At 70.8% G+C, this 93,591-nt stretch carries 86 protein-coding genes, 4 tRNA genes and 1 riboswitch (1 of these 91 cut by a window edge); of the genes, 51 read left to right on the top strand and 39 right to left on the bottom strand.

What is annotated here, in order from left to right; translation table 11 throughout:
• Nucleotides 1-110: 110 nt before the first annotated feature.
• On the bottom strand, nucleotides 111-710 hold the full coding sequence (locus ACZ63H_RS01350; RefSeq protein WP_469860957.1) for a Uma2 family endonuclease: 600 nt from the start codon (nucleotides 708-710) through the stop codon (nucleotides 111-113).
• Nucleotides 711-920: 210 nt separating this feature from the next.
• Here ACZ63H_RS01350 and recQ point away from each other — a divergent pair, with 210 nt between their 5' ends.
• Nucleotides 921-2,918, top strand: coding sequence for a DNA helicase RecQ (gene recQ, locus ACZ63H_RS01345; RefSeq protein ID WP_469860955.1), 1,998 nt, complete (start codon nucleotides 921-923; stop codon nucleotides 2,916-2,918).
• A 28-nt stretch (nucleotides 2,919-2,946) separates the two neighbouring features.
• On the opposite strand, the gene ACZ63H_RS01340 is transcribed toward recQ, so the two are convergent.
• Complete coding sequence (locus tag ACZ63H_RS01340; RefSeq protein WP_469860953.1) at nucleotides 2,947-3,885, bottom strand: M56 family metallopeptidase; 939 nt, start codon at nucleotides 3,883-3,885, stop codon at nucleotides 2,947-2,949.
• A 192-nt stretch (nucleotides 3,886-4,077) separates the two neighbouring features.
• Nucleotides 4,078-5,295, bottom strand: a complete 1,218-nt coding sequence (fahA, locus tag ACZ63H_RS01335; protein ID WP_469860951.1) for a fumarylacetoacetase — start codon at nucleotides 5,293-5,295, stop codon at nucleotides 4,078-4,080.
• Between the two features lie 304 nt (nucleotides 5,296-5,599).
• On the opposite strand from fahA, the gene ACZ63H_RS01330 reads away from it, so the two are divergent.
• On the top strand, nucleotides 5,600-6,412 hold the full coding sequence (locus ACZ63H_RS01330; protein ID WP_469860949.1) for an HAD family hydrolase: 813 nt from the start codon (nucleotides 5,600-5,602) through the stop codon (nucleotides 6,410-6,412).
• 28 nt (nucleotides 6,413-6,440) lie between these two features.
• Here ACZ63H_RS01330 and ACZ63H_RS01325 read toward each other — a convergent pair whose 3' ends face one another.
• The gene (locus ACZ63H_RS01325) at nucleotides 6,441-6,929 is read right to left on the bottom strand and encodes a transglycosylase SLT domain-containing protein (protein WP_469860947.1); all 489 of its coding nucleotides are present in this window, start codon (nucleotides 6,927-6,929) and stop codon (nucleotides 6,441-6,443) included.
• 2 nt (nucleotides 6,930-6,931) lie between these two features.
• A riboswitch (cyclic di-AMP (ydaO/yuaA leader) is annotated at nucleotides 6,932-7,112 on the bottom strand.
• Between the two features lie 588 nt (nucleotides 7,113-7,700).
• Here ACZ63H_RS01325 and ACZ63H_RS01320 point away from each other — a divergent pair.
• The 4 genes from ACZ63H_RS01320 to ACZ63H_RS01305 all read left to right on the top strand — a co-directional run bounded on the left by ACZ63H_RS01320 (nucleotide 7,701) and on the right by ACZ63H_RS01305 (nucleotide 12,293).
• Nucleotides 7,701-8,711 (top strand): polyprenyl synthetase family protein, encoded by a 1,011-nt coding sequence (locus ACZ63H_RS01320; protein ID WP_467932627.1) that lies wholly within the window; start codon nucleotides 7,701-7,703, stop codon nucleotides 8,709-8,711.
• A 389-nt stretch (nucleotides 8,712-9,100) separates the two neighbouring features.
• On the top strand, nucleotides 9,101-10,300 hold the full coding sequence (locus ACZ63H_RS01315) for a LolA family protein (protein WP_469860945.1): 1,200 nt from the start codon (nucleotides 9,101-9,103) through the stop codon (nucleotides 10,298-10,300).
• A 33-nt stretch (nucleotides 10,301-10,333) separates the two neighbouring features.
• A complete protein-coding gene (locus ACZ63H_RS01310) occupies nucleotides 10,334-11,422 on the top strand; it encodes an ABC transporter ATP-binding protein (protein WP_469860943.1) in 1,089 nt (362 codons plus the stop codon).
• Nucleotides 11,409-12,293: an ABC transporter permease gene (locus ACZ63H_RS01305; RefSeq protein ID WP_469860941.1), complete on the top strand. Its 885-nt coding sequence runs from the start codon at nucleotides 11,409-11,411 to the stop codon at nucleotides 12,291-12,293. Before ACZ63H_RS01310 ends, ACZ63H_RS01305 begins: the two co-directional genes overlap by 14 nt.
• Here the strand turns inward: ACZ63H_RS01305 and ACZ63H_RS01300 are convergent.
• Nucleotides 12,290-12,907, bottom strand: coding sequence for a flavodoxin family protein (locus ACZ63H_RS01300; protein WP_469860939.1), 618 nt, complete (start codon nucleotides 12,905-12,907; stop codon nucleotides 12,290-12,292). The genes ACZ63H_RS01305 and ACZ63H_RS01300 overlap by 4 nt on opposite strands.
• 209 nt (nucleotides 12,908-13,116) lie before the next feature.
• Here ACZ63H_RS01300 and ACZ63H_RS01295 point away from each other — a divergent pair, with 209 nt between their 5' ends.
• A complete protein-coding gene (locus ACZ63H_RS01295) occupies nucleotides 13,117-14,226 on the top strand; it encodes a hypothetical protein (RefSeq protein WP_469860937.1) in 1,110 nt (369 codons plus the stop codon).
• A gap of 43 nt (nucleotides 14,227-14,269) precedes the next feature.
• Here the strand turns inward: ACZ63H_RS01295 and ACZ63H_RS01290 are convergent, their stop codons facing one another.
• The 3 genes from ACZ63H_RS01290 to ACZ63H_RS01280 form a co-directional block, all read right to left on the bottom strand.
• Nucleotides 14,270-14,737 carry a VOC family protein gene (locus ACZ63H_RS01290; protein WP_467932619.1) on the bottom strand — a complete coding sequence of 156 codons (468 nt, stop codon included), beginning with the start codon at nucleotides 14,735-14,737 and terminating at the stop codon, nucleotides 14,270-14,272.
• Between the two features lie 51 nt (nucleotides 14,738-14,788).
• On the bottom strand, nucleotides 14,789-15,745 hold the full coding sequence (gene rarD / locus ACZ63H_RS01285; protein ID WP_469860935.1) for an EamA family transporter RarD: 957 nt from the start codon (nucleotides 15,743-15,745) through the stop codon (nucleotides 14,789-14,791).
• Between the two features lie 147 nt (nucleotides 15,746-15,892).
• Nucleotides 15,893-16,747: an SDR family oxidoreductase gene (locus ACZ63H_RS01280; protein WP_469860933.1), complete on the bottom strand. Its 855-nt coding sequence runs from the start codon at nucleotides 16,745-16,747 to the stop codon at nucleotides 15,893-15,895.
• A 95-nt stretch (nucleotides 16,748-16,842) separates the two neighbouring features.
• Between ACZ63H_RS01280 and ACZ63H_RS01275 the strand changes: the two genes are divergently transcribed.
• Entirely contained in the window at nucleotides 16,843-17,265 is a 423-nt protein-coding gene (locus tag ACZ63H_RS01275) for a winged helix-turn-helix transcriptional regulator (protein WP_469860931.1), read from the top strand.
• Between the two features lie 13 nt (nucleotides 17,266-17,278).
• On the opposite strand, the gene ACZ63H_RS01270 is transcribed toward ACZ63H_RS01275, so the two are convergent.
• The 5 genes from ACZ63H_RS01270 to ACZ63H_RS01250 form a co-directional block, all read right to left on the bottom strand.
• The gene (locus ACZ63H_RS01270; protein WP_469860929.1) at nucleotides 17,279-18,340 is read right to left on the bottom strand and encodes a 2-oxoacid:ferredoxin oxidoreductase subunit beta; all 1,062 of its coding nucleotides are present in this window, start codon (nucleotides 18,338-18,340) and stop codon (nucleotides 17,279-17,281) included.
• On the bottom strand, nucleotides 18,333-20,261 hold the full coding sequence (locus ACZ63H_RS01265; RefSeq protein WP_469860927.1) for a 2-oxoacid:acceptor oxidoreductase subunit alpha: 1,929 nt from the start codon (nucleotides 20,259-20,261) through the stop codon (nucleotides 18,333-18,335). The genes ACZ63H_RS01270 and ACZ63H_RS01265 overlap by 8 nt, the downstream gene beginning before the upstream one ends.
• Nucleotides 20,262-20,522: 261 nt before the next feature.
• On the bottom strand, nucleotides 20,523-21,182 hold the full coding sequence (locus tag ACZ63H_RS01260) for a LuxR C-terminal-related transcriptional regulator (RefSeq protein WP_469860976.1): 660 nt from the start codon (nucleotides 21,180-21,182) through the stop codon (nucleotides 20,523-20,525).
• Between the two features lie 432 nt (nucleotides 21,183-21,614).
• Nucleotides 21,615-22,940, bottom strand: a complete 1,326-nt coding sequence (locus ACZ63H_RS01255; RefSeq protein WP_469860974.1) for a sensor histidine kinase — start codon at nucleotides 22,938-22,940, stop codon at nucleotides 21,615-21,617.
• 354 nt (nucleotides 22,941-23,294) lie between these two features.
• Nucleotides 23,295-24,503, bottom strand: a complete 1,209-nt coding sequence (locus ACZ63H_RS01250) for a sensor histidine kinase (RefSeq protein ID WP_469860925.1) — start codon at nucleotides 24,501-24,503, stop codon at nucleotides 23,295-23,297.
• 233 nt (nucleotides 24,504-24,736) lie between these two features.
• Here ACZ63H_RS01250 and ACZ63H_RS01245 point away from each other — a divergent pair, with 233 nt between their 5' ends.
• The 12 genes from ACZ63H_RS01245 (at nucleotide 24,737) to ACZ63H_RS01190 (ending at nucleotide 36,690) form a co-directional block, all read left to right on the top strand.
• On the top strand, nucleotides 24,737-25,156 hold the full coding sequence (locus ACZ63H_RS01245; RefSeq protein ID WP_030778387.1) for an NADH-quinone oxidoreductase subunit A: 420 nt from the start codon (nucleotides 24,737-24,739) through the stop codon (nucleotides 25,154-25,156).
• Complete coding sequence (locus tag ACZ63H_RS01240; protein WP_469860923.1) at nucleotides 25,147-25,749, top strand: NADH-quinone oxidoreductase subunit B; 603 nt, start codon at nucleotides 25,147-25,149, stop codon at nucleotides 25,747-25,749. Before ACZ63H_RS01245 ends, ACZ63H_RS01240 begins: the two co-directional genes overlap by 10 nt.
• Nucleotides 25,746-27,422 carry an NADH-quinone oxidoreductase subunit C gene (locus tag ACZ63H_RS01235; RefSeq protein ID WP_469860921.1) on the top strand — a complete coding sequence of 559 codons (1,677 nt, stop codon included), beginning with the start codon at nucleotides 25,746-25,748 and terminating at the stop codon, nucleotides 27,420-27,422. The genes ACZ63H_RS01240 and ACZ63H_RS01235 overlap by 4 nt, the downstream gene beginning before the upstream one ends.
• Nucleotides 27,419-28,387, top strand: a complete 969-nt coding sequence (locus ACZ63H_RS01230; protein WP_469860919.1) for a complex I subunit 1/NuoH family protein — start codon at nucleotides 27,419-27,421, stop codon at nucleotides 28,385-28,387. The genes ACZ63H_RS01235 and ACZ63H_RS01230 overlap by 4 nt, the downstream gene beginning before the upstream one ends.
• A gap of 2 nt (nucleotides 28,388-28,389) precedes the next feature.
• Nucleotides 28,390-28,941 (top strand): NuoI/complex I 23 kDa subunit family protein, encoded by a 552-nt coding sequence (locus tag ACZ63H_RS01225; RefSeq protein ID WP_467932606.1) that lies wholly within the window; start codon nucleotides 28,390-28,392, stop codon nucleotides 28,939-28,941.
• The gene (locus tag ACZ63H_RS01220; RefSeq protein ID WP_469860916.1) at nucleotides 28,938-29,516 is read left to right on the top strand and encodes an NADH-quinone oxidoreductase subunit J family protein; all 579 of its coding nucleotides are present in this window, start codon (nucleotides 28,938-28,940) and stop codon (nucleotides 29,514-29,516) included. Before ACZ63H_RS01225 ends, ACZ63H_RS01220 begins: the two co-directional genes overlap by 4 nt.
• Complete coding sequence (nuoK, locus tag ACZ63H_RS01215; protein ID WP_469860914.1) at nucleotides 29,516-29,896, top strand: NADH-quinone oxidoreductase subunit NuoK; 381 nt, start codon at nucleotides 29,516-29,518, stop codon at nucleotides 29,894-29,896. Before ACZ63H_RS01220 ends, nuoK begins: the two co-directional genes overlap by 1 nt.
• Nucleotides 29,893-31,887, top strand: coding sequence for an NADH-quinone oxidoreductase subunit 5 family protein (locus tag ACZ63H_RS01210; protein WP_469860912.1), 1,995 nt, complete (start codon nucleotides 29,893-29,895; stop codon nucleotides 31,885-31,887). The genes nuoK and ACZ63H_RS01210 overlap by 4 nt, the downstream gene beginning before the upstream one ends.
• A gap of 6 nt (nucleotides 31,888-31,893) precedes the next feature.
• Nucleotides 31,894-33,468 (top strand): NADH-quinone oxidoreductase subunit M, encoded by a 1,575-nt coding sequence (locus tag ACZ63H_RS01205; protein ID WP_469860910.1) that lies wholly within the window; start codon nucleotides 31,894-31,896, stop codon nucleotides 33,466-33,468.
• Nucleotides 33,465-34,982: an NADH-quinone oxidoreductase subunit N gene (locus tag ACZ63H_RS01200; protein ID WP_469860908.1), complete on the top strand. Its 1,518-nt coding sequence runs from the start codon at nucleotides 33,465-33,467 to the stop codon at nucleotides 34,980-34,982. The genes ACZ63H_RS01205 and ACZ63H_RS01200 overlap by 4 nt, the downstream gene beginning before the upstream one ends.
• A 192-nt stretch (nucleotides 34,983-35,174) precedes the next feature.
• Nucleotides 35,175-36,038, top strand: a complete 864-nt coding sequence (htpX, locus tag ACZ63H_RS01195; protein WP_469860906.1) for a zinc metalloprotease HtpX — start codon at nucleotides 35,175-35,177, stop codon at nucleotides 36,036-36,038.
• A 199-nt stretch (nucleotides 36,039-36,237) separates the two neighbouring features.
• On the top strand, nucleotides 36,238-36,690 hold the full coding sequence (locus ACZ63H_RS01190; RefSeq protein ID WP_469860905.1) for a hypothetical protein: 453 nt from the start codon (nucleotides 36,238-36,240) through the stop codon (nucleotides 36,688-36,690).
• Between the two features lie 23 nt (nucleotides 36,691-36,713).
• Here the strand turns inward: ACZ63H_RS01190 and ACZ63H_RS01185 are convergent, their stop codons facing one another.
• The gene (locus tag ACZ63H_RS01185; RefSeq protein WP_469860904.1) at nucleotides 36,714-39,308 is read right to left on the bottom strand and encodes an ATP-binding protein; all 2,595 of its coding nucleotides are present in this window, start codon (nucleotides 39,306-39,308) and stop codon (nucleotides 36,714-36,716) included.
• 284 nt (nucleotides 39,309-39,592) lie between these two features.
• On the opposite strand from ACZ63H_RS01185, the gene ACZ63H_RS01180 reads away from it, so the two are divergent.
• Nucleotides 39,593-40,129 carry a hypothetical protein gene (locus tag ACZ63H_RS01180; protein WP_469860902.1) on the top strand — a complete coding sequence of 179 codons (537 nt, stop codon included), beginning with the start codon at nucleotides 39,593-39,595 and terminating at the stop codon, nucleotides 40,127-40,129.
• 729 nt (nucleotides 40,130-40,858) lie between these two features.
• Here ACZ63H_RS01180 and ACZ63H_RS01175 read toward each other — a convergent pair.
• Complete coding sequence (locus ACZ63H_RS01175) at nucleotides 40,859-41,260, bottom strand: YccF domain-containing protein (protein WP_469860900.1); 402 nt, start codon at nucleotides 41,258-41,260, stop codon at nucleotides 40,859-40,861.
• A gap of 53 nt (nucleotides 41,261-41,313) precedes the next feature.
• On the bottom strand, nucleotides 41,314-42,567 hold the full coding sequence (locus ACZ63H_RS01170) for an APC family permease (protein ID WP_469860898.1): 1,254 nt from the start codon (nucleotides 42,565-42,567) through the stop codon (nucleotides 41,314-41,316).
• A 157-nt stretch (nucleotides 42,568-42,724) separates the two neighbouring features.
• On the opposite strand from ACZ63H_RS01170, the gene ACZ63H_RS01165 reads away from it, so the two are divergent.
• Entirely contained in the window at nucleotides 42,725-42,991 is a 267-nt protein-coding gene (locus tag ACZ63H_RS01165) for a GlsB/YeaQ/YmgE family stress response membrane protein (RefSeq protein WP_467932593.1), read from the top strand.
• Nucleotides 42,992-43,074: 83 nt separating this feature from the next.
• On the opposite strand, the gene ACZ63H_RS01160 is transcribed toward ACZ63H_RS01165, so the two are convergent.
• Entirely contained in the window at nucleotides 43,075-43,566 is a 492-nt protein-coding gene (locus tag ACZ63H_RS01160) for a YajQ family cyclic di-GMP-binding protein (protein ID WP_469860896.1), read from the bottom strand.
• Nucleotides 43,567-43,793: 227 nt separating this feature from the next.
• Between ACZ63H_RS01160 and ACZ63H_RS01155 the strand changes: the two genes are divergently transcribed.
• Nucleotides 43,794-43,875 (top strand) — tRNA-Tyr (locus ACZ63H_RS01155).
• A 153-nt stretch (nucleotides 43,876-44,028) separates the two neighbouring features.
• On the opposite strand, the gene ACZ63H_RS01150 is transcribed toward ACZ63H_RS01155, so the two are convergent.
• The 13 genes from ACZ63H_RS01150 to ACZ63H_RS01090 all read right to left on the bottom strand — a co-directional run bounded on the left by ACZ63H_RS01150 (nucleotide 44,029) and on the right by ACZ63H_RS01090 (nucleotide 54,563).
• A complete protein-coding gene (locus tag ACZ63H_RS01150) occupies nucleotides 44,029-45,393 on the bottom strand; it encodes a tyrosine-type recombinase/integrase (protein WP_469860895.1) in 1,365 nt (454 codons plus the stop codon).
• Nucleotides 45,390-45,602, bottom strand: coding sequence for a helix-turn-helix transcriptional regulator (locus ACZ63H_RS01145; RefSeq protein WP_469860893.1), 213 nt, complete (start codon nucleotides 45,600-45,602; stop codon nucleotides 45,390-45,392). Before ACZ63H_RS01145 ends, ACZ63H_RS01150 begins: the two co-directional genes overlap by 4 nt.
• Before the next feature lie 153 nt (nucleotides 45,603-45,755).
• Nucleotides 45,756-46,994, bottom strand: coding sequence for a DUF3631 domain-containing protein (locus tag ACZ63H_RS01140; RefSeq protein ID WP_469860891.1), 1,239 nt, complete (start codon nucleotides 46,992-46,994; stop codon nucleotides 45,756-45,758).
• Nucleotides 46,991-47,137: a hypothetical protein gene (locus ACZ63H_RS01135; RefSeq protein WP_469860890.1), complete on the bottom strand. Its 147-nt coding sequence runs from the start codon at nucleotides 47,135-47,137 to the stop codon at nucleotides 46,991-46,993. Before ACZ63H_RS01135 ends, ACZ63H_RS01140 begins: the two co-directional genes overlap by 4 nt.
• A gap of 209 nt (nucleotides 47,138-47,346) precedes the next feature.
• A complete protein-coding gene (locus ACZ63H_RS01130) occupies nucleotides 47,347-48,273 on the bottom strand; it encodes a bifunctional DNA primase/polymerase (RefSeq protein WP_469860888.1) in 927 nt (308 codons plus the stop codon).
• A gap of 146 nt (nucleotides 48,274-48,419) precedes the next feature.
• Nucleotides 48,420-48,866 (bottom strand): hypothetical protein, encoded by a 447-nt coding sequence (locus tag ACZ63H_RS01125; protein WP_469860972.1) that lies wholly within the window; start codon nucleotides 48,864-48,866, stop codon nucleotides 48,420-48,422.
• A gap of 195 nt (nucleotides 48,867-49,061) precedes the next feature.
• Nucleotides 49,062-51,104, bottom strand: a complete 2,043-nt coding sequence (traB, locus tag ACZ63H_RS01120) for a plasmid transfer protein TraB (protein WP_469860970.1) — start codon at nucleotides 51,102-51,104, stop codon at nucleotides 49,062-49,064.
• 64 nt (nucleotides 51,105-51,168) lie between these two features.
• Nucleotides 51,169-51,702: a plasmid transfer protein TraA gene (traA, locus tag ACZ63H_RS01115; RefSeq protein WP_469860886.1), complete on the bottom strand. Its 534-nt coding sequence runs from the start codon at nucleotides 51,700-51,702 to the stop codon at nucleotides 51,169-51,171.
• Between the two features lie 19 nt (nucleotides 51,703-51,721).
• Nucleotides 51,722-52,219 carry a hypothetical protein gene (locus tag ACZ63H_RS01110; protein WP_469860884.1) on the bottom strand — a complete coding sequence of 166 codons (498 nt, stop codon included), beginning with the start codon at nucleotides 52,217-52,219 and terminating at the stop codon, nucleotides 51,722-51,724.
• A gap of 49 nt (nucleotides 52,220-52,268) precedes the next feature.
• On the bottom strand, nucleotides 52,269-52,613 hold the full coding sequence (locus tag ACZ63H_RS01105; RefSeq protein WP_469860882.1) for an RRQRL motif-containing zinc-binding protein: 345 nt from the start codon (nucleotides 52,611-52,613) through the stop codon (nucleotides 52,269-52,271).
• On the bottom strand, nucleotides 52,613-53,620 hold the full coding sequence (locus ACZ63H_RS01100; RefSeq protein WP_469860880.1) for a DUF2637 domain-containing protein: 1,008 nt from the start codon (nucleotides 53,618-53,620) through the stop codon (nucleotides 52,613-52,615). Before ACZ63H_RS01100 ends, ACZ63H_RS01105 begins: the two co-directional genes overlap by 1 nt.
• On the bottom strand, nucleotides 53,617-54,297 hold the full coding sequence (locus tag ACZ63H_RS01095) for a GGDEF domain-containing protein (RefSeq protein WP_469860878.1): 681 nt from the start codon (nucleotides 54,295-54,297) through the stop codon (nucleotides 53,617-53,619). Before ACZ63H_RS01095 ends, ACZ63H_RS01100 begins: the two co-directional genes overlap by 4 nt.
• Complete coding sequence (locus ACZ63H_RS01090) at nucleotides 54,294-54,563, bottom strand: DUF6284 family protein (protein WP_469860876.1); 270 nt, start codon at nucleotides 54,561-54,563, stop codon at nucleotides 54,294-54,296. The genes ACZ63H_RS01095 and ACZ63H_RS01090 overlap by 4 nt, the downstream gene beginning before the upstream one ends.
• A 733-nt stretch (nucleotides 54,564-55,296) precedes the next feature.
• On the opposite strand from ACZ63H_RS01090, the gene ACZ63H_RS01085 reads away from it, so the two are divergent.
• Nucleotides 55,297-56,022: an XRE family transcriptional regulator gene (locus tag ACZ63H_RS01085; RefSeq protein WP_469860874.1), complete on the top strand. Its 726-nt coding sequence runs from the start codon at nucleotides 55,297-55,299 to the stop codon at nucleotides 56,020-56,022.
• Nucleotides 56,023-56,025: 3 nt separating this feature from the next.
• Nucleotides 56,026-56,499, top strand: a complete 474-nt coding sequence (locus ACZ63H_RS01080; RefSeq protein ID WP_469860872.1) for an NUDIX domain-containing protein — start codon at nucleotides 56,026-56,028, stop codon at nucleotides 56,497-56,499.
• Here ACZ63H_RS01080 and ACZ63H_RS01075 read toward each other — a convergent pair.
• From ACZ63H_RS01075 to ACZ63H_RS01060, 4 genes are all read right to left on the bottom strand, one after another.
• Nucleotides 56,487-57,056: an HD domain-containing protein gene (locus ACZ63H_RS01075; protein ID WP_469860870.1), complete on the bottom strand. Its 570-nt coding sequence runs from the start codon at nucleotides 57,054-57,056 to the stop codon at nucleotides 56,487-56,489. The two genes, ACZ63H_RS01080 and ACZ63H_RS01075, sit on opposite strands and share 13 nt — an antisense overlap.
• 1 nt (nucleotide 57,057) lies before the next feature.
• Nucleotides 57,058-57,519 carry a GntR family transcriptional regulator gene (locus tag ACZ63H_RS01070; RefSeq protein ID WP_469860868.1) on the bottom strand — a complete coding sequence of 154 codons (462 nt, stop codon included), beginning with the start codon at nucleotides 57,517-57,519 and terminating at the stop codon, nucleotides 57,058-57,060.
• Between the two features lie 172 nt (nucleotides 57,520-57,691).
• Nucleotides 57,692-60,898, bottom strand: coding sequence for an NACHT domain-containing protein (locus tag ACZ63H_RS01065; RefSeq protein ID WP_469860866.1), 3,207 nt, complete (start codon nucleotides 60,896-60,898; stop codon nucleotides 57,692-57,694).
• Nucleotides 60,899-61,261: 363 nt separating this feature from the next.
• Nucleotides 61,262-63,871, bottom strand: coding sequence for a SpoIIE family protein phosphatase (locus ACZ63H_RS01060; protein WP_469860864.1), 2,610 nt, complete (start codon nucleotides 63,869-63,871; stop codon nucleotides 61,262-61,264).
• A gap of 145 nt (nucleotides 63,872-64,016) precedes the next feature.
• Between ACZ63H_RS01060 and ACZ63H_RS01055 the strand changes: the two genes are divergently transcribed.
• On the top strand, nucleotides 64,017-64,241 hold the full coding sequence (locus ACZ63H_RS01055) for a hypothetical protein (protein ID WP_467932590.1): 225 nt from the start codon (nucleotides 64,017-64,019) through the stop codon (nucleotides 64,239-64,241).
• 130 nt (nucleotides 64,242-64,371) lie between these two features.
• Nucleotides 64,372-64,584: a hypothetical protein gene (locus ACZ63H_RS01050; protein ID WP_469860862.1), complete on the top strand. Its 213-nt coding sequence runs from the start codon at nucleotides 64,372-64,374 to the stop codon at nucleotides 64,582-64,584.
• 32 nt (nucleotides 64,585-64,616) lie between these two features.
• Here ACZ63H_RS01050 and ACZ63H_RS01045 read toward each other — a convergent pair whose 3' ends face one another.
• Both ACZ63H_RS01045 and ACZ63H_RS01040 read right to left on the bottom strand, forming a co-directional pair.
• Nucleotides 64,617-65,273, bottom strand: coding sequence for an SDR family oxidoreductase (locus ACZ63H_RS01045; protein ID WP_469860860.1), 657 nt, complete (start codon nucleotides 65,271-65,273; stop codon nucleotides 64,617-64,619).
• Nucleotides 65,274-65,411: 138 nt separating this feature from the next.
• Nucleotides 65,412-66,677: an amidohydrolase family protein gene (locus tag ACZ63H_RS01040; RefSeq protein ID WP_469860858.1), complete on the bottom strand. Its 1,266-nt coding sequence runs from the start codon at nucleotides 66,675-66,677 to the stop codon at nucleotides 65,412-65,414.
• 252 nt (nucleotides 66,678-66,929) lie between these two features.
• Here ACZ63H_RS01040 and ACZ63H_RS01035 point away from each other — a divergent pair.
• The 6 genes from ACZ63H_RS01035 to ACZ63H_RS01010 all read left to right on the top strand — a co-directional run bounded on the left by ACZ63H_RS01035 (nucleotide 66,930) and on the right by ACZ63H_RS01010 (nucleotide 69,599).
• Nucleotides 66,930-67,002: transfer RNA gene (locus ACZ63H_RS01035), tRNA-Thr, on the top strand.
• Between the two features lie 46 nt (nucleotides 67,003-67,048).
• Nucleotides 67,049-67,121 (top strand) — tRNA-Met (locus ACZ63H_RS01030).
• A 90-nt stretch (nucleotides 67,122-67,211) separates the two neighbouring features.
• Nucleotides 67,212-67,376, top strand: a complete 165-nt coding sequence (gene rpmG / locus ACZ63H_RS01025) for a 50S ribosomal protein L33 (protein ID WP_003948671.1) — start codon at nucleotides 67,212-67,214, stop codon at nucleotides 67,374-67,376.
• Between the two features lie 159 nt (nucleotides 67,377-67,535).
• Nucleotides 67,536-67,988, top strand: coding sequence for an FAS1-like dehydratase domain-containing protein (locus tag ACZ63H_RS01020; protein WP_469860856.1), 453 nt, complete (start codon nucleotides 67,536-67,538; stop codon nucleotides 67,986-67,988).
• Nucleotides 67,989-67,995: 7 nt separating this feature from the next.
• The gene (locus ACZ63H_RS01015) at nucleotides 67,996-68,424 is read left to right on the top strand and encodes a MaoC family dehydratase (protein WP_469860854.1); all 429 of its coding nucleotides are present in this window, start codon (nucleotides 67,996-67,998) and stop codon (nucleotides 68,422-68,424) included.
• A gap of 119 nt (nucleotides 68,425-68,543) precedes the next feature.
• Complete coding sequence (locus ACZ63H_RS01010) at nucleotides 68,544-69,599, top strand: UDP-N-acetylmuramate dehydrogenase (RefSeq protein WP_469860852.1); 1,056 nt, start codon at nucleotides 68,544-68,546, stop codon at nucleotides 69,597-69,599.
• 27 nt (nucleotides 69,600-69,626) lie between these two features.
• Here the strand turns inward: ACZ63H_RS01010 and ACZ63H_RS01005 are convergent, their stop codons facing one another.
• Nucleotides 69,627-70,259 carry an NAD(P)-dependent oxidoreductase gene (locus tag ACZ63H_RS01005; RefSeq protein ID WP_469860850.1) on the bottom strand — a complete coding sequence of 211 codons (633 nt, stop codon included), beginning with the start codon at nucleotides 70,257-70,259 and terminating at the stop codon, nucleotides 69,627-69,629.
• A gap of 115 nt (nucleotides 70,260-70,374) precedes the next feature.
• On the opposite strand from ACZ63H_RS01005, the gene ACZ63H_RS01000 reads away from it, so the two are divergent.
• Entirely contained in the window at nucleotides 70,375-70,983 is a 609-nt protein-coding gene (locus ACZ63H_RS01000; protein ID WP_469860848.1) for a TetR/AcrR family transcriptional regulator, read from the top strand.
• A 14-nt stretch (nucleotides 70,984-70,997) separates the two neighbouring features.
• Here the strand turns inward: ACZ63H_RS01000 and ACZ63H_RS00995 are convergent, their stop codons facing one another.
• Together ACZ63H_RS00995 and ACZ63H_RS00990 are read right to left on the bottom strand one after the other, a co-directional pair.
• Nucleotides 70,998-72,038 carry an adenosine deaminase gene (locus ACZ63H_RS00995; RefSeq protein ID WP_469860846.1) on the bottom strand — a complete coding sequence of 347 codons (1,041 nt, stop codon included), beginning with the start codon at nucleotides 72,036-72,038 and terminating at the stop codon, nucleotides 70,998-71,000.
• Between the two features lie 127 nt (nucleotides 72,039-72,165).
• Entirely contained in the window at nucleotides 72,166-73,392 is a 1,227-nt protein-coding gene (locus ACZ63H_RS00990; RefSeq protein WP_469860844.1) for a pyridoxal phosphate-dependent aminotransferase, read from the bottom strand.
• 261 nt (nucleotides 73,393-73,653) lie between these two features.
• Here ACZ63H_RS00990 and ACZ63H_RS00985 point away from each other — a divergent pair.
• The 17 genes from ACZ63H_RS00985 to ACZ63H_RS00905 all read left to right on the top strand — a co-directional run.
• Nucleotides 73,654-73,726, top strand: a tRNA-Trp gene (locus ACZ63H_RS00985).
• A gap of 106 nt (nucleotides 73,727-73,832) precedes the next feature.
• Entirely contained in the window at nucleotides 73,833-74,117 is a 285-nt protein-coding gene (gene secE / locus ACZ63H_RS00980; RefSeq protein ID WP_359051349.1) for a preprotein translocase subunit SecE, read from the top strand.
• An 80-nt stretch (nucleotides 74,118-74,197) separates the two neighbouring features.
• The gene (gene nusG / locus ACZ63H_RS00975; protein ID WP_469860842.1) at nucleotides 74,198-75,058 is read left to right on the top strand and encodes a transcription termination/antitermination protein NusG; all 861 of its coding nucleotides are present in this window, start codon (nucleotides 74,198-74,200) and stop codon (nucleotides 75,056-75,058) included.
• Between the two features lie 26 nt (nucleotides 75,059-75,084).
• On the top strand, nucleotides 75,085-75,534 hold the full coding sequence (locus tag ACZ63H_RS00970; protein ID WP_469860840.1) for a hypothetical protein: 450 nt from the start codon (nucleotides 75,085-75,087) through the stop codon (nucleotides 75,532-75,534).
• A gap of 130 nt (nucleotides 75,535-75,664) precedes the next feature.
• The gene (rplK, locus tag ACZ63H_RS00965) at nucleotides 75,665-76,099 is read left to right on the top strand and encodes a 50S ribosomal protein L11 (protein WP_469860838.1); all 435 of its coding nucleotides are present in this window, start codon (nucleotides 75,665-75,667) and stop codon (nucleotides 76,097-76,099) included.
• Nucleotides 76,100-76,208: 109 nt separating this feature from the next.
• The gene (rplA, locus tag ACZ63H_RS00960; RefSeq protein WP_391625866.1) at nucleotides 76,209-76,934 is read left to right on the top strand and encodes a 50S ribosomal protein L1; all 726 of its coding nucleotides are present in this window, start codon (nucleotides 76,209-76,211) and stop codon (nucleotides 76,932-76,934) included.
• A 166-nt stretch (nucleotides 76,935-77,100) separates the two neighbouring features.
• Nucleotides 77,101-78,018: an SCO4651 family lipoprotein gene (locus ACZ63H_RS00955; protein ID WP_469860835.1), complete on the top strand. Its 918-nt coding sequence runs from the start codon at nucleotides 77,101-77,103 to the stop codon at nucleotides 78,016-78,018.
• Between the two features lie 455 nt (nucleotides 78,019-78,473).
• A complete protein-coding gene (rplJ, locus tag ACZ63H_RS00950; RefSeq protein ID WP_467932568.1) occupies nucleotides 78,474-79,004 on the top strand; it encodes a 50S ribosomal protein L10 in 531 nt (176 codons plus the stop codon).
• A 110-nt stretch (nucleotides 79,005-79,114) separates the two neighbouring features.
• Complete coding sequence (rplL, locus tag ACZ63H_RS00945) at nucleotides 79,115-79,501, top strand: 50S ribosomal protein L7/L12 (protein WP_469860833.1); 387 nt, start codon at nucleotides 79,115-79,117, stop codon at nucleotides 79,499-79,501.
• 551 nt (nucleotides 79,502-80,052) lie between these two features.
• Entirely contained in the window at nucleotides 80,053-83,538 is a 3,486-nt protein-coding gene (gene rpoB, locus ACZ63H_RS00940) for a DNA-directed RNA polymerase subunit beta (protein ID WP_469860831.1), read from the top strand.
• 99 nt (nucleotides 83,539-83,637) lie between these two features.
• On the top strand, nucleotides 83,638-87,537 hold the full coding sequence (locus ACZ63H_RS00935) for a DNA-directed RNA polymerase subunit beta' (RefSeq protein ID WP_467932566.1): 3,900 nt from the start codon (nucleotides 83,638-83,640) through the stop codon (nucleotides 87,535-87,537).
• A gap of 573 nt (nucleotides 87,538-88,110) precedes the next feature.
• Nucleotides 88,111-88,533, top strand: a complete 423-nt coding sequence (locus ACZ63H_RS00930; RefSeq protein ID WP_469860829.1) for a hypothetical protein — start codon at nucleotides 88,111-88,113, stop codon at nucleotides 88,531-88,533.
• A gap of 272 nt (nucleotides 88,534-88,805) precedes the next feature.
• Nucleotides 88,806-89,177: a 30S ribosomal protein S12 gene (gene rpsL, locus ACZ63H_RS00925; protein WP_003948652.1), complete on the top strand. Its 372-nt coding sequence runs from the start codon at nucleotides 88,806-88,808 to the stop codon at nucleotides 89,175-89,177.
• 2 nt (nucleotides 89,178-89,179) lie between these two features.
• Nucleotides 89,180-89,650 (top strand): 30S ribosomal protein S7, encoded by a 471-nt coding sequence (gene rpsG, locus ACZ63H_RS00920; protein WP_003998848.1) that lies wholly within the window; start codon nucleotides 89,180-89,182, stop codon nucleotides 89,648-89,650.
• 39 nt (nucleotides 89,651-89,689) lie between these two features.
• Entirely contained in the window at nucleotides 89,690-91,816 is a 2,127-nt protein-coding gene (fusA, locus tag ACZ63H_RS00915) for an elongation factor G (RefSeq protein WP_467932559.1), read from the top strand.
• A 156-nt stretch (nucleotides 91,817-91,972) separates the two neighbouring features.
• Entirely contained in the window at nucleotides 91,973-93,166 is a 1,194-nt protein-coding gene (gene tuf / locus ACZ63H_RS00910) for an elongation factor Tu (RefSeq protein ID WP_467932558.1), read from the top strand.
• Between the two features lie 382 nt (nucleotides 93,167-93,548).
• Nucleotides 93,549-93,591, top strand: partial view of a glycosyl hydrolase 115 family protein gene (locus ACZ63H_RS00905; protein WP_469860826.1) — the beginning only. 3,026 nt of this gene lie beyond the right edge of the window; only the first 43 of its 3,069 coding nucleotides appear in the window; it begins with the start codon at nucleotides 93,549-93,551; the stop codon falls past the right edge of the window.

Raw genomic sequence — 93,591 nt, 5'->3', positions numbered from 1 at the left:
GTCGCGCCTTCCCCGCGGGGGGGGTTTTTTTTCCCCATGGCCCCCACCAAAAAACGTCCCCCTCCCCCCCCCCTTGGGGGGGGGCCCCGGCCAGCGGCCTGTCGACGGTGTCACCGAGCCCTGTCGCGACGCGTCTTGATCCCGGTGAGGTCCAGGTCCATCGAGAACGGCACGTCCAGCTTCATCCGCTCGCGGAAGATGCCGGTGCTCGTATAGGTGCCGGTCGTCGGCTCCAGCTCGAAGACGTGCACGGCGGCCCGGCCGTTCTCGTTCTCGACCCGCCAGTAGTGGGGGATCTTGGCGCGGGCGTATTTGAGGGGCTTGGTCTCGCGGTCGCGGGAGACGGATTCCTCGGAGACGACTTCGATGGCCAGGACGACGACGTCCGCCGGGAAGCGTGTCTCGTTCGGAGTCACCTCCTCCGCGCGCACCACCACCACGTCCGGCTCCGGCCTGTTCTGCCGGTCGATGTCGATCGTGAACTCGCGGACGACCTCGAGATCGGCGGGTGCGAGAGACTGAAGCTGCCATTCGAAGAAGCTCACAGTGCGCGAATGAAAGAAGGTCTGCGGACTCACGAAGACCAGGCTCCCGTCGATCAATTCCGTATGCGGAGGAAGATTCGGGAGGCGGTCCAGGTCGTCGGCGGTCCAGCCGCCCTTCGGCGGGGTCGGCCAGCTGGACGCGGACGCCTTCGGTGCGACGCTCATCAGTGCTCCCATGGGACGGAGTCTCGCCGGTGCGTTCAGACTATCGGCGGAAAACGGGCAGGTCTTCCGCGAACGTGTGAACGGCACTCGTGTGCTTGACGTGAGATTCATCGGCCGGCCTGTGGACAACTCCGGGGCTGTCGGTGCGGGCCCCTATCGTTGAGGGAGCGGTCGAGGGACGGCACACGGGGGACCGGCGGGGACAGGACGATGGGCGTGATGGGCGGAGTCAGCGAGATGCCACAGGTGACCGAGGGGCCGGGCGCGGCCGACAGCGAGGCGCTGGCCACGCTGCACCGGGTCTTCGGATACGACGCCTTCCGGGGCGAGCAGCAGGCGATCATCGAGCACGTGGTGACGGGCGGCGACGCCGTCGTGCTCATGCCGACCGGCGGCGGAAAGTCGCTGTGCTACCAAATCCCCGCCCTGGTCAGACCCGGTACGGGCGTGGTGGTCTCCCCGCTGATCGCGCTGATGCAGGACCAGGTGGACGCCCTGCGCGCCCTCGGCGTGCGGGCCGGGTTCATGAACTCCACGCAGGACTTCGACGAGCGGCGCACGGTCGAGGCCGAGTTCCTGGCGGGCGAACTGGACCTGCTGTACCTCGCGCCGGAGCGGCTGCGCCTGGACGCCACGCTGGACCTCCTCTCCCGCGGCAAGATCTCCGTCTTCGCGATCGACGAGGCGCACTGCGTGGCCCAGTGGGGCCACGACTTCCGCCCCGACTACCTCGCCCTGTCCCTGCTCGGCGAGCGCTGGCCGGACGTCCCCCGGATCGCCCTCACCGCCACGGCGACCCGCGCCACGCACGAGGAGATCACCCAGCGGCTGAACCTGCCGGCGGCCCGGCACTTCGTCGCCAGCTTCGACCGGCCCAACATCCAGTACCGGATCGTGCCCAAGGCCGACCCGAAGAAGCAGCTCCTCGCCTTCCTGCGGGAGGAGCACCCGGGGGACGCCGGCATCGTCTACTGCCTCTCGCGCAACTCGGTGGAGCGCACGGCGGAGTTCCTGAGCGCCAATGGCATCGAGGCGGTGCCGTACCACGCGGGCCTGGACGCGGCCACGCGCGCGGCGCACCAGTCCCGGTTCCTGCGCGAGGACGGCCTGGTCGTGGTCGCGACCATCGCCTTCGGCATGGGCATCGACAAGCCGGACGTACGCTTCGTCGCCCACCTGGACCTGCCCAAGTCGATCGAGGGGTACTACCAGGAGACCGGCCGCGCGGGCCGCGACGGACTGCCGTCCACGGCCTGGATGGCGTACGGCCTGAACGACGTCATACAGCAGCGCAAGCTGATCCAGTCCGGCGAGGGCGACGAGGCGTTCCGCCGCCGGGCCGCCGCGCACCTCGACGCCATGCTCGCGCTGTGCGAGACCGCCCGCTGCCGGCGCGGCCAGCTGCTCGCCTACTTCGGCCAGGACGCCGACGCCGGGGCCTGCGGCAACTGCGACACCTGCCTCACCCCGCCGGAGACCTGGGACGGCACGGTCGCCGCGCAGAAGGTGCTGTCCACGGTGGTGCGGTTGCAGCGGGAGCGCGGGCAGAAGTTCGGCGCGGTGCAGATCGTGGACATCCTGCTCGGCAAGCGCACCGGCAAGGTGATCCAGTTCGACCACGACCAGCTCTCCGTCTTCGGCATCGGCCAGGACCTCGGCGAGGGCGAGTGGCGGGGCGTCATCCGGCAGCTGCTGGCGCAGGGGCTCCTCGCGGTCGAGGGGGAGTACGGCACGCTGGTGCTCACCGAGGCGAGCGGCGAGGTGCTGCGCCGCGAGCGGGAGGTGCCGCTGCGCAAGGAGCCGAAGAAGCCGGCCGCCTCCCGGTCCCGCGCCGCCGGTGGCTCCGGTGCCTCCGGCGGCAAGGCCAAGGCCGTCGCGGCCGAGCTGCCCGACGCGCTGCTGCCCGCCTTCGAGGCACTGCGGGCCTGGCGCGCCGAGCAGGCCCGGGAGCAGGGCGTCCCGGCCTACGTGATCTTCCACGACGCCACCCTCCGGGAGATCGTGCTCCGCCGGCCCGGCTCGGTGCGGGAGCTGGGCACCGTGAACGGCGTCGGGGAGAAGAAGCTGGCGACCTACGGCGAAGGCGTCCTCAAGGTGCTGGCCTCCCTGGACGGAGCCGTGCCGTCCGCCGAGCCCGACGCCGACGTACCGGACCCGGACTGGCCCGAGCTGTCCGGCGAGCCGGAGCCGGAGCCCGACTGGGTCTAGCCGGCCCCGGCCCGCCGGGGCGGTGCCGTCAGGACAGCGCCGACAGCCCGGGGGCGAAGGTGATCAGCAGCGGCAGCAACGGCACCAGCGCGGCCACCGTCGTGGTCAGCGCCCGGTGCCGGCGCAGCAGCCGGGGCGGCGGCTCCAGCAGCCGGTCGACCCGCTCGCCCAGCAGATGGCGGCTGGAGTCGCAGGACAGCACGCCCCGGTGCTGGTTCAGCTCGATCAGGGCGAGGGCCGTGGTGAGGTGCCCGCAGCGCCGGGAGGCCGCGTCGTCCGCGGCCAGCTCGACCAGGCGGTGCGTCTGGTCGCAGAAGTGGGCGAACAGCGGCACCCGCGGAAAGCCCGTGGCCAGCGCCGTGGACAGGTGCAGCAGCCAGTCGTGGTGGGCGCGGGCGTGACCGCGCTCATGGGTGAGCACGGCGTCGAGCTGGAGGTCGGTGAGGCGGTGCAGCGCCCCCGTGGTGACGACCAGCTGCGCCGGGTGTCCCGGCATCCACCAGGCGTCCGGGTACTCGTCCTCCAGCACCAGCATCGGCCCGCGCGGCGCCCGCAGCCCCGGCGGCAGCTCGGGGGCGCGTTCGCGCAGGTGCGCGCGGGCCTGGCCCCGGCTGCGGCGGGCCTCGAAGAGTTCCCGGGCCAGCATCGCCGTCGTCCAGGCGGCCCCGCAGGCCAGCAGCAGGGTGAGCGCGGCGGCCCACACCGGGGCGGTGGACAGGTCGTAGGCGGCGGTGACGGCGGGCGGCGCGGGGGCGAACACCCGGTCGCGGACGGTGTGGAAGACGGCCGCCGCGCCCAGCACCAGCGCGGTCAGGCAGCACAGCAGGACGGTGGCGACCAGGCACTGCCACACCCACAGCGCGACCACGGGTTCCCGCTCGGGCCAGGCCGCCCGGGTCAGCGCGCGCGGCGCCGGCACGGCGGCGGTCAGGGCGACGACGCTCAGCAGGAGCAGGCAGACGGTCATGCCGGGGCTCCGGTTCCTGGTCGGAAGAGGGGTGCGGGTGCGGGGTGGTGCGGGGCACGCGACGCACGGCCGCACCGGGTGCGTGCGCGTGTCCCCGTCAGTATGGCGAAGAAGGGCGTGCGAGTCAGGTGCCGGCGACGATCCGGCCGGACTCGGTCCGGACCGTCCGGGTACCGCCCGCCGCGCCGTGGCTCAGTCCGCGACGACCCGGCCCGTGACCTCGCCCAGCCCCACCCGGCCGCCGTTCGGTCCGGGCGCCCAGGCCGACAGGGTCACCACGTCCCCGTCCACCAGGAACGTCCGCTCGCCGTCCGGGAGTTCGAGCGGGTCGCGGCCGTTCCAGGTCAGCTCCAGCAGCGAGCCGCGCTGGTCCGCGGCCGGGCCGCTCACGGTGCCCGAGCCGTACAGGTCGCCGGTGCGCAGCGAGGCGCCGTTCACCGTCATGTGGGCGAGCTGCTGGGCGGCGGTCCAGTACATGGTGGCGAACGGCGGCTCGGAGACCACGTGGCCGTTGACCGCGACGGAGATCCGCAGGTCGTAGCCGCCGGGTTCCACGCCGGGCGCCGTGTCGTCCAGGTAGGGCAGCAGCGGGTGCGTGCGCTGGGGAGGTGCCACGCGGGCGTCGTCCAGCGCCTCCAGCGGGGTGATCCACGCCGACACCGAGGTCGCGAAGGACTTGCCGAGGAACGGACCGAGGGGGACGTACTCCCAGGCCTGGACGTCCCGCGCGGACCAGTCGTTGAGCAGGCACAGCCCGAAGACGTGCTCGCGGAAGTCGCCGAGCGCGACCGGGCGGCCCTGCCGCGAGGGCACGCCCACGACGAAGCCGACCTCGGCCTCGATGTCCAGCCGGATCGACGGGCCGAAGACGGGCGCCGGGTCGGCGGGGCTCTTGCGCTGTCCCGAGGGCCGTACGACGTCCGTGCCCGAGACGACGACCGTGCCGGCGCGGCCGTGGTAACCGATGGGCAGGTGCTTCCAGTTGGGGGTGAGGCTGTCCTCGGCGTCCGGGCGGAAGATCCGGCCGACGTTGCGGGCGTGGTGCTCCGAGGCGTAGAAGTCGACGTAGTCCGCCACCTCGAAGGGCAGGTGCAGGGTCACCTCGGGCAGGGGGTGGAAGAGGGGCTCGACCGTCGGGCGGTGGGCCGGGTCGGTGATCCAGGACGTGACGGCGTGCCGTACCTCGGACCAGGTGGCGCGGCCGGCGGCCAGCAGCGGGTTGAGGGTGGGGGCGGCGAGCAGCGCCTGGTGGGGCGAGTCGACCGCCGCCGCCGCGGCGCCCGCGTCGAGGACGTGGTTCCCGAGCCGGACGCCGATCCTCCGCTCGGTGCTGCCGAGGGGCGAGAACACGCCGTAGGGGAGGTTGTGCGGGCCGAAGGGGTCGCCCTCGGGGACGTCGAAGGGGGGCATGGGTGCTGCCTCACTCTCATCCGTGCCATGCATGGCGAAGCGTTCCATGTGGTCGGGCCACACGTTACGGCCGACACGCGTGTCATGGGCAGTGCCTCGGGGGGCGTACGGGGTGGCCGGGAGGGCCGCTCCCACCGTCGGGGCCGACCGGGGGACATGACGGCCGTGCGGCCGCTCGCCGGCCCCGGGTGGCGCCGCGCCACCGTCATCGGGCTTTGCGCGGGGGCGACTTGGGGCCACGCGGTGTGCGATCGCGGGGAACGAGGGGTGAGTCGGCGGGCCCCGGTGTCCGTATTCTCTGGGCATGGCACCCTCCCCGGCATATGCCCTCATCGCCACTGACCTGGACGGGACGCTGCTGCGCGGCGACGACACCGTCTCCGACCGGTCGCTCGCCGCGCTCGCCCGGGTGGCGCGGGCCGGGGCCCGGCACCTGGTGGTCACCGGCCGCCCGGCGCCCCGGGTACGGCCCCTGCTCGCGCGCCTCGGCTGCACCGGACTGGCCGTGTGCGGTCAGGGCGCGCAGGTCTACGACGCCCGGACCGGCCGTCTGCTGTGGTCGGTCCGGCTGGACCGGGAGCTGGCGGAGACCGCGCTCGGCAAGATCGAGGCGGAGGTGGGGCAGGTGTACGCGGCGGTCGACCAGGACGGCGTGGACGGGCTCACGCTCATCGAGCCGGGCTACCGGATGCCGCACCCGACGCTGCCCGCGGTCCGGATCGGCCGGCGTGCCGAGCTGTGGGCCGAGCCCATCAGCAAGGTGCTGCTGCGCCACGCCGAGCTGTCGGACGACGAGTTGGCGGCCGTGGCGCGCTCGGCGGTGGGCTCGCTGGCGAGCGTCACCATGTCGGGGCCGGGCACCGTGGAGCTCCAGCCGAGCGGGGTGACGAAGGCGACCGGTCTGGCGCTGGCCGCCGAGCGGCTGGGGGTCGGCGCCGAAGGGGCCCTCGCCTTCGGCGACATGCCCAACGACATCCCGATGTTCCGCTGGGCGGCGCGCGGTGTCGCCATGGCCGACGCGCATCCGGAGCTGAAGGCGGTGGCCGACGAGGTCACGCTGTCGAACGAGGACGACGGGGTCGCCGTCGTCCTAGAGAGACTGTTCCCGGCCGCCTGACCACGGGGAGGGGCGGCGGCCGGGCCGGTCAGTAGGCGCCGAAGACGTTGTCGATGGAGCCGTAGCGGTCCGCCGCGTAGTTGCAGGCGGCGGTGATGTTCGCGACCGGGTCGTAGATGTCGAAGGACGTCCCGGCGACGTGGTACGCGTTGAAGGTCGGGTCGATGACCTGGAGCAGCCCCTTGGACGGGATGCCCTTGGCCGCGTTGGAGTCCCAGAGGTTGATGGCCGCAGGGTTGCCGGAGGACTCCCGGATGATGTTGCGGTGGATGCCGTTGTAGGTGCCCGGGATGTTCTTCTCGGCCATGATCGCGAGCGATTCGCGGATCCAGCCGTCGAGGGTGTTCGGGTATCCGGCCGGGGTGGTGGACACCGCCGGGGCCGCGGCGGGGGCGGCGAGGGCGCTGCCCGCGCCGATGAGCGGCAGGGCGAGGACGGCGGCGCCGGTGCAGGCGGCGGCGAGGGCGCGGACGAGGCGGGCGTTCCGGGTACGGCGGTGCTGAGCGGCAGCAGGCATCGAAAGTTCCTCTCCGGCGCCTGCGAGGTGAGCTGTCGGGTTCGGGCGGGGAGGCGCCCGGCCGTGCCCGGGAGGAGGCACGGCTTCACCCCGAGCCGTGCCGGCGCGGCGCATGCCGTCCGGCGCGGCGACTTACCTGGGTCCCCCGCTCCTGCCGTACGAATGAGTTCGTGAATGGGTTTCGCGGACGGCGGCAGGATTAGGCGTCCGCCCGACGGCCCGGAACGTATGCGAGAGCACATGTCGGGAACAAGTACCGGATTCCCGCAATGCGCCATTTGAACTTGATCGACTCCGTATGAGGTACTTGATCCTTTGCGATCGCCAATCCCCAACTGGCCGACGGGGCAAGGGTCTGAGGGGGGTGGGGCGCGAGGGGTGGGCCGATCGGGCGCGTGACCCAATTCACGAAATAGCAAAAGACTTCAAATCAGACATGGGGGATTAGTGGGATTCGGGTCCGAAGTCCGAGTCGTGGTGGAACCCGGGACGTGATGCCCGTCGTTGCCGTGGAGGCGGCGAGGGGAGGGCGGGGGTGAGGAAGGTGCGGAGAGGTCGCGACACGGCATCCGGATTACTGTTAAGTCGATATATGTCCCTTATTACCGTGTGATCAAAACCATGCCGGTCATGGTCCGGTACCACCCGAGCTGGACCGGTGGGCGCTATCGGTGATCGAAACAGGACCGGATACGCTGACTTGAGTGATGGCAGCGACCTATCGACAAACCGTGTAATCGCCAGCAGACACCAGCAGACAGGAGACCCCTCGTGACCGTCGTCGGGCCGTTCGGGCTGAGCGTGCGGGACCAGGCTCTCGAAGCCGATGTCCAGGCCGGATTGGCGGCTGTCGAGGAAGGCTTGCTCGATGCCACCAAGAGCGAGGTCCCGTTCATCACCGAGGCCGCGCAGCACCTCGTACGGGCCGGCGGGAAACGATTCCGGCCACTGCTCGTGATGCTCGCCGCCCAGTTCGGCGACCCGTACGCGCCGGGGGTCGTGCCCTCGGCCGTGGTCGTGGAGCTGACCCACCTGGCCACGCTGTACCACGACGACGTCATGGACGAGGCGGCCGTGCGCCGCGGGGTGGACAGCGCCAACACCCGCTGGGGCAACTCCGTCGCGGTCCTCACCGGCGACTTCCTCTTCGCGCGCGCCTCCCAGATCCTCGCCGACCTCGGCCCGGAGGCGGTCCGGGTGCAGGCCCTCGCGTTCGAACGGCTGGTCACCGGGCAGATCCTGGAGACCGCCGGCCCCTCGGACGGCCGTGACCCGGTCGAGCACTACCTGGACGTGCTGGCCGGCAAGACCGGCTCCCTGGTGGCGGTGTCGTGCCGGTTCGGCGCGATGATGTCCGGCGCGGGCGAGCGGGTCGTGGACGTGCTCACCCAGTACGGCGAGCGGCTCGGCGTCGCCTTCCAGCTGGCGGACGACGTCCTGGACATCGCCTCCGACTCCCACGAGTCCGGCAAGACCCCGGGCACCGACCTGCGCGAGGGCATCCCGACCCTGCCGGTGCTCCGGCTGCGCGAGCGGGCCGCCCGGCTCGGGCTGGCCGAGGACATCGCGCTGTGCGAGCTGCTGGACTCCGACCTCGGCGACGACGCCCGGCACGCCCGGGCGCTGGCCGCGCTGCGCGCCCACCCCGCGCTGGAGCAGGCCCGCCGGGACACCGTCCGGTACGCGGAGGAGGCGCGGGCCGCGCTCGCCCCGCTGCCGGAGTGCGACGCCAAGGCCGCCCTGGTGGAGCTGTGCGACGCGGTGGTCCACCGCGCCGGCTGACCGCACCGGGGCCCCACCGGCCGGCCCCGGAGCGCCTCCGGGCGACCTCCGTATCACCCGCTCGGCTGACGTTCGTACGGTCACACCCCGCCCGGCCGTCGTACCGCCGTACGACTGCGGGCGTACCGTCACGGGCTGGTCTCCGCCCGGCCCCGTCCCTCGTACGGCCGCAGCCCCCACGACCCTTACGGGTCGGGGAGGATCCGGCCGTCGGGTGTCATACCGCAGGCGTAGACGCGGTTGCCTCCGAGGGCTGACGCTTCCGCGCCGCCGATTTGGTCATATGGAAGCCACGGACATCACCACTCCTCACCGATTCGGGTGAGAATGGCGGCTCAGGGTTGACCAGCGTGAGAACGGCCGCCGCCGACGACGGAGGTAAGGCACACATGGCACCGTACGAATCCGACGACACAGTGGGCGCCGCGCGGGACGAGGACCCGCGCTCCGGCCGGCGCACAGCCGCCCGGTACGCCGTCCCGGTCGCGGTGGTGGGGGTGGCGGCGGCCACGATCGGGCTCGTCCCGGCGCTCGCCGACTCCGGCGACCCCGACCTGCCGAAGATCACCGCACAGCAGCTGATCGAGAAGATGGCCCGGTCGGACGTGCAGCAGCTGTCCGGCACCGTGAAGATCACCACGGACCTCGGTCTGCCCGACCTCGGCGGCCTGGAGGACGGCCTGCTCTCCGGCAGGGGCCAGGACGGCCCCGGGGACGGCTCCTCCGCCGACCCCAAGTCCCGGTTCACCGAGCTGGCGTCCGGCATGCACACCCTGCGGATCGCGGCCGACGGCCCGGACCGGCAGAAGGTGTCGCTGCTGGAACGCGGGGCCGAGTACAGCCTCATCCACCGCGGCGAGGACGTCTGGGGCTACGACAGCAAGAGCAACGAGGTCTACCACTCCACCGCGGCCGGATCCGGCGGGGAGCGCCGGGCCGAGCCGCCGGCCACGCCCAAGGACTTCGCCGACGAGGCCCTGAAGGCGGTGGACGGCACCACGTCCGTCACCGTCGACGGCACCGCGCAGGTCGCCGGCCGCGACGCCTACAAGCTGCTGATCCGGCCCCGGCAGTCCGGCACCACGGTCGGCGCGATCAGCATCGCCGTGGACGCGAAGACGTGGACGCCGCTGAAGTTCACGCTCACCCCGAGGAGCGGCGGGGCCGCCGTCGTCGACGCCGGCTTCACCCAGGTCTCCTTCGCCCGGCCGGCCGCCTCCGTCTTCGACTTCACCCCGCCGAAGGGCGCGAGGGTCACCGAGGAGAAGGACACGGCGGCCAAGGCGCCGGCCCCGAAGCACGGCGAGGACCTCGCCGGGGGCCTTGAGGGGCTGAACGTTCTCGGCAAGGGCTGGACGTCCGTCGCGAGCCTCGACACCGGCGCCGAGGGCGGCCTGCCGACCGGCTCCCAGGAGGGCGCCCTCGGCGGCTTCCTCGGCTCGCTCGGCGACCCGGTCTCGGGGAAGTTCGGAAAGGGCACGGTCTTCTCCACCCGCCTGGTCAACGCCCTGATCACCGACGACGGCAAGGTGTACGCCGGCCTGGTGACGAAGGAGACCCTGGTGAAGGCGGCCGACGCGGGGAAGTGACCCCACCGGGACCGACGAAACGAGGGGAAGCCGATGGACGAGCCGTCCACCGCGGACCGCGCTGCGGAGCGCACGCCTGCGCGCGCTCCGGAAGACCCGCCCGCGCGCCCGCCTGAGGGCCCGTCCCCGGCGCGTGCGCCGGAACGGGACGCCCCGGGGGACGAGCGCGGGGGCGTGCCGGAGGGCGGCCCGGCGAGTGTCATCGACACGCGCGGGCTCACCAAGCGCTACCGCGGCGGGCAGCTCGCCGTGGACGGTCTCGACCTGGCCGTCCCGGCGGGCAGCGTCTTCGGCTTCCTCGGCCCGAACGGCTCCGGGAAGACCACCACCATCCGCATGCTGATGGGCCTCATCGAGCCGACCGCGGGCACGGTCCGGGTGCTGGGCCGCCCCATGCCCCGCTCGGCCCGTACGGTCCTGCCGCAGGTCGGCGCGCTCATCGAGGGCCCCGCCCTGTACGGCTTCCTCTCCGGCCGGGACAACCTGCTGCGCTTCGACTCCGCCGACCCCACCGCCGACCCGCGCACCCGGCGCGCGCGCGTGGCCGCCGCGCTGGACCGGGTCGGCCTCGCGGCGGCCGCCGGCAAGAAGGCGAAGGCGTACTCGCTCGGCATGAAGCAGCGCCTGGGCCTGGCCGCCGCGCTGCTCCAGCCGCGCCGGCTGCTCGTCCTGGACGAGCCCACCAACGGCCTCGACCCCCAGGGCATGCGCGAGATCCGCACCCTGGTCAGGGAACTGGCCGCCGACGGCACGACCGTCTTCCTCTCCTCCCACCTGCTGGACGAGATCGAGCAGGTGTGCACCCACGCGGCGGTCATGGCGCGAGGCCGGCTCGTCACCCAGGGCGCGGTGGCCGACCTGGCGGCCGGGGCCCGCGGCCGGCTGGTGGTGACCACCCCGGACCCCGCCGAGGCGGCCCGGGTGCTGAAGGAGCTGGGCGTCGGCGACGTGACCGCGGACGGCGACCGGGTCACCGGCGAACCGCCCGGCCGGGACCTCGCGGAGGTGACCGCGGCCCTGGTCACGGCCGGGGTCCGGGTCCGGGGCCTGACCGTCGAACGGGCCTCGCTGGAGGACGCGTTCGTGGCGCTGACCGGGGAGGGTTTCGATGTCGCGGGCTGAGCCGTCCGAGGCCGTCGCCGTGCGCCGGCCGAACCCGCTGTGGGCCCTCGGGCTGCTGCGCGGCGAATTCGTCACCACCGTCCGGCGGTGGCGCACGCTCGCCCTGCTCGGGGTGCTGGCCGCGGTGCCGGTGCTGGTCGGGATCGCGGTGCGGATCGAGACCCGGGGCGGCGGCCGGGTGAGCGGCGGAAGCGGCGAGGGCCCGGCCTTCATCGCGCAGATCACCAACAACGGGCTGTTCCTGGTGTTCACCGCGCTGGCCGCGACCCTGCCGTTCTTCCTGCCGATGGCGGTCGGCGTCGTCGCCGGCGACGCGATCGCCGGGGAGGCGGGCGCGGGCACCCTGCGCTATCTGCTGGTGGCCCCGGCCGGCCGCACCCGGCTGCTGCTGACCAAGTACGCCACCGTGCTGGCCTTCTGCCTGCTGGCCACCCTGGTGGTCACCGTCTCGGCGCTGGCCGTCGGCGCGCTGCTGTTCCCGCTCGGCGAGCTGACGACGATCTCCGGCACCCGGATCGGCCTCGGCGAGGGGCTGGCCCGCGCGCTGCTGATCGCCCTGGTCGTCGCGGCCTCCCTGGTGGGGATCGCGGCCGTCGGCCTGTTCGTGTCGACCCTCACCAACAGCGGCATCGCGGCGATGGCGACCACGGTCGGCCTGCTCATCACCGTGCAGATCGTCGACCAGATACCCCAGCTGCACGCGGTGCAGCCGTACCTCTTCTCGCACTACTGGCTGTCGTTCGCCGACCTGATGCGCGACCCCGTCTACTGGGACGACCTGCTGCGCGACCTCGGGCTCCAGGCGCTGTACGCGGCCGTGTTCGGCTCGGCGGCCTGGGCCCGGTTCACGGCGAAGGACATCACCGCCTAGAGGCCGCCGCCCGGGGCGGCGACGGCACCGGCGGTCTCGTGCGGGAAGCGGGCGAGGGGCGCGTCCTGCGCGAAGAACGTCTTGGCGCGCGCCAGCGCACCGGTGTCGCTCAGCACGTCCCCGGGCTTGCTGCCGCTGCCCAGCAGCACCCCGCCGAACCGCATCCCCATGTAGGCGGCCGAGTTGCGCAGGGTGCCGGAGTACGGGTCGGCCACGGACAGCTCCTCGTCCGCCAGCGCGGCGACGCCCCAGAGGGTGCGCCCGGCCATCCGCGCCTTGAAGTCCAGGCCCGGGGTGCGCAGCCAGCCGGACCAGTGGTCCAGGTAGCGCTTGGTCTGGGCGGAGACCGAGTACCAGTACACCGGTGAGGCGATCACGATGTCCGTGGCCGCGAGCGTGGCGTCCAGCAGCAGACCGGCCGGGGTGCCGGACGGCGGCCGTACGTGGTCGCTGTCGTGCCGCAGGTCCTCGAAGTCGGGCAGCGGCTGTTCCGTGAGGTCGATCCAGCGCTGTTCGACTCCGTCGGGGAGCTGCTCGGCGGCCCGGCGGGCCAGCAGCCCGGTGTTGCCCCCGGTGCGGGCGCTGCCCAGGACGAAGAGAAAACGGCGGTCCATGTGGTCCCCCAGGTGCGTCAGGTCGTACCAACGAACAAGGCGTGTGCATTTTATGCATGCGCAACTAACTGGCGCCAGGGTTTATGCCGCCGAGGCGGCTGGTGCGAGGCTGTGACGCCGCGGTGACGCGGCGGGCGTGGGTAGCCGACACACTGGTGGACAGGATGCGTACGACCGGATCGCGACGCCGGGGGACTGGAGGGACACCGATGGCTGGACTCAGCTTCGAGAAGAAGCGGGCGCCGCGGACCGCGGAGTATCCGGCGGCGGTGCCCGTCCGGGTGCACGGCACGGGGAGCGCCTCGGTGGACGGGGTGCCGGTCGTCGCGGCGCCGGGCGAGGAGATCCGGCAGGCCGTGCTGAACCGCCTGCAGAGCCTGGCCATCAGCGTCGGCGCCCCCATACGGGCCACCGTCCACGACGACCTCGCGGGCTGTGTGGTCCCGCTGGAGGTCTCGGCGGACGGCTCCAGCCGGATGACCGGCGAACCGGTCCCGCTGGCCGCGCGCCGGGCACCGGGCGCGGCGCCCGTGGAGGCGACGGCGCCGGGCACCGCCGAGCGGACGCCGGCCGGCGGCTTCGGGCCCCCGCCCGTGATGGACCCCCGGCCGGCCCCCGCCACCGCGCCGGCCACGCCGGGCCCGGGCGCGGGCACGGCCCCGGGTGCGGGTGCGGCGGCCTCGGGCACGGGGGCCGGATCGGGCGGGCGTACGGCTTCGTACGCGGGCGCGGACCTGGCCTCGGTCTTCGGCTCGCCCGTCGACGAGCCGGCGCCCGTCCACACCCCGGCCCGCGGCTTCGACGCGGTCGCCGAGGAGGTGCTCGGCGACGGGCCGCTGACCGAGACCGCCGAGGGCGCGGAGCTGCTCGCCGAGCCGCTGGGCCGGATCAACGAGGCCGTGCGGGCGGGCCGCATCGACGCGGCGGCCCAGCTGGCCGAGCGGACGCTCGCCGAGGCGTCGGCCGTGTTCGGCCCGCACCACGCCGAGGTGCTGCACGTGCGCGAGCTGTCCGCCTACATCGCCTATCTGGCGGACGACCCGGTGCGCGCCTGCCGGCTGTCCCTGGACCTCGCCCGGCTGCGCCGCGAGGCCCGGGACGGGGAGGCCGCCTACGGCAACGTGCGGAGCGCGGCGACCGCCTGGCGTGCCGTGCGCGACCCCGAGGAGGGCCTGCGGCTGGGCCGCGACCTGGTCGACCTGTGGGCGGACCTCGCCGCCGAGCCGGGTCCCGCGGCGGACGATCCGCGCCCGCTGGAGGCCGCCCGCGCCCGCATGGTCCGGCTGGCCGACCGCGCGGCCGGGGCGGCACAGGCGTAGCGGCCCAAGCCCCGGACCCCGCTCCCGGGCGCGGTCCGCGGGGCTACTGCACGCAGAATTCGTTGCCCTCCGGGTCCCGCATCAGGACCCACTCGCCTCCGGGCTCGCGCACCTCCCGTACCACCCGGGCGCCCAGCGCCTCCAGGCGTGCCACCTCCTCCGCGCGCCGCCCGGGGCCGGCGTGCAGGTCGAGGTGGAGACGGTTCTTGCCGGTCTTCGCCTCCGGCACCCGCTGGAACAGCAGCCGCCTGCCGAGCCCGGTGCCGGTCTCGGGGTCGTACGGGTCGTCGGGGTGCCGTACGGCGATCAGGTCGCGGAAGGCGGGCCGCCCGTGGTACTCGACGGTGGCCTGTCCGGGCAGCGCGCCGGCGGACAGCAGCCGTTCGACGAGGGCGCTGTTGTCCTCGGCGGTGTAGTGCAGCGCGGCGGCCCAGAAGTCGGCCTGGCCGTGCGGGTCGGCCGCGTCGATGACGAGTTTCCAGTGCAGTGGGGCGGGCGCCTGTGTGGTCATGGCTCCCACTTATAGCCGCCGGCCCGGACGGAAGGGCCCCTTCCGTCCAGGTCAGACGTCGGCCGGGGCCGACGCGGGGGTCTCGGCGGGGCGGGGCGCCGGCAGGGGGAGCCGGCGCGGGCGCCGGGAGGAGCGCAGCGCGTCGCCCGTGAGCAGCACCAGCGCCAGCCAGACCAGCGCGAACCCGGCCCACCGCTCGGGCGGCATGGCCTCGTGGAAGTAGAGGATGCCGAGCAGGAACTGGAAGACCGGGGCCAGGTACTGCAACAGGCCCAGGGTGGACAGGGGCACGCGGATCGCCGCCGCGCCGAAGCAGACCAGCGGCACCGCGGTGACGAGGCCGGTGGAGGCGAGCAGCGCGGCGTGTCCGGCGCCCTCCGCCGCGAACGTGGCGTTCCCCCGCGCGGCCAGCCAGATCAGGTAGCCGAGCGCCGGCAGGAACTGGATCGCGGTCTCGGCGGCCAGTGACTCCACCCCGCCGAGGTCGACCTTCTTCTTCACCAGCCCGTAGGTGGCGAAGGAGAAGGCGAGGCAGAGCGAGATCCACGGCGGGCGGCCGTAGCCGACGGTCAGGACGACGACGGCGGCGAGGCCGACCACGACCGCCGCCCACTGCACGGGCCGCAGCCGCTCCTTGAGGAGGAGCACGCCCATCGCGATGGTGACCAGCGGGTTGATGAAGTAGCCGAGCGAGGCCTCCACGACGTGGCCCGCGTTGACCGCCCAGATGTACACGCCCCAGTTGACGGTGATCACGGCCGCCGCCACGGCGACCAGGCCGAGCCGCCGGGGCCGGCGCAGCAGCTCCCCGGCCCAGGCCCAGCGGCGCACGAAGAGCAGCAGGACGGCGACCACCACCAGGGACCACACCATCCGGTGGGCGAGGATCTCCGCGGCCCCGGCCGGTTTCAGCAGCGGCCAGAACAGGGGCACCAGGCCCCACATCCCGTAGGCGGCGAAACCGTTCAGCAGACCTGTACGGTGCTCACCCTCGGACTTCCCGGCCACCGGCCCCTCCTTCGTGCTCGCGTGAACCGTGCGGTCGCGCGAGCACGAAGGTAGCGCCGGGCACCCTCCGATGTCATGTTCGTATCGTCATACGGTCATGACAGGGGAGGGTGGTGCGGGTGTGGCGCGGTCCCCGGCCGGACCGGGTCAGCCCTTCAGCGCGGCCGCGACCGCCTGCGCCAGCGGGGTGGTGGGACGGCCGGCCAGCCGGGACAGGTCGCCGGAGGGGACGACCAGTTCGCCCTCGGCGATCGAGGCGTCCACGGCCGCGAGGAGCCCGGCCACCGGAGCGGGCAGCCCGGCGCCGGTCAGGATGCCGGTGAGGTCCTCCACCGAGACCGGCCGGTAGGCGATCTCCCGGCCGGTCTGCCGGCTCAGCTCGGCCGCGTACTCGGCGAAGCTCCACGCCTCGTCGCCGCCCAGCTCGTACGTCGCGTTCTCGTGGCCCTCGCCGGTCAGCACCGCGACCGCGGCGGCGGCGTAGTCGGCACGGGCGGCCGAGGAGACCCGGCCGTCGCCGGCGGCCTGCACCACCGCGCCGTGCTCCAGCACCGGCGCCAGGTGCTCGGTGTAGTTCTCGTGGTACCAGCCGTTGCGCAGCAGGGTGTAGGGCACGCCGGAGGCGAGCAGCACCTTCTCGGTGGCCCGGTGGTCGTCCGCCAGCGCGGCCGTCAGGGTGCCGGGGGCGCTGGTGTAGGCGAGCAGCGCCACGCCGGCCGCCTTCGCCGCGTCGATGACGGCCGTGTGCTGGCGCACCCGGTCCTTGTGGACCTCACTGCCCGAGATCAGCAGCACCTTGTCGCCGGCCGCGAACAGGCCGTCGAGGGTCTCGGGAGTGTTGTAGTCGGCGACGGCCAGCCGCACGCCTCGCGCGGCGAGGTCGGCGCCCTTGGCCGGGTCCCGCACGACGGCGGTGATCCGCTCCGCCGGGACCTTCTCCAGCAACTGCTCGACGACGTGGCGGCCGAGGTGGCCGGTGGCTCCGGTGACGACGATGCTCATGATTCCGCGACTCCTTGGTGGGATGCCTTGATGACACTCACTGTAAAGGTGGCGCTGTAGATTAGAAAGTACCCACTTTGAAGTAAGGTACTGGCATGTCGGTAAGCGAGAGTGGGCCGGTGGGCGAGGGCGGGGCGGACGCCGAGGCGCGGTGCCCGTACCGCCTCGTCCTGGAGCACGTCACCAGCCGCTGGGGCGTCCTCGTGCTGATCGAGCTGCTGGAGCGGCCCCACCGGTTCAGCGAGCTGCGCCGGGCGGTCGGTGTGTCGGCCGGCCGGGCCGTCAGCGAGAAGATGCTCACCCAGACCCTCCAGACCCTGGAGCGCGACGGACTGGTGCACCGGGACGCCAGGCCGGTCATCCCGCCCCGCGTGGACTACTCGCTCACCGGACTCGGCCGCGAGGCGGCACAGCAGGTGCGGGCCCTCGCCCGGTGGACGCGCGACCGCATGGACCGGGTCGAGGAGGCCCGCCGGGCGTACGACGAGGCCCGGGACGCGCGGTCCCGGGCCTCGTGAGTCGGCGGGTGGGTCAGCCGACGACCGTCCAGGTGTCCCCGCCCGCCAGCAGCGCGGCGAGGTCGCCCTTGCCGCGCTGTTCCACGGCGGTGTCGAGCTGCTCGGCCATCAGGGTGTCGTAGACCGGCCGTTCGACCGAGCGGAACACACCGATGGGGGTGTGGTGCAGCGTGTCCGGATCGGCGAGCCGGGACAGGGCGAAGGCGGTGGTCGGCGACGCGGCGTGGGCGTCGTGGACCAGGACGTCCGCCTCGTTCTCCGGGGTGACGGTGACCACCTCCAGGTCGCCGGTGGCCCGGTCGCGCACGACGCCCCTCGCCCCGTCGGCGCCGAACCGGATCGGCTGCCCGTGCTCCAGCCGGATCAGCGCTTCGTCGGCCCGCTGCTTGTCCTTCAGCGCGTCGAAGGCGCCGTCGTTGAAGATGTTGCAGTTCTGGTAGATCTCGATCAGCGCGGTGCCCGGGTGGGCGGCCGCGGCGCGCAGCACCTCGGTCAGGTGCTTGCGGTCGGAGTCGATGGTGCGGGCCACGAAGGACGCCTCGGCACCGATCGCCAGCGACACCGGGTTGAAGGGCGCGTCCAGCGAGCCCATCGGCGTGGACTTGGTGATCTTGCCGACCTCGGAGGTGGGCGAGTACTGGCCCTTGGTCAGGCCGTAGATCCGGTTGTTGAACAGCAGGATCTTCAGGTTGACGTTGCGGCGCAGGGCGTGGATGAGGTGGTTGCCGCCGATGGACAGGGCGTCGCCGTCGCCGGTGACGACCCAGACGCTCAGGTCGCGGCGGGAGGTGGCCAGGCCCGTGGCGATGGCGGGGGCGCGGCCGTGGATGGAGTGCATCCCGTAGGTGTTCATGTAGTACGGGAAGCGGGAGGAGCAGCCGATGCCGGAGACGAAGACGACGTTCTCCCGGGCCAGGCCCAGTTCGGGCATGAAGCCCTGCACGGCCGCGAGGATCGCGTAGTCACCGCAGCCGGGGCACCAGCGCACCTCCTGGTCCGACTTGAAGTCCTTCATCGACTGCTTGGCCTCGGCCTTGGGGACCAGCTGGAGCAGCCCGTTGGTGGCGTCAGTCATCGATGGCCTCCTTCAGCGCCGCGGCGAGCTGTTCCGCCTTGAACGGCATGCCGTTGACCTGGTTGTAGGAGTGGGCGTCCACCAGGTACTCCGCCCGGATCAGGGTGGCGAGCTGCCCGAGGTTCATCTCGGGGATCACGACCTTGTCGTAGCCCTTCAGGACCGTGCCGAGGTTGCGCGGGAAGGGGTTGAGGTGGCGCAGATGGGCCTGGGCGATCGATTCGCCGGCCGTCCGCAGCCGTCGTACGGCGGCGGTGATGGGGCCGTAGGTGGAGCCCCAGCCGAGGACGAGCGTCGTCGCGCCGTGCGGGTCGTCGACCTCCACGTCCGGTACGTCGATGCCGTCGATCTTGGCCTGCCGGGTGCGGACCATGAAGTCGTGGTTGGCCGGGTCGTAGGAGATGTTGCCCGTGCCGTCCTGCTTCTCGATGCCGCCGATGCGGTGTTCCAGGCCCGGGGTGCCCGGGATCGCCCACGGTCTGGCCAGGGTCTGCGGATCCCGCTTGTACGGCCAGAACACCTCGCTGCCGTCGGCCAGCGTGTGGTTCGGCGCCTGCGCGAACCGCACGCGCAGGTCCGGCAGTTCCTCCGGCTCCGGGATGCGCCACGGCTCGGAGCCGTTGGCCAGGTAGCCGTCCGACAGCAGCATCACCGGCGTGCGGTAGGTCAGCGCGATCCGGGCGGCCTCCAGGGCGGCGTCGAAGCAGTCCGCCGGGGTGCGCGGCGCCACGACGGGCACCGGGGCCTCGCCGTTGCGCCCGTACATCGCCTGGAGCAGGTCGGCCTGCTCGGTCTTGGTCGGCAGGCCCGTGGAGGGGCCGCCGCGCTGGATGTCCACCACCAGCAGCGGCAGCTCCAGCGAGACCGCCAGCCCGATCGTCTCCGACTTCAGGGCGACGCCGGGCCCGGAGGTGGTGGTCACGGCCAGGGAGCCGCCGAAGGCCGCGCCGAGCGCGGCGCCGATGCCCGCGATCTCGTCCTCGGCCTGGAAGGTGCGCACCCCGAAGTTCTTGTGCCGGGACAGCTCGTGCAGGATGTCCGAGGCCGGGGTGATCGGGTACGAGCCCAGGAACAGCGGCAGGTCCGCCTGGCGGGAGGCCGCGATCAGGCCGTAGGCCAGGGCGAGGTTGCCGGAGATGTTGCGGTAGGTGCCCACGGGGAACGCCTTGGCGGCCGGGGCGACCTCGTAGGAGACCGCGAAGTCCTCCGTGGTCTCGCCGAAGTTCCAGCCCGCCCGGAACGCGGCGATGTTCGCCGCCATGATCTCCGGCTTCTTGGCGAACTTGGACTTCAGGAACCTCTCGGTGCCCTCGGTGGGCCGGTGGTACATCCACGACAGCAGACCGAGGGCGAACATGTTCTTGCTGCGCTCGGCCTCCTTGCGGGAGAGGTCGAACTCCTTGAGCGCCTCCACCGTCAGGGTGGTCAGCGGCACGGGGTGGAGGTGGTAGCCGTCGAGGGAGCCGTCGTGCAGCGGGTCGCTCGCGTAACCGACCTTCTGCAGGGCCCGCTTGGTGAACTCGTCGGTGTTGACGATGATCTCGGCGCCGCGCGGGAGGTCGCCGACGTTGGCCTTCAGGGCGGCCGGGTTCATCGCCACCAGGACGTTCGGCGCGTCCCCGGGGGTGAGGATGTCGTGGTCGGCGAAGTGGAGCTGGAAGGACGAGACCCCGGGCAGCGTGCCGGCGGGGGCACGGATCTCCGCGGGGAAGTTCGGGAGCGTGGAGAGGTCGTTGCCGAAGGAAGCGGTCTCCGAGGTGAACCGGTCACCGGTGAGCTGCATGCCGTCACCCGAGTCCCCCGCGAACCGGATGATCACCCGGTCCAGGCGCCGCACGTCCTTCGCTTCGCCCGGTTTGCGCTGCTCTCCCACGACGGTTCCGTCGGTCTGCTCCGCTGGGCTGCTGACCTGGCTGGTCACTGAACTGGACCTCCTTCGAGGCGGCTGTCCGGGGCCTGGTCGTCCCACGGACCATCCCAGGATCAACCCTACGTCGGTCAGGGTCGCCCTCCCGAGGCCATCCGCGGATCGGATGCCGTTTTCGAGAGGGCCTGTCGCGCTGGCTTCACATCATGTCCCGCATCACGGAAGCGCCGCTCACGGCGCTTCCGCGCGTCTTCAGGTTTGCTCCCGCGGCCGCCCCGTACGGGCCCTGTTCCAGGGCCTGCCCGAGGGGCCCGCTCAGGAGTTCAGATAGGTGAGCACGGCCAGTACCCGCCGGTGGTCACCGTCGCTCGGGGCCAGGCCGAGCTTCAGGAAGATGTTGCTGACGTGCTTCTCCACGGCGCCGTCGCTGACCACCAGCTGCCGGGCGATCGCCGAGTTCGTCCGTCCCTCCGCCATCAGCCCGAGCACCTCGCGCTCCCGGGGGGTCAGCCCGGCCAGCACGTCCTGCTTGCGGCTGCGGCCGAGCAGCTGCGCGACCACCTCCGGGTCCAGCGCCGTGCCGCCCTCGGCCACCCGCACCACCGCGTCGACGAACTCCCGTACGTCCGCGACCCGGTCCTTGAGCAGATAGCCCACGCCCCGGCTGGAACCGGCCAGCAGCTCGGTGGCGTAACGCTCCTCCACGTACTGCGACAGCACGAGCACCCCGAGCCCCGGGTGCAGCCGGCGCAGCGCCACGGCCGCGCGGACGCCCTCGTCGGTGTGCGTCGGCGGCATCCGCACGTCCGCCACGACCACGTCGGGCAGCTCGCCGCGGCCGTCCAGGTCGGCGATGGTCTTCACCAACGCGTCCGCGTCGCCGACGCCGGCCACGACGTCGTGCCCGCGGTCGGTCAGCAGCCGGGTCAGGCCCTCTCTGAGCAGCACCGAGTCCTCGGCGATGACCACTCGCACCCTGTCCTCCACGATCTTCCGGTCCCCCACAGCGCGATCCGTCACGGCGGCGTCCGCCCCCGGCCGCCCGCCGCCTTACGGACCACCAGCATTCCAGGCTTCGGCCGGAAGCGCCGCCGTACCAGGGGAAAGATCAGGGAGCGGACGCGTTGACCCCCGACCGCGCCAGGGGAAAGATCCGGGGCTGGGCGGGTTGTCCCCGGCGGTGACGGGGAAGGGCCCGCCGTCCAGGGGCAACGCCCAGGCGCCGACACGCCGGTTTCCGGCCGGGCCCGTCGGTCCGCGACCGACTTCGCAGGGGGCGGGGGCGGGGGTGGGTCCGGAGGCGGGCACGGGGGTGCCGGTCCCGGACCGGTCGGTCCGGGACCGGTGGTGCGCCCCCGCCGTGGCAGGGCCGGGGCCGCGTCCGGGGCCGTACGCACGGCCTGGTGCTCAGGTGCGCCAGGGGAGTTCCGCGATGACCCGGGTGGGGCCGCCGGCCGGGGAGTCGATCACGAGGAGGCCGTCCACCGCGTCCAGCCGGGCCGCGAGCCCGGCCAGCCCCGAGCCCCGGGCGAGGTCCGCGCCGCCCACGCCGTCGTCGCTCACCTGGAGCATCAGCCGGTCGTCCGCCCGCCACACGTCGACCGAGGCGGTGCGGGCCCCGCTGTGCTCGCTGACGTTGCGCAGCAGCTCGGAGACGGTGAAGTAGGCGATGCCCTCGATGGCCGCCGCCGGCCGCGCCGGCAGGTCGACCTCCACCCGCACCGGCACCGTGCAGCGGGAGGCGACCGACGACAGCGCCGCGTCCAGGCCGCGGTCGGTGAGCACGGCCGGGTGGATCCCCCGCGCGAGGTCGCGCAGCTCCTGGAGGGCCGTCTTCACCTCGCCGTGCGCCTCCTCCACCATCCGCGCCGCCGCCCGCGGATCCTCCCGCAGCTTCTCCTTGGCCAGCCCCAGGTCCATGGCCAGGCCGGCCAGCCGGGCCTGGGCGCCGTCGTGCAGCGCCCGCTCGATGCGGCGCAGATCGGCGGCGGCGGTGTCGACCACGGCGCCCCGGTCCGACTCCAGCTCCACCACCCGCGCCGACAGCGGCGACGGCCCGAGCAGCCCCCGCACCAGCAGCCCGTCCACGGTCGTCAGCGCTCGCACCAGCCACGGGTTGACCAGCGTGAACACCAGCCCGACCAGTGCGGCCAGCGCGATCTCGAACGGGTTGTCCACGTAGACGCTGTGGTGGCTGTCGCCGTACAGCTGGATACCGCTCTGGCCGGCGTAGACCGGGAGCACCCAGAACCACAGCGGGTACGTCAGCAGCGACCAGCCGAGGGACCAGAAGGTCACCACCACCGAGAACGAGAACACCGCCCACGGGAACTGCACCAGCGTGTACAGCGCCTGCCGCCAGGAGGAACCGCTCTTCAGGACCGCGCCCATCCAGGCCACCGGGCCCGGCTTGCCCGGACGCAGCGGCTCCGGGTCGGCCACCCGCACGTCCAGCAGACCGCGCGCCCGCGCCCGCTCCAGCACCCCGAAGCCCCGGCAGCCGGCCAGCGCCGCCGCCAGCACCGGGATGCCGAGGAAGGTCACCAGCAGGCCCGCGCCGAGGGAGACCATCGTCACCGTCCAGCAGAACAGCACGACGGCGACCGGCAGGCTCAGCAGCACATACCCGAACTCCCGCCAGCTGCGCGCCTCGAACGGCGCCCGCAGCCCGGCCGGCAGCCGGTGCGGCCGCTCGCTCCGGTAGGCGTACTCCTGTCCGTACTCCGTGGCCATCGGTGTCGTCCCGTTCTCCTCGTCCATGCGGTGGTCCCGCCGTACTTCCAGGGTGGTCCGCCGCGTGCTCCGGGGACATGGAGGCCGTCGGCGTCTCCTACGGGGGGTTTTCCCCACCCCGTACCGACCCCCCGGTCTCCCCGCCCGGCCCGGCCGGGCCTGCGGGCGGCCCGACCGGAGCCCGCGAGCGGCCCGGTCGGGGGTCCCCGTGCGCGGCCGGTTCGGTGCCGCGTACGGCCGGTGCCGCGTACGGCCGGCCGGCCGGTCGGCCGGTTCCGGTCCCGCGTACGGCCCGTCCGGGGGCCGTGCGAGGCCGCCCGGCCGCCGTACCCGGCCCCGGCCCCGACGCGGCGGTTACTCCTGCCGGTCCCGCCAGGGCAGTTCCGCCGTCACCACCGTGGGCCCGCCGGCCGGGGAGTCGACCACGAACAGGCCGTCCACCGCGCCCAGCCGCTCCGCGAGGCCCCGCATGCCGCTGCCCGCGTCGAGCCGGGCGCCGCCCCGGCCGTCGTCCCGGACCTGGAGGATCAGCCGGTCGTCCGCCCGCCAGACGTCGACCGAGGCGGTGCGGGCCCCGCTGTGCTTGCTGACGTTCTGCAGCAGCTCGGAGACGGTGAAGTAGGCGATGCCCTCGATGGCCGCCGCCGGCCGGGCCGGCAGGTCCACGCTCACCTTCACCGGCACCGTGCAGCGGGAGGCGACCGACGAGAGCGCCGCGTCCAGGCCGCGGTCGGTGAGCACGGCCGGGTGGATGCCCCGGGCCAGATCGCGCAGCTCCTGGAGGGCCAGCTTCACCTCGCCGTGCGCCTCCTCCACCATCGCCGCCGCCGTGTCGGGGTCCTCCATCAGCTTCTCCTTGGCCAGACCCAGCCCCATCGCCAGGTTGACCAGCCGGGCCTGGGCCCCGTCGTGCAGGTCCCGCTCGATCCGGCGCAGGTCCGCCGCCGCCGTGTCCACCACGACCCCGCGGTCGGACTCCAGTTCGGCGATCCGGCGCTCCAGCTCGTCCGAGGGCGACAGCAGCCCGCGCACCATCGCCCGGTCCAGGTTCGCCATCAGCCGCGCCAGGTACGGCAGCACCGGCCACAGCACGAACAGCGAGGTCAGCACGGTGACGAAGGTGAGGATGCCCCACGGCAGCCGGATCACGTCGTACAGCAGGGTGCGCCAGCCCACCGGATCCTTCAGCGCCATCCACACCCGCTGCACCGGCCCCCCGCTCCGGGCGAACGGCAGCGGCGACGGCTCCTCCACCCGCACCCCGAGCAGCGCCCGGGCCCGGGCCCGCTCCACCTTGCCCAGCCGCCGGGAGACGAGCAGGCAGAACGCGAGCAGCGGAAGCCCGATCACGGTGACGGTGAGGGCGCCGCCGACGGCCAGCACGGTGAACGCGTACGTGAAGCCGAACACCGCCACCGGCAGGTTCAGCAGCAGGTGCGCGATCTCCTTCCAGGTGTGCGCGTCGTAGGCCGGGCGGGGCGGGGGCAGCCGGTGCGAGCCGTCGGGTCCGTCGTCTGCGTCGGTGCCGGCGCTCGGGGCGGCGGCGGGGCTGGGAGCGGTCATGCTGGTCAGCCTGCCGTGCCCGGCACCGTTCCCGCCATGCGGTACACCGCCCTGCCCCGCCGGGGGAAAACCCCACCCCCGGCCCGTCCGGTTTGTCCCGCGGCGTGACGGGCCGCTTACCCGCTCTTTATCAGGGCCTAGACTCGCGTGCGTACAGATCCTCGAATCACGAGGCATCACCCGGTGCACTGAGATCACCACGGTCACGAGGTCAGGGAGCGAGGGACGCCACGGTGCGGGAGACGTTGGGAGACTCGGCGGTCGCCGCGGGGCACGTCGTCGCGGCCGGCTACTTCCGGTCCTACTCGGTGGTAGGGCTGCTCGCCGTCGTCGGCGTGCTGTTCGTCGCGGTCGCCTTCGGCGCCGGCCGCCTGCTCCGCCCGGTCGTGCCGACCCCGGAGAAGCTGCTCACCTACGAGTGCGGTGTCGACCCCGTCGGCGAGGGCTGGGCCCACACCCAGGTCCGCTACTACGTCTACGCCTTCCTCTACGTGATCTTCGCGGTCGACTCGATCTTCCTGTTCCCCTGGGCGACGGTCTTCGCCGCCCCCGGCTACGGCGCGGCGACCCTGGTGGAGATGTTCGTCTTCCTCGGCTTCCTCGCCGTGGGCCTGCTCTACGCATACAAGAAGGGCGTCCTGGCATGGACGTGAACCCGGACCCCGTTCTCCTGCCCGAGCCCAAGCGGCTGGGGGCGCTGGCACGGCTCGCCCCCGAACCGATGAAGGTGGTCCTGAACTGGGGCCGCCGCTACTCGCTGTGGGTGTTCAACTTCGGCCTCGCCTGCTGCGCGATCGAGTTCATCGCCGCGTCGATGGCGCGCCACGACTTCATCCGCCTCGGCGTCATCCCCTTCGCGCCGGGCCCCCGCCAGGCCGACCTGATGGTCGTGTCCGGCACGGTCACGGACAAGATGGCCCCGGCCGTCAAGCGGCTGTACGAGCAGATGCCCGAGCCGAAGTACGTCATCTCCTTCGGGGCCTGCTCCAACTGCGGCGGCCCCTACTGGGACTCCTACTCCGTCACCAAGGGCGTCGACCAGATCATCCCGGTGGACGTCTACGTCCCCGGCTGCCCGCCGCGCCCCGAGGCCCTGCTCCAGGGCATTCTCAAGCTCCAGGAGAAGATCGCCCGCGAGTCGCTGGGGGAGCGGTACGGCGACCGGCCCGCCCGGCCGTCCGCCGCGGCCCTGCGGAGCGGGCTGGTGCGGCCCCCGGCGCCGCCCGCCGAGGAGGGCCCGCGATGAGCACGTCCGCCGGCTGGCTGCCCGCCCCCGCCGAGGAGCTGTTCGGCACGGACGCCACGGCGGAGGAGGCGTACGACCTCCTGACCGTGGACGTACCGCCGTCCGCCTGGCTCACCGCCCTGGAGACGGCCCGTACGACCCTGTCCTGCACCTACTTCGACTGGCTGAGCGCGGTCGACGAACCGGGCACCGGCTTGCGGGTCGCCGCGCACGTCGTCGCCCTGCACCCGGTCCGCCGCCTCCTCGTCCGTACGACGGTCCCGCACGAGGCGCCCGTCCTGCCGTCCGCCGTCGGCGTCTACGCGGGCGCCGGGTGGCACGAGCGCGAGACCCACGAGATGTTCGGCGTCGTCTTCGAGGGCCACCCGGGGCTGGAGCACCTCCTCCTCCCGGAGACCTTCGAGGGCCACCCCCTCCGCAAGGACTTCGTCCTCGCCGCGCGCGTCGCCAAGGCGTGGCCGGGCGCGAAGGAGCCGGGCGAGTCCGAGCACGGCGGCCCCAAGCGCCGCCAGATGCTGCCCCCCGGCGTCCCCGACCCCAACGAATGGGGCCCCCTGAAGGGCCAGCTCCCCCCGGCCCCGGCCCGCCCGGCCAGAACGGCGACGGCCCGCCCGGCAGCCGACCGCCCGGTACGCCGCACCCGCTCGGCGTCGGAGGGCTCGGCGAGCCAGGCGGCCCAGGCCGCACCCGCGACCCCGGAGGCGGGTGCGGGCGCTCCCGCACGGCCGCGTCGGACGCGCAGCGCGAGCGAGGGTTCGGCGAGCCAGACGGCCCAGCCCGGTGCCGCTGTTGCGGGTGCGGACGGTCCCGCGTGGCCGCGCCGGGCGCGGAGCGCGAGCGAGGGTTCGGCGAGCCAGGCGGCGGCCCGGGCCCAGGACGCGGCGACGCACCAGCAGGCCGCGGCCGAGGGCGATGCCACGGGTGCGGCGGCGCAGGGGCCGACGGAGGGCCCGGCCGCCGAGGCCTCGGTGGCCTACGAGCCCGGTACCGCGCCCACCCCGCCGCGCCGCGCCCGCAGCGCCTCGGAGGGCTCGGCCTCCCAGCGCGCCGGGGCCCCGCGCAGCGCGGACGCCCCCTGGCACCACGCCCGCCCGGCCTTCGGCGAACCGGAACCCACCCCGGAACCGGAGCCGCGAAGGACGACGGAGCCGGCCCCCGCCGACGAGCCGCAGCGTGAGCGCGCCCCGGAACCGGCGCCGAAGCGCGAGCCGGAGTCGGAGCCGCAGTCGCGGTCGGAGCCGCGGCAGGCACCGGCCCGGGAGACGGAAGCCAAGCCCGCACCCCAGCCGGACCCGGCTCCCCAGCCGGCATCTCGCAAGGCCCGGGAACCTGAGTCCGGTGAGGCTTCCGAGCCCGGCCAGGTACCCGCGTCCGGCCAGGCCCCCGCGTCCGGTCAGGTACCCGGGTCCGATCAGGCATCCGAGTCCGGTCGGGTATCCGAGTCCGGCCAGGCCCCCGAGTCCGGCCAGGCCCCCGAGTCCGGTGAGGCCCCCGAGTCCGGTGAGGCATCCGAGCCGGGTCAGGCACCCCGACCCGAACCGGCCCCCGAGTCCGGTGAGGCATCCGAGCCGGGTCAGGCACCCCGACCCGAACCGGCCCCCGAGTCCCGGCCCGCCACCCCCCGGCCCCCGATCACCCCCGACAACCCCGACCCCTCAGGAGGCCCGCAGTGAACGACGTGCTGGACGTCGCGCTGCGGCTCCTCGTCGTGTTCGTCGTCTTCCTCACCTTCCCGCTGATTGTCGGCCAGACCGAGCACAAGGTGATGGCGCACATGCAGGGCCGCCTGGGCCCGATGTACGCCGGCGGCTTCCACGGCTGGGCCCAGCTGGTCGCCGACGGGGTGAAGTTCGCGCAGAAGGAGGACGTGGTCCCGGCCGGCGCCGACCGCCGCGTCTTCCAGCTCGCCCCCGCCGTGGCCCTGCTGCCGTACCTCCTCGTGCTGCTCGCCATCCCGATCGGCCCGGGCGAGGGCGCCGTCGGCCAGGTCCTGGACGCCGGCGTGTTCTTCGTCCTCGCGGTGATGGGCGTCGGCGTGCTCGGCTCGCTGATGGCCGGCTGGGCCAGCGCCAACAAGTTCTCCCTGCTCGGCGGCCTGCGCACGGCCGCCCAGCTGCTCGCCTACGAACTGCCGATGCTGCTGGCCGCGGCCTCGGTCGCGATGGCGGCCGGCACCGTCTCCCTGCCCGGCATCCTGCACGCCTTCCACTGGTGGTGGCTGCCCTGGCAGATCGTCGGCGCGATCGTCTTCTTCGTCGCCGGACTCGCCGAACTGCAACGCCCGCCGTTCGACATGCCGGTCGCCGACTCCGAGATCATCTTCGGCGCCTACACCGAGTACACCGGCCTGCGCTTCGCCCTGTTCCTGCTCGCCGAGTACGCCGGCATCGTCGTCCTGTGCGGCCTGACCACCGTCCTCTTCCTCGGCGGCTGGCACGGCCCGTGGGGCGCCGACGGCCTCGGCTGGGTGTGGACCCTGCTGAAGACCGCGATCCTCGCCTTCCTGGTGATCTGGCTCCGCGTGACCTATCCGCGGCTGCGCGAGGACCAGCTGCAGAAACTGTCCTGGACCCTCCTCGTCCCCCTCTCCCTCGCCCAGATCGCCCTCACCGGCATCGTCAAGGTGGTGATCCAGTAACCATGGCCCCCCTTCCCGGCAGTGGCCTCGCCAAGGGCCTGGCCGTCACCCTGCGCACGATGACGAGGAAGACCGTCACCGAGCAGTACCCGGACGCCCTGCCCGAGCTGCCGCCCCGCACCCGCGGGGTGATCGGGCTGTTCGAGGAGAACTGCACGGTCTGCATGCTGTGCGCCCGCGAGTGCCCGGACTGGTGCATCTACATCGACTCCCACAAGGAGACCGTCCCGCCCGCCGCCCCCGGCGGCCGGGAACGCAGCCGCAACGTCCTCGACCGGTTCGCGATCGACTTCTCCCTGTGCATGTACTGCGGCATCTGCATCGAGGTCTGCCCGTTCGACGCGCTGTTCTGGTCCCCGGAGTTCGAGTACGCCGAGACCGACATCCGCGACCTCACCCACGAGCGGGACAAGCTCCGCGAGTGGATGTGGACCGTGCCGGCCCCGCCCGCCCTGGACCCCGGTGCCGAGGAACCCAAGGAGATCGCCGCGGCCCGCAAGACCGCCGAGAAGCTGGCCGCCGCTCAGGCGGAGCCGGGGGAGGGCACGTCGTGACGCTCGCCCAGGCCCCCCAGGGCTTCCTGTCCCCGACCGGCGTCGAGATCGCGTTCCTGCTCGTCGGCCTGGTCACCCTCGGCGCCGCGCTGATCACCGTCACCACCCGGCAGCTGGTCCACGCCGCCCTGTGGCTGGTGGTCGCGCTCGGCGGCCTCGCCGTGGAGTACCTGCTGCTCACGGCCGAGTTCATCGCCTGGGTGCAGGTCCTGATCTACGTCGGCTCCGTCGTCGTCCTCCTGCTGTTCGGGCTGATGCTCACCAAGGCCCCGATCGGCCGCTCCCCGGACGCCGACTCCGGCAACCGCCCGGCCGCGCTGACCGTCGCGGCCGTCGCCGCCGTCGCCCTGGTGTGGGTGGTCGCGGACGCCTTCCGCACCACCTGGATCGATCTCGACGGCCCGGCCGCCGGCACCACCGAGGTCACCGGCGCGAGCCTGTTCCGGCACTGGGTGCTGCCGTTCGAGGCCCTGTCCGTGCTGCTCCTCGCGGCACTGGTCGGCGCGATCGTGCTGTCCCGCAAGGCCAAGGCCGACGCCGTGCCCGCGGCCCCCGGGAAGGCAGGCGCCCGCTGATGCACCTCGCCTACCCCGCCGTCCTGTCCGCCCTCCTGTTCTGCACCGGTCTGTACGGCGTCCTCGCCCGCCGCAACGCGATCCTGGTCCTCATGTCGGTCGAGCTGATGCTCAACGCCGTCAACCTCAACCTGGTCGCCTTCGACGTGTGGCTCAGCCGGACCGCGAAGGAGACCCTGCACTCCGGGCAGGCGCTGACCCTGTTCACCATCGCCATCGCCGCCGCCGAGATCGGCATCGGCCTCGCGATCGTGCTCGCGGTGTACCGCAACCGCGGCACCTCCGACATCGACAGGCTCCGCGACACCGCCGAGGGCCCCGACGCGAAAGGCCCCGACGGCGACGACCCCGCGGCCGAGAAGGCTGAGGCCACCGCGTGACCACGACCACCCTCGCCGTCCTCGTCCCCCTCCTGCCGTTCCTGGGCGGTGCGGCCGGCCTGCTGCTCGGCCGCACCGCCCCCGGCTTCGTCCGCCCGCTCGCCGTGCTGCCGCCGCTGGCCTCGCTGGTCCTGGCCGCGCTGGTCGCCGTGCGCCAGGGCGGCGGCGCGGCCGTCGACGCCGGCACCGAGCTGACGCCCACCGGGTCCGTGCCCATCGAGCTGGCCCTGCACATCGACGGCTTCGCCGCGCTCGTCGCCGTCCTGGTCGCCTGCGTCGCGGCCTGCGTGCAGATCTACTCCACCGGCTACCTGCGCGACGACCCGCGCTACCCGTCGTACGCCGCGCTCGTCTCCCTGTTCACCTCCGCGATGCTCCTGGTCGTCTACTCCGGCGACCTGATCGTGCTGCTGGTCGGCTGGGAAGTGATGGGCATCTGCTCCTACTTCCTGGTCGGCCACTACTGGGAGACCCCCGAGGCCCGCGCCGCCTCCCTGAAGGCATTCCTGGTCACCAAGCTCGGCGACGTCCCCTTCCTCATCGGCCTGTTCGCCCTGGCCGGCGACGCCGGGTCGTTCCGCATCACCCGCGTCCTCGGCGCCGTCACCAGCGGCGGCATCGACCACCCGACGCCGATCGCGCTGCTGCTGCTCGCGGGCGTCGCGGGCAAGTCGGCGCAGTTCCCGCTGCACACCTGGCTCCCGGACGCGATGGCGGGCCCGACGCCCGTCTCGGCGCTGATCCACGCCGCCACGATGGTCGCCGCCGGTGTCTACTTCGTCGCCCGGCTCCTTCCGCTGTTCGAGGCGTCCCGGGCCGCGATGGTGGTCCTCGCCGTCATGGCCGCCGTCACGATGGCCGGATCCGCCCTCGCCGCGCTCGCCCAGGACGACATCAAGCGGGTCCTCGCCTACTCGACCGTCGGCCAGCTCGGCTACATGACCGGTGCCCTCGCCGTCGGCGACCGCGGTGCCGCCGTCTTCCACCTCCTCACCCACGGTGCCTTCAAGGCGCTGCTGTTCCTCGCCGCCGGTGTGGTCATCCACGCCGCCGGCACCAACTCGCTGGCCGCCATGTCCCGCATGCGGGGCCTCGGCGACCGCGTGCCGGACGCCTACTGGACGATGACCGTGGCGCTGCTCGCGCTCGCCGCGGTCCCCCCGTTCAGCGGCTTCTTCTCCAAGGAGTCCGTCCTCGGCGCCGCCGAACACGTCGCTCAGGGCCACACCGGGCACGCCCCCGGCGCCGCCGGCTGGATCGTGCTCGCCGCCGGTCTGCTCACCGCCCTGCTGACCGCCGCGTACGCCGCCCGGCTGTGGCTGCTCGCCTTCCGCGGCCGGGGCACCGAGGCCCCCGATCACGGACGCCAGCCGCCGACGATGACCGTGGTGCTGTGGGTCCTGGCGATCCCCTCCCTCGCCCTCGGCGGGCTCGCCTACCGCGTCCTGCCCGACTGGTTCGACGGCCGCGGCCTGACCCCGACCCCGCTCACCTCCATCCTCGGCACGGGCCTCGCCCTGGTCGGCGGACTGCTCACCTACGGCGCCTGGCAGCGCACCACCGCGCTCGCCGCTCGCTCCCCGCTGGGCGCGGTCGCCGCCCACCCCGAGGGCGACGCGGGCCTGGTCGAGGCCGAGGCCATCGCGACCCACGAGCCGGCCTACGGCGACATCGCCCTCGCGCCCGACCCGGCGGACCCCGGACGGCTGCTGCTCGGCCCGCTGCACCGGCCCGCCGCGGCCGGCTTCCACCTGGACGCCGTGTACACGGCGCTGTTCGTCCGCCCGGTCCAGGCGGGGGCGAGCCTCGTCCGGTTCCTGGACCGCGAGGTCGTCGACACCTACGTGCGCGGCGCCGCCGCCCTGCCCCGGCTGCTCGGGGCCGCCGTACGGCGCGCGCAGACCGGCAATGTGCAGACCTATGTGAGCGCGCTGCTCGCCGGCACCGTCGTCCTGGCGGTCGCCGTCCTCCTCGTCGCCACGGGAGCGTGAGCAGGCGTGATCGATATCAACGAGTCCGTGATGCAGTTCCTTCTGGCATTCGTCGTCGCCGGCCCGCTCCTCGGCGCCGTCGCCGCGCTCCTCCCGGCCCCGCCCGGACTGAAGGGGAAGTCACCCGGGCAGGCCGTGCTGCGGCACGGCGTGACCGTCACCGGCGTCGTCCTGATCGCCGCGATCGTCCTCGCGCTCGGCTTCGACCACGACCACCCGTCGAGGATGCAGGCCACGACCGACATCAGCTGGATCCCCGCGCTGGACGTGCGGATCCACCTCGGCACCGACGGCATCTCCCTCCCCCTCCTGGTCCTGACCGCGCTGCTGTCCTTCCTGTGCGCGCTCTACTCCTACTTCAAGCCGCCCGCGGGCCCGGCCCCGAAGGCGTTCGTCGCGCTCCTGCTCCTGCTGGAGTCCGGCACCCTCGCCACCTTCGCCGTGCTGGACCTGCTGCTGTTCTTCCTCGCGTTCGAGACGGTGCTCATCCCGATGTACTTCCTCATCGCCCGCTGGGGCGGCGCGGGCCGGACCCGGGCCGCGTGGAAGTTCATCCTGTTCACGCTGCTCGGCTCCGTCGTCATGCTGCTCGGCCTGCTCCTGATCGGGATCAAGGCGGGCACGTTCGACATGGTGGCACTCGCCACTGACAACGGCCGGTCACTGACCACATCCGTGCAGGTCATCGCCGTTCTGGCGATCGGGGTCGGGCTCGCGGTGAAGACGCCGATGTGGCCGCTGCACAGCTGGCTGCCCGACGCCCACACCGCCGCGCCGACCGTCGGCTCGGTACTGCTGGCCGGTGTCCTGCTGAAGATGGGCACGTACGGTTTCGTCCGCATCGTGCTGCCGGTGGCACCGGACGGGTTCCGCACCTTCGCGCCGTACCTCGCCGCGTTCGCCGTCGTCGGGATCGTCTACGGATCCCTGGCCTGCCTCGCCCTCGCCCGGCAGGGCGCCAAGGGCGACCTCAAGCGGCTGATCGCCTACTCCTCCGTCGGCCACATGGGCTTCGTCCTGCTCGGCATCGCCAGCACCACCCCGACCGGCGTGAACGGCGCCCTGTTCGCCAACATCGCCCACGGCCTCATCACCGGCCTGCTGTTCTTCCTGGTCGGAGCCCTCAAGGACCGCACCGGCAGCACCGACCTGGACGCCCTGGCCGAGGAGACCGGCGCCGCCCTCTACGGCCGGGCCCCGCGCCTCGGCGGCCTCCTCGCCTTCGGCGCGGTCGCCTCCCTCGGCCTGCCCGGACTCGCCGGGTTCTGGGGCGAGATGCTGGCCCTGTTCGGCTCCTTCCGGCCCGCCGCCGGCCTCAGCCGGCCGGCCTTCCTCACCTTCATGGCGATCGGCGCGTTCGGCACCCTGCTGACGGCCGCCTACATGCTGATCGTGGTCCGCCGCGTCTGCATGGGCGGCACCGAGCGGGAGGCGGCGAAGCTCGCCGACGTCCACGGGTACGAGTTCGCCGCCTGGACCCCGCTGGTCGCCCTCACCGTCCTCGCCGGACTGTGGCCGGGGGCCCTGCTGGGTCTGACCGACCCGGCCGTGCAGCAGCTCCTCGCAGGAGGCACCCGATGAGCGCCCAGCCGCTTGCCGAGTCGCTGGTCCAGTCCGTCGACTGGCTCGCGATCGCCCCGCCCACCCTCACGGCCCTCGTGGCGCTCGCCGTCCTCGTCGCCGACCTGTTCGTCCCCGAGCCCCGCAAGGCCGTGCTCGGCTGGGTCTCGGTCGCCGGACTCGCGGCGGCCACCGCGCTGCTGCCGCCCCTCCTGGACGGCGACCGCAGCACCTTCTGCACCGGTGGCCCCGCGCGCGCGTGCAGCTACACCGCCGACCACTTCACCCTTGTCATCCAGTTCCTCGTGCTCGGCGGCGCCCTGCTCGCCGCCCTGCTGTCCGTCACCCACCTGGACGACGAACGGCGGCGCGTCCCGGCGGGCGAGTTCTGGTTCCTGCTGCTGTCCTCCGCGGCCGGCGCCGCCCTGCTGCCCGCATCCCGCGACCTGGCCACGCTGATCGTCGCCCTGGAGGTCGCCTCCCTGCCGGCGTTCGCCCTCGTCGGCATCCGGCACGGCGACGAGCGGTCCTCCGAGGCCGCCCTGAAGTTCTTCCTGTCCTCGGTCACCGCGACCGCGGTCAGCCTGATGGGCATCAGCTTCGTCTACGCCTCCACCGGCACCCTCTACCTCACCCAGGTCGCCGAGCGCCTGCCGCACGTCGACGGACAGCTGCACACCCTCACCCAGACCGGCGTCGTCCTCACCCTCGTCGGCTTCGCCTTCAAGACGGCCGCCGTGCCCTTCCACTTCTGGGTGCCCGACACCTACGTGGGCGCGCCCCTGCCCGTCGCCGCCTATCTGTCGGTCGTCGGCAAGGCGGTCGGCTTCTCCGGGCTGATCCTCGTCACCGTCGTCGCGTTCCCGTCGTACGCCGACGTCTGGGGGCCCGCGCTCGCCGCCCTGGCCGCCCTCACCATGACCGTCGGCAACGTCGCCGCCCTGCGCCAGCGGGCCACGCGCGCGTACAGCGCCGTACGGCTGCTCGCCTGGTCCTCCGTCGGCCAGGCCGGTTATCTGCTGGTGCCGATCGCCGCCGCCGGATACACCGGGGACGCCGAGCGGGCGATCGGCTCCACCGTCGCGTACGCCTTGATGTACGCCGCCGTGAACCTCGGTGCCTTCGCGGTGGCCGCCGTGGTGGGCCGCGGCCGGGCGCTGAACCGGATCGCCGACTACCGGGGCCTGTACGCCACCAACCCCCTCAGCGCGCTGCTGCTGGCCTTCTTCCTGCTGTGCCTGGCCGGGCTGCCGCCGGGCGTCATCGGGCTGTTCGCCAAGGTCACCGTGTTCTCGGCGGCCGTCGACGCGGGCCTCGGCTGGCTCGCCGTCGTCATGGCCGTCAACGTCGTGATCGCCCTCTTCTACTACCTCCAGTGGACGGCCCTGCTGTTCCGCGCCCCGGAGGGCGAGCCCGCCCGGCACCGGGTCCCGGCGCCGGTCACGGCCGCCCTCGCCCTCACCGGGGTCCTGGGCGTCGCCCTGTCCGGAGCGCCCCAGCTGGTCCTGCGGTTCGCGGCCACCGGACTGTTCTGAGGAGTCGTCACGCGCGCGCGGGGCACCCGTACCCCTCCGCGCGCGTACGGCCGAACGAGCACGTCACCCGCCCGGCAGGGGAGGGCGGCCGGGGGCGCGCGGGAACTCGTGGGCTCCGCCCGCCGTTGTCAGGGGCGGGAGGGTCCACTGGATCAGAGTGTTCCCAGCAGCACGACTTGGAGGGCGCGCACCGTGCACCGCCGGCACAACGGGCTCAGGACGGCCGTACTCCTCGGGGGGCTGTCCGCACTCATCATCGTCATCGGCAGCTTCTTCGGCCGCGCGGGACTGGTCGTCGCGGTCCTGGTCGCGCTGGGCACGAACGCGTACGCGTACTGGAACAGCGACAAGCTGGCCCTGCGCGCGATGCGTGCCCGCCCGGTCAGCGAGTTCGAGGCCCCGGCGCTGTACCGAATGGTGCGCGAGCTGTCCACCGAGGCCCGCCAGCCCATGCCCCGGCTGTACATCTCGCCGACGGAGGCCCCGAACGCCTTCGCCACCGGCCGCAACCCGCGCAACGCGGCCGTGTGCTGCACCGAGGGCATCCTGCGCCTGCTGGACGAGCGCGAGCTGCGCGGCGTCATCGGCCACGAACTGAGCCATGTCTACAACCGGGACATCCTCATCTCCTCGGTCGCCGGCGCGCTCGCCTCCGTGATCATGTTCCTGGTGAACTTCGCCTGGCTGATCCCCGTCGGCCGCTCGGACGACGACGAGGGCCCCGGCCTGTTCGGCATGCTGCTGATCATGATCCTCGGCCCGCTCGCCGCCTCCCTGATCCAGCTGGCCATCAGCCGTTCCCGGGAGTACGAGGCGGACGCCTCCGGTGCCCAGCTCACCGGCGACCCGCTCGCCCTCGCCAGCGCGCTGCGCAAGCTGGAGACGGGCACCAAGCAGCTTCCGCTGCCGCCCGAGCCCCGGATCGAGACGGCGAGCCACATGATGATCGCCAACCCCTTCCGCCCGGGCCAGGGAATGTCCAGGATGTTCTCCACGCACCCGCCCATGGCGGAGCGCATCGCCCGGCTCGAAAAGATGGCCGGCGGTCATGGATGAGGACCGTCCCGGCCGACCGGGCACGGAGGCATTCCCCCGTGCGGCGGCCGTTGTTTTCCGGTCCGGCGAGCCGCGCGGAACCCTGAGGCTGTACGGGGGAAAACGCGGGCACTGCCGCGCGCCTGGTGATCGCTCCGCCCGGCCGTAGCCATCCTGTCCACTGGTAATGCGGCACCAGGGACGACGAAAGGTTGGCCGAGTGAAGCTCACCAAGCGGTTCGCCACGATCAGCACCGCCGCGATCACGGTGGTGCTCTTCAGTGCCGGCGGCGCACAGGCGCAGGGCGACGCGGGACTCCTGTCCCGCCTGGGTGTGACGTCACTGCTCCAGGGTCCCTACCGGATGGGGCAGGCGGGCACGGGAGGCACCGAAACCGAGAGCACCACGAACACCAACAACAACACCAACAATAACAACAACAACGGCGGGGTGAACAACAACAACAATAACAACAACAATGGCGGCGTGAACACGAACAACAACACCAATAACAACAACATCCTCGCCGGTACCGCGGCGCAGGGCGGCGGTGGACTCCTCTCCCTCCTCGGCATCCCGCCGCTCCTTCAGATTTGTTACCCGACGGGGCAGGTCGCGCAGGGGAACAACACTTTCACCGGCAGTCAGAACATCAACTGCAAATTCGGCTGACGTGAGGAATCCGTCGCGGAGCCCTATGCGCGTTCCGGGCCGCGGTGCTTCCGGGCGGCTTCGTGGCGGCTGTGGACTCCCAGCTTGGTCAGTACGGCGCCCACGTGATGGCCGACGGTCTTGGGACTGATGTAGAGGCGAGTGGCGATCTCGGCGTCCGAGAGACCCTCGTCCAGCAGTTTCAGGACGTCCATCTCCCGGTTGGTGAGCCGGTAGGGATTGGCCCGGGTGGCCGACCGCGGGCCCTGCCGGACCGGGCGGATCCCGCGGACGCGCATCAGGGAGCGGGTGCGGGCCACGGCCGGCCGGGTGCCCAGGGCCTCGAAGGCGGACATGGCCTGGCGCAGCGCGGACGCGTCACCGGACAGACGGGCCAGCGCGGCGTCGTAGGGGCAGCCGAGGTCGTCCCAGCGTGCCGCGGCGCCGGCCCAGTCGCCGGCCAGTTCCAGCGCGTAGGGTCCGGCGGCCGGGACCTGCGGGGGCTCGCCTCCGGCGCGGCGGATCCAACAGGCGAGGGGTCCGGACAGCCAGGGATGGGTACGGTCCGCCAGCGCGGCCAGACCGCTGCGGGCCTCCGCCCGAACCCGCTCGTGGTCACCGGTCAGCCAGGCGGCCTCGACCCGTGCCTCCCACCCCAGCCCCGTGTCCCGCAGGCAGCCCTGGTCGACCGAGCGCGCCGCCTCGTCCAGTGGCGGCCACGCCTCGGGCCTGCCCAGTCGCGCCCGAACCAGGCCCAGCACGGTCAGTGCCAGGGCCCGCGCGACCGGCGGCGGGCCCGGATGGGCCAGGATCTGCCGCGCGGCATCGGCGGCCCGCGTCCACGATCCCCGGTTCAGCAGTCCCCAGCCGCCCCAGGCCCGTGCGCACAGTAGGTAGGCCGGCAGGTCGTGATCGAGGCAGTAGTCCTCCGCCCGGCTCACGGCCGCGGCCGTCCGGACGGTGTCCCGTCGCAATGCGGCCAGCCAGCACATGAGGAGGGTCAGCGGGCCCGCCTCCAGCGGCAGGTCCGCGGCCATCACGTCCGATGCCGCCCGCTCGCACTCCTCCCAGCCGCGCCCTTCGCGCAGTACGCGTGCCGCCGCGGTGTGGAAGCGCGCCTGGACGGGCACGGCCGTGTCACCGGAGCGCTCGGCCAGAGCGGTCGCCTTCCCGGCGTGCAGGGCGACCGCCGCCTCGCCTTCGTGCCGGTAACAGGCCAGCTGACAGAGGTTCAGGTAGGCCAGCGCCAGCTCCCGGCCGGGCGGCGTCACCCCTTCGAGCACCCGCACCGCGTCGAGGCCGGTCCGCCTGGCCTCCGCGGTCCGCCCGGCCGGCCACAGCCAGCAGGACAGCCGGCGCAGGTTCTCCCCCTCGCGCAACCGGTCGCCCTCCGCGCGGCGCAGCCCCACCGCCGCGCGGAGGGACACGATCCCCTCGTCCAGCCGGCTCGACAGGAGACAGGCCTGCGAATGGCCCTCCAGCAGGGAGACCCGCTGCCCGGGCGGCAGGCGGTCGGCGTACCGCAGGGCATGGGCGTACTGGTCGGCGGCTTCCCGGTGTGCGCCCAGCGCGGCGGCACGGGCGGCGGCCACGGGCGCGTACCGCAGCACGGCGGCCGGGTCCCCGGCGCCGGCGGCGTGATCGGCCAGCAGCGGCAGATCCTCCTCGGCGACCGGGCCGGACCGCATCGCCGCCAGCACCTGCCGGTGTATCCGCAGGCGGGAGGCGGCGGGCACGGCCTCCAGCACCGCCAGCCGGGTCAGCTCGTGGCGGAACTCGGTCACCTGTCCGTGGGTGCGCACTATTCCGCAGGCCACGGCCTCGTCCAGGGCTTCCTCCGGGGCCGGCAGGATGTCGGCCAACAGGGGCAGCGGGACCCGGGCCCCCAGGACGGCCAGTACGTCGACCACCCTGCGCGCCGTGGCCGACAGGCACGCCAGGCGGCCCGCCACGGCCTCGCGCACCGTGGCCGGGACGGCTTCGGCGGGGGCGGCCAGGATCTCGGTGACGAGGAACGGGTTGCCGGCCGAGACGCGGTACAGATGCTCGGTGTCCACGGCGTGCCCGGTGGCCAGCCGCGCGACGGCCCGGCGGCTCAGGGGGGTCAGATCGTGCCGGTACACCCACGGATAGCCGGCCAGGGTGCCGAGGAGAGCGGTCACGTCGTGGGTGCGGCCGATCTCGTCGTCGCGGTAGGTGGCCAGCACCAGTGCCGGGACGTTCGGCAGTCGGCGGGCCAGGTAACGCAGCAGGTCCAGCGTGGCCTCGTCGGCCCAGTGGATGTCCTCGACGACCAGCAGGCTGGGGTAGGCGCTCAGGTCGGCGAGCAGACAGTCGTAGACCTCGTCGGAACGGCAGGCGCCGGTCAGCGCACCCGTCAGGGCGGTGCGCACCTCGCGGCCCAGGTGCGGGGCCAAGTCCAGCAGCGGGCCCAGCGGGCGGGGGGTGGCGAGCGGGTCGCAGGCACCGATCACGACGCGGATGTGCGGATCGGTCACCTGGGCGAGACGGCGGACGACGGCGGACTTGCCGATTCCGGCCTCCCCGCGGACAAGGGCCAGGCGCCCGGGACCACTCACGGCGGCCTTCAGGTGACCGGCGAGGTCCCGGAGCACGGTCTCCCGCTCCAGAAGGTCCATCACCGGCCAGTTTCCTCCTGCGGCCGGAGCGGTGCAAAAGATCCGGACCGATCAAGACCGGGCCGGTCGGCCGGGCTGGAACGTGGGCTGCCGGGGCGGGGTGTGGGGTGTGCCGGGGACGGACGTGGGGTGCGGGGAGCGGAACTTGGGGTGCTCACCCGATGCGCCCGCCGTTCATGGCCGCGCATGCTGGGCGAAGAGTTTCAGACCCGGGCATCGGAGAGCTTCCTGTGCCTAATGGACTGCCGATCTGCGACGTCCATATCCCTCGGAAAGGAAACATCATGGCGAACAAGTATGCCAAGCGTGCGGCTCTGATAGCCGCATCGGCAGCCCTGGCCGCAGGAGGCGCCCTGGCGCCGTCGAGCGCCTTCGCTACCCCGGCACCCACAGGAACCCACGCGACGGCGCCGAGCGACCACGGCGGGAACAACAACAACAATAACAACAACAACGGAGGCCGGGGCGGGAACAACAACAATAACAACAACAACAACGGAGGCCGAGGCGGAAACAACAACAACAACAATAACAACAACGGCGGAGGCGGGAACAACAACAACAATAACAACAACAACGGCGGGCGGGGCGGAAACAACAACAATAACAACAACAATAACGGAGGTCGGGGCGGAAACAATAACAACAATAATAACAACAACGGTGGAGGCGGGAACAACAACAATAACAATAACAACAACGGCGGAGGTGGGAACAACAACAACAATAACAACAACAACGGCGGGGGTGGGAACAACAACAATAACAACAATAATAACGGTGGAGGGGGGAACAACAACAACAATAACAACAACGGCTGAACTTGACGGTCCGGCGGCCGGGAGCGCACAGTCCCCCGGCCGCCGGACCGCCGCGTTCGTGCGGGGTGATCAAAACGAGGAAAGAAACCGTGCGCAGAGGCGGCCTCGTAGCTGCGGCCACCTGCTGTCTGGTGTGGGGCGGATGGGGGGCCACGGCGAGTAGCGCCACCGCCTTGGCGCAGAACCCGCAGGCCACACCGCTGAAGTCGACGACTCGGTGCTACGCGACGCGGAACGACCCGGACGAAGTCGTGTGCTACCGGCAGTCCTGGAAGGCCGAGTTCAGGCACGGAGACGTGGTGTACGTGCCTCTTCTCATCCAGGTGCCCAAGCCCTCACATCCGCTGTCCGTGATTCTCGTCGACAGCCTGGACGACATTCGTCCGAGCGCTACGACGGGCGCCTGAGAACTCCGCTCGGCCGGTCGCCGGAGGTGTCACAGCCGCCGTCACCCCAGACCTCGTCGCAACCGCGTTCCGACTGGCCCGAGTGCGACGCGACACGAGCCGGGGCGGCCGCCGAAGCGGTTTCGGCGGCGCCGGACGCGGCACCGCAGGCCAGGAAAACACCGAGTGCGGACACCGCGAGAACACAATGGGCGTGCCGTGTGCTCGTCCTCATGGGCCCTGCCTTTCGATCCACCGCCTCGCGCGGGCGCAATCCGCGCAATCCCATTGTCGGACGCCGCCGGGACGGAATCCAGCGGAGCCGGCGACAAGGGAGGCGGGATCAGCGGCCGCCGAACGCCTCGTCCGTGGGCACGACCTCCTGTCCCAGCGGCATGAGCGAGAGGGGGATGAGCTTCAGGTTCGCCCAGCCGAAGGGAATGCCGACGACCGACAGGAAAAGAGGAATGCTCGTGACCAGGTGGGCCAGCGCGAGCCACCAGCCCGCGAAGACCAGCCAGATGACATTGCCGACGCACGACGGCGCCCCGGCACCCGGCCTCTGCACAGTGGTACGGCCGAACGGCCAGAGGACGAACCCGGCGATGCGCAGCGACGCGATGCCGAACGGAATGGTGACGATCAGGACGAAACAGATCAGGGCGGCGACCAGGTAACCGATCGCCATCCAGAGCCCGCAGAGAAGAAGCCACAGGATATTGAGCAGCAGGTTGAAAACCTTCATGTCCGGTATACCTCTCCAGACGGGCCCGCCGGCATACCTGCCGCCGTCGCGCGTCACCTTTCGCCCCGGCCCGCCCGCCACCGCCGCCCGCCATAGGCGGCGGCACCCAGGGCGAGCACGCCCGCGCCGGCGGCCACCGAGGCCGGGGGCAGCGCGAAGGCCAGCGCCGCGCAGCCCAGCAGGCCCACCGCGGGCACCACGCGGGCGCGCGGTGCCGTGCTCAGCGTCCAGGCCGAGGCGTTGGCGACGGCGTAGTAGGCGAGCACGCCGAAGGACGAGAAGCCGATCGCGCCGCGCACGTCCACCGTGGCGGCCAGCACGGCGACCACCGCGCCCACCGCCGCCTCCGCCCGGTGCGGCACCCGGAAGCGGGGGTGGACGGCCGCCAGCGTGCCCGGCAGATGTCCGTCGCGGGCCATGGCGAGCGTCGTACGGGAGACCCCGAGGATCAGCGCCAGCAGCGAACCCAGCGCCGCCACCGCCGCCCCGGCCCGCACCACCGGCACCAGCCCCGGCGCCCCGGCCGCCCGCACCGCGTCGGCCAGCGGCGCCGCCGCGTGCCCGAGCCGGCCCGCGCCGAGCACCCCGAGCACCGCCACGGCCACACCGGCGTACACCACCAGGGCGATCCCCAGGGCCAGCGGGATCGCCCGGGGGATCGTGCGCGCCGGATCGCGCACCTCCTCCCCGAGGGTGGCGATCCGTGCGTACCCGGCGAACGCGAAGAACAGCAGCCCGGCCGCCCGGAGCACCCCGCCCGGGTCCGCCGGCGGTGCGGCCGTCAGCCGTGCGGCGTCCGCCTCCCCGGAGGCCAGGCACACCACGACCACGGCCGCGAGGACGGCCAGGACGACGGCCACGATGCCCCGCGTCAGCCACGCCGACTTCTGGATTCCGCCGTAGTTCACGGCGGTCAGCGCCACCACGGCGGCGACCGCCACCGCGTGCGCCTGCCCCGGCCACACGTACGCGCCCACGGTGAGCGCCATGGCCGCGCAGGACGCCGTCTTGCCGACCACGAAGGCCCAGCCGGCGAGGTACCCCCAGAAGGCGCCCAGCCGCTCCCTGCCGTACACGTACGTGCCGCCGGAGGCCGGGTGGCGGGCGGCCAGCCGGGCGGAGGAACGCGCGTTGCAGTAGGCCACCACGGCGGCGACGGCGAGCCCGGCGAGCAGCCCGGACCCGGCCACGCGCGCGGCGGGCCCCGGCGCGGAGAAGACCCCGGCGCCGATCATCGAGCCCAGGCCCATGACCACGGCGTCCCGCACGCCCAGGCCGCGGCGCAGACCGCCGTCCGTACGTGTCATGCGCCGCACCCTACTGAGCGCGGGCAACCGGGGGACGGGCCGCCGGCGTCTTCCTCCCCGACACGGCACGGACACGCGCGCGTGCCGCTCGCCGGGCCCGGGCGAAAGCCCGGGGCGAGGACGGTGCGGACACGGCGCGGAAGGGCAGGTTCACGGCATGGGCATCATCGGTTGGATCATCCTGGGACTGCTGGCCGGAGCCATCGCCAAGGTCCTGCTGCCGGGCCGCGACCCCGGTGGCTTCATCGGCACGACCGTCATCGGCATCGCGGGCGCGTTCCTCGGCGGCTGGATCTCGGCGCGCTGGCTGGACCACCCGATCAGCAAGCACTTCTACGACGGCGCGACCTGGGCGGCGGCCATCGGCGGCTCCCTGGTGCTGCTGATCGCCTACCGCCTCCTGTTCGGCAACTCCCGCGACTGACCGCGGCCGGAGGCGCCGCGGACGGTGCGCACAGCACGGAAGGGCGGGCACCCCACGGTGTCCGCCCTTCCCTCTCCGTGCGCCTAGCGGTAGTTCACGAACTGGAGCGCGAAGTCGAAGTCCTTGCCCTTCAGGAGGGCGATCACGGTCTGGAGGTCGTCACGGCTCTTGGAGCTGACGCGCAGCTCGTCACCCTGGACCTGCGCCTTCACGCCCTTCGGGCCCTCGTCGCGGATGATCTTCGCCACCTTCTTGGCGTTCTCCTGGGAGATGCCCTCCTGGATCGTCGCGAAGATCTTGTACTCCTTGCCGGAGAGCTGGGGCTCGCCCGCCTCCAGCGCCTTCAGCGAGATGCCGCGCTTGACGAGCTTGGACTCGAAGACGTCGAGGACGGCCTTCACCCGGTCCTCGGAGTTGGCCTCCAAGAGGATCTTGTCCTCGCCGGACCACTTGATCGAGGCCCCCACGCCCTTGAAGTCGTAGCGCTGGGAGATCTCCTTGGCGGCCTGGTTGAGGGCGTTGTCGACCTCCTGCCGCTCGACCTTCGAGACGATGTCGAAACTGGAGTCGGCCATGTCCTGTGGCTCCTTGTATCGGGGTGCGAATGGGGTGGGTGCCGGTGTGCGCGGCGGCGACCGCCGGGCCCGGTGATCCACCGGGCCGCATCCGCACCAGCCTAGCCACCCCGCACCCCCGGATGCGGAGATCAACCGGGTGGCGAAGCACCCCGGTGCATCGGGTATTGTTTACGTCGTTGCCGGGGAACACCGCCGAAAGCGGGTTCGACGCGGCAGCGCCACCCGGCGGTGTGCCCGAGCGGCCAAAGGGAGCAGACTGTAAATCTGCCGGCTCAGCCTTCCCAGGTTCGAATCCTGGCGCCGCCACACGGGAACGATGGCCCCGTGATCTGCGTAAACAGCAGATCACGGGGCCATCGTCGTACTCCCCAGTGATCAGGGGACTGTCTCACGCTGTCTCGCGTTCGAACGCCCCGTCTCGATGCGCGTGGACGGACCGTGGACGGTTTCTGCGGCCGGTCATCCGGCCCGCCTCAGCCGGGCGGAGATCTTGGCGTTCGCCGCCTCGTCTCCGTCCTTGAGGAACTTGGCGTACACCCGGAAGAGCACCCCCACGCTTTGGCCGGCACGCTTGGCCACTAGCTGGGGCTCCAGCCCGGAGCTGAGCCAGGTGGACACCGCAGCGTGGCGAAGATCATACGGACGCTTGGCCAACGTGGACTCGAACTCCTCAGGGGCGAGGGCTCGCGCCCGTGCCTCGGCCCAGACCTCCCCGTAGCCCGTGTCCTGGACCAGTCCGCCACGCAGGGTCTGGAACACGCGGCCGTCCGGGGCGGTGCCGTAAGCAGTGAGGTGCCATCGCAGCAGGGCGACCAGTTCAGGCGGGATCGGTACTGGCCGGACAGCTCGTCGGGGGCGGTGCTTCAGTCCCCTTTTGTCGTGCGCCTCACCGCTGTCCGTCCAGGCCCTCCCCGAGCGTGGGCGGGTTTCCCTCAGACGGAGCAGCCCCCACCCCCGTTGGGGGAGGTCACAGTCACGGCGACGCAGACCGATGACTTCGGCCGGCCGCGCCGCCGCGTAGTAGATGCACCCGAAAAACGCCGTGAGGCGACGGCCACGCGGACTCTGGTCCCGTACGGCGGCCAAGAGCTTGGCTGCCTGTTCGGGATTCGGCACGCATTCGGGGTCGACTTCCTCTTCTACCTGCTCTGGCGCCTTCCACTTGAGGCGGGTAAGTGGATTGTCGGCGAGGAGTTCGGACTCCACAGCGAATTCCAGCGAGTTGAAAAAGATAGCGCGCTTACGGCTGATGGTCCCCGCTGCGGCGGTCTCCCCGTCCAGCTTCAGCGACACCGCATTGAGCGCGGCCCGTATCAACAGGAGATCCGACAAGGACGACATGGGCAGCGACTTGCGCTCGAACCACCCGAGAACCTTGACCACGTCGCCCGGGGGCTCCTCGTCCCAACGGTTCTTGTTGAACGCCCAGCTATACAGGGCGCGTCGCACGACTCTGGAGTCCGGCATGCCCTTCGTGTCCTTCACGAAGACGGGCGTCACGGTCGCCATCGCTTCGGCCAGCGTGCGGCGTGTCGAGGCGGGGGAGTGGACCCACTTCATTTCGATGTAATTGCGGGCGTGCTGGTACCACGAGATATCCCGCTTCTTCACGACCAGGGACTTCGGTAGCCCGCTGTCGACGTCGAACGGCTCACCCTCACGAGCCGCGGTGATGAGCTGGGCCCGGCGGCTCTCCGCCAGGCCCAGGGTGAGGAAAGACTCCGCGTGCGGGCGTGTGCCCACCTTCCAGCGGACTTGATAGGGCTTCCGGTACTCACGCTTGCGGATAGCCCATATCTTGACGGTGTAGCTCCACTCGGTCACGCGGCTTCCAATTCGTCTTTGAAGGCGTCCAGGGCACTTCGACGCACGCAGATTCGGCCGGACGGGGTGCGACGGGCCTCGGGCCCGTAGCCGCGGTCGCGCCATCGGTACCAGGTGGGTCGGCTGATGCCGAGTTCTTCTAGGACGTCACGCAGGGGCAACAGTTCGTCCTTCGGCGTACGCCGCCGGCGGGAAGACGGGGTGGTCATGCCGGAATCTCCTTGGGACAGCAGGAGGACAGACGAAGGGGAGGCCCCTTGAGGGCCTCCCCAGGAATCCGCTACATGCGCTACATCCGCTACATCGCAGGTCAGGGGCCTGTTTTCTGTAGCGGATGGGTGGCGTGTAGCGGATTGGTGCCGCTACACGGTGGGTGCGGCGGCGGCCGGTGTAGCGGTTTCGTCGGGGGTGTAGCGGATGCCGGGAAGCTTTTCCGCTACCGATTCACCCGTGTTGACCTGCGGCGTAGCGGATGTAGCGGATGTAGCGGACTTTGATGGGGGCGGGGGGCAGTAGCGGGCCCAGGCGTCCGCGAGATCCTCGGCGTAATACCCGCGTGGCACGGCGCCGGCGGCCGTGCGGATGGGCCGGGGCTTGATCGGCTTGTTGGCTCCGGTGACGTACTGGCTCAGCAGCCGGGCCAGCCCCCGCGGGGTAAGCGGCTTGCCGCCGACATCGACCCATGGGGCGTCGTCCATGCTGGTCAGACACTCCAGGATGGCGGCGGTCGGCATGCGGTCGATGCCGCAGAACACCGTGTCGCGCAGGTCGGTCAGCAGCCGGATACCCAGGGAGGCTTCGTCGTCCTCGCCCGCGGCGGTCACCAGCTCGACGCACGCGGCCCGCGCCCGCTCGGGCCAGGTCCCGCCGGCCGCCTCGGCGATGGCGAGCAGGGGTTCCCACACGTCGGCGGGCCGGTCGGTGATGCCCTCGGGCATGACAGGCCAGGCGCCGTCCACGGTGGAACGGACGGCGGCGGCCCACCGGGCGAGCCGGTCGCGCAGGGCGTGACCTTCCTTCTCGTGGACGCGCTGCCGGTAGGGCTCCACCCGCTCGTTGCGGGCGCGGCGGCGCATGCGGATGATGACGGACCGGGTCAGGATCGTGTCCGGCAACGAGCCGAGTCCGGCCATGGCGACCGCGCAGTACGAGGGGAACGGCTGGACGGTCTGGTTGGAGCCGTCGCCGACGCACCGGTAGGTGACGCCGGAACGGCGGTGGCCGGCGTTGAGGAAGCCGCGAAGTTCCTCGTTGTCCCCCGCCTTGGGACCGAACACGGTGTCGATCTCGTCAAACAGGATCGTGGGCCGTCCCTCCGCGCCGGACACCGCGCGGAAGAGCGCGGCGGCGGACGCGTTGACGGCGACCATCGGCTGGGGGACCAGGGTTTCCACGATCTCCAGCGCGCGGGACTTGCCCGACCCCGGCTCCGGGGAGAGGAACGCGATGCGGGGGGTGGAGTCGAAGCAGTCGAGCAGGTGGGCGTGCGCGTCCCACAGGGTCACCGCGACGTAGGCGGCTTCGGTGGGGAAGACGTTGAAGCGGCGGTGGAAGGCTTCCACCTCGTTGAGCAGCGCGGCTCCGTCGATGGGGGAGGTCATGCGGCTGCCCTCCCTTCACGGGGGTTGCGGAGCGGGCAGGTGGCGCGGTGCGCGGCGTGGGCTTCGATCAGCGCGCGGACCTGGGCGTGGCCGATGGCGCTGCGGTCCCAGCCGCACTCGCACCGGGAGGTGGCGGTGGGCATGTGGCCGTACCGGGGGCTGCTGATGGCCAGCCACGCGATGGGTTGGCGGCCGTCGCCCGGGTGCGGGTCAGAGCGAAGAGCAGAAGGGACGCCCTTGCGGGCGGCGCCTTTCGGCTCGCCTACGGCCGCACGGTCCGCGGGGTGTGGAGCGGCGCCCGGGCCGGTGGTCGGGGCGGTGGGGCAATCCAGGCGGGGGGAGACGGGGCCGGTCATGAGGCTGCCTGCCGTGGGGTGGCGTGGGTGATGACCCAGTCCATGGCGCTGCGGATGGTCGTGCGGCACTCGGCCGGCGGCAGACCCGTAGCCTCCCCCGCCCCCTGGATTGCCTGCTCCGCCACGTCCCGGGGCAGGTCGCCCCACGCGACGAACCGGGCAATCTTGCAGGCGCTTCGGTGCAGGGTGTTGTTGCGGCCGTCCGGCCCGCCCTCCCTCGTCGCCGCGATGACGGCGCATTCGCGTTCCAGCGCCACACGGGCGGCGCGAGTGCCGTCCCGGACTGGAGACAGAGCCACGACGGCGGGCCTGTGCGGCTCGGTGAGCCGTTCGGCCAGCCATCCGGGCAGCGGTGCCACGGGCGCATCACAGGCAATCTCGTACACGCCGTCTGCCGTGGTGCTGCCGGGGGCGACGACATAGCCGCCCCATGCGCGGGTGTCGATGTGGGCGCCGAGACGGTTCGCGCTGCACTTCAGCTGCACCCCGGTCGGGGCAGTGAAGTACAGGTGCTCCCCGCCGCGCGCGGTCCGCACCCGGTAGGTCGCCGGGATGGCCTGGCCGGCGCGCTCGCAGAGCGCTTGCAAGGAAGTGGCGCCGTCAGGCGCTCCTTCTGGTTCCTCAGGCTTGCACACGTCCAGGTCGACCACGAGTAGCCCGGCCGGGCCGGTCGCGATCCCTACGTTGTACGGACGCGTCGCCCACGTGGCGTGGATCAGGTCGGGGTTGGTAGTGGCACGTTGTTCGGGCTTGCGGTGCCCGCCCGCGCACCGTCCCGAGCGCGGGCAGTCGCGTTCGGCGTGCCCCGCGGGCCGCTTGGCACGCGGGTGCAGAGGGATGACGGGCCAGCCGCGTTCCGCACTTGTGAGGGCGGAGGCTAGCAGGGGCAGGCAGGAAAGATCGGCGGTCAAAGGCTGGTTCATGCCGCGGTCCTGTTTGCTCCCGGCGGTAGGGCTCGCGGCAGGGGGGTGGATTGGGTCATGCTGGAGACCTCCAACAGGTCTGTCGAGGACTGGTTGGCAAGGGCGGCCCCGGTTCTTGGCGGAATGGGGGGCCGCCCTTGGCATAGCTACAGGTGGTTGTTGGTCTTGGCCCAGACGCCGCGTGTGGTGCTGTGGACGTTGCGCTGGTCCTGATAGACGGGGCCCTCGTAGTGGTGGTGGACGGCCGGAACGGGCGTGGCGCGCTTGGCGAGCCGTGCGAGGGCGAGGACGAGCGCGGTGGGGGCGCCGAAGACGAGTCCGCAGACGACCGGGTCGGCGAACTGCGAGACGTACATGAGGACGGCGGCCGTGCCGCCGACCATGGCGGTGGTAGCGCCGCCGGCCAGCATGAGCGCGCTGGCGTCGGTCGCGCCCTGACTCATCGGCGGCCGGCCGGGCTGCGCAACCGGCGGCGCGCTGCCGTAGGTCGGCAATGGGGTGTCGTCGCGGTACGCGGTCGGCATCTCGGGTGCGGGCCGGTAGGCGTTGGCGATGATCCGGCGTGCTTCGGCGGCGGCCTCGGTGTCGGTCATCGGGAGGGGGTGGGTGGGGTGGTCGGGACGGTTCACGGAGTGGTCCCTCCGGGGTGGCCGCGGTCCCTGCGCCGAGGTGTGACGCGGGGGCCGCTGGCGGGTGTGACGGGGGTGTGACGGGGTGCTGTGACGGCGCGTCACACCCGCTCCCGCCTAGGGGTTTGGGTGTGACGGGTCCGTCACGTGTGACGGGTGTCAGGCGGCGGCGAGGACGGGGACGATGCGCCACCGGCCGGTGGCGTTCGTCGCCTCCACCCGGCCCTCCTGCGCGGCTTCCTTCAGGCGTTTGGAGACCCAGGAGCGGGTGAGGTCGTTGCGGTCGCACCAGTCCATGAAGTCCTTCGGGCCCACGACCATCTGCCCGGCCCGCTCGAACTCCTCCAACGCGCGGGCGAACAGCTCCCGGGCCTCCTTCGGGCCCGGCTTGCGCCCGGTCTCCTGTCCGAAGATCGGCGCGTCGTCCCCTTCCTCGGCGCCGGGAAGGTCGGCTTCGGGGTCGATACCGGCGTCCTCGGGGTCGACCAGCAGCCCGTGGCCCTGTTCGTCGCTCATGTCGTCGTCTCCCTGTACGGCGGTCAGCCGCGGCCTGCCCGCGGCCGGGGTGGGGTCGGGGGCGGTGCGGCCGGTGTAGGCGCGGCCGGCGACCGCGGTCACTGCTCCGGCAGTGACCGGGTCGGCGGTCGCGCCCTCGCGCAGTGCCCAGGCCGCGAGCTGTTCCATGAGCGCGGTGGCGCGGGCGGTGAAGGCGAAGGTGCGGCCCGGGGAGGGGTAGCGGTCCTCGGGGATGCCCGGGGAGACGACGTAGCAGTATCCGGGCCTGCGGTTGCCCCACGCGCCGGGGTGGGCGCCGGCGTCGATGACCGCCTCGGGCAGCGAGAACCCCTCGTCGCGGGGGTCGCAGCCGAGCGCGATCACGGACGGCAGAGAGGCCCTGGTGCTGGTGGACATCTGGTCGTACGAGGGGCGCTGGAGGGAGATCACCAGAGATACGCCGGCCGACCGGGCTTCCTGGGCGATCCCGGTGAACGCGTCGTCGCCGAGGTTGCGCAGAGTGTTCGCCGCCTCCTCGAACCATGCGACCAGGAACGGCATGCCGGGGCAGCCGCACGGCCGGCCGTCGGGGCGGCAGGTGTGCTCGCGGCTGGTCTGCTGCTCGGCTGCCCCGGGGAGCCACTGGCGGTAGCCGTGGGCGCCCAGCCAGCGGGTGCGGGCAGGAATGACGGCCTTGACCGCCTCGACCATGACCTCCGTGTCCGCCCCGCCTTCCGCCGTCCAGTCCATGCCGGGCCTCAGCGGGGCGAAGTCCTGGAACGCCTTGGGGTCGGACACCCACAGCAGCACGTCCCGGCGGGACATGATCTCCGTCTGGACGTTCAGCGCGGTCTCGCCCTTGCCCGACCCGGTCCCGCCCGCGATCAGCAGATGCGTGCTGTTCCGCTTGGCCTCCGGGTCGCCCGGCAGCCAGATCACGAGCGGTGAGCCGTCGTCGTACCGTCCGATCACCAGCGGTTCGGCGATCGAACCGCCCAGGTTCGAGGGCCCCTCGTACTCCGCCGACTGCGCCAGCATGTCCTCCGGGACGATGACCAGCTCACCGCGGCGGCTGGAGTCCGGCGAGGGGAGGTAGCGCACGGCGGAGACGGGAAGGTCCAGCGCGGACGCGATCCGGGCCAGAGCCTTGGACACGTCGTCGTTGGTCTGCTCGCCCGGCTCCAGCGACAGCGGCGCGGTGACCCGGTTCGGCTCCACCTTCGCCTGCCCGATCTGCGCACGGGCCAGACCGACCTTCTCCAACAGGCCCTTGTCGGCGCCGCCGCCCTGCGGGTCGGCGTCGTTGCGGCGCAGGACCATGCGGACGTTCCAAGACAGGGCCACGACCGGGCCGCCCATCAGGAACAGGTCGTCCAGCGGGCCGGTCATGGGGCCGGCCAGGCAGGCGGCGGTCAGCCAGGCCGAGCCTGCGGCCACGGTGATGGCCGAGTGCAGGCGGCGCTGCTGGCTGGTCGCCTTCCCGGCCCACCAGGTCGCCCCCGTCAGGATGACCGAGGAGAGGGTGAGGCCGACGCCGGCGGCGGCGCTGTCGGCCCACCGCCAGTGCCCGAGCGCGCCGGCCACGCCGGTCGCGCCGACCGCGAGCCACGGCGGCAGGTGCGGCTTGACCCGGTGCAGCAGGTAGCCACGGACGCTGCCCCCGCCGCCGTCACCGGACAGGAGACCCGGGCCGGTGAAGGCGAACATGCCGTCATCGGGGAAATCGTGCCGCGCGCGGCGGCTGTTGGTGCGTGCCATCGTCTCGCCCTCCTTACTGCTGGGCCCAGTTCATGACCGGCTGCTGCGAGCGGCGGGCACGGTGACGGACGCGGTTGATCTCCTCCTCGTACTCCTGCTGGAACGTCGCGTAGCAGGCGGCGGCGTTCTTCGCGGCGTCCCGCAGCGCGTCCGCGGCCCGCTGCATCTTGCGGGCCACCTTCTGCGCCCGGATCCGCGAGCCGAACGCCCGCCCTTCCGGGTCCGGGACAGCCGCGAGAACGCCTTTCATGATCTCGGCGCCCATGGCCACTTCGATGGACAGCGTCACGGCGGCGGCCCGCAGGGTGTTGCAGTACTGCCGCACCATGGCCGGGGAGGAGAAGTCCGGGGCCGGGAGCAGGGCCTCGGCGTGCGGGCGGCGGCCCCCGCCGCTTCCCGCGGTGTTGTTCTGGGTGCGGTTGATGGTGATGTTGATCGGCGGGGCAATGGAGCTGCCCAGTCCGCCGATGAAGCCGCCCGCGGCGGCACCTGCGTTGGTGAACTTGTTGCCCTTGTCGGCGGCGCTGTGGCGCGTCGGGGATGCCATGAGTCGACTCCTTCGCAGGTCAGTGGGTGCGGCGGACGATGAGCCAGACGGTCTGCGCGATGCCCCAGATCAGCAGCCACAGCAGGGCGAGAGGGCCGGTGAGCGGGCCGAAGCCAGCCGCGGCGGCGAACCAGCCCAGGGCCAGCGTCGCGAGCACGGCCAGACCGATCCGCCAGGCCAGGACCGAACCGTTCCCGGGGCGGCGGCGCTGGGCGAGCAGCACCCACACGGCCGGGCCGGCGGTCAGGACGGCGAGGACCAGAGCAGTCCACGGTGCCTTGGCGTGCAGCAGCCCGGCCGCGGCGAGGGCGAGCAGGGCAAGGGCGGTCGGGGCGAGGGCGCCGCGGTGGCGCCACAGCATGCGGCCCACCCACCCGGCGGCCTGCCGGGTGAGGGAGAGCTGTTCGGGGACGACGATGATGAACGGCTGCGCGCCGCGGCGCCCGCGCTGGCGGGGGATGTGGACGGTGTGGATGCTCGCGGACTTCAGGCCGCGGGCACGGGTACGGCTGGACACAGCGGATCTCCTCGTCTGGGAGGCAGTCAGATGGGGTGTGCTGTGCAGGTCAGGCCGCGGCGGCCTGGTCGTCCGGGAAGGCGCACGGAGTGCACATGCCGAGCGCGACAGGGATGACGTATCCGGCATCCCGCCGGCAGGCGGGGCAGGTGCGGCGGGCGGCGTTCGCCCGCTCCAGCGCGGTTTGCTTCGCCGGGGTCATCGGGCGAACTGGCTTGGCCTGGTCGATCCGGTAGAGGTAGGCGACCAGCGGCGGGCGGCCCCTGCGGCGGGGGCGTTCGAGCTGTGCGGCCACGTCCTGCCCGCCCGGCCGGAGACCGGCGGCGCGCAGTTGCCGCAGCGTGGCCAGCCCCTCAGGGGCAAGCCGCCAGGGATAGACGGGGATAGCGGCCATCAGCGGCCCGCGATCGCGAGTTCAGCCCCGCCCGCGCCGGGGTCGCGGTGCTCGGCGTAGCGGGAGGAGACCCACCCGACTGACCAGCCGCACAGCTCCGCCGCCTGCCGCACCGACAGCCCCGCCCCGTACGCGGCGGCCGCCAGGGCACGCGCTTCGTCCTCGGGGAGCTTGCCCGCGGCCGGGCCGCGCTGGAGCAGGGCGTCGCGTTCACGCTCGGCCGCCTCCTCGCGCTCGCGCTGTTCACGGCGTTCACGCTCGGCCCGCTCTGCCGCCTCACGCGCGCGCCGCTCGGCAGCCTCCCGCTCACGCTGTTCACGTTCGCGCTCGCGCTGTTCACGCTCGCGTTCACGGCGTTCACGTTCCTCGCGCTCCGCCGCCTCCGCGGCGGCCTGCCGCTCCTGCTCCTCGCGCCAGCGCCGCTCTTCCCGCTCGGCCTTCTCGCGGGCCAGAGCGGCTTCGTGTTCACGCTGTTCACGCGCGAGCAGGGCGGCGTGCTCGCGCTCCTCGCGGGCCTGCCGGCGGGCGGCTTCCTCGCGATCCCGGGCCGCTTGCTCGGCCCGCTCCCGCTCGGTGCGCTGCCGCTCCTCCAGCGCGGTCACCGCGGCGGTGATGGCGCGGCGGTAGGCCAGCCCTGCTTCCGCGCTGACGATCAGCAGCAACGGCGCCACGGCGTGCACGGCCACACCGACCAGGTCTTTCGCCAGCGCGGAATCGCCGGTGTTCAGGGCCAGGGTCATGGCACCGGTCATCCACCGCAGCGTGACGGGCCACCGGCCACCGTGCCCGCCGAGGCGGGCCAGCACCGAGTCCAGCCGGACCACGATCACCACCGCGGCATCCACCACGAGGGGCAGGATCGGGGCCGTCCAGTCCCACTCGTCGGCGGTGTGGGCGGACATCAGCGGCGTGACCGTGAGGATCGAGTACAGCATCGCGCCGCACACGATCAGCCACGTGCCCACCGACAGAGCGCGTTCCGCTGAACGGATCTGAACACCGTTCACGCCGCCTCCCCACGGTGCGCGATGTGAGTGCCGGGGCGCCCCGCGCGACGGCCGGCCGACGTGGTGCAGCGTCGCTCGGTGGCAGCCGGATAGTTCCATCCGCCGCCGGCGCGCTTGGCCGCGTACATCGCCTCGTCCGCCAGCCGCAGCAAGACCGGCAGAGCAGACCGGCCCGTCCGGTGAAGCTCCGGGGCCAGGTCGCTGGACAGGGCGGCGCCGATGGAGGCTCCGAGGACGAGATCACGGCCGGCGTGGCGGAACGGGACGGTGATCTCGTCGTGCAGGCCGCTGAGCAGCCACGGCAGTGAGACCGGGTCGGCCAGCGGCACGACGGCGGCGAACTCGTCCCCACCGAGACGAGCCACAACTGCTCCGTGTTGTCCGGCCAGCGCGTCGACGAAGCTGCCACCCACGGAACGGATCGCCGCGTCTCCCGCGGCGTGTCCGTAGGTGTCGTTCAGCGCCTTGAAACCGTCCAGGTCGACCAGCACGACCGCCGTGTGCGGATTGCGGGCCAGTAGCCGGGCAGCGCGCCGTTCGAACGGGGCCCGCGTCCACAGCCCGGACAGCGGGTCCCGCCGCGCGACCGACACGCACCGACGCATCCACAGCCCGTGGATACCCCACCCGCCGGCCAACGGTCCCGCGGCCGACAGCATGGCAAGCAGGTCATTCATGCCGCACCCACCGGCTGGCTCGCCGCCGCTGCGCGGTTGGCCACGGCCGCCCGCTCGTTCAGGACCCGCGTCAGCGCGCGGCGCAGACGTCGGGTGTCCAGCTCGGCCGGCGTGCGGTCCAGGGTGATGATCTGTGCGTCCAGCAGGTCGACGTCCGCCAGGATCAGCGGCATCTCCTGCTCGATCGCCTCCAGCTCCGCGCTGGTGGGCTCCAACCAGTCCTCGAACGCCGTAACAGCGTCCTGAACTGTGACGATGATGCTCATTGGGTCGTGGTTCCTCTCCAAGGGTGAACGGCCCGAACAGCGGCTCCGGTGTTCCCGCACCGGAGCCGCGCGCCGTTGAAGTCGGAAGATCCGGCTCCCCACGCCCCGCCCGTACGGACGCCACGCGATACGCGGTCCCGGACAGGCGAGGGAGGCAACCGGCCGCAGCGCTAGCCGCCGCGGTACCAGGGAGAAACGGACCGGATCGGCCGCAGGCGAGGACCCACGACGTACTGGCGCCCGCCGGCCGGTCCGTCGCGGCGGCGCCCAAAGTCTTCGTCGGTGCACTGGGCACCTCATCATTCGAGAGTCAAAAGGGGTCAAGCACTGCAAGGGGGACCACGTCCCCACCCTCCGGCCGTTGCTCGCGGTCGCCGGGCCACCTCACCAGTACGGGCCGAAACCCTGTTCTGCCTGGCCTTCAGCGGGATTGCAGCGTCCCCGCCTTCTGCGCATGCGGCATGAAGCCGCCGAGCCGAGTTGTTGCGTTCGGCTGTGCAGTACCTGTTTTACAGGTACTGCATGAGGCCCCGTCAAGTGGACTGGCGGCACCTCTTGGTTTCGCGCCGGGACTTCTTGGCGCACATTCAGAATCGCCGCAGGTCAGGGGAGTTCGTCACCACGAGCGTGGACAGCTCCGGGACTTCTGGCTACGGTCAAGAAGTCCCTAGACATCCCAACGGGGGTGCAGATGTCGAACGAGCGGTTACGGTCGGCCCTTCTCGCCCGGGGCATGACCGTGCAGAGCCTCGCTGAGGCGATCGAAGTCAACCCGAAGACGGTCGAACGCTGGATCACGCAGGGCAAGGTGCCGTACCGGCGTCACCAGTACGCGACAGCGTCCGTGCTCAAGGTCGACGTGACGACGCTATGGGAAGACGGCCGGACCGTCGACAGCGCGACGGACCTGACGAAAGCTGAGATAGCGACCGTCTACCCGCACCGGCACACCGTTCCCCCGGGGCTGTGGCGAGAGTTGTACGGCCGCGCCGAGCGGCACTTGGACGTGCTCGTGTACTCCGGACTGTTTCTCTCGGAGGACCCTCTTTTCCACAACCTGCTGAAGGCGAAGGTGGAGGCCGGGGCCCAGGTGCGCATCTTGCTCGGGGACCCTGGCTGCGCGGCCGTCCGGCAACGGGGCATCGACGAGGGCCACCAGATCATGGACGGCAAGATCCGCAACGCCTTGCATCTGTACCGCCCGCTCATGCGCAGCCACCCGGACATCGGATTCCGGCTGCACGACTCGACGCTCTACAACTCCATCTACCGCGCCGACGACGAGATGCTGGTGAACCCGCACGTCTACGGCATCGGCGCCTATATGGCACCGGTCCTGCACCTCCGCCGGCTACCAGGTGGGGGACTGTTCGACACGTACGCCAATAGCATCGACCACACGTGGGAGAACGCCCGCCCGGTCACCGACCAGGACATAGCCAGCACCACGGGAGCCTGAACCATGGGACGCATCGACTACCTGCACGACCCCGACGCACCGCGGGCCAACTCGGTAGTGCCGTCCGTCGTCGCCTTCGTCCAGAACGACGCCGGCCAGGTGCTCATGATCCAGCGGTCCGACAACGGGCGATGGGCATTGCCGGGAGGCGGTCACGACGTGGGCGAGTCCATCAGCGACACCGTCGTGCGCGAGGTCTGGGAAGAGACCGGGATCAAGGCGGAAGTGGTCGACGTGTCCGGGCTCTACACGGACCCCGGACACGTCATGCAGTACGACGACGGCGAGGTGCGCCAGCAGTTCAGCATCTGCTTTCGGGCACGGCCGGTCGGCGGTGCACTCCGGACGAGTAACGAGACGACGCAGGTCCGCTGGGTGGACCCAGCGGACCTGGCCGAGTTGGACGTGCATCCCACGATGCGCCTCCGCATCGAGCACGCCCAGGACACGGCGCGTACGGCCCCCTACATCGGCTGACGCTTGGCGGCACCGACGCGTTCGAGCACGCGGGACGTGCACGCAAGGATCTCGGGTTCGGCCCGGCGGATGAACGTCCCGATGAGGCTGTCCGGCCCGTACCGCCCCGTGATCTCGTTGATCCGATCGATCGGGTTCGTGGGCGTGCCGTCCGGCGTGGTGTTCATGTCGCAGTAGCAGAGCGCGTCGTTCAGGTGCTCTTGCTCGCGAGGGAATTCGCCCTCCAACTCCGTGCGCATGCCGCGCGCTTCTGCCTCCATCCAGGCGCAGGAGTGGTGGGCGACAAGGTTGATGACCCGCCGCTCATCGGCTCCAGCAACGTCCCGGAGGTAGCGTGCGCCGTCCAGCGGGTGAAAGCCGGTCTTGGCGAGGGCCGGCGCATAGCCGATGTCGTGCAGGACGGCGGCAGCCTCCAGCAGGTCCGCGTCCTGGTCAAGGATGAGCCCGATCGTGCGCGCCCTTTCGGCGACCCCCAGGCAGTGCTTCCAGCGCCGCGGTAGTGCTTCCGCGAGCAGAGACTCGGCCAGGGGGTAAGCCCACTCGGTCAACGTCGGCAAGCTACGAACGCTCCTCTCGTGTCGGCACGGCGCGAACCGTCCGCACCTTGCCCTGTCCGCCCCCCGCCAGCACGCCGGCGGCCTCCAGCTTCTCTAGGGCCTTGGTCACCGTGGGACGTGAAACCCCGAAGCGCTCGGCCAGTGATGAAGCACTCGGGAACGCTTCCCCCGCCTGGAGCCCGTCAGCCGTAATGACGTCCTCGATCCGCTCGTGGAGGGGGCGCCGGTCGACTTGCGCCTGGGACCGAACGACGCGCCAGCGTGCCCCTGGCGTGGGTTCAGCTAGACCTTCCTGCCGCAATACGCGGTAGGCGCGGATGGCGACCCCGCGCGAGACACCGTGTTCCCGCATGACCTCGGACAGGGACGGCAGCTCAGACACTTCCGGGTTGCCCTCGATCCGAGCTCTTATTGAGTCGGCAACCTTCAGGAAGGTTCCCCGAGGGCTAGCCTGCTCCGACACCCGTTCTCCCCTCTGCCGGCTGCTACGGAAGCAAGGTTCCCATGTCTCTTGCGTTCGGAGGTAGAGCTCAGCCTCAGTGCCACGCGCCGCGCTGATCAGACTGCAACCGGGAAGGCGAGCGCAAGAACTTGTCGGAGCGCTGCCCGTGACGTTACAGACAGGAATCAGTTCGTCACCACTTCCGATGACTCACATGAACCTTGATTCCTTTACCAACGCCGTCTGTGTGCACTTCAACTGGGCCGTATGCGATCACGTCGATCCCGAGCTCCCGAGGCTCAGAAAAGCATGACAGATCAAGATTCACTGTCGATGAGGTGTGTGAAAAAACTCGCACGTGTAAAAATCGTAGCGAGTGAGCATGTGTCGCAATTTCACGCAAGGTATCTTTAGTGCCGGCATGGAGTAGTACGGTAGCGTTCTCGAGACGCTCAAGGTGTCGCAACTCTTCGGCATTCCCGATCTCCGCAAAGAACTGCAGTTCCAGCCGCTTAATGGTGGACAAGGAACTGATTCCTTGTAGATCAAGATTTCCGACAGAATAGAGTGAGATCTCTTCAAGCTCCGGAAAACGGTCCGCCCTACCGACCACCGGTCGCTCGGCAGACCTGATCAAGTGCAGCTCCTTTAGGCCAGGCAGGGCCGGCAGAGGCTCCATGTCAATGGGTGAAGATGATCTGCTGAAGCCACCCCGCAGAGCTAGGGAGGCGAGTGTCTGTAGACGCCCAATACGTGGAATACAAGTGTTCAGTACCTCGTCGCTGGAAAACTGGATATCCAAAGATTTCAAGGGCGAGATGGCGACCACTTCCTCCTCTTCCAGGAGTCCACCATATGTCGCGATATGCAAATGTCGAAGGTTGGGAAGTTTTTGTGCCCAATTGAGCTGTTCCACCGGGAACCTGGCGTTCAACGAAACCAGTTCCCTGAAGTGTTCTATAACGTCAAGCACCTCGGGCGAGTGCAGGTCGAGTGACCTTTTGAAAGTTGGCGATTTTGACAGTACGCGAACGGCATATTCTCGAACGTCGAACTGGTTCCAGCTCCGCGCAAGTTCTCTTTGGACGGCCACTCGACTATCGGGACCATATGACGAAATCAACTCTAGAGCAGCGTCACCGCCGATTAGCGCCGCGGCACGCACAGTAGAGGCAGCTTGGTTCACTTTAACGTCCTTGTGCGCGCGGGGGAGAAGAGCCAAAACCGACTCACCGGCTGCCGCGAGTTCTTTCGCCTCCGAGAATTTTGTGGGCGGAATCAAGCGTTCGGCGCTTTCACGCACTCGTCGATATATTTCCGGATCGAGTTCGTCGGCGTTTTCGAGGCAAGCTGCTGCGAGCAGATGTAGACGCGTCGTGAACTCGGGCTCTTGATTCCCTCGTTCCAAGAGACCCGACAAAATCTGTTGCCGCTCGCTCGGACGGGCATGACCGACGGCCATAGTTACCGCTTCGTGCCATTGATCAAGATGAGCGTGGTCGATTAGGACGCCGATATCGTTAAGGGCTATCAAATTTTCCGCTGCAAGATATTCCTGAAAGGTGCGATGTACGAAGTCGACACGCCCCTCGACCGGCATTCGCAGTACGCCGCTGCGCACCATTAAATACTTGTGAACGTTCTCGGCCTTATCGTGTATGGCTGGCATTGCGCCAAGAGCATTTTGGGTTTGCGCTATAGCCTGTATACTGGTGCAGTCGGTCCAACCGTTCCTCAACAGCCAATACGCTAGGCTTCCGAGAATTCGCTTCTTCTGATGAAGTGTGAGATTAGGGGAGTCGGGATGGGCGATCTTTCTCTCGTTGTCTCTCCGTACGAGCAGCATTTCCAGAGCTGCCGCGTAAAGCTCCATGCGGCCGCGCGGAAGTTGCATTCTTCTGTCGCGGTTCAGCGTACAGAGAAGGGCGCAAAGAAGGGGGTTGGACGCCAGTCGCCGCAACTGGCGCTGAGTGTTCACTTGAGTGATCAGGTCGGCTTGGAAAGTGTTGAGGTCATTGTCATCAGCCTCATCCGCATTGGAGCCCATAGCTTCACGGGCAGCTTGGTGCCAATGGTGAATGAAACTTTCGATGTCTCCCTTGCCCATGGGTAGAAGGTCAAGGGAGACAAATCCCTCTCGCGCCAGCCATTTTTCCTCGGCGGCAGCAGGACGTGAAGTCACGATGTAGCGACACTGGGGATATATAGAGATCAGATCTTGGAGCCATCTTTTCGCCTCTTCGCGTCGCGTCTCTGGGAGTTCGTCAACTCCGTCTATCAGGACTAGAGCTTGTCCGGCATGCAGAATTGAGTTAACCCACCCCCTAGGCATTTCCCCAGCCAGATTCCTGCCGATTTCTGTCAAGAATTCTTCGGGTGCCGGTAGGTCTCTATCGGCGAATCGGCGAAGCGGTAGGACGAAGGGGATGTGCTCGGCGAGAGGCTGTAGCTCGTCTTCAAGCGTGCCTCGCGCAGCATTGACAGCAAGCCAGAAGAGTAAAGTGCTTTTGCCTGATCCAGCATCTCCGCGCAGTAGCACTCGAGGAAATGCGGCAATGGCCGCCTCGGAACGGAGACTTCCAGGGGTTCGGGACACATCGCTCGCTCCCGGCCGGCTAGTCTTGCCAGTAAATGGCAGACCTCCGTCAATGGCACTCGTGTGGCCTTGGACGCCAGCGTCGGCAAGAGCTAGGCTGATATAGGCGGTGCTTAGCGGATAGGTTCTAGCTTCAGGATTGGCGAGAGTTAGGCCGAATAGTTCCAGCTGGTCGAGCTTCTGGACTACATGCCGCTTGTATCTACTTTCGAAGCGGCGAATATGTGTATCCTTTTCTCCGCTAACCGCCCAACGAACGCGATCCGTCTCGACTAGGAGTTGATTGATTCGGGCAAGTTGCTCTTTGTTTACCACTGTCAGGAAAGAGGGCCAAGTGGAGACGAAGTGTATTACTTGCGCGGAACACTCAAAAATAATGCGCTGGTAGAGTTCTTCGCCCTTTTCGCTTAACGCCCGACTGCTTGTTCGTGCTTCAGCTTCCTTAGTTACAGCATCTGCGAAAGTTGCCGGGTCCAGGTTACACTCAAATATATCGACTTTGGTAGTAGTGAAAGCAGTATTAGCTGCATCGACCGCAGAAGTAACCTCATAATCGGGAATGCCTCGAAATTCCACGGCGATTATCGGCTCGAGTGCCGACGCCACGGATTTTGAAAAGTGCAGTACATCCTTATCTTGGACGTGCCTAGCTGGGATGATCTTGTTGATGAGCCGCGCCTGAGCCGGGTGTCGCGCTGTGAGCGCCCCGTGATTAGGTGCAGTGACTGCTCGCATGATCGCTATGCTTGCCGCCCTGAGCGCACTACCAGCCAGCTTGAGTGCGACAGATTCCCAACCGAGCACGACCCCTCCCCAGTGTCATAGGTCACTTTACAGTTGCACGAGAGGGATGGGGTCGGTTGCGTGCAGAGGCGGCGTGGGGTAGCGCTCGCATGACCAATCGGGAACTCCTGCAGCGGGCTGCCTTGAGGCGAGGAGGTCACACTTGTGGACGCGTTGTGGTCGGTAACCGTCACTGAGCGCCTAATGGTGGCGTTTGCGCAGGCCAGCGGCTTGATTTGGCGTGTGATGGGGGGACTGTAAATCTGCCGGCTCAGCCTTCCCAGGTTCGAATCCTGGCGCCGCCACACGGGAACGAGAGCCCCGTGATCTGTGAGAACAGGTCACGGGGCTCTCGTCGTGCGTGCCGCCGGGGGTGTCCGGGGTTCAGCCGGGTGGTGTGGGCCGCAGGGCGAGCAGGGCGATGTCGTCGGTGGTGTCGGCGCCGAACTTGATGACCAGTTCGTCGCAGAAGACGTCCAGGGGGGCCTGCGCCTGGGCGGCCGTGAAGTGGCGGAGCCGGCTCATCGCGTCGTCCAGCGACTCCCCGCGGCGTTCGATCAGGCCGTCGGTGAACAGCAGCAGCGTGGACTGGGGCGGCAGCGCGTCGTAGGAGGAGCGGCGGGGCAGGCTCGGGTCCATGCCGATCAGCAGGCCCCGGCCCTCGTCCAGGTACCGCGTCTCGCCCTCCCGGGTGGTCAGCAGGGGCGGCAGGTGGCCGGCGGAGGAGTGGCGCAGCCATGTCGTGCGGCCGTCGCCCTTGACGACGGCGTAGACGCAGGTGGCGGTGGACTGCGGGTTCAGGGTCTGGCTCGCCAGGTCCAGGCGGCGCAGCACCTCCCCGGGCGGCTCCTGCCGGTCGACGGCGATGCCGCGCAGCATGTTGCGCAGGGTGCTCATGGCGACCGCGGCCTGGAGGTCGTGCCCCGAGACGTCGCCGATGACCAGCGCGATGTCGCCGTAGGGCAGCGTGAAGGCGTCGTACCAGTCGCCGCCGACCTCCGCGGTGGTGCTGGAGGGCACGTAGCGGGCCGTCAGCTCCAGGTGCTCCACGCGGGGCAGATCGGGCAGCAGCGCGCGCTGGAGGTGCTCGGCGTTGGAGCGGGCGTGCTGGTGCAGCCGGGCGTTGTCCACCCCGAGCGCGACGGCACGGACCAGCTCCGAGACCAGGGGGATGTCCTCCTTGGTGAACGGGTTCTCGTCCTCGGTACGGACCATGGTCAGGGCGCCGAAGACCTCCCGCTGGGCCCGCAGCGGAGCGACGACGGCGGTGCTCGCCCCCAGGTGCTCCACCAGCTCCAGCTGCCGCGCCTCGAAGGCGTTCTGCGGCCGCCCGGGCGAGGCGGCGTCGGTGACCAGCAGCGGACCCGCGCCGCGCAGCACCCTGGGCAGCGAGCCCTCGGTGATCTCCGACGGCGGGGCGAGCCGGCCGAGGTGCGACCCGGGCACCGGCGCCCGGGGGTCGCGGTGGACGAGGCAGACCCGCTCCAGGCGCCCCTGCTCGTCGACGAGGTCGGCCATGCACCAGTCGGCCAGCTCCCGGGTCAGGGCCTGGCACACCCGCCGCAGCCGCTCGTGGGGGTCGAGGGTGCCGGTCAGCGCCATGCCGACGTCGGCGAACAGGGACAGCCACTCCGGCGTCGCCGCCTGCGTGCTCACCGGCTTCACCGTCTTGGTGGTCGTCGGCAACCGCACCGGGCCCGGCGACGGCCGCGTCGAGTGCCCCGCCTTCCGGGGGGCGTCCACCGGGACCAGGGGAGCCGTCGTCGTGGCGAGCTGGGCGACGAACACGGTGCGCCCGTCGATCGCCTCCTGGGTCTCGATGGTGAGGCGGATGGGGACCACATGGCCGTCCCGGTGCAGCGCGGGAACCGGTACCGGCCGGCCCAGGATGCGGGACTCGCCGGTGAGCAGCAGCGAGGTGAAGGCCGTCACATGGCGTTGGCGCAGGTGTTCGGGCATGAGCACGGTCAGCCGCTGCCCGACCAGGTCGTGCGCGGGCCAGCCCAGCAGGCTCGACGCGGCGTCGCTCACCGCGATGATCCGGTTGCCGTCGTCGGCCGCCACGGTCGGCACCTGCGCGGCCTCCACCTCGCTCGCGTCCCACGGCGACAGGTCCGTCGGGTTGGTGCCCGGGGCCGCGGGGGCCTGCGTCCACGCGGTGGGCCGTGCGCCGGACAACTGGTCGGTGATCTGGCCGAGCAGCCAGTGCCGGAAGGCCCGGATGTGCGGCAGCGCCGGCAGGGCCAGCAGACAGCCCTGCTGCGCCGCCGCGTCGGCGGCGTTGAGCACCCGGCACAGCGTCGCGACGCGGGGCGCGGCGTCCGCCGCGAACGCCACCAGCAGGGAGAGCGTCGAGCTGTCGGGGGTCTCCTGCTCCACCGCCGCCGTCATGGACGCGCAGATCATGCTGCTCGTGTCCTGGGCGACGGTCAGGTCCGCCGGGCGCACCACCGTCCCGGGGGTGGCGAGCAGCAGCTCGCGCAACAACCCCTCCCACTGCTGCTGGGCCGCCCAGTACAGGGCGTACGGCACGTCGTTCAGCGTCACGGTGACGGTCCGGCCGGGCGGCGCCACGGTCTCCCAGGCGGACGGCGGCGGCGCGGGCGCCTCGGGCCACACCTCGAACCAGGCCGTCTTGCGGCCCTCGCCGCTGTGCACGCCGTGGCTGGTGGCCAGCTCCTCGACCAGGGCGAGGCCCCTGCCGGTGCAGGCGTACAGATGGCGGGCGTGGGGCACCAGCCCGTAGTCCGGGCGGTGGTCGCCGACCCGCACATGGGCCTGGCCCTCGACGGTCCACGCCTCCACCTCGATCGCGGTGCGCGCGTGCAGGACGGCGTTGGTCACCAGCTCGCCGGTCAGCAGCTCGGCGGTGTCCACCACGTCCGGCGCCAGACCGTCCAGCACCGACCGTACGAACCTGCGGGCGACCGCGACGCTCTCCGGCGCCGGAACCAGGTGCCGCGCCGGCGTTCCCGGGGGGATGGGGCTGCCCATACCGGTTGGGTGCCCAGAAGCACGGGGATGAAAAGGGCGAAGATCCCATGAATCACCCGCCCGGGGGTCCGCCGTGGATCCCCGCCGAAGCCGCCGCGCGACCGGCCCGGGTGCGCGCGCGGGCGGTCCGGACGATGCTGGAGCCATGGCCGGGAAACGCCCCATCATCGTGCAGCTGCCGTCCCCTACCGGCGGTCGCCGGGTGCGGGTGGACGGCGAGATCCTCGGCCTCGCGCACAACGTGCGGGACTTGGTGGAATTCCTGCGCCGGGCGGGGCTGGAGATGGAACCGGAGGAGGTCGCCGACTCCCCGCTGATCGACTGGCGCGGCGTCGGCCCCGACCGCTGGGAGGCGGAGACGCGGACCTGACCGCGCCCCTCGGCGCGTCGTACGGCCGGCCCGCGGGCACGCCCGTGACCGCGAGGAGCCCGGGGCGGCCGCGCGGCGGCCATGCCCCCGGCCGGTCGATCACCGGTACGCCGGCGGGCACACTGGCGGCATGTCCTCCCGACGCAGAACCTGTCCCGTGTGCCACCGCGACATCGCCGTCGTCGCTGGCCGCTTCGCGCGGCACGACCCGCCCGGGGCGCGGGCGAGCGGCGAACTCGTCTCCTGCGCCGGGTCGCGACGGCACGCCCAGGTCGGCGCGGCGCAGCCGTCGTTGGACGGTTACGTCCTGCCGGACTTCCCCGGCCAGTTGCCCCTGTTCTGACGCCGCGTGACCCCTGCGGGCGATCCGCACCCTCAGTTGCCCGCCACCGACTTGACCGCGACCGACACCGGTGTCGAACCGCTGATCAGCTCCAGCGTGAGCCCGGCCGTCGCCGGCGTGTCCACCAGCTCCGCGAGGACGGCCGCGACGTCGTCCCGGGGGACCGCGCCGCGCCCCGTGTGCGCCTCCATCCGGACCAGGCCGGTGCCCGGCTCGTCCGTCAGCGCGCCCGGGCGCAGGATCGTCCAGTCCAGGCCCTCCTGACGGGTGACGTACGCGTCGGCCTCGCCCTTGGCGCGCAGGTACGCGTCGAAGACCTCGTCCCCCCGGTGCGCGGGGTCCGCGCCCATCGAGGACACCACCAGGAAGCGGCGCACGCCGGCGCGTACGGCCGCGTCCGCGAACAGCACCGCCGCGCCCCTGTCCACCGTGTCCTTGCGGGCCGCGCCGCTGCCCGGACCCGCGCCGGCCGCGAAGACCGCCGCGTCCGCGCCCTGGAGATGCGCCGCCACCTCCTCCAGCAGGGCCGACTCCAGGTCGAGCAGGACCGGTTCGGCACCGGCCGCCCGCAGGTCGTCGCCCTGCCCGGGCGTGCGGATGACGCCCGCGACCTCGTCACCGCGCGCGGAGAGCAGGCGCTCCAGGCGCAGCGCGATCTGACCATGTCCACCAGCGATGACAATGCGCATGATTCCGACCGTACGCCCGAAGAGCCGCATCCGCCGCACGAGTTGGCCGGCACGGCCCGGGCCCCGCCGCAAGGGGCCGCGTGCGGGCGTGGCCGCGCGCCGGCGCGCCCACACCGCCCCTGCGGTCACCCGCCCGGCTCACGACAACTCCCCGCGCCCCTGCCGCGGCAGCCCGGTTTCCGCCGCCGTCGCCGAGTGGCAGTACTCGCGCACCGCGCTCGTGCGGGCCACCACCCGGCCCCGGTGCACCACGATCCGGCTGTAGGCCAGGGACAGCGCGCCGGCCAGGCGGTCGCCGCGCACGGCCAGCAGCTCGGCCGGGAAGCCCGCCTCCACCCGCACCTCGGGCAGTCCCAGCGCCGCACGGGCCGAGGCGGACACCGCGTCGTAGGCGTCCTCCGGGCGCAGTCCGTGGACGGACGCGAGGAGGTAGGCCGCCTCCAGGGGATCGCCGCGCCCGACGGGGTTGGACACGTCGCGCAGGGCCCCGCTCCCGGCCGCCACCCGCACCCCGGCCGCGCGCAGCAGCCGCACCGGCGCCGTGCCCCGCCGGTCGGTGCCGCCGCAGCCGCCCTGGGGCAGGCATGCCACCGTCACGCCGGCCGCCGCGAGCCGGTCCGCGGTGCGCGAGGCGAGCCGGGCGGGCAGGCGCGCGAGACCGGCGCACGGCCCGATGGTCACGCCGGGGCGCAGACCCCCGGCCATGGCCGCGAGCCGGGACAGCCGGGCCGGGTCGGCGGCGTCCGTGTGCAGGTCCACCGGGCAGCCGTGCTCGGCGGCCACCTCCAGGACCGCCTCCACATAGCCGGCGGGGTCCGGGTCCAGGTCCGGGCAGCCGCCCACCACGCAGGCGCCCGTCTTCACCGCGTCCCGCAGCACGGCCAGCCCGTCGGCCCCGGCCACCCCGGTCAGCAGCCGCGGCACCGCCACCGTCGTCAGCTCCATCAGCCCGCGCAGCGACCGCCGGGCCCGCAGCACCGCGCCGAGCGCGCCGAGCCCCCGCACGTCGCCCACGCGCACGTGCGCGCGCACCGCCGTCGCGCCGAGCCCGAGCTGCGACAGGGCCGCCTCCGTCGCCCGGCGCTGGACGTCCCCGGAGGCGTACGACACCGGCCCCGGGTGTTCGGCGGACAGCGCGGTGTCCCCGTGGACGTGCGGTTCGGCCGGGGCCGGCAGCAGCAGGTACCCGCTCAGGTCCAGCCGGGCGACGCCCGCGCGGGCCGGACCCGCCGCGAGGCTGCCGGCGGTGCCCACCGCCTCGATGCGGTCCCCGCCCAGCCGCACGTCCACGGTCCGGCCGTCGGTGAGCCGCGCCCCGCACAGCAGGAGGCCGGCCGGGCCGGACGGCCCGGAGGACCCCGGCCGGTCCGGCGGCGGCTGCGGCTGCGGCTGGCTGTCGGGCATCGCGCTCCAGGGTCGGGGCAGGGCTCGGGCGGGCCGGCGTGACGGGTGCGGGGCGCGTGGTCGCCCCAAGATCACGCAGGGCGGATCGAGCCTAGGGTCGCCGGCCGCGCGGATCCGGGAAGGGCGCAATAGTCGTACCGGCGTGGCCCGGGGCCCGGAGGACCGCCGAGCGGGCCGTGAGGAGCCTTCCGGCGGGCGGCGGGATACGGATTTGGGTGAACGGCTGCGGACCGTGTAATGTCTTCATCGCTCGCCCCAATAGCTCAGTCGGCAGAGCGTCTCCATGGTAAGGAGAAGGTCAACGGTTCGATTCCGTTTTGGGGCTCTGGTGTGAGAGGTTCCCGTCGCAAGGCGGGAGCTGATCTCATCAAAGCGGTGTAGCTCAGTCGGTAGAGCAAGCGGCTCATAATCGCTGTGTCACCGGTTCAAGTCCGGTCACCGCTACTGACAGTAGCCGATTGTGGGGTCGGTCCTTCGATCGGCTACTCTTTCTTGCGTTGAACCAGTCCATCCGTTCGTCTTAGGAGCACTCACGTGGCTGCCACCGACGTCCGCCCGAAGATCACGCTGGCCTGCGTGGAGTGCAAGGAGCGGAACTACATCACCAAGAAGAACCGGCGTAACAACCCGGACCGTCTTGAGATGAAGAAGCACTGCCCGCGTTGCAACGCGCACACTGCGCACCGCGAAACGCGATAAATCAGGCTCGTTCGTGAGGCCGTCCCCTTCCGAGGGGGCGGCCTCACGGCGTTTTCCCGGCCCGGCCACACCGTGCGCCCCATCCGGCCCCGTGGGATTCCCCGACCGGTTTCCGGCTAATTTGGGGCCCTCACAGCAAAGATCAGGAGGTGCCGGGCCATGGCGCTCGACCAGTCCTTCGTGGGACGGACCTACCCGCCCACCGCGCCCTATGAGGTGGGCCGGGAGAAGATCCGCGAGTTCGCCGAGGCGGTGGGCGAGACCAACCCGGTGTACACGGACCCCGAGGCCGCCGAGGAATTCGGCCACCCCGATGTGATCGCCCCGCCGACCTTCGTGTTCTCCATCACCTTCCGGGCCGCCGGACAGGTCATCGAGGACCCGCAGCTCGGCCTGGACTACAGCCGTGTGGTGCACGGCGACCAGAAGTTCGCCTACGCCCGCCCGGTGCGCGCCGGCGACCGGCTCACGGTCACCTCCACCATCGAGGCCATCAAGTCTCTGGCCGGCAACGACATCCTGGACATCCGCGGTGAGGTCCACGACGAGACCGGCGAACTCGTCGTGACCGCCTGGACCAAGCTCGTGGCCCGCGCGGCCGAGGAGGCGTGAGGATCCGATGACGGCGAAGATCGCGTACGACGACGTCGAGGTCGGCACCGAGCTGCCGGCGCGGAGCTTCCCCGTGACGCGCGCCACGCTGGTGCGCTACGCGGGTGCCTCCGGGGACTTCAACCCGATCCACTGGAACGAGAAGTTCGCCAAGGAGGTGGGCCTGCCGGACGTCATCGCGCACGGCATGTTCACCATGGCCGAGGCGATCCGCGTGGTCACCGACTGGACCGGTGACCCGGGCGCGGTCGTGGAGTACGGCGTCCGCTTCACCCGGCCCGTCGTCGTCCCGAACGACGACCAGGGCGCGCTGATCGAGGTCAGCGGCAAGGTCGCGGCCAAGCTGGACGACCGCACCGTGCGGGTGGACCTGACGGCCATGAGCGCCGGCCAGAAGGTGCTCGGCATGTCCCGGGCGGTCGTACGACTGGCCTGAGGACCCCGCTGCCGGAGCGAGGGGCGCCCCTCCGCGGAAGGGCGCCCCTCGCTCCGGGGCGGCGGGCGGCCGGTCCCCACGTGCCCGGCCCCCTCGCCCCCGTCTCGTACGCTTGGCCCGTGCAGGTACTCCACGACGCCCCCCTTGCCCCGCTGACCACCTTCCGGCTGGGCGGTCCCGCGACCCGGCTGGTGACGGCCGGCACCGACGCCGAGGTCATCGCCGCGGTGCGCGAGGCCGACGACAGCGGCACGCCGCTGCTGATCATCGGCGGCGGATCGAACCTGGTCATCGGTGACAAGGGCTTCGACGGCACCGCGCTGCGCATCGCCACGCGCGGGGTCGAACTGCGCGGCGGCACGCTGGAGCTGGCGGCCGGCGAGGTGTGGACCGACGCCGTCGCCCGCAGCGTGGAGGCAGGGCTGGCCGGGATCGAGTGCCTGGCCGGCATCCCCGGCTCCGCGGGCGCCACGCCCATCCAGAACGTGGGCGCCTACGGCCAGGAGGTCTCCTCGACGATCACCGAGGTCGTCGCGTACGACCGCCGGGCCGGCGAGACCGTCGTCCTCACGAACGACGAGTGCGCCTTCTCGTACCGCCACAGCCGCTTCAAGGCCGACCCCGACCGCTACGTCGTACTCCGGGTCCGCTTCGCGCTGGAGGACGCGGGCGGGCTGTCCGCGCCGCTGAAGTACGCCGAGACCGCCCGCGCGCTCGGCGTGGCCACCGGTGAGCGGGTGCCGCTCGCCGACGCCCGCGCGACCGTGCTGAGGCTGCGCGCCGGGAAGGGCATGGTGCTGGACCCCGAGGACCACGACACCTGGTCCGCCGGGTCCTTCTTCACCAACCCGATCCTCACCGACGAGCAGTTCGCCGCCTTCCACGCGCGCGTGCGCGAACGGCTGGGCGACGGCGTCGAACCGCCCGCCTACCCGGCGGGACCGGGCCGTACGAAGACGTCCGCGGCCTGGCTCATCGACAGGGCGGGCTTCACCAAGGGCTACGGCACCGGCCCCGCCCGCATCTCCAGCAAGCACACCCTCGCCCTGACCAACCGGGGCGAGGCCACCACGGAGGACCTGCTCGCCCTGGCCCGCGAGGTGGTCGCCGGGGTCCGCGCGGCCTTCGGCGTCACCCTGGTCAACGAGCCGGTGACCGTGGGCGTGAGCCTGTAGCGTCCGCCCCGGCGGCGGCGCACCGGATCAGTACGCCACCCCCACCCCCTGCCGCACGGTCTCCTTGGCGTCGATCATCGACAGCATCGCGTGCGCGACGTCCGCGCGCGCGAGGAAGCGGCCCCGCGTGGGGGAGCCGCCGACGACCGTGCGGTAGCGCCCGGTGAGCGGCTTGTCCTGGAGCCGCGGCGGCCGCACGCACGTCCAGTCGGTGTCGCTGCGGGCCAGGCCGGCCTCCATCTCGCGCAGGTCGGCGTAGACGTCCTTCAGGATCACCGAGATGACGCTCCGCACCGCGCGGTCCACGGCGCCGTCGCCCTCGGGGGCCGGGCCGACCGGGCTGGCGCTGACCACCAGCAGCCGGCGCACCCCCTCCGCCTCCATGGCGCCCACGATCGTCCGGGTCAGCCGGGCGGTCACCCCGTCGGCCCTGCGGCCGCGCGGCCCCAGGGCGGACAGGACGGCGTACCGGCCGCGGACGGCGGCGCGCAGCTCCTCCGGGTCGCCCAGGCCGCTGCGGACGACCTCCAGCCGGTCCCCGGACACCCGGAGCCCGGCGGGGTCGCGGACGACCGCCGTGACCTCGTGACCGGCGTCCAGGGCCTGGCGGACCAGCTCCCGGCCCGTCCCCCCGGTGGCGCCGAAAACAGTGAGCTTCATGGTGTCCTTCCTGACTTCCCCTGCTGCCCGAACGCAGGGGGTGAGTGCTCACTCACCCCCGCGCCTCCTAGAGTGGGTAAGCACTCACCCACCCGTCAAGGCCGATAGGAGCCCCATGGAGCCCGCGGAGACGAAACCGGCGCGCGTGCGCATCCTCGACGCCGCCCACGAGCTGATGCTCACCGTCGGACTCGCCCGCGCCACCACCAAGGAGATCGCCCGCGCGGCCGGCTGCTCCGAAGCGGCCCTCTACAAGTACTTCGACAGCAAGGAAGAGCTGTTCGTACGGGTCCTCACCGAGCGCCTGCCCCGGCTCACCCCGCTGCTCGACAGCCTCGCCGCCGCGCCCGGACGGGCCACCCTGGAGGAGAACCTCACCGCGATCGCCCGCCAGGCCGCCCTCTTCTACGAGCAGAGCTTCCCGATCGCCGCCTCCCTGTACGCCGAGACACAGCTCAAGCGGCGCCACGACGACACCCTGCGCACCCTCGGCTCCGGACCGCACACGCCCATCCAGGGCCTGGACGCCTACCTGCGCGCCGAACAGGCCGCCGGCCGGGTCCGCGCCGACGCCGACACCTACGCCGCCGCCTCACTGCTCCTCGGCGCCTGCGCCCAGCGCGCCTTCGCCTACGATGCCACGGAGACCGGGCGGCGGCCGCCGGTCGACGAGTTCGCCGCCCGGCTCGCCCGGACCCTGCTGGGCGGCATCCAAGTGGCCTAGGACCGCCGGGCGGCTCAGGCCGCGGGGCGGGCCAGCCACTCGTCCACCCCGGCCAGCAGCCGCGCCTTGACCTCCTCGGGCGCGGCCGAGCCCCGCACCGACTGCCGGGCCAGCTCCGCCAGCTCCGCGTCCGTGAAGCCGTGGGCGTGCCGGGCGATCTCGTACTGGGCGGCCAGCCGGGAGCCGAACAGCAGCGGGTCGTCCGCGCCGAGCGCCATCGGCACGCCCGCCTCGAAGAGGGTGCGCAGCGGGACGTCCCGCTGCTTCTCGTACACGCCGAGCGCCACGTTCGAGGCCGGGCACACCTCGCAGGTCACTCCCCGGTCGGCCAGCCGCTTCAGCAGCCGCGGGTCCTCGGCGGCCCGCACCCCGTGCCCGAGCCGCGTGGCGTGCAGGTCGTCCAGGCAGTCCCGGACCGACGCCGGGCCGGCCAGCTCCCCGCCGTGCGGGGCCGACAGCAGACCGCCCTCGCGCGCGATGTGGAAGGCCCGGTCGAAGTCCCGGGCCATGCCCCGCCGCTCGTCATTGGAGAGCCCGAAGCCGACCACGCCCCGGTCCGCGTAGCGCACCGCCAGCCGGGCCAGCGTGCGCGCGTCCAGCGGGTGCTTCATCCGGTTCGCGGCGACCAGGACGCGCATGCCGAGGCCGGTCTCCCGGGAGGTCGTGTCGACCGCGTCCAGGATGACCTCCAGCGCCGGGATCAGACCGCCCAGCCGGGGCGCGTACGACGTCGGGTCCACCTGGATCTCCAGCCAGCCCGAGCCGTCCCTCAGGTCCTCCTCCGCCGCCTCCCGCACCAGGCGCTGGATGTCCTCCGGCGCGCGCAGGCAGGAGCGGGCGGCGTCGTACAGCCGCTGGAAGCGGAACCAGCCCCGCTCGTCCGTGGCGCGCAGCCGCGGCGGCTCCCCGCTGACGAGGGCGTCCCTCAGCGTGTCGGGCAGTCGTACGCCGTACTTGTCGGCCAGCTCCAGCACGGTCCCTGGTCGCATCGATCCGGTGAAGTGCAGGTGCAGATGGGCTTTCGGCAGCCGGGACAGATCACGTACACGCTCCATTCCCAGATCCTGCCGCACGCCACCGCTTTCCCGGTAGCCGTTTCCCCGTAGGTGCGCCCGCTCGCACACGAGAACGGGCCGCCTCCCCGCAGGGAGACGGCCCGCACGCGCGCGTGGCGGCCGGGAACTAGTCCCGCGCCTCCGCCAGCAGCTTCTGGACGCGGCTCACGCCCTCGGCGAGGTCCTCGTCGCCGAGCGCGTACGACAGCCGCAGGTAGCCCGGCGTGCCGAACGCCTCGCCCGGGACGACCGCGACCTCGGCCTCCTCCAGGATCAGCGCGGCCAGCTCGACGGTGTCCTGCGGGCGCTTGCCGCGGATCTCCTTGCCGAGCAGTGCCTTGACCGACGGGTAGGCGTAGAACGCGCCCTCGGGCTCCGGGCAGACGACGCCGTCGATCTCGTTGAGCATCCGCACGATGGTCTTGCGGCGCCGGTCGAAGGCCTCCCGCATCTGCGCGACCGCCTCCAGGCCGCCGGAGACGGCGGCCAGGGCGGCCGCCTGGGCCACGTTCGAGACGTTGGAGGTGGCGTGCGACTGGAGGTTCGTCGCGGCCTTGACGACGTCCTTCGGGCCGATGACCCAGCCCACCCGCCAGCCGGTCATGGCGTACGTCTTCGCCACGCCGTTGACCACGACGCACTTGTCGCGCAGCTCGGGCAGGAGCGCGGGCAGGGACACCGCGGCGGCGTCGCCGTAGACCAGGTGTTCGTAGATCTCGTCGGTGAGCACCCAGAGGCCGTGCTCGAGGGCCCAGCGGCCGATCGCCTCGGTCTCGGCCTCCGAGTAGACCGCGCCGGTCGGGTTGGACGGGGAGACGAAGAGGACGACCTTCGTCCGCTCCGTGCGCGCCGCCTCCAGCTGCTCCACCGAGACCCGGTAGCCGGTGGTCTCGTCGGCGACGACCTCCACCGGGACACCGCCGGCCAGGCGGATCGACTCCGGGTACGTCGTCCAGTACGGCGCCGGGACGATGACCTCGTCGCCCGGGTCGAGGATCGCGGCGAAGGCCTCGTAGATGGCCTGCTTGCCGCCGTTGGTGACCAGGATCTGCGAGACGTCGGGCTCCCAGCCGGAGTCGCGCAGCGTCTTCGCGGCGATCGCGGCCTTCAGCTCGGGCAGGCCGCCGGCCGGGGTGTAGCGGTGGTACTTGGGGTTCTTGCAGGCCTCGACGGCCGCCTCGACGATGTAGTCCGGGGTCGGGAAGTCGGGCTCACCGGCGCCGAAGCCGATCACCGGACGCCCGGCGGCCTTCAGGGCCTTGGCCTTGGCGTCCACGGCGAGGGTGGCGGACTCGGAGATCGCGCCGACTCGGGCGGAGACCCGGCGCTCGGTGGGAGGGGTTGCAGCGCTCATGCGGCCCATCGTTCCAGACCGGAAATACCCCCGGCACACGGGTTTCACAGACTGAGCAGCCACCGGCCAAAGGGTGAACACGGGTCCGAATCCCGCCCCCGGCCTGGACGATCTTCGTCTCCCCGGCTTCGACGGGCACTTTCTGTTCGACGCCGGGCGCCGGACCACGTACACTCTCACCTCGTTGGCCTCTCGACGGCCGTCGCCGAGCCGGTGCACATCGGGCACCCGGTCGGATGCGGTACGTTGGGGGACACACAAAGGGTCGTAGCTCAATTGGTAGAGCACCGGTCTCCAAAACCGGCGGTTGGGGGTTCAAGTCCCTCCGGCCCTGCTACACACACCGCCAGGATGTGTGCGCATGTACGTACAGCAATGCACCGCCGTGCGGCTCAGAAACCGGGCGCGGCACGGCCACGACCCGGGATCAGGTGAGGATCATGACGGACGCCGTGGGCTCCATCGACACGCCTGATGCCCAGGATGAGGTGCCGGAGTCCAAGAAGGCCCGCAAGGGCGGAAAGCGTGCCAAGAAGGGCCCGCTCAAGCGCCTCGCCACCTTCTACCGCCAGATCGTCGCGGAACTCCGCAAGGTCGTCTGGCCGACACGCAACCAGCTGACGTCGTACACCACCGTGGTGATCTTCTTCGTCGTCATCATGATCGCCCTGGTGACCGTGATTGACTATGGGCTCGACCACGCGGCCAAGTACGTCTTCGGCTGAGCCAAAAGCGAAGGGCGCCGTGGTACCGGCGCCCCTTTTCGCATGTTCCACCCCTATGTATCCAGGAAGAAGCAGCCATCGTGTCTGACCCGAACCTGAACGACGACGCCACTGAGCCCCGCGGGCTGGCTGCCGAGACGGTGGACGACGAGCTCGACATCGTCGAGGGCGCGGACGACCAGGACGAGTTCGAGGCTGCCGAGGCCGAGGCGGGGGAGCCGGCCGAGGAGGCCGCCGTCCACGCCGACGACGCCGAGGACGAGGACGAAGAGACCTCCGAGGAAGCCGTCGCCGAGGCCGTCGAGGCCGAGCCGGCCGCTCCGGTCGACCCCGTCCAGGCCCTGCGCGAAGAACTGCGCACCCTGCCCGGCGAGTGGTACGTCATCCACACCTACGCCGGTTACGAGAACCGCGTGAAGACCAACCTGGAGCAGCGCGCCGTCTCGCTGAACGTCGAGGACTACATCTTCCAGGCCGAGGTGCCGCAGGAAGAGGTCGTCCAGATCAAGAACGGCGACCGCAAGACGATCAAGCAGAACAAGCTGCCGGGTTACGTCCTGGTCCGCATGGACCTGACCAACGAGTCCTGGGGCGTCGTCCGCAACACCCCGGGCGTCACCGGCTTCGTCGGCAACGCCTACGACCCCTACCCGCTGACCCTGGACGAGATCGTCAAGATGCTCGCCCCGGAGGCCGAGGAGAAGGCCGCCCGCGAGGCCGCCGAGGCCGAGGGCAAGCCCGCCCCGCAGCGCAAGGTCGAGGTCCAGGTGCTGGACTTCGAGGTCGGCGACTCGGTCACCGTCACCGACGGCCCGTTCGCCACCCTCCAGGCGACCATCAACGAGATCAACCCCGACTCCAAGAAGGTCAAGGGCCTGGTGGAGATCTTCGGCCGCGAGACCCCGGTCGAGCTGTCCTTCGACCAGATCCAGAAGAACTGAGCACACGCCCCGGAAGCGCCCCGCCGGTGACCACCGGCCCGGGGCGCTTCCGCCGTGTGCGGCCCGTCGCCGCCGCCGTTGCGGTACTGGCGCCGCTCGTCCTGGCGTACGCCGTCTGCGTCCCGGCGGCCTGGCAGCGCGCCGAGCTGCGCGGCGCCGAGCCGGTCGCGGCCACCTTCCACGACGGGCCCTGCCTCCTCGGCGGCTGCTCGGTGACCTACTCCCTCGCGGGCGAGCGGGTCACGGCCGCCCTGCCGGTCGGCACGCGCGCGGGGGGCCGCACCGAGGGCGACACCGTGCCGGTGCGTACCGCGCCCGGCGAGCCGGGCCGGGCGGCGCTCGCCGGCGACACGGGGCGCGGCGCCGTGGCCGCCCTGCTCGCGGTGCCCGTGGGCGCGACTCTGCTCGCGCTGCTCGCCGCGGCCGTGCACGTGCTGCGCGACCGACGTCCCGAAGACCCCGCGCAAGCCGCCTGACCTGGAGGATTTCTTGTCCCGAGGGGACAGCGGCTATCGTTGTGCGGTATGCCATCTGCGGGATCGTGCAAGGCATGAATCCGGATGACGCAGACGGCCATCAACCTCTCAGTAAGGACCCGGAGAGAGCATGCCTCCCAAGAAGAAGAAGGTCACGGGGCTCATCAAGCTCCAGATCCAGGCCGGCGCCGCCAACCCGGCCCCGCCGGTCGGCCCCGCGCTGGGCCAGCACGGCGTCAACATCATGGAGTTCTGCAAGGCCTACAACGCCGCGACCGAGTCGCAGCGTGGTTGGGTCATCCCGGTGGAGATCACGGTCTACGAGGACCGTTCCTTCACCTTCATCACCAAGACGCCGCCGGCCGCGAAGATGATCCTCAAGGCCGCGGGCGTCGAGAAGGGCTCCGGCGAGCCGCACAAGACCAAGGTCGCCAAGATCACCGAGGCGCAGGTCCGCGAGATCGCCGAGACCAAGATGGCCGACCTGAACGCGAACGACCTGGACGCCGCGGCGAAGATCATCGCCGGTACCGCGCGCTCCATGGGCGTCACGGTCGAGGGCTGAACCCCACCTTCGTAGCAGTCATGCGGCTGCCTGCATTTCGCGGCCGCACGTGGCAGGGCCTGCTCGGCCCAGGGACCACGACTCCTTTCAGAACACACAGGAGCAAGTTGTGAGCAAGCGCAGCAAGGCTCTCCGCGCTGCGGACGCCAAGGTCGACCGGGAGAAGCTGTACGCCCCGCTCGAAGCCGTCCGTCTCGCCAAGGAGACCTCCACGACCAAGTTCGACGCCACCGTCGAGGTCGCCTTCCGTCTGGGTGTCGACCCGCGCAAGGCCGACCAGATGGTCCGTGGCACCGTGAACCTTCCGCACGGCACCGGTAAGACCGCCCGGGTCCTGGTCTTCGCGACCGGCGACCGTGCCGAGGCCGCGCGTGCCGCGGGCGCCGACATCGTCGGTGCCGACGAGCTGATCGACGAGGTCGCGAAGGGCCGTCTGGACTTCGACGCCGTCGTCGCCACCCCGGACCTCATGGGCAAGGTCGGCCGCCTCGGCCGCGTCCTCGGCCCGCGTGGTCTGATGCCGAACCCGAAGACCGGCACCGTCACCCCCGACGTGACCAAGGCCGTCACCGACATCAAGGGCGGCAAGATCGAGTTCCGCGTCGACAAGCACTCGAACCTGCACTTCATCATCGGCAAGGCGTCCTTCGAGGACGACAAGCTGGTGGAGAACTACGGCGCCGCGCTGGAGGAGATCCTCCGTCTGAAGCCGTCCGCCGCCAAGGGTCGCTACATCAAGAAGGCCGCCATCACCACCACGATGGGCCCCGGCATCCCGGTCGACCCGAACCGCACCCGCAACCTCCTCGTCGAGGAGGACCCGGCCGCCGTCTGAGCCCCGGCTCAGCGCGGTAGCCGCGTCAGGGACGCGTAGAACAAAAGGGCGGGCCCTGGAACCTCTCCGGTTCCGGGCCCGTCCTTTCTTCGTACGGGCTTTCGTACGACTGTCAGGGGCCTGGGTTACGGTGCAGGCACAGGACACACAACAGGGGTGGGAGCAGATGAACAGCACGACCGTGCGCCGGGCGACCCTTTCCATCGCGGTGGTGGCCGCGCTGACCGGAGTGGCCGCCTGCGGTTCCTCCGACTCCGGCAAGAAGGACGACAAGGCGGCCGGCAAGGAGTCGGTGCACCTCAGCCCCATCGCCGCGCTGCGTTCCGTGGAGAAGTCCACCGACCAGGCCGACTCGGCGAAGGTGCGTTCCACGACGTCCGTCGGGGACCTCATGTCGATGAGCGCGAACGGCTCGCTCACCTGGCAGGACGGCCTCAAGGGCACCATGACCATCACCTACACCGGTGGTCAGATGGCCGAGCTGATGAAGAAGGCCGGCACCCAGTCGATGGAGGCCCGCTATCTGTCGGACGCCTATTACGCGCACATGAGCGACGCCTACGCCCAGCAGGCGGGCGGCGGCAAGCACTGGATCAAGTACTCGTACGACGACCTCGCCAAGCTCGGCGGCGCGTCCGGCTCGTACATGAAGGACCAGATCCAGAACGCCACCCCCAACCAGTCCGTGAAGCTGCTGCTGGCCTCCGGTGACGTGAAGAAGGTCGGCGAGGAGAAGGTCTCCGGCGTCCAGACCACGCACTACTCGGGCAAGGTCAACGTCGCCGACCTCGCCGACAAGACCAGCAACCTCGACGCCGGCCAGATGGCGGCCCTGAAGAAGCAGCTCAGCCAGGCGGGCGTCACGACGGAGACCATCGACATCTGGGTCGACGGCAAGGACCTGCTGATCAAGAAGACCGAGAAGGCGGACACCGCCAACGGCGCGATGACCAGCACCGCGTACTACTCGGACTACGGCGTGAAGGTCGACGCCGAGGCCCCGCCGGCCGGCGACACCAAGGACTTCGCCGACATGATGAAGTCCGGCGGCACGGTCACGGGCGGCACGGGCACGGCCTCCTGACCCGGCGGGCACCCCTGGGCCCACCCCGGGCCACCCGGGCTCCTCGCGCCCGCGCGCGCCGGGCGGCACCCGGGGGAGCCCGGCCCCGGGCCTCTCCCCGGCCGGCCCGGCCGTGGCCGCGGACCGGACCGAGCGGGCCCGGTCACTCGACCGGCCCCGGCCTCGGGTCCGCTCGGTCCGATTTGCTCTGGGGCGCCGCGGTCCCGTACTCTCTCGGTGAAGCCAAAGACCGCTGGTCGTTGCCGTGCGCTCGAATGAGGGTGCGGTGGCCGAAGGATCCGCTGAAAAGTGGGCGACCCGCGCAGGTGAATGTGGAAGAACTCCCGGAGTGCGCGCGCCGAGCGCGTGTGCGGCCGGTCGAGTCCGCCCCGTGCGCCTGCGCCGGGGCGTTTCGTTTCCCCAGTCCTCCTTCGGGTCCGCGCGGTCCGAATCACCCGGAAGGAGGCCGAGGCTCTATGGCGAGGCCCGACAAGGCTGCCGCGGTTGCGGAGCTGACGGACAAGTTCCGCAGCTCCAACGCCGCCGTGCTGACCGAGTACCGCGGTCTCACCGTGGCGCAGCTCAAGACGCTGCGCCGGTCGCTCGGTGAGAACGCCCAGTACGCCGTGGTGAAGAACACGCTGACCAAGATTGCGGCCAAGGAGGCCGGGATCACGCTGGAGGACCAGCTCTTCGCTGGCCCGACGGCCGTCGCCTTCGTCACCGGTGACCCGGTGGAGTCGGCGAAGGGTCTGCGTGACTTCGCCAAGGAGAACCCCGATCTCGTCATCAAGGGCGGTGTCCTTGACGGCAAGGCGCTGTCCGCCGACGAGATCAAGAAGCTTGCGGACCTCGAGTCCCGCGAGGTTCTGCTCGCCAAGCTGGCGGGCGCCATGAAGGGCAAGCAGTCCCAGGCTGCCTCGCTCTTCCAGGCGCTCCCGTCGAAGCTCGTCCGCACCGTGGACGCGCTGCGCGCCAAGCAGGCCGAGCAGGGCGGTGCCGAGTAATTCGGCTCGCTTCTTGATCCGCGCCACCGGCGCGGGTCGCAGCGGGCCGACGTACGCCCGCCACACCCAGTACATCCGGCACCTGCCGATTTAGTGGAAGGAAAGCCATCATGGCTCTCACCCAGGACGAACTGCTCGCCGAGTTCGAGGGCATGACCCTGATCCAGCTCGCCGAGTTCGTGAAGGCGTTCGAGGAGAAGTTCGACGTTACCGCCGCCGCCGCCGCGCCGGTCGTCGTCGCCGGTGGTGCCGCTGGTGGCGCCGCCGCCGAGGCCGAGGAGGAGAAGGACGAGTTCGACGTCATCCTCACCGGCGCCGGCGACAAGAAGATCCAGGTCATCAAGGTCGTGCGTGAGCTGACCTCCCTGGGCCTGAAGGAGGCCAAGGACCTCGTCGACGGCACCCCGAAGCCGGTCCTCGAGAAGGTCAACAAGGAGGCCGCCGACAAGGCCGCCGAGGCCCTCAAGGGCGCCGGTGCCTCCGTCGAGGTCAAGTAAGACCTTCGCGACCGCCACAGCGGCCCGCTAGGGCTCCTGTAACGCGAACGCACCGAAGGGCGATCATCCATCCGGGTGGTCGCCCTTCGGCGTTCCCCGGGCCCGGCGAGGGCCGCCTTGCACCTGTGTTCGTGCGGGGTAAGGTGATCTTCGTCGTGTCTCCCGATGTCCCGGTTCCGGCCAGGAGCCCTTGACGAACGGCACGCAGCGCGCAATTCTCAGGACGCGTCGTCACAAGGATCCGAATCCGAGGCATGGATCGACGGCGAAGAGGGCAGTATCAACGTGCGTTGAGAGCAGGCATGCCGAGGACGTTGAAGAGGGCGTTGAGCACAACGAGGGTCTTCGAGAACCCGAGCTGGACATCAGTGTGCCAAGTGGCTACACTGACCCTTTGCGCTGCCTGTTAGCTGTCCCCTGCCCGTCACCAGGGGTCTGCCCTCACTTGAGCACAGTCGACCGATCCCCCCCGACCTGGGGTTTCCGTCCCTGTGTGCAGGAGAGGGACCGGTACGCGCGTAGTGAGTCCGAGCCCTCGGAAGGACCCCCTCTTGGCCGCCTCGCGCACTGCCTCGACCGCGAATACGAACAACGGCGCCAGCACCGCCCCGCTGCGCATCTCCTTTGCAAAGATCAAGGAGCCCCTCGAGGTTCCGAACCTGCTCGCGCTGCAGACCGAGAGCTTTGACTGGCTGCTCGGCAACACCGCCTGGCAGACTCGGGTCGAGGAGGCTCTGGAGAACGGTCAGGACGTCCCCACCAAGTCCGGTCTGGAGGAGATCTTCGAGGAGATCTCCCCGATCGAGGACTTCTCCGGGTCGATGTCGCTGACGTTCCGGGACCACCGCTTCGAGCCGCCGAAGAACTCGATCGACGAGTGCAAGGAGCGCGACTTCACGTACGCCGCCCCGCTCTTCGTCACCGCCGAGTTCACCAACAACGAGACCGGCGAGATCAAGTCCCAGACCGTCTTCATGGGCGACTTCCCGCTCATGACGAACAAGGGCACTTTCGTCATCAACGGCACCGAGCGTGTCGTGGTGTCGCAGCTGGTCCGTTCCCCCGGTGTCTACTTCGACTCCTCCATCGACAAGACATCCGACAAGGACATCTTCTCCGCCAAGATCATCCCGTCCCGGGGTGCCTGGCTGGAGATGGAGATCGACAAGCGCGACATGGTCGGTGTCCGCATCGACCGCAAGCGCAAGCAGTCGGTCACCGTACTGCTGAAGGCGCTCGGCTGGACCACCGAGCAGATCCTCGAGGAGTTCGGCGACTACGAGTCGATGCGCGCCACCCTGGAGAAGGACCACACCCAGGGCCAGGACGACGCGCTGCTCGACATCTACCGCAAGCTGCGCCCGGGCGAGCCCCCCACGCGCGAGGCCGCGCAGACGCTGCTGGAGAACCTCTACTTCAACCCGAAGCGCTACGACCTCGCCAAGGTCGGCCGCTACAAGGTCAACAAGAAGCTGGGTACGGACACCCCGCTGGACGCGGGCATCCTGACCGTCGAGGACATCATCTCGACGATCAAGTACCTGGTGAAGCTGCACGCCGGCGAGACCGAGACCACCGGTGACAACGGCGAGACGGTCGTCGTCGAGACCGACGACATCGACCACTTCGGCAACCGGCGCCTGCGCAGCGTCGGCGAGCTGATCCAGAACCAGGTCCGCACGGGTCTGGCCCGTATGGAGCGCGTCGTGCGCGAGCGCATGACGACCCAGGACGTCGAGGCGATCACGCCGCAGACCCTGATCAACATCCGGCCGGTCGTCGCCTCCATCAAGGAGTTCTTCGGCACCAGCCAGCTGTCGCAGTTCATGGACCAGAACAACCCGCTGTCCGGGCTGACGCACAAGCGCCGTCTGTCGGCGCTCGGCCCCGGCGGTCTGTCCCGTGAGCGGGCCGGCTTCGAGGTCCGTGACGTGCACCCCTCGCACTACGGCCGCATGTGTCCGATCGAGACGCCCGAAGGCCCGAACATCGGTCTGATCGGCTCGCTCGCCTCCTACGGCCGGGTCAACGCGTTCGGTTTCGTCGAGACCCCGTACCGCAAGGTCATCGACGGCCAGGTCACCGACGAGGTGGACTACCTGACCGCCGACGAGGAGGACCGCTTCGTCATCGCGCAGGCCAACGCGCCGCTGACCAGCGACCTCCGGTTCGAGGAGAGCCGCGTGCTCGTCCGCCGCCGCGGCGGCGAGGTCGACTACGTCGGCCCCGAGGACGTGGACTACATGGACGTCTCGCCGCGCCAGATGGTGTCGGTCGCGACCGCCATGATCCCCTTCCTCGAGCACGACGACGCCAACCGCGCCCTCATGGGCGCGAACATGATGCGCCAGGCCGTGCCGCTGATTAAGTCGGAGGCCCCGCTCGTCGGCACCGGCATGGAGTACCGCTCCGCCGTCGACGCCGGCGACGTCGTCAAGGCCGAGAAGGCGGGTGTGGTCCAGGAGGTCTCCGCGGACTACATCACCACCGCCAACGACGACGGCACGTACATCACGTACCGCCTGGCCAAGTTCGCCCGGTCCAACCAGGGCACCTCGGTCAACCAGAAGGTCATCGTCAACGAGGGCGACCGCGTCATCGAGGGCCAGGTCCTCGCCGACGGTCCGGCCACCGAGAACGGCGAGATGGCCCTCGGCAAGAACCTGCTCGTGGCGTTCATGCCGTGGGAGGGTCACAACTACGAGGACGCGATCATCCTGTCGCAGCGCCTCGTGCAGGACGACGTCCTCTCCTCGATCCACATCGAGGAGCACGAGGTCGACGCCCGTGACACCAAGCTCGGCCCCGAGGAGATCACCCGGGACATCCCGAACGTCTCCGAGGAGGTCCTCGCCGACCTCGACGAGCGCGGCATCATCCGCATCGGCGCCGAGGTCATCGCCGGCGACATCCTCGTCGGCAAGGTCACCCCGAAGGGTGAGACCGAGCTGACCCCCGAGGAGCGCCTGCTGCGCGCGATCTTCGGTGAGAAGGCCCGTGAGGTCCGTGACACCTCGCTGAAGGTGCCGCACGGCGAGACCGGCAAGGTCATCGGCGTGCGCGTCTTCGACCGCGAGGAGGGCGACGAGCTGCCGCCGGGCGTGAACCAGCTGGTCCGCGTCTACGTCGCGCAGAAGCGCAAGATCACCGACGGTGACAAGCTCGCCGGCCGGCACGGCAACAAGGGTGTCATCTCCAAGATCCTGCCGATCGAGGACATGCCGTTCCTGGAGGACGGCACCCCGGTCGACATCATCCTGAACCCGCTGGGCGTGCCGTCCCGAATGAACCCGGGACAGGTCCTGGAGATCCACCTCGGCTGGCTCGCCAGCCGCGGCTGGGACGTGTCCGGCCTCGCCGACGAGTGGGCCCAGCGCCTGCAGGCCATCGGTGCCGACCAGGTCGCCCCGCGCACCAACGTCGCCACCCCGGTCTTCGACGGTGCCCGCGAGGACGAGCTGGCGGGTCTGCTGCAGCACACCATCCCGAACCGCGACGGCGAGCGCATGGTGCTCCCGACCGGCAAGGCGCGGCTGTTCGACGGCCGTAGCGGTGAGCCGTTCCCGGACCCGATCTCGGTCGGCTACATGTACATCCTGAAGCTGCACCACCTGGTCGACGACAAGCTGCACGCCCGCTCGACCGGTCCGTACTCGATGATCACCCAGCAGCCGCTGGGTGGTAAGGCGCAGTTCGGTGGCCAGCGGTTCGGCGAGATGGAGGTGTGGGCACTCGAGGCGTACGGCGCCGCCTACGCGCTCCAGGAGCTGCTGACCATCAAGTCCGACGACGTCACCGGCCGCGTGAAGGTCTACGAGGCCATCGTCAAGGGCGAGAACATCCCCGAGCCCGGCATCCCCGAGTCCTTCAAGGTGCTCATCAAGGAGATGCAGTCGCTCTGCCTGAACGTGGAGGTGCTGTCGAGCGACGGTATGTCCATCGAGATGCGCGACACCGACGAGGACGTCTTCCGCGCCGCGGAGGAGCTCGGTATCGACCTGTCCCGGCGCGAGCCGAGCAGCGTCGAAGAGGTCTGACGGGAGTCCGGCGGGTCCCCTGACCGACCAGGGGCCCCGCCGACCCCCAGGCCCCCGTACAGACCACAGACTTTCGACCCTGAGAGGGATTGACGCATAGTGCTCGACGTCAACTTCTTCGACGAGCTCCGGATCGGCCTGGCCACCGCTGACGACATCCGTCAGTGGAGCCACGGCGAGGTCAAGAAGCCCGAGACCATCAACTACCGCACCCTGAAGCCCGAAAAGGACGGACTCTTCTGCGAGAAGATCTTCGGTCCGACCCGGGACTGGGAGTGCTACTGCGGCAAGTACAAGCGCGTCCGCTTCAAGGGCATCATCTGCGAGCGCTGTGGCGTCGAGGTCACGCGCGCCAAGGTGCGCCGTGAGCGGATGGGCCACATCGAGCTGGCCGCCCCCGTCACCCACATCTGGTACTTCAAGGGTGTCCCCTCGCGCCTCGGCTACCTGCTGGACCTGGCGCCGAAGGACCTCGAGAAGGTCATCTACTTCGCGGCGTACATGATCACGTACGTCGACGAGGAGCGCCGCACCCGCGACCTGCCCTCCCTGGAGGCGCACGTCTCCGTCGAGCGCCAGCAGATCGAGAACCGCCGCGACGCCGACCTCGAGGCCCGCGCCAAGAAGCTCGAGACCGACCTGGCCGAGCTGGAGGCCGAGGGCGCCAAGGCCGACGTGCGCCGCAAGGTGCGCGAGGGTGCCGAGCGCGAGATGAAGCAGCTGCGCGACCGTGCGCAGCGCGAGATCGACCGCCTCGACGAGGTGTGGAACCGGTTCAAGAACCTCAAGGTCCAGGACCTGGAGGGCGACGAGCTGCTCTACCGCGAGCTGCGCGACCGCTTCGGCACCTACTTCGACGGCTCGATGGGCGCCGCCGCGCTGCAGAAGCGCCTGGAGTCCTTCGACCTCGAGGAGGAGGCCGAGAAGCTCCGCGAGATCATCCGCACCGGCAAGGGCCAGAAGAAGACCCGTGCCCTGAAGCGGCTGAAGGTCGTCTCCGCGTTCCTGCAGACCTCCAACAGCCCCAAGGGCATGGTCCTGGACTGCGTCCCGGTCATCCCGCCGGACCTGCGTCCGATGGTGCAGCTGGACGGTGGCCGCTTCGCGACCTCCGACCTGAACGACCTGTACCGCCGTGTCATCAACCGCAACAACCGCCTGAAGCGGCTTCTCGACCTCGGCGCGCCCGAGATCATCGTGAACAACGAGAAGCGCATGCTCCAGGAGGCCGTGGACGCGCTCTTCGACAACGGCCGTCGTGGCCGCCCGGTCACGGGCCCCGGCAACCGTCCGCTGAAGTCCCTCAGCGACATGCTGAAGGGCAAGCAGGGCCGATTCCGTCAGAACCTGCTCGGCAAGCGTGTCGACTACTCGGCGCGTTCCGTCATCGTCGTCGGCCCGCAGCTGAAGCTGCACCAGTGCGGTCTGCCCAAGGCGATGGCGCTGGAGCTGTTCAAGCCGTTCGTGATGAAGCGCCTGGTCGACCTGAACCACGCGCAGAACATCAAGAGCGCCAAGCGCATGGTGGAGCGCGGCCGCACGGTCGTGTACGACGTCCTCGAAGAGGTCATCGCCGAGCACCCGGTGCTGCTGAACCGTGCTCCCACCCTGCACCGCCTCGGCATCCAGGCCTTCGAGCCGCAGCTGGTCGAGGGCAAGGCCATCCAGATCCACCCGCTCGTGTGCACCGCGTTCAACGCGGACTTCGACGGTGACCAGATGGCCGTGCACCTGCCGCTGTCCGCGGAGGCGCAGGCCGAGGCCCGCATCCTGATGCTGTCCTCGAACAACATCCTCAAGCCGGCCGACGGCCGTCCGGTGACGATGCCGACCCAGGACATGGTCCTCGGTCTGTTCTTCCTCACCACCGACGGCGAGCTGCGTGACACCAAGGGCGAGGGCCGCGCGTTCGGTTCCACGGCCGAGGCGATCATGGCGTTCGACGCCGGCGAGCTGGCGCTGCAGTCGCAGATCGACATCCGCTTCCCGGTGGGCACCATCCCGCCGCGGGGCTGGACGCCGCCGGCCCGCGAGGAGGGCGAGCCCGAGTGGCAGCAGGGTGACTCGTTCCGCCTGCGCACCACCCTGGGCCGCGCGCTCTTCAACGAGCTGCTGCCCGAGGACTACCCGTTCGTCGACTACTCGGTGGGCAAGAAGCAGCTCTCCGAGATCGTCAACGACCTGGCCGAGCGCTACCCCAAGGTCATCGTGGCGGCGACGCTCGACAACCTGAAGGCGGCCGGCTTCTACTGGGCGACCCGTTCCGGTGTCACCGTGGCCATCTCCGACGTCGTCGTTCCCGAGGCGAAGAAGGAGATCGTCCGCGGCTACGAGGCGCAGGACGAGAAGGTCCAGAAGCAGTACGAGCGCGGTCTGATCACCAAGGAAGAGCGCACTCAGGAGCTCATCGCGATCTGGACCAAGGCGACCAACGAGGTCGCCGAGGCGATGAACGAGAACTTCCCCAAGACGAACCCCATCTTCATGATGGTTGACTCGGGTGCCCGAGGAAACATGATGCAGATGCGGCAGATCGCCGGTATGCGCGGTCTGGTGTCGAACGCCAAGAACGAGACGATCCCGCGTCCCATCAAGGCGTCGTTCCGTGAGGGCCTGTCCGTGCTGGAGTACTTCATCTCCACGCACGGTGCCCGTAAGGGTCTGGCGGACACCGCCCTGCGTACCGCCGACTCGGGTTACCTCACCCGTCGTCTGGTGGACGTCTCGCAGGACGTCATCATCCGCGAGGAGGACTGCGGCACCGAGCGCGGTCTCAAGCTCAAGATCGCGGAGCGTGGCGCGGACGGCGTGCTGCGCAAGGCGGACGACGTCGAGACGTCCGTGTACGCGCGCTGCCTCGCCGAGGACATCGTGGTCGAGGGCCAGGTGCTGGCCCCGGCCGGCACCGACCTGGGCGACGTCCTCATCGAGGAACTGGTCTCCCGCGGCGTCGAGGAGGTCAAGACCCGCTCGGTCCTGACCTGCGAGTCCGCCGTCGGCACCTGCGCGATGTGCTACGGCCGTTCGCTCGCCACCGGCAAGCTGGTCGACATCGGTGAGGCGGTCGGCATCATCGCCGCCCAGTCCATCGGTGAGCCCGGTACCCAGCTGACGATGCGTACCTTCCACACCGGTGGTGTGGCCGGTGACGACATCACCCAGGGTCTGCCGCGTGTCGTCGAGCTCTTCGAGGCCCGTACCCCGAAGGGTGTCGCCCCGATCTCCGAGGCGAGCGGCCGCGTCCGCATCGAGGAGACCGAGAAGACCAAGAAGATCGTCGTCACCCCGGACGACGGCAGCGACGAGACGGCCTACCCGATCTCGAAGCGTGCCAAGGTCCTGGTCCGCGAGGGCGACCACGTCGAGGTGGGCCAGCAGCTCACCGTGGGTGCCACCAACCCGCACGACGTGCTGCGCATCCTGGGCCAGCGTGCCGTCCAGGTCCACCTGGTCGGCGAGGTCCAGAAGGTCTACAACTCGCAGGGTGTGTCGATCCACGACAAGCACATCGAGATCATCATCCGGCAGATGCTGCGCCGCGTGACGATCATCGAGTCCGGCGACGCCGAGCTGCTGCCCGGCGAGCTGGTCGAGCGCTCCCGCTTCGAGCAGGAGAACCGTCGTGTGGTCCAGGAGGGCGGTCACCCGGCCTCCGGTCGTCCGCAGCTGATGGGTATCACCAAGGCCTCGCTGGCGACGGAATCCTGGCTGTCGGCCGCCTCCTTCCAGGAGACGACCCGAGTCCTGACGGACGCGGCGATCAACGCCAAGTCCGACAGCCTCATCGGCCTCAAGGAGAACGTCATCATCGGTAAGCTCATCCCGGCCGGTACGGGTCTGTCCCGCTACCGCAACATCCGGGTCGAGCCGACCGAGGAGGCCAAGGCCGCGATGTACTCGGCCGTCGGCTACGACGACATCGACTACTCGCCGTTCGGCACCGGCTCCGGCCAGGCCGTCCCGCTGGAGGACTACGACTACGGTCCGTACAACCAGTAAGCGAGCAGCCTGAAGGGCGGCCACTCCGTTGGGGTGGCCGCCCTTCGGCGTGTCCGGGCGGTATGGTCCGGGCGACGGACCGCACCGCGTCGCGATCCCGGGCGGCGCTCTGTGCCGCCGCTCAGGCCGCTGTGGGGGCGATCCTCCGGCCCTTGCCTGGGATTCCCCGATCGGCCCGCGGTGGTCCCGGACGCCCGGTGCGCCGACTCGGCGCGGGGGTCGCCACCGCGACCGGGTTGCTCCTGGCGGCCTGGACCGCCGGCGGCAGGGTGGCTGCCGTGTTCCTGGACCTGGTGGAGAGCGCCCGCGCGGCGGCCGGCAGAGGCACTGGAGGAGGGCTCCCGGGCGGTCCGCGGCCACGAGACCCACAGCGGCGGGCCGGCGATCGGAAGGCCGGCCGCCGCGCCGGTGCCGCGGCCAAGTCTCTCGTCGGGGCTCCGGGCACGGAACACGGCAAGTAGGCGTCCGGATACTTCCCGATCGGTACTCTGGCCAGTGTCATGGCGGCAGTGGCCATGGGCACGGCGGCGCGGCCGGCGGCCGGACTGTCTGTCCTCTAGGGCGGGAGATGCCTTGGAACTGTCCGAGCACCCCCTGATTCGTGAGCTGTGCTCGCTGGCGCTGCCAGCGGAGGACTACGTCGTGGCGGGCAGCGGCCCCCTTCTCGCGCACGGACTGCGCAACGTGGAACGCGATCTCGACATCGTCGCCCGGGGCGACGCGTGGAAAGCCGTACTGCGGCTCGGGGATCCCGTGGTGCCGCTGTCCCGGTACGGCTGCCTGGTGCCGCTCTTCGACGGTCGCATAGAGGTGTTCGACCGCTGGCTCCCGGGCTCCCCGGAGCCGGACGCGATGATCGCGGCCGTCGAATGGGTGCAGGGGATCCCCTTCTCCCCGCTGGGCGACGTCCTGGCCTGGAAGGAAAGGCTCGACCGGCCGAAGGACCGAGAGGACGTCCGGCTGATCCGCCGCCACCTGAAGCTCCCGGAGAAGTGACGGTGGGCACACCCCGGGCCTGGCCGGTTGGCGTGGACCCCATTTGTTTTGACCGCAGCGAATGAGGTAGGTACGCTCAGACCTTGTGCCTGGGGTGTGCCCTGGCTCCTGTGCGTGCCTGTGAACCGTACGGCGAGTCATGAGCGGCCACCGTAATCTGCGCTTCTTCCCGTCTTGCGGCGGGAGTCCCGCGGGTTCGACACACCCGACCGCGTGGGTCGGCGACGTTCCAGGTTAGCTGTACCCATCGGCACACAGAAACCGGAGAAGTAGTGCCTACGATCCAGCAGCTGGTCCGCAAGGGCCGGCAGGACAAGGTCGAAAAGAACAAGACGCCCGCACTCGAGGGTTCCCCCCAGCGTCGCGGCGTCTGCACGCGTGTGTTCACGACCACCCCGAAGAAGCCGAACTCGGCCCTCCGCAAGGTCGCGCGTGTGCGTCTGACCAGCGGCATCGAGGTCACCGCTTACATTCCGGGTGAGGGACACAACCTGCAGGAGCACTCCATCGTGCTCGTGCGCGGCGGCCGTGTGAAGGACCTGCCGGGTGTTCGCTACAAGATCATCCGCGGCTCGCTCGACACCCAGGGTGTCAAGAACCGCAAGCAGGCTCGCAGCCGTTACGGCGCCAAGAAGGAGAAGTAAGAATGCCTCGTAAGGGCCCCGCCCCGAAGCGCCCGGTCATCATCGACCCGGTCTACGGCTCTCCTCTGGTGACCAGCCTGATCAACAAGGTGCTGCTGAACGGCAAGCGCTCCACCGCCGAGCGCATCGTCTACGGCGCCATGGAGGGCCTGCGCGAGAAGACCGGCAACGACCCGGTCATCACGCTCAAGCGCGCTCTTGAGAACATCAAGCCGACCCTCGAGGTCAAGTCCCGCCGTGTCGGTGGCGCCACCTACCAGGTGCCGGTCGAGGTCAAGCCCGGCCGCGCCAACACGCTGGCGCTGCGCTGGCTGGTCGGTTACTCCCGCGCCCGTCGCGAGAAGACCATGACCGAGCGTCTCCTCAACGAGCTTCTCGATGCCTCCAACGGCCTCGGTGCGGCCGTGAAGAAGCGCGAGGACACCCACAAGATGGCCGAGTCCAACAAGGCCTTCGCGCACTACCGCTGGTAGTCGCTACCCACATCGAGACCGAGAGAAGACTGAAGCCTTATGGCTACCACTTCACTTGACCTGGCCAGGGTCCGGAACATCGGGATCATGGCCCACATCGACGCGGGCAAGACGACCACCACCGAGCGGATCCTGTTCTACACCGGTGTGTCTTACAAGATCGGTGAGGTCCACGACGGCGCTGCCACCATGGACTGGATGGAGCAGGAGCAGGAGCGTGGCATCACGATCACCTCTGCTGCCACCACCTGCCACTGGCCGCTGGAGAACGTCGACCACACCATCAACATCATCGACACCCCGGGTCACGTCGACTTCACCGTCGAGGTGGAGCGCTCCCTGCGTGTGCTCGACGGTGCCGTGACGGTGTTCGACGGTGTCGCCGGCGTTGAGCCGCAGTCCGAGACCGTGTGGCGTCAGGCGGACCGCTACGGCGTTCCGCGCATCTGCTTCGTCAACAAGCTCGACCGCACCGGTGCCGAGTTCCACCGCTGTGTCGACATGATCACCGACCGTCTGGGTGCGCAGCCGCTGGTCATGCAGCTGCCGATCGGCGCCGAGGCGGACTTCAAGGGTGTCGTCGACCTGGTGACGATGAAGGCGTTCGTCTGGTCCGCCGAGGCCACCAAGGGCGAGATGTACGACATCGTCGACATCCCGGACACCCACACCGAGGCTGCCGAGGAGTGGCGCGGCAAGCTGCTCGAGGCCGTGGCCGAGAACGACGAAGAGATCATGGAGCTGTACCTGGAGGGCGAGGAGCCCTCCGTGGAGCAGCTGTACGCCGCGATCCGTCGTATCACCATCGCCTCCGGCAAGGGCACCGGCACCACGGTGACCCCGGTGTTCTGCGGTACCGCGTTCAAGAACAAGGGCGTCCAGCCCCTGCTCGACGCGGTCGTGCGCTACCTGCCGTCCCCGGTCGACATCGAGGCCATCGAGGGCCACGCGGTCAACAACGCGGACGAGGTCGTCAAGCGCAAGCCGTCCGACGAGGAGCCGCTGTCGGCGCTGGCGTTCAAGATCATGAGCGACCCGCACCTCGGCAAGCTCACCTTCGTCCGCGTGTACTCCGGCCGCCTGGAGTCCGGCACCGCCGTGCTGAACTCCGTCAAGGGCCGCAAGGAGCGCATCGGCAAGATCTACCGCATGCACGCGAACAAGCGTGAGGAGATCGAGTCGGTGGGCGCCGGCGACATCGTCGCCGTCATGGGCCTGAAGCAGACCACCACCGGTGAGACGCTCTGCGACGAGAAGAACCCGGTGATCCTGGAGTCCATGGACTTCCCGGCGCCGGTCATCGAGGTCGCGATCGAGCCCAAGTCCAAGGGTGACCAGGAGAAGCTGGGTGTCGCCATCCAGCGTCTCGCGGAGGAGGACCCCTCCTTCCAGGTGCACACCAACGAGGAGACCGGCCAGACCGTCATCGGCGGTATGGGCGAGCTTCACCTCGAGGTCCTCGTGGACCGCATGAAGCGCGAGTTCAAGGTCGAGGCCAACGTCGGCAAGCCGCAGGTGGCCTACCGCGAGACGATCCGCAAGGCCGTCGAGCGCGTCGACTACACCCACAAGAAGCAGACCGGTGGTACCGGTCAGTTCGCGAAGGTGCAGATCGGCATCGAGCCCCTCGAGGGCGGCGACGTCTCGTACGAGTTCGTGAACAAGGTGACCGGTGGCCGCATCCCGAAGGAGTACATCCCTTCGGTGGACGCCGGTGCGCAGGAGGCCATGCAGTTCGGCATCCTCGCCGGCTACGAGATGACCGGTGTCCGTGTCATCCTCCACGACGGTGCCTACCACGAGGTCGACTCCTCCGAGCTCGCCTTCAAGATCGCCGGTTCGCAGGCCTTCAAGGAGGCCGCGCGCAAGGCCAGCCCCGTGCTGCTCGAGCCGATGATGGCCGTCGAGGTCACCACGCCCGAGGACTACATGGGCGAGGTCATCGGCGACATCAACTCCCGCCGTGGCCAGATCCAGGCCATGGAGGAGCGGGCTGGTGCCCGCGTCGTGAAGGGCCTCGTGCCCCTGTCGGAGATGTTCGGCTACGTCGGCGACCTCCGCAGCAAGACGTCGGGTCGCGCAAGCTACTCGATGCAGTTCGACTCCTACGCCGAGGTTCCGCGGAACGTCGCCGAGGAGATCATCGCGAAGGCCAAGGGCGAGTAACGCACCGCGTTAACACGCCGTAGGCTTGACTCCGGAGCCTCCAGGGGCAAACGTCCGCAATCGTGAGCGTTTGCCCCGGGTTCCGGGCCTTTACAGCAAAGATCACCTGGCGCCGATGAAGTAAGGCGTACAGAACCACTCCACAGGAGGACCCCAGTGGCGAAGGCGAAGTTCGAGCGGACTAAGCCGCACGTCAACATCGGCACCATCGGTCACATCGACCACGGTAAGACGACCCTCACGGCCGCCATTACCAAGGTGCTGCACGACGCGTACCCGGACCTGAACGAGGCCACCCCGTTCGACAACATCGACAAGGCGCCCGAGGAGCGTCAGCGCGGTATCACCATCTCCATCGCGCACGTCGAGTACCAGACCGAGGCGCGTCACTACGCCCACGTCGACTGCCCGGGTCACGCGGACTACATCAAGAACATGATCACCGGTGCCGCGCAGATGGACGGCGCGATCCTGGTGGTCGCCGCCACCGACGGCCCGATGCCGCAGACCAAGGAGCACGTGCTCCTGGCCCGCCAGGTCGGCGTTCCGTACATCGTCGTCGCCCTGAACAAGGCCGACATGGTGGACGACGAGGAGATCCTGGAGCTCGTCGAGCTCGAGGTCCGTGAGCTCCTCTCCGAGTACGAGTTCCCCGGCGACGACGTTCCGGTCGTCAAGGTCTCCGCGCTCAAGGCCCTCGAGGGCGAGCAGGAGTGGGTGGACTCCGTCCTCAACCTGATGAACGCCGTCGACACCGCCATCCCGCAGCCGGAGCGCGACGTCGACAAGCCGTTCCTCATGCCGATCGAGGACGTCTTCACCATCACCGGTCGCGGTACGGTCGTCACCGGCCGTATCGAGCGTGGTGTCCTCAAGGTCAACGAGACCGTCGACATCATCGGCATCAAGACCGAGAAGACCACCACCACGGTCACCGGCATCGAGATGTTCCGCAAGCTGCTCGACGAGGGCCAGGCCGGTGAGAACGTCGGTCTGCTCCTCCGTGGCATCAAGCGCGAGGACGTCGAGCGCGGCCAGGTCATCATCAAGCCGGGCTCGGTCACCCCGCACACCGAGTTCGAGGCGCAGGCCTACATCCTGTCCAAGGACGAGGGTGGCCGCCACACGCCGTTCTTCAACAACTACCGTCCGCAGTTCTACTTCCGCACGACGGACGTGACCGGCGTGGTGACCCTCCCCGAGGGCACCGAGATGGTCATGCCGGGTGACAACACCGAGATGAAGGTGGAGCTCATCCAGCCCGTCGCCATGGAAGAGGGCCTGAAGTTCGCCATCCGTGAGGGTGGCCGCACCGTGGGCGCCGGCCAGGTCACCAAGATCGTCAAGTAAGTTCCGCTTGCTTGAGGGTCAGCACCTGACCTGAGGGGAGGCCCGTACGACTCCGGTCGTACGGGCCTCCTCTGCTTTTCCGGGGCGGTTCACTGCATGTTGGTCAGCGGCGGGTGGTCGTACGACACCTCGCATCCGTAGATCTGCATGCAATACCCGCGGCCGAAGTTCAGCCCACTTCGCCCGGACGGTCCCTGGAACATCGGCCCGGTGCGGCCGGCGTCCTCCAGCGGGCGCCAGCTCCGGCTGCCGCCGTCCCACTACCGCGCGGGCCTCGAAACTATTCGGTGCGTCCGACCCGTTCCCCGGTGCCGTCGCCTCGCCCACTATTTGTCATGCCGCTGAGCAAATAGGGACGCGTGGGGAAGTGGAGGAGTGCCGTATGTCGTCTGCGCACGTCAGCCGTAGGACGGTTCTGGGCGGGA

Source organism: Streptomyces sp. NPDC104831 (assembly GCF_055583025.1).
Note: the sequence above shows the minus strand (reverse complement) of the source record. Positions and strands in the feature narration are given on the sequence as shown.

Excerpts from the sequence above, each read along its gene's own strand:
- ACZ63H_RS01160 (WP_469860896.1), bottom strand. The coding sequence starts at position 43,566 with ATGGCCGACTCCAGTTTCGACATCGTCTCGAAGGTCGAGCGGCAGGAG.
- ACZ63H_RS01080 (WP_469860872.1), top strand. The coding sequence starts at position 56,026 with ATGGGACGCATCGACTACCTGCACGACCCCGACGCACCGCGGGCCAAC.
- ACZ63H_RS01105 (WP_469860882.1), bottom strand. The coding sequence starts at position 52,613 with ATGGCCGCTATCCCCGTCTATCCCTGGCGGCTTGCCCCTGAGGGGCTG.
- ACZ63H_RS01185 (WP_469860904.1), bottom strand. The coding sequence starts at position 39,308 with ATGGACCTTCTGGAGCGGGAGACCGTGCTCCGGGACCTCGCCGGTCAC.
- ACZ63H_RS01175 (WP_469860900.1), bottom strand. The coding sequence starts at position 41,260 with ATGAAGGTTTTCAACCTGCTGCTCAATATCCTGTGGCTTCTTCTCTGC.
- ACZ63H_RS01135 (WP_469860890.1), bottom strand. The coding sequence starts at position 47,137 with ATGCCCACCGCCACCTCCCGGTGCGAGTGCGGCTGGGACCGCAGCGCC.
- ACZ63H_RS01000 (WP_469860848.1), top strand. The coding sequence starts at position 70,375 with ATGGAGCCCGCGGAGACGAAACCGGCGCGCGTGCGCATCCTCGACGCC.
- ACZ63H_RS01165 (WP_467932593.1), top strand. The coding sequence starts at position 42,725 with ATGGGCATCATCGGTTGGATCATCCTGGGACTGCTGGCCGGAGCCATC.
- ACZ63H_RS00990 (WP_469860844.1), bottom strand. The coding sequence starts at position 73,392 with ATGAGCGCTGCAACCCCTCCCACCGAGCGCCGGGTCTCCGCCCGAGTC.
- ACZ63H_RS01305 (WP_469860941.1), top strand. The coding sequence starts at position 11,409 with ATGTCGCGGGCTGAGCCGTCCGAGGCCGTCGCCGTGCGCCGGCCGAAC.
- recQ (WP_469860955.1), top strand. The coding sequence starts at position 921 with ATGGGCGTGATGGGCGGAGTCAGCGAGATGCCACAGGTGACCGAGGGG.
- nuoK (WP_469860914.1), top strand. The coding sequence starts at position 29,516 with ATGCACCTCGCCTACCCCGCCGTCCTGTCCGCCCTCCTGTTCTGCACC.
- ACZ63H_RS01350 (WP_469860957.1), bottom strand. The coding sequence starts at position 710 with ATGAGCGTCGCACCGAAGGCGTCCGCGTCCAGCTGGCCGACCCCGCCG.
- ACZ63H_RS01055 (WP_467932590.1), top strand. The coding sequence starts at position 64,017 with ATGGCCGGGAAACGCCCCATCATCGTGCAGCTGCCGTCCCCTACCGGC.
- ACZ63H_RS01255 (WP_469860974.1), bottom strand. The coding sequence starts at position 22,940 with ATGGCCACGGAGTACGGACAGGAGTACGCCTACCGGAGCGAGCGGCCG.
- ACZ63H_RS01180 (WP_469860902.1), top strand. The coding sequence starts at position 39,593 with ATGGCGAACAAGTATGCCAAGCGTGCGGCTCTGATAGCCGCATCGGCA.
- ACZ63H_RS01250 (WP_469860925.1), bottom strand. The coding sequence starts at position 24,503 with ATGACCGCTCCCAGCCCCGCCGCCGCCCCGAGCGCCGGCACCGACGCA.
- ACZ63H_RS01045 (WP_469860860.1), bottom strand. The coding sequence starts at position 65,273 with ATGCGCATTGTCATCGCTGGTGGACATGGTCAGATCGCGCTGCGCCTG.
- ACZ63H_RS01060 (WP_469860864.1), bottom strand. The coding sequence starts at position 63,871 with ATGGGCAGCCCCATCCCCCCGGGAACGCCGGCGCGGCACCTGGTTCCG.
- rpsG (WP_003998848.1), top strand. The coding sequence starts at position 89,180 with ATGCCTCGTAAGGGCCCCGCCCCGAAGCGCCCGGTCATCATCGACCCG.
- rplL (WP_469860833.1), top strand. The coding sequence starts at position 79,115 with ATGGCTCTCACCCAGGACGAACTGCTCGCCGAGTTCGAGGGCATGACC.
- rplK (WP_469860838.1), top strand. The coding sequence starts at position 75,665 with ATGCCTCCCAAGAAGAAGAAGGTCACGGGGCTCATCAAGCTCCAGATC.
- ACZ63H_RS01235 (WP_469860921.1), top strand. The coding sequence starts at position 25,746 with ATGAGCACGTCCGCCGGCTGGCTGCCCGCCCCCGCCGAGGAGCTGTTC.
- ACZ63H_RS01005 (WP_469860850.1), bottom strand. The coding sequence starts at position 70,259 with ATGAAGCTCACTGTTTTCGGCGCCACCGGGGGGACGGGCCGGGAGCTG.
- fusA (WP_467932559.1), top strand. The coding sequence starts at position 89,690 with ATGGCTACCACTTCACTTGACCTGGCCAGGGTCCGGAACATCGGGATC.
- ACZ63H_RS01340 (WP_469860953.1), bottom strand. The coding sequence starts at position 3,885 with ATGACCGTCTGCCTGCTCCTGCTGAGCGTCGTCGCCCTGACCGCCGCC.
- ACZ63H_RS01200 (WP_469860908.1), top strand. The coding sequence starts at position 33,465 with ATGAGCGCCCAGCCGCTTGCCGAGTCGCTGGTCCAGTCCGTCGACTGG.
- ACZ63H_RS01050 (WP_469860862.1), top strand. The coding sequence starts at position 64,372 with ATGTCCTCCCGACGCAGAACCTGTCCCGTGTGCCACCGCGACATCGCC.
- ACZ63H_RS01095 (WP_469860878.1), bottom strand. The coding sequence starts at position 54,297 with ATGAATGACCTGCTTGCCATGCTGTCGGCCGCGGGACCGTTGGCCGGC.
- ACZ63H_RS01325 (WP_469860947.1), bottom strand. The coding sequence starts at position 6,929 with ATGCCTGCTGCCGCTCAGCACCGCCGTACCCGGAACGCCCGCCTCGTC.
- ACZ63H_RS01280 (WP_469860933.1), bottom strand. The coding sequence starts at position 16,747 with ATGAGCATCGTCGTCACCGGAGCCACCGGCCACCTCGGCCGCCACGTC.
- ACZ63H_RS01290 (WP_467932619.1), bottom strand. The coding sequence starts at position 14,737 with ATGACCACACAGGCGCCCGCCCCACTGCACTGGAAACTCGTCATCGAC.
- ACZ63H_RS01040 (WP_469860858.1), bottom strand. The coding sequence starts at position 66,677 with ATGCCCGACAGCCAGCCGCAGCCGCAGCCGCCGCCGGACCGGCCGGGG.
- ACZ63H_RS01170 (WP_469860898.1), bottom strand. The coding sequence starts at position 42,567 with ATGACACGTACGGACGGCGGTCTGCGCCGCGGCCTGGGCGTGCGGGAC.
- ACZ63H_RS01240 (WP_469860923.1), top strand. The coding sequence starts at position 25,147 with ATGGACGTGAACCCGGACCCCGTTCTCCTGCCCGAGCCCAAGCGGCTG.
- ACZ63H_RS00995 (WP_469860846.1), bottom strand. The coding sequence starts at position 72,038 with ATGGAGCGTGTACGTGATCTGTCCCGGCTGCCGAAAGCCCATCTGCAC.
- ACZ63H_RS01125 (WP_469860972.1), bottom strand. The coding sequence starts at position 48,866 with ATGACCGACACCGAGGCCGCCGCCGAAGCACGCCGGATCATCGCCAAC.
- ACZ63H_RS01145 (WP_469860893.1), bottom strand. The coding sequence starts at position 45,602 with ATGACCACCCCGTCTTCCCGCCGGCGGCGTACGCCGAAGGACGAACTG.
- traB (WP_469860970.1), bottom strand. The coding sequence starts at position 51,104 with ATGTTCGCCTTCACCGGCCCGGGTCTCCTGTCCGGTGACGGCGGCGGG.
- ACZ63H_RS01085 (WP_469860874.1), top strand. The coding sequence starts at position 55,297 with ATGACCGTGCAGAGCCTCGCTGAGGCGATCGAAGTCAACCCGAAGACG.
- fahA (WP_469860951.1), bottom strand. The coding sequence starts at position 5,295 with ATGCCCCCCTTCGACGTCCCCGAGGGCGACCCCTTCGGCCCGCACAAC.
- ACZ63H_RS01330 (WP_469860949.1), top strand. The coding sequence starts at position 5,600 with ATGGCACCCTCCCCGGCATATGCCCTCATCGCCACTGACCTGGACGGG.
- secE (WP_359051349.1), top strand. The coding sequence starts at position 73,833 with ATGACGGACGCCGTGGGCTCCATCGACACGCCTGATGCCCAGGATGAG.
- ACZ63H_RS01275 (WP_469860931.1), top strand. The coding sequence starts at position 16,843 with ATGTCGGTAAGCGAGAGTGGGCCGGTGGGCGAGGGCGGGGCGGACGCC.
- ACZ63H_RS01020 (WP_469860856.1), top strand. The coding sequence starts at position 67,536 with ATGGCGCTCGACCAGTCCTTCGTGGGACGGACCTACCCGCCCACCGCG.
- ACZ63H_RS01090 (WP_469860876.1), bottom strand. The coding sequence starts at position 54,563 with ATGAGCATCATCGTCACAGTTCAGGACGCTGTTACGGCGTTCGAGGAC.
- ACZ63H_RS01310 (WP_469860943.1), top strand. The coding sequence starts at position 10,334 with ATGGACGAGCCGTCCACCGCGGACCGCGCTGCGGAGCGCACGCCTGCG.
- ACZ63H_RS01300 (WP_469860939.1), bottom strand. The coding sequence starts at position 12,907 with ATGGACCGCCGTTTTCTCTTCGTCCTGGGCAGCGCCCGCACCGGGGGC.
- ACZ63H_RS01295 (WP_469860937.1), top strand. The coding sequence starts at position 13,117 with ATGGCTGGACTCAGCTTCGAGAAGAAGCGGGCGCCGCGGACCGCGGAG.
- ACZ63H_RS01015 (WP_469860854.1), top strand. The coding sequence starts at position 67,996 with ATGACGGCGAAGATCGCGTACGACGACGTCGAGGTCGGCACCGAGCTG.
- ACZ63H_RS01140 (WP_469860891.1), bottom strand. The coding sequence starts at position 46,994 with ATGACCTCCCCCATCGACGGAGCCGCGCTGCTCAACGAGGTGGAAGCC.
- ACZ63H_RS01225 (WP_467932606.1), top strand. The coding sequence starts at position 28,390 with ATGGCCCCCCTTCCCGGCAGTGGCCTCGCCAAGGGCCTGGCCGTCACC.
- ACZ63H_RS00955 (WP_469860835.1), top strand. The coding sequence starts at position 77,101 with ATGAACAGCACGACCGTGCGCCGGGCGACCCTTTCCATCGCGGTGGTG.
- ACZ63H_RS01270 (WP_469860929.1), bottom strand. The coding sequence starts at position 18,340 with ATGACTGACGCCACCAACGGGCTGCTCCAGCTGGTCCCCAAGGCCGAG.
- traA (WP_469860886.1), bottom strand. The coding sequence starts at position 51,702 with ATGGCATCCCCGACGCGCCACAGCGCCGCCGACAAGGGCAACAAGTTC.
- ACZ63H_RS01315 (WP_469860945.1), top strand. The coding sequence starts at position 9,101 with ATGGCACCGTACGAATCCGACGACACAGTGGGCGCCGCGCGGGACGAG.
- ACZ63H_RS01130 (WP_469860888.1), bottom strand. The coding sequence starts at position 48,273 with ATGAACCAGCCTTTGACCGCCGATCTTTCCTGCCTGCCCCTGCTAGCC.
- rplJ (WP_467932568.1), top strand. The coding sequence starts at position 78,474 with ATGGCGAGGCCCGACAAGGCTGCCGCGGTTGCGGAGCTGACGGACAAG.